Genomic DNA, 106,971 nt, shown 5'->3' with positions numbered 1-106,971 from the left:
GTGCTGGATCACCTCCTCGCGCCGCTCATGCTCGAAATCGACATCGATGTCGGGCGGCTCGTCGCGGCTGGCGGAGACGAAACGCTCGAACAGCAGATCATGCTGCGACGGGTCGATGGCGGTGATGCCGAGCACATAGCAGACGCTGGAATTCGCCGCCGAGCCGCGCCCCTGGCAGAGGATTTTCTGCTGTTGGGCAAAGCGGACGATCTCATGCACCGTCAGGAAATAGGGCGCGTAGTCGAGCTGCGCGATCAGCCGCAGCTCATGCGCCAGGCGACGCGCGATGTCCTCCGGCACGCCTTGCGGCCAGCGCGTGGCGGCGGCCTCGGCGACCCGCGCCTCCAGCGTCTGCTGCGCGGTGCGGCCGGGCTCCAGGATCTCGTCCGGATAATCGTGCCGCAGCTCGGCCAGCGAGAAGCCGCGTGTCGCCCGCAGGATATCCAGGCTGTGCGCCAGCGCCTGCGGATGGCGGGCGAAAAGCTGCCGCATCTCGGGCAGCGGGCGCAGATGCCGCTCGGCATTGGGTTCGGCGGCGCGGCCCAGCCGGTCCACCGTGCGGCCGAGGCGGATGGCGGTCAGCAGATCGGCCAGGCGGCGGCGGGAGGGCTGGTGGTAGCGCACATCCCCCGCCGCCAGCAGCGCGCCGCCGGCGCGCCGGGCGAGCTCCTCCAGATGGTCCAGCCGCGCCGCGTCGCGCCCGTCGAAGCGCCAGGCGGTGGCGCAATGGAGCGGGCCCTCCAGCGCGCCGCGCAGCGCCGCCGCATCCTGCGCGAAGCGCGCGGCGAAAGCCGCGTCGGGGCGGGCGGGGGCGATGAGCGCCAGGCACCAGCCCTGCGCATGCTCCAGCAATTCCTGCCGCGTCGGCCGGCCCTCGCCCTTGGCGCCGCGCATCCGCGCCGCCGAGAGCAGCCGCGTCAGCCTGCCATAGCCGGCGCGGTGCACCGGCCAGGCCAGGCAGTGCTGCCCATCCTCCAGCACCAGCCGGGCGCCGACCGCATAGGGCAGCCCGGCCTCGCGCGCCGCGACATGGCCGCGCACCGCCCCGGCCAGGCTGTTCACATCGCACAGCCCGATCCCGGCATGGCCCTGGGCCTTTGCCGTCAGCACCAGCTCCTCGGGATGCGAGGCGCCGTCGAGCAGCGAGAAATTGGAGCGCGCGCCGAGCTCGGCGAAGCCGGGATGCCCAGGGGACATGGATCAGGCCAGATAGCCATGCAGGAACCAGCGGGCCGGGCCGGCGCCGGGCTCGACCAGCCGGCAGAGCCAGAGGCGCGGCCCCTCCGCCGTCTGCACGCGGTAATAGTCGCGCGCCGGGCGGGCGGCATCCTCGCCCCACCATTCCGGCTCCAGCCGCTCCGGCCCTTCCCAGGAGATCACCCGGAAGATTTGCCGGCCGAGGCGCAGCGCGGCCGGGGGGGCGGGCGGCCAGGGCGCGGCCGGCAGCGCCAGCTCCGGCGGCCAGGCCAGGGGCGGGGAGGCTGCGGGGGCGGCCGGCAGCGGCTCGGCCAGCAGCCGCACCGGGCGGGCCTCCTGCCCCCAGGCGGCCGGCTCCTCCAGCGGCAGCGCGGCCTCGAAGGCCGGGCAGCGGCACGGCCTCGTATTCCGGCCAGTGCCCGTCCAGCGGCTGGAAGCGCTGCAGCGCCAGGCGCTGGCCCAGCCGGTCCAGCAGCCCCGCCAGCGCGCCCTCCGGCACGCCGGAGAGGCCGGATTGCCGGGCGCCCAGCGGCTCGACCAGCAGCGCCTCCAGCGCCATGCGCTCGAAGCCGAGATCGGGCTGCAGCCGGTCCAGCAAGGGCGCGAAGAGCCGGCGCAGATGCGCCTCCTCCCGCGATGCGGCGCCGAGGCCGAGCGGCAGGGCCTGCCGCGTGCGGTCCACCCGCTCGGCCCGCAGCTCCAGCCGGCGGGCGCCCTGGCCGGCGGCCTGCAGCGCGGCGCAGAGTTCCTTCAGAAGGTCGTCCAGCGCCGCCTCGATCGCCGGGCGGGTCAGGATCGGCTCCAGGAAGCCACGCAGTGCCAGGAAGCGCGCCGGCGGCCGCACCGAGCGGAAGGGGCGCGGCCGCTCGCCGGTGGCGTCGTCCAGCGCGTCCAGCAGCGCCGGGCCGAAGCGGCGCAGCAGCGGGCCGCGCGGCTGGCGCAGCACCTCCCCCACCCGCAGCAGGCCGAGCCGCGCCAGGCCCAGCAGCACCTCCTGCGGCAGGCGCAGGCTGGCGAGCGGCAGCGGCGCCAGGGCCGCGCGCTCCGCCCCCGGCGGCAGCAGATGGTCGCGCCCGCTGCCATCGCGCGCCAGGGCGGCGGCGGTGCCGGCATGGCTGGCCAGGGCGGCGCTCAGGCGGAAGCCGGCCTGGCGCAGCGCGGCGGCGACGCTGGCGAGATAGCGCGCCTCTCCGCCGAACAGCGCCGTGGCGCCGGTGGTGTCCAGCAGCAGCCCGTCCTCGCCATCCAGCGCCACCAGCGGGGTGAAGCGCAGGCACCACAGCGCCAGGCGCTGCAGCAGCGCCGCATCCTCCTCCGGCGCGGCGGGCAGCAGCAGCGCCCCGGGGCAGATCGCCTGGGCATCGGCCAGGGCCTGGCCGGCCTGCAGCCCCGGCCCCTCGGCGGCGGTCAGCAGGCGCTGGCTGCCCAGGCTGGCCCAGCAGCCCAGCGGCTGGCCGGCCAGCTCCGGCATCAGCCGCCGCAGCCGGTCCAGCGGCAGGCAGGGCAGGGCGAGGGCGAGGTAGCGGCGGCTCATGGCCGCGCCGCCAGGGCCCGGGCGGCGGGGGGTGGGGCGGGCCAGGACAGTGGCAAGGGCGCCGGAAGGTCGGGCGCGGCCGGGGTGACGCGCAGCCCCCCTGACCCCGCCGCTACCCGCCAGGCGCCGGGCCGGCCGCCGCGGCAGCGCAGCAGGCGCAGGCGCCAGACCGGGGCGGCATCGGGGGCCTCGCCGCCGGGCTCCGAGGCGATGTGCCAGCGGGTCAGCGCATTGGCCGCGCCGCCGGGGGCGGGGCCGTCGGGATCCGCCGCGGCGGCGTCGCGCAGCAGCAGGCCGATGCCGCCGCCGGCCTCGGCCGCCAGCTGCAGCCGGCGGGCGGCCAGCATCGGCAGGCTGGGGATCTGCAGCAGCGCGCCGGCGAGCGCCGGGCTGCGCAGCGCCTCCTCCAGCGCCCAGAGCCCTTCCTGCGGCTGGCGGTAGCGCGCCAGCACCAGCCGCTCCACCGGCAGGCCGAGCGGTCGCAGCCCGGGCGGCCAGAGCGCGTCCGAGCGGGGGGCGATCCACAGCACCGTGCCGCCGGCGCGGCCCAGCAGCAGGGCGCAGAAGCCGAGCGCGGCGCCGGGATCGGCCGCCATCACCTCATGCAGCGCGCCGCGCGCCAGCCCGCCCTCGGGCAGATGCCGGTCGATGGCGGGGGCGAGGGGAAGCGGCGGCGGCGCGGCCTCGCCCAGGCCGCGCTCGATGCGGGCGAGGCGGTGGCGCAGCGCCGCCAGCTGGTCGGGGGAGGCCGGCACGGCACCCGCTCACCCTTCCGCGGCGCCGCCGGGCGCGGGCAGCGGCCGGGGGAGGGCCGCAGGGGAGGGCGCGGGAGGGAGCAGGAGAGAGGCGGGCGGCGGTGAGGGCCGCCGGGACGGGCGGGACGGGCCTGGTGGGGGCGAATCCGGGGGGAGGGCCATGCGTCAAGCCTAAGCCGGGATGAGCGAACATAACAAGAACAAATCACCCGCGCCGGGGTTTCCTCCCGCCCGGTTCCCGCCTCGGCCCCGCCACGCCCTGGAACGTGATCCGGCGGCCGATTGCTGCCGCAGCGCGGCGCGAGTTAGCAGCTTGGCTTTTGCAGGAGGATGGCGCGCATGGCGCAGTTCGTGGCCGGCGCCCCGCGGGAGCGGGCATGGTTCGGCGGGCGCAAGGCTCTGGCCCTGGCCCTGATGACGCTGGCGACGCTGCCCGGTGGCGCCGCCCTGGCCCAGGCGCCGCAAGGCCAGGCGCCCCAGGCCCAGACGCCGCCCCAGACCGCGCCCCAGACTCCGCCACCGACGCCGCAGCCCGCGCCGCGCGCCCAGGCGCCGCAGCCGCCGGCGCCGCGCGTCATCCCGCCCACGCCGCCCGCCCCCGTCCCGCCCACCCCGCCGCAGACCCGGCGCGAGGGCGCGCCCGCGCCCGGCCCGCAGGCCCGGCCGGAGAACGGCCCGGGCAAGTCGGGCGGCCCCAGCGCCGAGCGGCCGCGCACCCGTGGCATGTATGAATGCACCTCCGAGATGCCGGAGCGCCTGCCGGTCAGCCGCGACGAGGCCGAGGTGCTGCCGCCGCTCTATCCGGACCGGCCGCTCTGCGTGCAGCTCTGGCGCGGCCAGTCGGCCTTCTTCCGCGTCGCCGAGGAGGCGGGGCGCAGCTACACGGTGATCACCCGCAATCTCGACCGCGGCACCGACACGGTGCTGGCCGCCCTCGACCCGCGCGGCCGCGTGCTGGTCGAGGATGATGATGGCGGCGGGCAGGATCTCTCCTCGCGGCTGGAGATCGCGCCGGAGCAGCGCGTCGCCCTGCTGCGCGCCAGCACGCTCGGCGACACCGGCGGCAATTTCGAGCTGCTGCTGGTCAAGACCGACCCGCCGCCGCCGGCCGATTTCGCCACCACGCTGGAGGATGCGGCGAGCCGCCCGGCGCTGGAGCCCGGCATGTCGCGCAGCCTGCGGCTGCGGCGCAACCAGAGCGCCTATTTTGCCCTGCCCAGTGATCGCGCCGGGCTGGTCGCGGTCACCCGCAACCTGCGCAACAACACCGACACCATCCTCGCCCTCCTGGACGAGAACGGCACCGTCATCGCCGAGAATGACGATGTCGGCAACAGCCTCGCCTCCGAGCTGCCGCTCTACGATCCGCCGGATGGGCGGCTGGTGCTGCGCGTCAGCACCTATGAGCGCATGCCGGGCCATTTCGACCTGCTGCTGCTGCGCGAGACGCCGCGCCCGCCGCCGCCCTTCCCGACCAATCTGCGCACCGCGCGCCAGCGCCCGCCGCTGCAGCCGGGGCGGCAGACGCTGGAGCTGGATCCGCGGCAGACCGCCTATTTCGCCCTGCCGCAGGACGGCCAGTACACCATCGAGACGCGCGAGCTGCAGGGCGACACCGACACGGTGCTGGCGCTGCTCGACGAGAATGGCCGTGTCCTGGCCGAGGATGATGATGGCGGGCAGGGCTTCGCCTCGCGCATCAACACCCGCCGCGCCCGGCAGCGCCCCGCCTTCCTGCGCATCACCCTGCTGAACCCGGGTGGCGGCCGCTTCGACCTGGTGGTGCAGGGCAGCGGCGGCAATGCGGGCGGCGGGCGTACCGGTGGCAGCGCGGGCGGCAGCGCGGGTGGTGCCGTCCCCGCCCAGGGCGAGCCGGCGCGCGACATCGCCGCCGCCGCCCGCCGCCCGGCCCTGGTGCTGGGCGAGGCGGTGTCGCTGGAGCTGCTGGACCGCCAGGCCGCCGTCTACGCCCTGCCGAATGACGGCCGCCCGCTGCTGGCGATGACCTACAATCTCGGCGCCGAAAGCGACAGCGTGCTGGAATGGCTCGACGAGAACGGCACGGTGCTGGCCGAGAATGACGATGCCGAGGGGCTCGCCTCCCGCCTCGCCATCGCCCCGACGCCGCGCCCCTCCTATCTGCGGGTGAGCCAGATCGGCCGTGGCGGCACGGTCAGCCTGGTGCTGGTGCGCCCCTCGCCGCAGGACGCGGAAGGGGGCGGCGGCGAGGGCGACAAGAACTGAGCCGCCGCCCCGCCTGATCCGTCCCGCCTGACGGCCCGCCGCCCCCCGTGGCGGCGGGCCCGCGAACCCGCGGCGCGCCGCGCGGTTGGCCTTCCTGCCGCCTTGCAGGGATGCCCCGATGACCGCCTCGCCCTCCGCCTCCGCCTCCGCCTCCGCCTCCGCCTCCGCCTTGCCGCGCCGCCTGCTGGGGCGGCTGGCCTCGGGCCTGGCCGCCGGCCTCGCCTTCTGCGCCTGCGGCCGGGCGCACCAGGCCCTGGCGGCCGAGCCGGCCCATCCGCCCCCGCCGCCCGGCGAGCCCACCACGCCGCGCAGCCAGGCGCTGCAGGGCGGGGCCGCGCTGCTGCAATCCCAGGCGCCGCCCGGCGCGCTCGACATGTACCTGAACGGCTTCCACTTCTATGCCGAGCATGCGTTAATCAAACAAATTCAAATACCTACGTGGAAAATATCGGAACCGCACGGGAACAGCCTGGAAACCGCCCCGGCAACTTGTTCCCTTAACGTTCTCGCGCTATCCAGTGCCCCAGGGTGCTTCGGGGGCAACGGAGTGCGAGCGATATGGACGAGCAAGACCTGCGGGGCCACGAGCCCAAAGACCTGTCCCTGGCCGCAGCGCAGGAGGTCACGGAGAGCCTGGCCTATGCGCTGGGCTTTGATGAGCGCGGCAAGCCAGCGCGCAAGCTTCATGACTTTGCGACCCGGATTGTCGCGGATCGCGTCCTGAGGATGCTCAACCGCAGCGGCTATGTGGTGATGCGCCTGCCGCCATCGGATGCCGGCTTCACCTCTGTCCGGCCCCGGGGCGGCCATGGCCCACAACCTCAGTGATGCCCGCCGCCGCGCCCGCCTCATGGAGGAGCCGTTGGAGATGTGGCGCGGCTGGGTGCTGTATGCCCGGTGCGCGACGATGCATCCCACCCTCGTGATGCCGGTGGAGGAAGCGCTGGAGAAGCCCGATTGGCCCAAGACCGTGGGCGGCTTGAGGCGCCTCCGGTGCGGCTACTGCAACGAGCACGCCAACATCATCGCCTTCTGTGATCGCGTCGGCGGCAAGGTGTGGGAGACGGTCTTAGCGCCGCCGCACCTGCAGAGTGGCCGAGGCGGTGGTGGTGGCGGGACGGAGCGGGTGGAGTGGTGGAGGGGCCTGAAGCTCTGACAGGGGCGGGACTCAGTGGTCCCGCCGCTCCCTCCGCCACACCCATGGCGGAACCCTTTCGGCTTCTGGCAAGCGCCACAGACCGCGGCGCGCCCGGCGGGCCTCATCCTCCACGGCCAGCAAGGAGCGGTCCCGGAGGTACTGGCGGTACACCCAGGCATGGCCGGCGCGCACCATCTCAGCATTGACGTTGCGCCCCTCCACCCAGACCGTTCCTACCGTGCGGCCGTAGCGGTCTGTATCCACCACCACCACGGTAGCAGGCTTTTGGAATGCTATGGCGGCCAGAGCCTGCCGCGCCCTGGTGCCCCAAGGCTGGCGTGTCTCCGGCGCGTCGATCTCTGCCAGGCGGATGCGCACTTGCTCGCGCTCGGAGGTCAGCAGCGTGAGGGTGTCGCCGTCATGGACGCCGACCACCTGGCCGCGCAGATCGGTCGCCAAAGCCGTTTGAGCGACCAGCAGCGACACCATGACGGCCACCGCACATACAGCCGCCCCATTCCTAAGACCCAGCATCAGGTTCAACCCATAAACGCCTGCAATCTGGCGCAAAAAAAGCGCAAGCGATCCGAAAACCGCTTGCGCCATCCTACGTGACGTAGTATCTATTCCTCACCGGCGGACGAGGCCGGAGGAAAGGAGGTGATACAGAGTGCACATCTACTTCAAGCGGACCTTCCGCTTCCTGGGACTGAAATTCACCATCACGGTGGACATCCAGTTCTAAGGTAGCCGAAGGGGAGAGGGTCGGGCCAACGGCCCTCTCCACCGCCTTGAAGACGTAAGGCAACCCTTCGGAGATTTCAACCGATGACCACCGCAGTGGCGGGAACGGGGCCGCGTCTCAGGTTTCCCCGTATCAAGGTTAAGATCCACGTCAGCCGGGAAGGGGGCGGGGGCGGCAACGACCCGAACCGACGCCCTGGACTGATCCGGCGGGCCATGAAGGCGCTAGGGCTGTGTCGCAACCGCTGATCGACAACCAGTGGTTCCGGGGCGCCCTTGAGAAGTGGGGGATGCGGCAGGCGGATTTCTGCCGCTTCCTCATTGCTCGCGGCGACCCGCGACCGCTGAAGACCATCCAGCAGCACGTGCGCCGGCTTTGGCATGACGAAAGCCCCGGCTCCGGCGAGATGCGGGCGTTGATCTCGATGCTCGACCAGCACGGGCCAGGCTGACGCCCTGCAACGCAAAAAGCCCGCCCTGGCCCAGCGCCAGGGCGGGCTTCTCACGAACGCAGGCTTACGGCTCGGCCGATCTATTTCAGACCTAGGGCCTTTCGGTTGAACCCTTGCCGGTCCCAGTAATCGAGATATGGGTCGTGCATCGGACTGGCATTGCGCACGAAGAATGCCGTGTTCTCGACCACCGCGTAGAAGTCGAACATGTCGTCTGCGCGCAGGAACTCGTAAAGCCTGTGAATCGTAGGGATGTGGATATCGTCCACGGCCAAGAGGCCCCAGCTATTGAGGTATGGGTAAATGTGCCAATAGTCTAGTTCGGGGCACGGGTATGCGTGGGCGCCATCGATCAGCGCAAAATCAACCCGCAACTCGGGATCAATGCCCTGGCTGGCCAGGCAGCCCTTGAAGTCATGTAGGGTGGCCTGAGATGGACCGAGCACAAACTTGGTGTTGGCTCCGTCAAACATCTCGGATGCCTGCACCCGCCCGAGGCTGTCATCCACATCACCACCGATGGTGAAGCTGACATGCTGGCGGCTCCTGGCATTCAGGAGGATGGTGGAAAGACCGCACCCAGTCTCGACCGTAAGGCGGGGGCCATCCGGAAACTGCAGGTCAAGCGCATTCCATATGAAATCCAGGACCCGCGCGGGCAAATTCCCCGCCTGATGCCAAGATTCACCGAGGCCCTGCGCCGCCTCAAATATCTTCTTTCGAAGCGGGTATTCGCTCACCGCCGGCCCCCTCAAGCATGAATCGCACGCGATACATGTTTAGAGCATAGGGACGGCCTGGCATCTAGTTAGCCGGATACTCCCGAACCGCCTGCGCCCAGCTCGTTACCCACCGATCCCGGTGCGGCTTGCCCGGCCGCCACAGCCGGTCCGCATAGCAGCGCCACGCCGCGTCTTCGGTCTCGGGGATGGCATGAGGGTCCGACCACAGCAGCAGCCGAGCCAGCCCGTAGGCCAGCAGATCGTGGTGCTCGATGGCGTTCCAGATGGACAGAGCCGTGGGAAGGACGCCGGCGGCGCGGCACAGCGCCTCGCCCTTGCTGCGGATGCTGGGGCTGATCTTGGTCGAGGTTGCCACGAGGATCATGCCCCCGGTCTTTTCCCCCTGCCAAAAGCTCTTGGCGGGGCCGGGTTGGCCATTGGCCAGCACCTGCCGGCGATAGCGCAGCCCGCTCTCTTGGATGGCGATGGCAAGCAGGAGGCGCCGCGCCGCCACGGATGAGGTGAGCCCACAAGCGTCCTCCGTCCAGGCGGCGCCGGGCTCGATCACCTGAGCGCGGAATTGGGTCGGGGTCATGGGCGTCTCAGCAGGGCGAAGGGCGAGGGGAGGCGCGGCCGGGGCATCCCCGACCGCATGGACAGGGACCGCCGGAGTGGCGGCGACGGGCTGGGTTGCCGGGGCGGTGCTGGCGGCGGATGAGGCCTCCCGCCCTGGACCCAGAATGGCGAGCAAGCGGGCGAGGAGGGTCATCGGCCCATGTACTCCGGGCCCGGCCCGGGTTGGCTCGGCAGCATCCGCACGTTCGCTGCCTCGGCCAGAGCGCGGGCGCTGCCCACAAGCTGCGTGGCCTGAGAGGTCGCAGCCTTGGCTTCGCTAGCCGCCACGGCAGCCTTGGCCGCGGTCTCTCGTGCCGCGCCGGCCGCCTGGGCCACCGCTTCGGCCGCTTCCGAAGTTTTTTCCGGCATCACTGCCGAGACGAGGCCGAGCAGGATGATGCCGATCTGGATGGCCGCTTCGACCACCGGGTCGCTGGGCGCAACACCCCAGAGCCCGAACAGCACGACCGCGAGCGAACGCAGCGTGCCCGGCTCTCGGAGCCGGTCCACGAGAAAGCGCATATGCGCCTCCTATGTGAGGATTTGCCCGGCTGCCGGCCGGGCGCGGAACTCAGTCCAGCGGCAGCCGCAGGACAGGACGCCAGACCAGGCCGGTGTCGCTGTTGGGCAGCGGCGCCGTGTCGGCGATCGGTGGAGAGTCCGACTGCCCGCGCGGCTGCAGGGCCATGCGGGCGATCAGGTCTCGCAACTGCTGGATGGACTGGCGAGTCGCCTCAAAGCGGCGATCGGTGTCCTCGCGCTGCCGGTCGCTATCGCGCTGCAGGACAGCCGTCTGGGTGCGCAGCTCGACGATCATGCTGCGCATCTCGCCGGCCTGGCCGACAAATTGATGCGTCATCTGCCGCTGTTCAGCGAGCTGGTTGCTGAGCTGCAGGAGGGTCTGAGATTGCCGCTCCTGCAGCTGGATCGCCTGGGTGTTGGCTGAGCTGATGCTCGACCAGGCGGTCCACCCGAAGGCCACCAGCGGCAGCACCACCGTCAGCCCCGTCACCAGCTGACCCACCGTCATGGCCGGCTTGGCGCCGATAGCGCTGAGGCCTCCGCCTTGGCTGTCAGGCATGGCGGTGTCAGCTGAACACGCCGCGCGCCATAGTGCGCGTGTAATCGGAGTCGAGCACGGTCACCGGGTCGCGCCGGCTCACGGCCAGATCCTCAACCATCAGCCGGTAGGCGCGCCAGTTGCCATGATTCTGCGGCAGCGACCCGGTCCACCAGTCGCCCGGATCGATGCCGAAGCGACCTGCGAGCGCGGAGAAATCGGCGACATTATTGGCCCCCACGGCGCCCGTCGCCAGGACGGTCCCGTTGGCCGAGCGGAGGCGCGCGCCGACGCCGGCCGCGTTGCGCCAATAGGCCAGCTGCACAACGCTTCCATAGTCGCCGGCTGCGGGCTGGAGATTGAGCCCGCTCTGGACATTGATCGCCGTCTGCCGGCGCAGCGTCAGCAGCCCGCCGGCGCCCTGGAGCATGCCAATGCTGAGCAGGTCGGCAGCCACGTTGTATTTGCCCCACGAAAGGAAAGGCAGCAGCGTGCCGGCGGCCGGCCACTGCGAGAGCGGCGGCAGCCGCACATATATCATGACCAGGTAGTGCTGCGGCCCCAGCAGGGTGACGGCCGGGGCTGAGGTGTAGCCGGAGCCGCCCGCGGTCAGGGTCAGGCCCGTGACGACGCCATTGGCCACCGTCGCCGTGCCGGCCGCACCGCTGCCCCCACCGCCCGAGATGAGCAGCGGCAGCGTCCCGGTGTAGCCGCCGACAGCGCCAGTGCCGCCCGAGGACAGATTGAGGGCGGTGACGGCGCCGCTCGCGACCGTTGCCGTCGCTGCGAAACCAGAGCCGCCGGCCGACCAGAGCGCCGCAGCCACGCGGGGCGGCACCCGCATGTAGTGACCGGGCCCGGTGGCTTGGTCAAAATCGAGCCCGCCGCCGGCATAGGTGGGCGGAGCGCCGGCGCCGATCACCAGAGAGCCGTCCGTGCCGCGCTCGGCGATATCACGGACCACCGCGCCATCGGCCGGGGGCAGGCCGGAGTAGCACCAGGGATAGGCCAAGTCGGAAAGCCACAGCACGCCATCGCGCGCATCGGCGAGGACGCGATCCCGCCGCAGGACGGGCAAGCTGGTATCGGTCGCGACGCCGGGCAGCGTCTGCAAAAGCATATTGGCCATGCGGGGATCCTCTCAGGCTGCGGAGATCAGGAGGCGATAGAGCGCCGCGACGATGGCACGGCCGCCGGTCAGCGGGTCGGGGTGCGTACCGTCGGGATTGAGCCAGGGGCGCGCGCTGCCGCTCGCGTAATCTGCGGGACTGAGCCCAAACAGCGGCTGCAGATCGAGCCACGCGCAGCCATTGGCCGCGGCCATCTCCAGCGTGGCATCGCGATAGCCGGTCATGGGCCATTGCCGCTCGGGCTCGGCGACGTTGGCCTCGGGGGAGACGATAAGGATGTCCGCCGCCGGCCGCGCGGTGCGGATGCGGCTGATCATCGTCTGTAGGTAGCCCGCATACTCGGCCGGGCTGTAAAATCGCTGATCGTTGGTGCCAAAGGTCAGCGTCACCAGATGCGGCTCCAGCTGCGCCAGATTGGCGATCCAGCCGGCCTCGTTGATCGTCGCCCACTGCTGGAGATAGCTACCGCTCACGCCCAACTTGTGCCCGCGCGCACGCCAGGCGACGCGTTTCGCAGTTCCATGCCATAGGTCACGGTCGATCCAGACACCCACTCGTACCGCAGCGTGCCGCCGCCAACCGGAGGCGGCGGAAAATCCACCCAGGTCGGGCCTGTGGTCGTGGACATGTCGATGACCGTCCAGGCATCCGCACCCCAGCGATACCGGACGGAGGCCGCAACGCCGCCGGTCCCCCGATACGCGAGACGCGCGCGCGTCTGGCCGGCCGGCACGTCGACCTCGATCGCGCAGCCGTCCACCGACATGCGCAGATCCGCGCTGTCGGGGCTTTCGCTGTCGTTGATGTGCTTGGAGAGCGATCCGAAGAATCGGAGCGGCACATCGGTGTCGACGATATTTCCCAGTGCGGAACTGCCGATGCTCGAGCCCGACCAGGAGAACGACACCCAGCCGGCGCCGGCATTGCCATAGCGCGACCGGAGACGCTGAATCAGCGGGCCGGCGTAGCGCGGGGAAGCCTGCGTGAACGAATCACCGATCAGCGCCACGGTGAACAGCGCGCCCGCATCTGTGTCGCCCATCTCCAGCTTCATGAGCCGCTGCCGCGTCTCGCGCAGGTAAGCGGCGCCATAGATGTGGCCGATAGGGATCGCGCCGGAGGGCATGATGCCGACGCTGAGCCGGGCCGCCAGGCTGGGCCGCGTGCCGCGCGCCGCCTCGACCTCGGCCGACACCGCACCGCCCGCATAGCGGCCCGAGACGTTGCCATCCTTGTCTGTGATGCTGATGACCCGCCGCTGGCCCTGCGCATCCAGCTGCACCTGCGCGGAGATGTCGCCCTCCACGGTCGCAAATGTGCTGTCCAGCACGGTGTTGCCGAGCGGGATCTTGCCGTCCGCCCCCAGCGCGATTTTGGTGCGCGGGCCAGGGCCATGGGTCACGCTGATGCCCTCGGCATCAAGCCCATATTTGGCCCACTGCACACCCGCTCGGTCGTGATAGCCAAGCATGCGGCCGGCAGCATCCACCGTAGCGCTGATGTCCCCCTCAACGGTCTGATAGGTGGCGTCGACCACAGCACCGCCGATCGGCAGGCGGCCGTCGGCGTCTCCGAGCCGGAGGCGCGTGATGGTGCCCTGCTCGCTGGGCAGGTAGTCCAGGCGCAGGCCCTGGCCGATCTCAATCCCCAGCTTTGCCATCATGGTGGCATCAGGCTTGACCGCCATCAGCAGGCGGCCGACCGCGTCGCGCTGCGCCAACAGCAGGTCGGGAGAGTCCAGAAGCCCGTTGGGCGCCAACATCAGCGTGTTGACGACGTCCTGCACCACCGCGCGGATCGCGTTGGCGGAGAGCCCCTCAAAGACCAGCGCCGACCCGTCCCACCGCCAGAAGCCGTTGCGGTTGGAGCCGTCGGGATTTGCGGTCAGCGGGTAAGCAGGGTCTGCATAGACCTCGACCCGGTCGCCAACCTGAGGCGTCGGAAGGTACTCCAGCAGCTGCGCCACGGTCGGGATGCGGATGGCAGGATTGGCCACGGTGTCCACCACCGCCGCCGCGGCAGCCTCCGCAGCTTGGCGCGCCAGGTTGGCTTCCGTCGCCCGCTGCTGTGAAAGCAGCGCACTATCGCCTGCTTCGCCCTTGGCTTCGATGGCTTGGTCCCGCGCCTCCTTGGTCTCGGCCACTAGAGGCGCTGTGATGTCCAGGGCCGCCTGCTCTGCCAGCGGCACGGCGATAGCGGGGACTGCGACGCGAGCCTCGGCAATCGCAGCGCTGGCCCCGGCCGCGGCGCCCGCACCATAGAGCGACATCCACTCTTCGCGTGTCAGGATAGGGCCACCATCGCCGGGAGCGTCGAACCGAAAGGGCTCAATCGCCTCGGCGCTCGGTTCCTGGATGCCGACGAGAGCGGTATAGGTACCAAACTCGTCCACAGGCACGTCCATCGCGAGCGTGCCGGGGGTATCCTCCCACACCACTGCCGGCTGCCCAGGCGCGACGGGATCCGTGAAGCTTGGCAGCCAGTACATGCCCGACAGGCCTGACGCCCCCGGCACGAGCTGCCCGGTGAGCGCGTCCACGACATCCACATAGATCCGCACGGTCGAGCCGAGGGCGGCCCGCTGCCGACGTGCGCTCGGATACGGACCCAGGCGCGCGCGCAGGATCACGTCAGGCGAGGAGGTCCCCGACATGCCAGTCTCCAGATTAGCGGTGATTGAGGGCTAGCCGGCGGCCAGCTGGGCGAGGCGCGCTTGCGCGGCCAGGAGCAGCTGCTGCAGCTCCTCGATGGTCATGGTCTCGACAGCGGGCGGAGGCGCGGGCTGCGGCTGCTGGGCGGCCTCGGCATCGGCCTGGCGCTGGGCTACCATTTCGGGCGTCAGAGGACGCTCCACGCCGTCGAAGAGGAAGGTGTCGCTCATACCCGCATCCCCTTCCACACGGTCAGGCGGGCGCCGGCCGGCATGTTCCCGCTGGTGAAGCCGATCAGGCAGGCATTGGGGGTCAGTGCTGCGCCAGGAACGTGATGGTCGCTCTGACGCGCGCCCCGTCCTCCCGGAATGTAGGTGCTGTTCCAAGCCTGAATGAACTTGTCCTGCAGTGAGATCATCGCCGTACCGCTACAGCCGGTTGTCGTCGTGGCGCTCAGTCGCGCCATGGTGTCAGGCGCGCCGCCATTGGTGGATCCGGAATAGGTCCAGTCCTGAAAGAGCGAGGTGTAATTTCCGGAGCCCGCCAGGAACGTCGAGCCTCCGTCCACGGATAGCCGGATCATCAGGACTGCGGCTTCAGAGGGGCCAAAGTTTTGCCAATGGAGCCACCACCGCAGATACGAGGTGTCCATGGTGAATCCGATCGAAGGCTGCGCGGTGGTGGTGACGTAGGTGTCGTGGAACTCGACCGCGGCCTGCCAAGGCATTTGATTCCTCGGGATCAAACCATCCGCCCCGAGGAACGGAACCCGAGCCGACACCTGCTCACAGTAGGCGATGCACGTGCCGGTCAGGTTCAGGCGCGCCGTGGTGCCGGCTGTGTTTCCCAGGACGGTCGTGCGGCTGAGGGTTGCGGGCGGCCCGGCTGCGAGGGTGCCGACGCCCCACTCGGTGTTGGTGCCATCGGTCAGGTAGTAGAAGCAGCTGTCCCCATCCCCGAAGGTGGTCGCGCTGACGAAGGGCCGACGTCCTACCGGCGCGCCGCCAAGATTGACGGTGACGGCAGTACCGGGGTTGTTGACGGTCTCTTGGACCAAATCGCGCAGCATTACAGGCGCTCCGTGATGCGCGCCGACCAAGTGCGATACAGGCCGGTGCCGTTGACGTAGCCGAGCGAGCCGGGGGCCATGCGGCCCAGCACGGCGTCGCGGTTGCGGTCGGCGCTGTCGGGGAAGGGGACGAAGGCGATGTTGCCGCCTCGGTTGGCGGTGCTCATCAGCGCGTCCAGGAAAGGCCACTCGGTCTGCCGGATCGAGCTGAGGGAGGCGTTCCATCCGCGCCGCTGGAAGCGCATGGTGACGTATTCCTGGCCGCCGCGGGTCTCCTGGGCGTCCTGAGCTGCTGTGCGGTCCCAAGCGGATTGGAAAGAGAGGCCACGGCTCATCTCATAGGCAGGCCCGGCGAAAACCTGAGCAACGCGTAGGAAGCCGTCCGGATTGGAGCTGTTGAGGATCCGCAGCCGGCAGTAGCGACCCGTCACCGCGGCCGGCAGGATGTGCACCAGCTGACGTGCATAGGTCCCCGTCAGGCTGCCGCTCTCGTAGACCGGCGCAGACAGGTCAGCATTGTCGCTGACCGTCCACTGCACGATGGCGGCACTGGTGAGGTTGCTGTTGGCGAGCCAGAGCAGCCGCCACGCAGCCCCCGCTCCACCGTCGAAGGTCACCGAGGCCGTGGTGATCCCTGGCGCCGTCTGCCAGGAGTTGGACGGGTCGCCGTGCGGGTTCGCCAGGTTGGTCGCCGGCAGCGAGGGGACGGCGCTTGTGGGGATGATCCCGCCCACGCCGACATTGCTCTGATAGCCCCAAACCGCCCCCATCAGACGAGCACCTGCAGCGTGATGATGCTCGTGGAGGTGCGTATCTGCTCCCCGACCACGCGCCCCAGCCGGCCATTGCGCAGGTCAGCCGCCGGCCAAGTCAGCCGCACCACATCGCCAAGGTCCATGGTCATGGCGATTTCCTCCGGTATATCCACGTCGTAGAGGGTCCGCCGCATGCCCCAGAGCGCTCCGATGTCCTGCGCCGCCGCCTGGGCCTCGCTCTCAATCAGGAGGCCGGTGGACACCACGTCAGGGTTGCTGGGCCGCGTGTAGGCGGCGAGCACGTCTGCGCTCGACCAGACGCCCAGCCGCCATTCCTGGCCGGCCTCGCGGCGCTGAGTGTCCGTCAGGCCGGCATTGAGGCCGCTAGTCTGTACCGTGTGATTGCGCCGGTAGCCCACCCGCCAGCGATAGGCAGGCGGATCGAGGGGGGCGCTCAGCCAGTTGGGTCGCAGGTCGACAATCTGCGCTGTGCCAAGGCTGCGGACAGGTGTGGCGGTCGAGGCCACCCCCGCCATCAGCAGGATGCGCAGCCGCCCATCCCGACCCGGCACCAGCTTGGCGCCGGCACCGCGCAGGATCTGCGAGACCGCCTCGCCGGCCGTGCTCTGGTCGCCGCTCGGCCAGTACCAGCCAGCCCGCCGGGTGAGGGCCGTCGCGGCGCTGAAGCTGCTGGTGTCGATGAGACTGGCCGGGATGGCCATATCCTCGGTCAACATCAGCCGCGCAATGTTGGTGATCTGGGACGCCGCCCCCGCAACCGGGAAATTGCCCACCACGTCGGCTGTGATGGCGTCCAACCCGATCGCAGTACTGCCGAGCTGGAACAACCCCTTTGAGTTATCGGTGCGGAACTGCCCGTTTGGCGTCGAGCCCGAGTAGAGGTTTGTGGTGTCGCCCGCGCTGGTAAAGACAGCCGCGGCATTCTCGTAGACCTGGACCACCTGCCCGGGGCCATCGTTGTACTGGTAGATGCGATTCACCGCGTCGACCAGTACAGGCTTCACGGCGCGGATGGGGTTGGCGAACTGACCGCCCCGGGCCCGCGGGATGGTCTGCCCCGCCATGTCGGCAGATCCAGCCAGCCCCCCCGTGCCCGCGTAGACGCTTTGCAGGTAAGGGCGATCGAGCCATGCCGCGGCATCCCGCAGCGGGACGACAAGCTGCCCCTCCGACAGGCGCCACGTCTCCGCCAGCCCGCCGAAGATCTGCGATAGGCCTGATAGCGGCGGGTCAACGAGAGAGCCACGGTCGGCGTCATAGCTGCGCCGGCCCGTCAGCACCCGGACCGTTCGGCTGTCCGGGCTATACTCGGCCGCCACCTGATCGAAACGCCCGTCCTCATTGGCAAGGCTGATGCTGCCCACCGTCAGCGGCGATGCGGTCGAGGTCGGATCAAGCTCGATGTGCCGATCCACCACCCAGTCGCCGACCAGCACCGGCGGATATCGGGTCACGTCGCCGGCGACGACCTCCGACACATAGCCGGCATCCGAGGCGCGGACGGTCTGCATGTCCTCCAGCTGCTGGGCAGCCGGCCCTAGGGCACCGTGAGGGCGCGAGCCGATCCCGAACTGCCCGGTGTAGGCTGACAGCCCAGGCCGATAAGCCGAGATCTCGGCCAGGTAGATGCGGGGGCCGACAGCGGTCATGCCGCCCTGCCACGGGCGTTGGCCTGCTGCTGCTCCTGGCGGAGGCGCGTTACCTCATCCCGGAGAGTGCGGAGCTCATCCACCAGGGCCACCGTCTGCTCCTGCTGACCCTTACGGAAGGTCTCGGCCAGGTTCTCCGGAGACGATTCCCCGATCTGCCCAAGCAGAGCCAGGACGCGATCCCGGTCCTGGGCATAGGCGCTGCCCGAGCCGTTGATGCTGCGCGAGGTTGCAAGGTACTGGTCCGCGAACTCCTGGAAACGCCGGATGCTGTTTGCATCCCCAGCGACAGCAGCCCCCGCAACCGCATTGAATTGGCTGGTCGCCGCCTCATACTGCTGCCGCGCCGAGAGCGTGCTGCCCTCGCCATAGCTGAGGCTGCGGGCATAGTCGGACAGCGACGAGATCGCGCCGGCCGCCTCCTGCTCAGCCGCGCGGCGCTCCTGGGCCGTGGCCGCGGCGTCTGCGGTCTGCCCCAGACGCAGCAGCTCAGCGGCAACGTTGCTGGCCGCGTCATCGACGCCGCGGAAGCTGTTCATGACATCGGTGAGCTGCTCGCCGGTCAGCTGGCTGAGAACGTTCCGCAACTGGCTCTGATAGAGAGCATCAGCGTCGACGCCGGCCTTCGTGAAGTTGTCGAAGTTGGCGCGGTAGAAATTCCGCACGCCCTCCACGTCATTGACGTAGCCGCGCCCTTCGGCTGTCCGCGAAAGTTGCCAGTACTGGCTGCGCACCTCAGTCCGGGCCGCCTCGGCCGCCTTCGCCAGATTGGCCGAGAGGTCGGTCGTGGACAGGCCAAGCTCCTTGGCCTTCGTGTCTGCGTCGCCAAAGGTCTTGTTCAGCGCATCCAGCGCCTGCTGCAGCGTGCCAGAGGCTTCCTTTGTGCTGGACAGCGGCTCATAGACCGTCCGAACCCAATCGATATTGCCAAAGGCTGTATCCAGATTTGCCTCGGCGCCCTTGGCAATCTCGTTCGCCACCACGGCCATGACGCTCTCGGAGCCGCCGGTCAGCCGCTCAAGGATCGCCTGCGTCATGCTGCGCTGGGCGTCCTCGTTACGCCACGCATCCTTGCCCTGGTAGGTGTTCGCGACCACCTCGCCATTCGTCGAGGTCAGGGAGAGCCCGCGGCCTGAAATGGCAGCGTTCAGGCCATCCAGAGCCTGCTTGGTCTGAGCCAGGCCCTCCTCGGCAGACATATGCTTGGACTTGCTGCCCAGCACCGTCAGCTGGCCATTGTCGTCGACGCCGATCTGCACAGAGGAGGCAGGGTTGGCCGTCTTGCCGCCGCCAAACAGGCCGCCGACAAGATTGCCCAGCGTTCCACCGACAATGGTCCCGATGCCCGGCAGGATCATGGTCCCAAGCGCCGCGCCACCCACGCCCATCCCGGCCTGGGCATAGTTGCCGGACATCAGCCCCGGCAGCGCCGCGCCAGCGATGCCCAGCACATTCGACAGCGAGGAGAACCCGCCCAACAGGCTTCCGCCGTTCATCAGGCCCGGCAGCGCGACAGGCGCAGCCGTGGCCCCAGGAAGCGCGGGGAGGGCCGCGTACAGCTCGGAAGTTGTGGTTGCCGCCAGCGAGGCCGGGTTGGCGAAGTTGGCCATCGTCGGGGCAGAGAACCCCAGGAAGCCGAGGTTCGCCGCGCCCCAGGCGTCCAGGCCCGAAGAGATCGAGCCATTGCCCCATGCGCTGAAAACGCTCCGCCCGCTGCTGACCAGGCTCAGGAGATCGGTGCCGCCCGACTTGCTGCCGCCGCCGCCAAAAGCAGAAGACAGCGTCCCGGCATTCGCCCCAAACAGGCTGTTCCGGATCGGGTTCCACAGTGCCAGCTTGGCGAAGTCAGCCAGAGCGCTAGCCGCGATACCGCGGAGCACGTTCCCGAAGTTGACCGCCTTGCCCTCGCCGCGGATGAACGCGTCCACCATGGAATCGCCCAGGCGGTCGAACACGTTCTCGCCGATGCGGCCTAGCTCTTCGATGGAATCACGCTGCTGGCGAAGCGCGACATTGCCCTTGGCAATCTGTGTGACCAGATCGAGCCGCCGTCGGCCTTCCTCGCTATCCGGCTCGATCTGCTCCTTCTTCAGCCGCTGTGTCTCGCGCAGGATCGCAAGCTCAACCTCGCGCTGCTCGACCGACGCGCCGACGAGTTCGGTCTCGCGCTGGATGACGGCGAGATTGTCCTCGTAACCCTTGGTGACCTCCTGGGAGCGCTCCCAAGCGGCCTGACGCTCCCTCTCGGTCTGCTCGATCAGCTTCCCTTGTTCTTTCACAAGGTCGCTGATGAGTTCCATCTCTTCGTTGCGCGTCTCCCGCTGCGTGCCCGCGGCGCGCTTAAGGGCTTCGTCGCGCTGGTCGGCCGCTTGCTGCAGGAGCTTTTCGGCGTCGACAGCAGTAATCGCATTGTTGGCCCGGGCGCGGTTGATGCGCTCGACGCGCGCCTGATACTCCTGCTGGACCTTGTAGCGCTGGTCGATTTGGGTGCGGAGTTCCTCGATCTCCTTCTGGGAGCGCTCCCGGCGACCTTGAGCCGCACGCTCTCCGGCGGCAACGGCTTCTTCGTTCTCGCGAATGTAGCCATCGGTCGCGATGTCGATCTGACGCTGAGCGTGTCGCTGCAACTCGCGCTCGCGCTCCGCCAACTGCTCGCGCAGATTGGCTAGCATGTCGTCGCCGGCGTTGTTCGCGCCGATGACCTGGAGCTGCGACGAGATGCCGCCGCGGCGTGGCGTCGCCCTGACTTCGGTCTCGCCACTTGGAGCTAGCAGAGCAATGCGATCACGCAGAGACTTGATCTCTGTGTTGAGCTGCTCGGTCCTGTCATTGGCGCGGCTGGCTTCCGTCGGAATGCGGTCGCGCAATCCATTCAGCGCCTGTGCAGCAGAACCCAGCGCCCGAGCAATGCCTTGCGATAGACCCAGCGCCTCGTCCAGGCGGGCGAGGAATCCCTGGCTCGCCACCTGCAGCTGATCGAAAGCCCGCGACATCGTCACGGGCATCTTCTCGTATTCGGCGTTTAGATTCTGGCTGGCGCGCAGAAGGGCCGGGAAGACTCGGTCGGCGGTGAGCTCGCCCTCCGACCCCATCTTGCGCAGCTCGCCCATGCCGACGCCGAGTTCTTTGGCCAGTTGTTCGGCAAGATTGGGCAAGTTCTCCATCAGCGAACGGAGTTCCTCGCCTTGGAGAACCCCCGAGGCTAGCGCCTGACCCAGCTGGATTGAAGCGCCCGAAGCTTCCTGCGCAGTCGCGCCCATCAGCGTCGCGGCACGCTGGACGCCGGACACCAGCCTCACGACCTCGTCGTTGGTCGCGCCGATCTGACGAGCGGCGATGCTGTACCGGGCAAACTGCCCTGCGCTATCGGCGACGGCCTGCCCAGTCTGTAGGCTAATCTGGTAGAGCTGCTCGTAGACCTGCCGCGCGCTTTCAATACTGCCCGTCGCAACCCGGATGCGGCTCAGGTTGGCCACCATCTCATCGCCGGCCCGCGCCACCTGGGATAGACCAAGCGTCAGCGCACCAAGGCCAGCTGCTGCCGCCAAACCCGCACCGCCAAGGCCCGACAGGGCCGAGCCGACCGGGCCCGCCCGGCTGGCAAGGTTCGCCAGCGATGATTGCAGCTCGTTGGCCGCACCAGAGACTCCCCTAAGCCCCCCGTTGCCTGTCGCCGCTTTCTGCGCCGCGGCATCCAGGCGGCGGATCGCCTCCTCACCCGCCGGCCCGATCTTTTCGAGCTCGCGACGGACCGTATCGGCATCGCGAACCGAAAGAGATAGGGTGATCGCGCGAGTGGCCATGTGCGGTCATCCCTCCGGAGCAAGGAAACGGTGATGAGATTATTTGTTGTTGCTTGCTTGGCGGCCGTAATTGTGCCGGATAAGCTATCCGCGCAGTCACTTCGACTTAGCGGATACGCTTCTGATGATCGCGGTGGATGTACTATCGAGCTGCAGATCACCAACTCGACCGATTTTCACCTTGATATCATCTCGGCTACGGCAGAGGTGACCCGCGGTAGCAGAGAGGAGGTGACCCGGGTCTTTTTCCAGGAAGTCGAACCTGGTCGAAGCCGCAAGACGAACATCTATCTGAGCGGACCATGCCAGAGCCCGATCCGAATGCGCATCATGCGGGTGGCGAACTGCACGGCCGGGAATCGCTCGTTCGAGAACTGCGGCGATGAAATGCAGGGGAGCCTATTCTACGAAGGGAACACGACGACTATTCTAGGAACTCGTCGCTAGCCCCTCTTCTCCCGATCCCGATCCGCCGCCCCCAAGATCACCCCATTCGTGGCCGCGGCGATCAGCTCCAGCGCCACCCCCGGCTCCACTCCGCCGGCCTGGGCGAGGGCGAGGGCGCCGCCGGCATCCACGGTCGGCGGTCCCATGCCGCCATAGTGCAGAGCGGCCGTCACAGCCTTCAGGACCGCCCATCCTTCTGGGCTGCACGGCGCTTCGGCGACGCTGGGGCAGGCTCCGCATCGGGGGCCGCGCTCTCCGTCTGGCCGTCCGGGACAGCTTCCGCAGTGCTCTCCGCCCCCTCGGTGCTGCCATCGGAGGAGGGCGCGGAGCCGTTTCCCTCCTCGACCACCTCGTTGACCGGCTGCGCGTAGAGCTTGATGAACTCCTTCGCTAGGACCGGATGGGCCGCGAAGGCCTCGATCGCAGCCGGGGAGACCGGTAGCGGGCCGCCGTCATCCCCCGCCAGGCCCTCCCAGCGGATGATGCCATAGCGGGCGAGTGCCTCGGCGCGGTGCTGATTCCACATGCCATCCAGCGCCGACGAGTTGGCCCCGTTGAAGGCGGTGCTATCGAGCGGCTGGCCGGCCTTTTCGGCCGCCTGTGCCTCGACCTGGATGGCGGCCACGCGCTTCAGGGCCTCGGCTGCCGCGGCCTCGACGATGGCCGTCGTCAGCGGGCGCACCTCGACCCGGATGCCATGCGAAAGCTCCAGCCAGCGCGGGGCCGTGGAGAGGGTGAGTCGGAACATGCTGGGCCTCGCTCAGTAGGTCGCGGTCTGGTTCTTGAGGGTGACCTGCATCAGGCACTGAGCCGTGCTGTCGTAGGCCGCGCGGAAGGTGTGGGCGGCGGTCGTGCCGGTCGGGCCTTCCACCGGGACTCCGGCGCGCTGCAGGAAGACGCGCGGGAACAGGAAGGACAGCGACAGGTTGGCGTTGATGGTCAGCAGGTATTCCATGCTGGCCGGGGTGTTGCTTGTCGCTGCCGTGTTCAGGGTGTCATCCGTGTATCGGACATTCACCGTCCCCTCGGCCGTGGACTGGCCGAAGTCGACACCCTCCATGCGCAGGTCATCGCGCACAGTGGCCACCAGCTCCATGCCGTTGGAGAAGGTGAAAGAGCCGCCGGTGACAGCCGCCAGGGTCGTGCCGCCTCGCTTGATCGAGCCCTGCGGCTTGAAGAATCGGGTGAAGGGGGTCACCACGGGCGTGCCGCCGGAGCTCGCCCCGGTGCGGCCAGGCGCAGCGAGCGCCATCATGCCGATGGTCGCCTCCGCGGCACCTTCCGGGTCGATGCTGACCTGCAGAGTGTTCGCCCGGGCACCGAGGTAGGTGTGATACCGGCCGATGTCCGTGAACGCCTTCTCGAAAGCGTTGCTCGGCAGGGCCACCGAACCCGACTTGAACAGGTGGGTGAAGTTGGTCGTGCCGCTGGTGGTCGGCGAGCCGAGCAGCAGCTTCAGCCAGCGGCCGATGTGCACGCTCTCGATCGGCACCCGAACGTCGCCCTGCACGCGCAGCAGGTTCAGGAATGGGTCCGCGGCATCGCGGTTCGGGGCCGCGGACAGGATGAAGTCCTGGACTAGGTCCTGGCTCTCCATCAGGCCGAAATTGAAGACCGGGATCTGGTCCCAGTTGCCGGTGGGCAGCACGCCCTCCGTGGTCTCCTGCTTGGTGTAGATTTTGACAGCAGATCCCTGCGCGCCAACGGGCATGGCGGCGTCTCCTACGTTCAGATTGTGGGAAAGGCCGCCGCGTCAGGCGGCGGAGGCGGTGTATTCGAGGGCGTGGAAGTCGAACTGCATCCACATCCGGGAACGGGTCAGGGCCGGATTGTCCGGCATGCCGCGGTAGAGGATCGTCCCCATACCCTCTGCAGGCTGCCAGCCAACCAGCGCGCGAAGCAGCTGGGCGCGAATGTCCCACACAGCCTCAACCCCAGCTTGACCGCGTTCGTCAGCAAGATTCGAGACGCACACCGCTACTGCGAATGGCACCTCGAGCTCTATATCGAGCGCGCTGATCTGCACTTCGCCCGTCGCCGAATCTCCGAGCGGAATGACGAAGGCATGTGGAACCTTCATGCCGCCGGAATCATCGACAGCGGCCGGGTACTCTGCGGCGCCCGCCACACGCCCCTCGAAGATCGGGCACATCTCGCGGAGCCGAGGGATGATGAGGCTGGGACGCATCAGAACTCCCTTACGAAGCGATCCACCGCCGTCAGCAGCCGGCTCTCAAGCTGGGCCTCGAGGCGCTCCTGGATCGGCGACCAGAGGGGGCGCTTGGCCAGGCCGCTGGAGGTCCCGAACTCGAGGAAATGCCGGTAGTAGGCCGTGCCGCGATAGGCGAAGACCTTGGCCCCATAGCCCTTCTGGGAACGGGGGAACTTGGTGCGGATGGCGCGGAGCAGCGTCCCGGTTAGGACCGCCGGCGCCTCACCAGGGGCTGAGGCGGTGTAAGCCTTGGTCGCCTTGGTCTGCCGCACATTGCGCGTGACTTTGGCCTGCTTGCCCCCGAAGACCGTCACCTCCTGCCGCACGCGGCGGTAGTAGGAGCGGCTCGACTGGGCGCCGTACTTTCGGCCGGACTTCGCCCCGCGGATCGCCGCAACCGCAGCCTGCCGGCCTTCGCGAGCCAGTTTCCGGACCTCGTCCTGCACGGCCTTGTCGAGTTGCTGGCCCGCGATCTGCATCTGCAGGAAGGCGCCGCCGCCCTCGACCTTGATGCGCAGGCTCATACATCATCGATCCCGGGCAGGATCTCTTCCGCCTCAACCACCAGCCGGCGGCGCGTGCCGTCCGGGTCGCGCATGCGCTGCACCCGAAAACGCTGGTCGCCGCGGCTGATGTGGTCGAAGTCCTGCCGCTGCCGGTAGCGCATGGTGATGCGGTGGGTGATCCGCTCCCCGATCTGGACGCCGTCCTGATAGGTCGCCGAGCCGACACCCTCGATCTTGCACCAGGCATCGCCGATCGCTCTGAAGACGTGCGTCACGCCCAGGTTGGCCGCCGGCTCGCTCTGCCTCTTCTCCAGCAGCACCGAGTGGCGCATCTCGCCGATGGAGACCATGGCCTCAGCCGATCAGCATGTACGGCCGCAGCAGCCGCATGTAGGCGGGATTCTCGGCCAGCATCCGGGCAGTGGTGCCGCTTTTCTCGGCCTCGGCCTCGCGGTTCTCATAGAGCGAACCCAGCGCCAGGAGGACGGCAGCCTGGAGGGCCGCCGGCACCATCTGAGGCGCCTCATAGCCTGCCCGGAAGCGGATCACCGCCGCGCCAGAGGCGTCACCAAGGTCCAGGAATCCGCGGCCGCAGGTGGGGCCGGATGGCATCACCGCGCCATAGGCATCAGGGGCCACGGCCACGCCATCAAGCATGACGCTCTCGACCGACAGCAGCGGGGCGAGGGGGATCTGTAGAGGCTGGGACACGCAGCCCGCCGGCACGTCCAGTCGGTATTCCCAGGTCTGCGGGAGAAGGGCCCGCCCCGTCATGTCCTGCACGGACTGGACCGCTGCCGCGAGGTACAGCTCAATCATCACGTCATCGGCGCCGCTGTCCTGGCGCAGGTGCTGGCGAGCGATGTCCAGATCGATGGGCCGCTGCGTCGGCGGGGTGATGAGGCGGAGCGTCACGGGGGGAACCGCATCCAGCGGAAGCGCAGGCTCACCGTGCCCAGGCTCACTGCGGCGAGGCCGGGCGTGTTCCAGGTAATGCGCACCTGGCCAGCAGAGACCACATCAGCGATGGGATTGAGCACCGATCCAACAGAGATGCCTGCTGTGCCATCGGCGCTGACGAAGACCAGATCGCCGACTAGCACCCCGGGGACGGCCACGGTCGCAGTCGCCTTACCCACCGCCAAGGTGGCCGAGGTGTAGGAGACGACCGCGGTGCCGTGAGCCATGGGAGCGCCGGCCACCATGCCGTTCTGCGTGATCTCCTGTGCGGTGAGGCCGGTCGACGCCAGGAGCGCCGCAGCCAGGAGCGCGGCGCGGATCACTGCACCACCTCCGCCGAGAGCGGGGTCGCCGCTGCCGTGGAGATGCAGTTGATGGCCGCGGTGGTCACGAAGCCGCCGCCGCTGTGGCCCTGCACCAGGCTGGCATTGGGCATCAGCTTGCGGGAGGGCGGGCCAGCGGTCGCGGCCCCGCCCATCAGGTTGCAGTAGATCACCGCCGTGTCGCTCTGGTTCTGCAGAGCCAGGTAGAGCCGGCCGGCGCCCGCGACGCAGACGGCCGTCGAGGTCGTGCCAATGCTGCCGGCCCCGGTGCAGGCCGTGGCCACGCCACGGTTCGGGAGCGGCGCCGCGGCGGCGGGGAAATTGCCCACCGAGACCGTGCCAGCGACCTGCTGCGTGGCCGGCAGGTTGGACACCGACACCGAGCCGCTCACCGGCTGGGTTGCCGGGAAATTGGACACGGAGACGCTACCGCTCACGGGCTGAGCCGCACTTGTGGCCGGCGCCGTCAGCAGGGGGGAGGTAGACGTGCCGCACGGCGTGGCCGTCCGGCCGGTGGTGACGCAGTTAAGCACCACGCCCTGGATCTGCGTGCCGTCCGGCTGCTGCCAGGGCAGGAAGCCACCCTGTGCCACAGCGGCGCCGGCGCCAGCAGCGCAGAGCAGCCCCAGAGCGGCGAGCAGCCTGCGGCGCATCAGCGGCGCCCCTTGGCCTTGGGCTCGTCGGCCGGATCCTCGGCGGGCGGAGGTGCGGCCTTCTCAGCCTTCTCGGGCGCGACGAGGCCGTTGGCCCGCAGCTCCGCAGCGCGAGACGGGCTCACGCTCCACTCATCGCCCTCGCTGCGCCACTTCCCGGTCTCGGAATCCTCGAACACGGTCACGCTGCGCACCTTCACGGTGTCGGCCATGATGTCCTCCATCGGATGGTGAGAGAGGGCGGCGCCAGTCAGCGCCGCCCGTGGCGTCACGCCGTGACGAGGGTGCCCTTCACGAAGGCCTGCGGCCGGTAGACCGCGAGGCCCAGGCGCTCCTCGGCCAGGATCGTCACCATGTTCTTCACGAAGTTGTCCGCGTTCTCCGTGCTGATCAGGACCGTCGCATCCCAGCGATCGAAGATCTGCGCACCAAGGCGGAAGGCGCCGACCAGGAAGTTGTTCTGCGCCATCGCCTGCGTGGCCACGACCGGCAGGCCCCACAGCGTGGGCGCCAGGGTGCCCTGCGGGTTGCCGATGATATACTGGCCGGTGGTGTCCTTGGTGAGCTCGATCGTGGTCCAGTCGATCGGGTTCAGCACCATGCCAGTGGACGGATACTCCGCGAGGGCGGCCTGCAGCAGCGCGACACGGAGCTTGTCGATGTGGGTCGTGGTGGTGGGCGCACCGGCCGGGGCGGCAAAGGTGGTCGCCTGCGGCATGATGCCAAGCAGGTTCTGGCCGGTGCCGTCGCCGGTCAGCAGCTGCTGCTCCTCCTTGAAGGCCAGGCCGTAGCGCAGACGACCGTCGATGTAGCTCTGCAGCATCGGCGCGTCGGAGAGGATCTGCTTCGAGGCGGCGACCCAATGCGCGATGACACGGACAGGCGTGGTCACCTGCTCGAAGGTCATGTTGCTCTCAGGCTTCTGCGCCGTCTCGGCCACCGGGGCCGCATTGTTGGTGAATAGCGTCTCCTTCGGATACTCGATGACGCCGCTGGTGGTGCGGCCAGGCATGAGCAGATCGCGGACGGTCAGGCGGCGGTCGGGCAGCATAATCATGCCGGGGCGACGATCCGCCGGAACCAGAGAAGTTGTGCCGGAGACGCCAGAACCGACAGTGGTCGCGGCAGACGTGATCGCCTTGACCTCGACCGAGACGCGGCCCTTGAACAGGTCACGCTGCGCAAGGGCCGCCTTCACATCGTCGCTGCCGAGAACCATTTCGCCGATGGTTTGCGGCTCATCCGGCCGCCCGTCACCGCCCCGGCGAGCCATCTTCTGCTCCACCTCAGTCATGCGGGCAGAGATGGCGTTCATTTCGGCCAGGGCCCTGTCGGCGGAGGCCTTGGTCTCCTCCGTCACCTTGCCCAGGTTCTTCAGCTCGGTCATCGTGGTCTCAGCGTGCTTCTTCACGCTGTCGGTCGCGGCCTTCAGCTCCGTCGCGAGCTGGCCGAGGTCGATGTCCGCCATGTGGGGTGTCCTCAGAGGGTGAAGGCACGCAGCGTCTCGCGGAGATCCGCGAGCGCCTTGGCCTCATCAGGTTGGATGCTCGCCTCACCCTCTGCGCCCTCCCGGGCGATTAGGCTCTTGAAGCCACGCTCGGCGATCTGCGTGGCCTGCGACCGAGAGAATCCCCGCTCCCGCAGGAACTCCTCGAACTCGCGAAGGGTCGGAAGGGCGCCGGAATCCAGCGCCGACTTGATGCTGTCCACCGCGGCGAGCTGGTTGCTGGGCGCTGTGACGAGCGAAATCTCGACGAGATCCACCGCCTTGAGGGTGCGGCGCGGCTCGCCCGGCTTGCGGCCATAGGCCGCGCCATTCGCAGAGACGCGATAGCCGATGGACAGGCCCTTGAGCGCCCCATCACCCACCAGCGCACGCACGCGGCGGCCATAGTCGGTGTCGAGGGCGGACAGCCGGCCTTTGAGTCGCAGGCCCCTGCCGTCTTCGGTCGCCTCGGTCCACACGCCCGCCGGCAGCGGATCGCCGCCCATCGCGGGGCCGTGCTGCACGAACATCGCGGGCATGGTGCCAGCCGCCTTGTGCCGCGCCAGGGAGGCCGTGAAGGCGCCAGGAACCACCATGTCGCCATGGCTGTCCGTGTTCCCGAACACGCTGCCGTAGCCCTCAAGCTCCCCGGCCAGGCTGTCCCCGGCCAGCTTCACCTCCAGGGGCGCGAAGAAACGGTCGATCATTCGTCACTCCCAAGCGGCGGTCCGCCGTTGTGGCCCAGCATCTCCAGGGGCAGCAGGTTGGACTGGACGGTCAGCACGTCGCCGCCGGCCAAAGGCTCCAGGTTCTCGCGCTCGCGCATCTCGTTGCGCGTCATCACGCCGTTCTGCGCGAAGGTGGCGTAGAGGGCGGCGCGGCCGGCGCTGTCGGCGCGCAGCAGGCCCTCGAGGTTGAACTCGGCGTAGTAGCGAGAGCGATCCTGGGGCGAGATGAGCGACCGCTTCACAGCCTGCTCGATCTTCGTCAGGTAGGGACGCAGCGAGTAGGTCAGGAAGCGGATGTTCTGCTGTTCGAGCCCCGTGCCCCAGCTCGTCGTCTTCTCGGTGTGGCCGACCATGAAGGGCGGCACGCCATACCAGCTGCAGATCTGCTCGACCGAGACGGCCATGACCTGCATCATCTGTGCATCAGCAGGGCTCAGGCTGATGGACTTGTAGACGAACCCAGCCTCGACGAGCGGGATCTTCCCGGCGTTCTGCGCCTCGCGGAACCGCTCGAGCCACGCATCGGCGTCCTTCCGCTGCGCCGGCGTCAGAGTGTGCGGGGCCTCCATGACCGCGCTGCTGCGCAGGCCGTTGGAGTAGAGCTTGCCGGCCGCTTCATCCGCCGCCATCGCCAGGCCAAGGGTGTGCCGTGCCTGAGCGATCGGAGAGAGGCCAACCAGGCCGTCCAGACTGAAGCCTTTGATGTGGAAGACCTCGGCCTCGCCCATCTCGCGCGTGCCGTCGCGCGCATCCGAGTAGACGTAGGTCAACTCGCCGTTCTTCGCCCGGCGCACCACCATCTGCTCAGGCCGGAGGATACTCAGGGCGACCAGCCGGTCGCCCATCATCTCCTTCCGGGCGTAAGCGTTGCCCCACAGCAGCACGCAAGCCATCATCGCCTGCCAGAACTCCGCCGCGGTCATGTCCGCGTTGGGCTGGTCATGCAGCAGGGCGTAGAGCGAATGGTCTCGCGCCGGCGTCCTGCGCCCATTGCTGTCCCGCTCATAGACGCCCAGCGGTAGGGTCGCGATGGTTTCCGACAGCAGACGCACGCAGGCCCACACAGTCGCGATCTGCAGGGCAGAGTCGACCGTCACTGTCCGCCCGCTGTAGCTGTCCGCGCCGCCCAGGTAGAGCGACAAGCGAGGATCGGAGAGGCCGAACGACCTGCCCAGAGACAGGATGGCCTTGGTGAGCCAGCCTTTCATGCGAAGGCCGGGTTCGAGAGGAAGCCACTCAAGTCTGCGCCCCCCTCGTCCTGCATCGCCCTGCCGATCGCCATGATCAGCGCCATGGCCGCGTCAATCTTTTGTTCCGGGCGCGATTTGCGCGGAAACACGTTGGCCCGCGCATCGTAGTGGCCGACCACGTTGCCGATGCACCACTCCAGCACCGGGTTCCCGTCGTGCCGAAGGCGGCCCGAAGCCATCGCAGCTTCCAGCTCCTTGGTCGGCTCGCTCAGGTTCGAGGTGCGCATATGGAAGTCGATGACAGGCAGGCCATCCGCGGCCAGCGCCTGACGCATCTGCGTCGCGCCCCAGGGGTCAAAGGCCACGGAACGCACGTCGAAGCGGGCCGCCATCTGTCGGATGTCGGCCTCGATGGCGCCCATGTCGGTCTCATTGCCAGGCGTAACCACGATGTGGCCTTCCGCCGCCCAGCCCGGATAAGACGCGTTGCGGGCTTCCAGAACCGCCGCCTCATTGAGGTAACAGCGAGAGAAGACGGTGTAGCTTGGGCGCCCCTCGCGATCGGTCCCAGGAAAGGCGAAAGACACAGCGGCCAAGTCGGTCTTGCTGGCGAGGTCAACCCCGATGTGACAGGGCTGCCCCTCCATCATGTCCAGCGTCAGCGCCTCGTCAGAACAGGAGCGCCAAGCCCGGGTGCTGAAGAGGGCGTCGTCAGCGCCGACCCAGACGTTGAGGTGGCGCGTCTTCGCCGCGGCTTCCTGCGCCGGGTTGTTCCTGGCCTGCCGCATGATGGCGCGGATTGCGTCCGGCTGGACCGCCTGACCCCAGGACGGGTTGGCCTTGATCCATACCGCCTCGTCCCAGGGGTCATCCCCTTCGTCGATGGTGTAGATCAGAGCAAAGAGGCGGTCGTCTTCCTGCTGCCCTCGCAGCACCCGTACCGCGTAATCCCACAGCTGCTTGCCGATGCCCGAGTTGTTGCCCGTCGCCGTGCTGATGTTGATCAGCATGGGATGTTTGCGCTTGCCCATCGCCGTCAGCAGCACGTCGTAGACGTGGCTCGTCCGGTGCGAGCCGATCTCATCGCAGACCGCCGCCTGCACATTTAGGCCGTCCAGAGCCTTGGCGTCGGACGATACGGCGACGAACTTGGAAGCCGTCTTCGGCTGGTAGATCGAATGTGCCGCAACCTGAATGCCGCACCGAGCCCGGAAATCGGGGCTGCGGCGCACCATCTCGCGCGCAGTGTCCCATAGGATCCGCGCCTGGTCCCGAGAGACCGCCGCCGCATAGCCCTCGGCACCACCCTCGCCATCCAGGAACGTCAGGTACAGCGCGATCGGCGCCGCGAGGCTGGTCTTGCCATTACCGCGAGGCACGTAAACGGTGCCCTGTCGAAAGCGCCGCGTCGTCCCTCCACGCTCCACGAAGCCGAAGAGGTTAGCGAAGATGAACCGCTGCCATGCCATGAGGCGCAGCGGCTGGCCGGCCTCCGGGCCCTTGATGTTCGGCAGCAGCCCGGCGAAGACCATCGCCCGCTCGGCCAGGTCCGCCCTAAACTCCCACGGGCCGCCGGCATCAGACGCCTCGAGATCGCCCAGGAAGCGCTTCGCCGCGAGCCCGACCAGCTCAGCAGCCACCACCCGGCCGGCAACCACATCCTCAGCGTAGGCGATAGCCTCGGCAACGCCCGGAGGCGTCACACCACGCCCAGCTGATCCCACGGGCTCTCTTCTGCGACAGGCTCGCCCGCCACCTTGGAACGATCGGCCGGCGTCAGGCCCACCGATGCCAGCCACATACGGAAGCGACGATCCGCGTCAGCGATCATCGAAACCTCCGGATAAGGGCGGTGCATCACCGCGCCGGTCTGGCTCACAGTCTCGTAGGTCAGGCCGCCCCGCGCAGAGAGGGCCTCGCGAGCCGCATAGAGGTCGGCATAGGCTTCGCAAAGCCCCTCGACGGCCATCCCATCGGCCTCGGTCAGCACGCCCATGCGGTCGAGCAGCACCGAGACAGCAGCCCACGCTTCACGCGCTTTATCGCTCAGATGCGAAGGAGGCGCAGGCGGCTTCCGGCGGGGCTTGGGCTCGGCCTTATTGACGCGAGAAGGCCGCTCCGTGCCGGCGACCACCTTCAGATGGGTCGGCTTGCGGGGCCGGGCCATGTTTGGTCCCTCATTTTGGCTTTGCAGAAAATCACTTGGGGGCGCGGTCCCGGGCAAAAATCGCCCAACATTTGACCCCCCCCCCGCCCCGCAAGAATGTTTCGTTTTCTTGGCTTTGTAAGCAACATTATTGCGCATGCGCTTGGTGCATACGTAGGCATGCATCGGGCGCATGACTCGCCGCATTTTTTCGACCTGGTGACCGACTTTTTGGCCAAGGAATTTCTACTCGTGGAGAAGCCCGATCGACAGAGTGCGGCTACGAAAAAAACGCCTCAGATGACCGACTTATGCCAAACGGTTTTTCTACTCGCTGAAGCCTTGGGTCTGCACCCCGCTTGCCGTGAGCCGTGAGTGGCACGGCTTGCAGAGGCTCCGCAGGTTCGCCCGCGCCAGCCTCAGGTCCGGCCGGAGGGCGATGGGCTGGATGTGGTCGACCTCGGTCGCGGCCACGATGCGGCCGGCCTGATGGCAGAAGCGGCACAGAGGTTCGTCGCTTAGCACCTGCAGCCTCAGCCGCTGCCAAGCCCCATCGTAGCCCCGGGAGGCAGAGGAGCCGCGGCGGCGGTCCAGCGCGCTGAGTTGCTCGCGCCTAGTCTCGGTCGGGTTGTGGTGGGGAGGGCGGTGGACTGGCGGCTTGACCGGCATCCAACCCTCTGAAAAGCAAAACGCCCGAGGCCGTTGGGCTCCGGGCGCAAGTATGGCTCCGTCGATTGATCTATGCTTTCGCGACTCGGCTGTCAATAGTAAAAGCGCAGATGGTCAGCTAATGCTGTCGAGCCGCGCCGAAGCAGGTCGAGATGTCCCGAGGTCTTGGGGTACTCGCCCGCAGCGACCACCGCCAGGGTGTGCCGGCAGTCCGGTTGTGCCCGGTCGAGGAGCCGGCTGTAGGCGCGCCACGCAGAGGCCTGCTCGTCGGTCATCTCGGCAAACGCCACGACCCGCGAGCCATAGCCGGCGCACATGCCGGGCCGCCTCCCGCTCTCCTCGTACAGCTCAGCCAGCCGCTGCAGGGCGTCGCATTGCCGATCGGTGAGGAGCGCGAACTGCCGGTAATGGGCGATCGGCCCATCGTCCTGCATCCACCGGACCTTGACGCCGGCCTCGGCTGTCTCGACGAGGGAGGAGGGGCGGCACCGCATGGCCGGCCCGGTTGCCCCGTGGTCGGCCCTGGGGCGGCGAGGGGAGGGGGCGGTCTTCCTCTGCACCTTGGTCATGGTCGTCGTCTCCGTGAGCCCGTGGAGGGGCGTTAGCGGCCGGCGGCGCGCAGGGCTTCGATCCCTGCGGCGGTGGTCTTGTAGATCGGGCCTTCGTCGGTCCATCGCTCTGTGGCGATGAGGCCGCGCTCCTTGAGCTTGGAGTAAGCCTTGGCGACCTCGGTCTCCTGGAGGCGGCACAGCTCCCCGAACCTGAACCTGTCGAGGATGGTGCGGTCGGCGCCGGAGAGCGGGGTCATATGCCCGCCTCCCTCTCCGCCAGCATGAGGTGCCGAATGTGGAAAGCCTCCGAGTAGGTCGGGCTGCCCTTGCGCCGCGCATCGAACAGAACGCGCACCCAGACATCCGTGGAGCCGGCGGGGGTGAACACCTTCTGCACCGTTCCGACGCGGTCCTTGACCTTGGTCTCGACGGCGCGAATGAAGCATGAGGGATCGACCACCCGCACGCGGCTCCCGACGACAATCTCACTCATGGGGAAACCTCCCTCTCCGCCCGCTTCCGGGCTCGCCAGGCTTGGTTGTTGATGCGGTTGCGCTCGCGCGTCCGAGCGGCGCGCTGGGCGGGGGTGGGGCGGGGCGGCAATCCGAGGCGGATGCGCTTGGCCTCTCGCTTGGCCTGTTGCAGTTCTTTGTCCTGCCAGGCCTGGGCGTTGCGCTCGGAGGTACAGACAACGCAGTTGTGGCCGTTGACGTAGCGCGCCGCGACATGGCCGCGGCAGCAGGGCACCCCTGTGAAATACCGGACCGAGCCAAGCGCCTTCGCCTCGGCCCGGCTGGAGGGAAGCCGCTCCATCACCGCGCCTCCGGGCCGAACGGGATGTCATCCTCCAGGCCCGCCGCAACACGGCCCCCGCCGCGGCTCTGGGGCGGCTCCGGATGCTCCCCGGGAGTGCGGGTGCGGGGCTGGTAGCCAGAGGACGCGGAAACGGCCTGTGCGGGCTCCTGCGTGGCGCCCTGGCGCCGGTCCCGGTCCTGCGGCTGCACCTTCAGGGAAAAGAACTTCCCCTTGCGGCCTTCCTTGACCCAGGCGGCGATCTCGTAGGTTACGCCATCAAGCAGGAACGTGCCCTTGTGGGAGGGGTGGCGCTCGTTCTCGGCGCGCTCATTGCGGAAGAGCTGGCCAGAGCCTTCGCGCTGCTGGAAGTCGCTCATGCGGGGATCCTTGAGGAGAGGAGGGGGAGGTTGGGGGAGGGAGGGGGAGGGGCATTTCCCAACTCCCCCTCACGTGCGTGCGCGCGGGTGGGAAAGAGTTTGCGGGAAGGCCTCCCCCTCCTTCCCCCTCCCTCCCCCTGGATGTGCCTGCTATCCATTTTCGCCGGCCTCCGGAGCCTTGGTGGCGATGCCGGTGATCAGGTTCACGCCGCGGAGCTTGATGCGACGCAGACCTTTGGTGCGGTCGATCTTCTCGGCAAACTCGGGGCTGCTGAGCGGCGTCTCGCCGGCGCTCTGGCACCAGCCGCGGTAATCGGCGAACAGGGCGCCGGGCTTGGACGAGAGGGTGCTGTCGAAGATGCACCGCTCCTCCATCCAGCGACCGAACACGTCCTGCCGCTCGAAGTACTCGCCGCCAGCCTTCTGGATGGCCTCAGCCGTGCCCAGGCGGCCCTCTTGCCAGTCCAGGCACCCATCCAGCGCCCAGCGCAGAATGGCCGGGTACTCGGGCACCAGGCGGGCCTTGAGGTCGGGGTCAGGCGCTGGCGGCTGATGATCGAAGGGCACGATGCGCAGCCGGCGCTCCATGGCCGGGCTGCGGCCCTTCAGGCTGGGAGCGTGGTTGCCGACGATATGGAGCTTGAACTGCGGCAGGTAGGTGTAGACGCGGCCATGCGGCTGGCGGGCAGAGATGGGCGCCTCGTTGCCGGTGAGCTCCTTGATCTGGCTTTCGGCCCAGTGCCGCCCGCTCTCGGTCTCGGAGGCCGTGACGAGCCGGGCGCCGGCCATCTGGGCCCGATAGTATTCCAGGTTCTGGCGGGTGCCGGCGGTGAAAGCCTCGATCGGCATGGCCACCGCGTAGTGCCCCATGATGGCGGACAGCACGCCGGTGTAGACGCCTTTGCCGTTGCCGCCCCCGCCGTAGAGGAAGCACATCACCTCCTCGGACACGTCGCCTGTCAGGCAGTAGCCGGCCCAGCGCTGGAGGAACTGCTTGAGCTGCGCGTCGCCCTGCGTGGCGGCGTCGAGGAAGGCCTCCCAGTTGGGAGCGACCGTGCCGCGAGGGGCAGGCGCGACCGCAGCGTGCTTGCTGATGTAGTCGGTGGGAAGGCCGGCGCGCACGTCCCCGGTGCGGAGGTCGACCACACCGTCAGGCGTGCCCAGTAGCCAGCCATTGGCATCCCACATGGCCCCATGGACGGCGAGACGGGGATCCGACCGCGCCACCTCCTCGACCGCACGGACGAACTTGACCTTCGACATGGCCTTGCCGTCCTGCTCCTCGATAGCGCGCTCCCGCTCGCTCTCGACGAACCGCTTCACCCGCTCCATGGCGGATGCGACGCTGTCCTTCTTCCAGATCGACCCCGACCAGACAAACCACCTGCGGTCGTCATGGTCGTAGACGAGCTTGCCCTCGTTGGCCGCGGCAAAGCGCCTCGCCACGTCGGTCTCACCGAACGACATCGGGTTGGTGGCCGCGGCCGGGGGCGCCTCCGCGTAGCGGCGCGCAGCGAGATCAAACACCTTGGCCATCTGGTCGTCCTCAGGCATTGCGGCGCCCTTCGATCGGCAGACGCGCGCCGCCCTCAAGGCCGGATTTGATGGTTGCCCGGCACTCCAGGTCGTCGAGGCCGATGTATCGGCCGGCGGCGTAGATGGCGCAGACCGCTTCCTGCTGATCGAGCGCGCCACCAGCAACCAGGCCGCCGGCGGTGAAGGCCGCGCGGTTCAGGGTGGCGTTGCGGGTGCCGGGGCCGGCGCGCATCACCTCGTCGACCGCACGGGCCAGAGCGCGACGCGCACGCCCCTCGGTGACGACGCGCGGGGCGTCGGGGCGGAGAGGCTTCGCTTTGGGCACCAGCAGCCGCAGCAACCAAGCAGGCGCTGCCGGCGGCTCCACCTCCCAGGGCGGGACCGTCCACCGATAGGGCAGGCCGTCGCCGTTGCGGGACGGGGCGATGGTAAAGCTGTTCCGGCGGGCCTTAGCGTCCAGCCCCTTGGCCACGTATCCGCTGGCGCAGGACAGCGTCGCTGCCTCGGGCGTGGCCTTGAAGATCAGCAGGTGACCACCGGATCCAGAGCGACCGTGCGGCCGCGGCGGGAGCTGGCCATGCCGCTCGCAGAGGGCGCGCAGCGCGGCGACGCCATCCTCGTGCTTGGGCGGCACGTCCACGTCGAGGGCCCACACTCCACTGCCCTCAGGGATCACAACCCAGTTGCAGCCTGGGAACTTGGCACCCCATTCGGCTAGCTGGTCGAGGTCGGAAGTCGCGCTATCGACGTAGCCTTTCCAGAAGCCGGCGCGATTGCGACTGACCGGCACCATGCGCCAGCCGAGAAGGGCGAGCCGCTCAATGTCGGGGTGCAGGGCAGGAGACAGGGCGGCGCTCATTGGCGCGCCTCAACTAGGCCCGCGAACACCGCATGCAGCCGCTTGGCCCGCTTCGAGGAAAGCTTGTTGGGGCGTCTGCGCAGAGCGGCAAGGCACAGCCCGTAGGAGCGTGGGGTCAGGCGGTCCCGATAGTCCTCCATGAGGACAAAGGCGCACTCCCAGGCACGGCGGGGCTCGGCCTTCATCCGGACACCCTGAACCGCAGCGGCACGCCGGCGCGATCCATCAGCGCAGCAGCGTCCTCAATGGAGCGCACGATGCCGACGACGTGGCCAGCGCGGCGGAGCCGCTCATGCATGGCGAGCTGGGCGTCGGTCGCCCGGCCCACCTTCGACTTCATCTCGATCCAGACCGTGACACGGCCAGGAACGACGCAGCAGACATCCGGCATGCCAGTGAGGACGCCAGCGGCCTTGCGCGCTTGGCCGAACCTGGCGCCGGCGAACTTGCCCGGCCCCGAAGCCTTCTGCTCATTCGGGATGGCGAAGACGATGCTACCGTCAGGCAGCGCGCGCCGCAGATAGGAGACGACCTGCACCTGAGCGAGTCGCTCGGGGTTGCCACGCTTCTTCTTCGGGTCGGGGCGCGGATCGAACTGGGCGATCTCGTCCTCGATGGGGATCTCGTGCTGCACCAGCATTAGCGCCTCCCGTCCAGCAGCTCGCGGACACGGCGAAGGGTCAGGCGGTTGTCGGTCAGGTGCTGCTGCGCCTGCTCAGCCACGAAGCGAAGGTCACGGACCTCCTGCTGCACATCCGACGCCTCGCGCCAAAGGCGGATGCGGCCGAAGAAGACAGCGGGGTTCCAGCGCGGACATTCGATGGTCAGGCCGAGGGTTTTGAAGCGGCGGACGATCTCATCGCTCATCAGGCGGCGGTCCGTCGAGCATTCGGTTGATCTCCTCCCGCAGCTCCTTGCACTCACGCATGAGGGTCAGGAGCGTGGCGGTGTTCGGGGGGTTGGAGCCGTCCATCCAGTTGCGCGCGGCGCGGGGATCGGCATGGGCGATGTCGGCCACGCGCTGATGCGCGTACCGCAGGCCGCCGAAGTGCTTGCGCAGCACGCGCGACACCAGGCTGGTGACGGCGTCTTGGGTGATGGCGCCCGTGCTCATGGGCTGCATTTCCCGGGCAGAAAAAGACCTGAACATGTCTGAGACTCCATGGCTTTATGCTGGCCATGGAGATCGTCGTTTTCGGAGAAGTACGGAGCGTAGAGAGCAGCGCCGGGGTGGAGCCCGGCGCTGTTTTCGTGTGCGGCGCGCGCGTCGAGGTAGGCCAGGAACTCCGGGCCGGTCGCGGTGCCGAGGGAAGGGGTGACGGGGAGGGCATTGGGGACACCCTCCCCGTCAATCGCCGCCGCGGGCGGGACGGGGGATGCGGCGGCGAATGCGTGGGCAGCGGTCATGCCGCGCAGCCGCTGGGCTGGGCGGAGGAAGCCACCGCATGCTGATAGAAGTCGTTTGGCGTGACCTGTCCGCCTGTGGCCGCAACGATGCGAGCCATGTTCAGTGGAGACGGGATCTGCAGGCCGCGCCTGTACTTCCCGACGAGTTGCTTGTGAGCCACGCCAGAGCGCCGCGCGAACGCGGCGTCCGTCTCTCGGTTGGCGGCAAGCCATTCACCCAGGGTCATGGTGACCACGGTAACCGATTCCGGGACCTGAGGTCAATATAATGGTGACCGACAGAAGTCCCCGTTCGGGTTACCTGTGGGGGATGGATCCGACGCCGTCCGAACCTCATGCCCGCCTAGCCGACGCCATGAAGAAGGCGGGTCTCAGCGACCCTGCCCTCGGCAAGCTGGCCGACACCAATAAGCAGCAGATTTTCAAGCTGCGGACCGGAGCGACCCGCATTAGCCCGGAGTGGGCGCGCCGGCTGGCGCCGCACCTCGGCGTGGAATGGCCGTGGCTGCTGGGCATTGACTGCGAGCTGAAAACCGCCGGGGCCACGGACGCGGGCGGTGCCGCGGAGGTTAGGCCCGAGGTCCCCGCTGAGCGCTCAGGGCCAGGCGATGGCGTAGAGTATCGCGGCAGGTCGTACGCGTCCCTCCCGGTCTATGACGTGGCGGTATCCGCCGGCCCCGGCGCCTTCAACTCCGACCATGCAGAGCCTGAAGGCTGGTACCTCCTCGGCCTGGAGCATATCCGCCGCGTCACCCGCGCCCGTTTCGAGGACCTGGCGCTGGTCCGCGTCTCCGGAGACAGCATGTCCCCGACCCTGCTGAACGATGACCAGATCCTGGTTGATCGCTCGGTGCACAAGGTGGGCCGGGACGGGATGTATGTGATCGCCACGGGCGAGGAGGTCCAGGTGAAGCGCATCATGCGCGACTGGGCGAGCAAGACCCTCACCGTGGCGAGCGACAACCCCGCCTATGAGCCGTCCCGCGGCGTGCAGGAGGAGGACATCGTCATCCTCGGCCGGGTGGTGTGGATCAGCAGGAATGTGGGTGGGTAAGGAGCGCTGGACGCGCGGCTTCTTCGTGCCACCCCATTCCAAATAAAGAGAAAAGAATAAAAAAAGCCCCAAGATTGTCTCAATCTTGGGACCAACACTGACTCGCTTTTAACGGAAGCACTGCGGTATCCAATGCGGTGCTGACGACGCGGTCGACCTTGCAGAGCCGATTCGCGGACCGAGGGGAAACAGTCACCTCGGGGGTTATCCACAACGTTCGTGCGGTTATGCACGCAGCGGACTCCCTCGTCAAGCTTGACTGCGTAACGGAAACGCCCAAGCGGCGAGAGGAGTCACGCGTGCACTCGCAACCACTGCTTCCCTTTTACGCGCACCAGATCCAAGGGGAGACCGTCCGCCAGCGCAAGCGGGACGGCTACATCAACGCCACGGCCATGTGCCAGGCGGCAGGCCGAGAGTTCAAACATTACAACGCCAATGCGGGCACCAAAGCCTTCGTTACAGAGCTTTCCCGCGAGGTCGGAATTCCGACCTCGGAACTTATTCAATCACTTAGCGGGGGTGATCCTACCTCCCAAGGTACCTGGGTCCATCCCCAGGTTGCTATCCACCTTGCCCAGTGGTGCTCACCCGCATTCGCCGTGAAGGTCAGCGGCTGGGTCTATGAATGGATGCGCGGTATTCAGACCGGGCATAAGAGCGCTCTGCCATTCCACCTGTCCCGCTATGTCGCCAACCAGCGGAACGTGCCCCGAGGCCACTTCTCGATCCTCAACGAGCTGGCGACTCTGCTCATCGCCCCGATGGAGATGGACGGCTACACTCTGCCCGAGAAGCTCTGGCCCGACATTTCCGAGGGCAAGATGTTCGCGCGGCACATGCTGGATACCCATGGCCTAAAGGCCGAGGACTGCCAGATGTACGAGCACACATTCATTGATGGGCGGCGTTCTGTTCAGGCGCGCGCCTATCCGGATGAGTTCCTCGGGGATTTCCGGAACCATTTCAATCAGGTCTGGCTGCCGCAGCGTGCGCTCCAGTACTTCAAAGAGCGGGATCCTCTGGCGATCCCCTATCTTCTGAAGCTGCTACCGCCGCCGTCATCGTCGGCGATCTGAGCCAGGGAAGCCCGCCACCCGGCGGGCTTTTTTGTGTCCAGGCGGTCACCCTAAGGGAGACCATTAGCACCAAAGGTCGCTGACACGGTGACTTTTCTGTTGACCGCGGTCACCGTCATGGTTACCGTCCTCCCACACCCCAGCGGTGAAGGAGGACCCCAGTGGATATCGCTCCAATCGGATTTGACGGTGCGGGCCAGGCGCGTTCGGCGCTGCCCCCGTCCAGCATCAGCGCCCCGTATCTGACCGCCTTGCAGTCCGACGCGATGCTGCGTCGCGAGCGGCCGAGTGTCGAGACCGCCGCGAAGCTGATGCTGGCGGAGATCGACATCAAGCTTGCGATCGACCGCGTGCTGGAGGCGGACATGCCGGCCGACCAGCGCGGGATGATCCTGGCGTTCCTGAACATGGCGCAGAGCAATGTGGGCGAGGCGCAGGCCTCGCTGGCGGTGCGGTCGTGAACCGGCCACGCTCTGGCGGCCCCGCTTTTCCGGTCGCCAACATGGAGATGAGCGGCAGCTACGGCATGACCCTGCGCGACTGGTTCGCGGGGCAGGCGCTGGCCGGGCTTCTGGCCTGCCCGGCGATGCGCAGCGACATGACCTCGCCGGAATATGCCACGGCCTGCTGGCAAGCGGCCGACGCCATGCTGGCCGAGCGCGCCAAGGCGGAGGGCCGGTCGTGAACGCGCTCTCCCCCTCCTACCCTGACACCTACACGGCCGCGTCTGCGCCGGATGGATGGGTCAGCCGGGCCGCGCTCAATGCTGAGGCGCTGGAGGACGGCATGAGGGCGCTGAATGCCGAGTTCGAGTGCCTGCAGGCGGAGGTCGCGGACCTCGACGCCAAGATCTACGACCTCGTCCAGCTCGCGGAGAGCGGCGAGGCCACCCGCAACGACATCGAAGAGCAGGCCGTGCTGCTGCGCCGGATGACCCGCGCGCGCCTGATCCTGCAGGGAGCTGAGGAATGACCCGCCCCGACATCAGCATCGCCACGCTGGAGCACATCATGTCGCGCCAGGGGCACATCCCGATGCTGCCCAGCGACCTCGCGCTGTTCGCGGCCTGCATCATGGAGCTGCGCGAGAGCACCGCCGCGCTGTCGAGCGCCGCGCGCAACCGCACCGAGATCGTCACCGACCTCGACGTGATCTCGCTGGCCCGCGCCGGCGGCTTCCCGGGGCGGAGCAACGTCGTGCCGCTGCGGGGGAGGGTGGGGGCGTGAGCGAACGACTTTGGGTCATCACCGGGACCTTCAGGGATCCTGCCGGCTTCCAGAATTCGATGTCCGCCCTAGTGCTTGCGTCATCTTCGCAGGATGCGCGCAACCAGCTTGAGGAGCAGTTGAAAGGACAGCCGCCGTTCAGCCGTCTCATCAGGGTGGATGCGACGCAGGCGCCCGATGCTCTGGTCCTAAAAGCAGCCGCCGCCATCGCTCGTGCCGAAGGTCGCGCGCCATGAGCCGGACCTTCCTCCTGACCTTCACCGTCTCTTCCCTGCTGTGCGGCGCGGTCGCGCTGCTCGGCGGGCAAATGATCGGGGTGCTGTGATGCCATACGTCCATGTCCACGTCGATACCGACGAAGTGCTGGCCGAGGTGTGTGACGAAGACCTCGAGGATGAGCTGGCACGCCGGCGTAGGCGGAAGAATGCCGGCGGCGACATTGGCGTTGAAGCCTGGACGCCTGAGGGCTTTGCCGACGACCTGCGCACCGCCTTCTACGCCCGCAATGCGTCGCGGTTCGAGGCCATCCTCTGCGCGCTTGATCGTTGCCCGGCACCTATTGTCCAGAGCGAACCCATCGCTGTGTTCCGCAAGAAGGAAGCGCACTGATGGAATCCCGCACATACACCGCGGCCGAGGTGGAGGCGCTCCTTCATCAGCGGCTGGAGGCGCATCAGGAGATCGCCGACGAGCTGCGCCAGGAGAACGCGGCGCTGCGGAAGGTTGTGGCCGAGGCGCGCGAGGAAGGCGAGGCGAGGGTGGAGCGCACTGAGATCGAGCGGGATCACATCGAGATATCTAATCGTCTCGGCCGTGTGACGGAGCACCTTGGTTTGCCGGAAGATGCCACTGCAGGCCGGATCATCGAGCGAATTGGGGAGGTGCTGGCCGATGAGCGTGAAGCCTGCGCTTCAGTGAGCCTGCCCATGAAGGTCCCCGAGTTTGTGGACGAATGGACGCCAGCAGAAGCGTTCTTCGAGGGAACTGTACACGCAGTTTCGGCCTTCCGGCAGGCAATTCGTGATCGAGGAATGGTTGGAGCCCTCCCGTCCTCTGGAGGCCCCGCCAATGTCTGACCGCCCGGAACAAGCAACTCCCAGCAAGATCTACTCGGTCACGCTGGACCAGCTGCGCCAGATTTTCGACGCCGGAGCGGACCAGGGCAACGATGAAGCTACCGCGCATGAGTGGGGCCACCGCCCCAGCAGGAAGCGAGATAAGGCTTTCGACTACGCGCTGCGCTGGGAGGCCGAGCCGCCGATCCTGACCGATGCCGATGCGGAAGGAGGCCACGAGAATGTCTGACCGCCCCGACCCGGCCGCCATCGCGCGGGGGCTGAGCAAGGCGCAGCGGGAGGCTGTGCTGTGGCTGCCGGATGATGGCACGACATCCAACGTGAATGTCGCCCGCTTCGGTGAACGCAGGGCGCCGCAGTTTCGCGTGCTTGATCGGCTCGTGTCAGATGGGTTGGCTCACACGCCATCCGTAAGCTCGGCTCTGTATGGCTTGACCCTGCTCGGCCAGCAGGTCCGCGCCGTCCTGGAGTCCGCCGATGCTGGCGCCTGACCCCATCTATCTCGCGCTGTCTCTGCTCGCGCCGCTCCTCGGGATGGCGATGGTGGGGGTGGGGTGATGGCACTCCTTCCGATCCCTACCGATCGCGGCGAGTGGCTGGCGCTGCGCAACCGCTTCGTCGGTGCCAGCGAGGTCGCGGCCCTGTTCGGGCTGCAGGCCGACTATCAGCCCGGCCTGTTCGCGCTGTGGCAGGTGAAGGCTGGCCGTCTGCCGGCAGAGGACATGGACGGCGAGCGCCTGCGCTGGGGCCTGCTGCTGGAGGAGGCGATCGCCCAGGGCTGCCGAGACCTGCGCGGCTGGGACGTGCAGCCGGGCGTCTATGCCACCCATGACTGCGGCCTGGGCGCGACGCTGGACCGCATCATCATGAGCGCGGAGGGCCTCGAGGGCGCCGGCCCGCTCGAGATGAAAAACGTGGACGGCGCGGTGTTCATGCGCTCGTGGAAGGAAGCCGGCGAGCCTCCCATGCACATCCAGTTGCAGCTTCAGGCGCAGCTTCTGGCGACCGGAGCTCAGTGGGGAGCCGTGGCTGCACTGATCGGCGGCAACAAGCTCGAGACCTATATCGAGCGGCCCCGGCCTGCCATCCAGGCCGAGATCATCAAGCGCGTCACCGAGTTCTGGCGCCGCGTAAAGGAGAATGTCCCGCCGGCGCCTGATGGAAGCGATAGCGCCTTCCGGGCCCTGGTGGCGCTGACCCCCGATCTGGGCAGCGACCCGGCCGACCTGCGAGGCGACCATGAGGCCGAGATGCTCGCCGAGCAGGTCGTCAAGGCGGCCGAGGCTAAGAGGCAGGCGGAGAAGCAAGAGCAGGCCGCCAAGAACTTGCTGCTGGCGAAGATCGGCGCGCATCGCTGGGCGATGATCGATGGCTTCCGCAGCAGCGTCCGTGTCACCCCTGACAACCCCGGCCGCATGGCCGAACCCGGCGAGATCGTCGGCGCCCGTCGTGGCAGCCGCGCGCTGGTTGTGGAGCGTAGGTCCGCATGAGCGAACACCATGAGCTGACGCCCGAGATTGTCGGCGTCGTTGCCAACCCCTTCGCCAAGAGCGCCCCGGCGCATGTGAATGCCGGCACCGTCGCCATCGAGAGCGAGCGGGCGGTCGCAGAAGCCCAGGGCAAGATGATCTTGGCCAAGCGCTTCCCGCGCGACACGGCGCTGGCCGCTGCTCGAGCGATCGATGCCTGCCGCCGGCCGTCCCTGGCTGAGGCGGGGCTGTATCGCTACAGCCGCGGCGGCGGGAACGTCGAGGGCCCGTCGATCCGTCTGGCCGAGGAGCTGGCGCGCTGCTGGGGCAACGTCGAATACGGCCTGCGCGAGCTGTCCCGCAAAGATGGCTACTCCGAGATGGAGGCCTTTGCCTGGGACCTCGAGACCAACGTCCGCAGCGTCCAGAACTTCACGGTGCGGCACCTCCGCGACAAGAAGGGCGGCCCGCAGGAGCTGCGCGAGGAGCGCGACATCTACGAGATCACGGCCAACATGGGCTCGCGCCGTGTCCGGGCCCGCATCCTGGCCATCCTGCCGCCTGACCTGACCGACGCCGCAGTTGCCCAGGTGCGCAAGACCCTGCGGGATGGCAGCGACCTGCCGCTGTCGGACCGCATCAACAGCATGGTGCGCTTCCTGGCCGGCTATGGCGTGACCCCGGTCATGCTCCAGACCTACCTGAACCATCCGATCGACCAGACCACGCCTGACGAGCTGGTCGACCTCAAGGCAATCGCCACGAGCCTTAAGGATGGGCAGAGCAAGGTGGCTGACCACTTCGGGCCGAAGGACGCGCCGGCTGTCGACGCGGCCAAAGGAGGCAAGCTCGACGCGCTGGAGCAGGCAGTGGGCCAGTCGCCGGCCGCGTTCGTCATCAAGACCAGCCGCGGCAACATCGAGCACCCCACGGCCGACGCGTGGGGCGCCGCCTGGCTGAAGATCATCGCCGGAGAGAAGCCCGAGACGCTGAAGCGGGCCCGGGAGCTGAACGGGTCGCTCATGGGCGAGTACGCCGCCGACCACGGAGACATCGTCATGCGCGTGCAGCAGGCGCTCGACGCCAAGCTTGCCGGCGCGAATGGCGGGGAGGGCTGAGGGATGAGCGCCACAACCTCAACCACCCCCAGCCTCCCGCCCGGCGCCCTCAACCTGCACGGCCAAATCTACGGCCGCCTGACCGTGGAGCGGCTGATGCCGCTCCGCCCTGGGCGACAGGGTGTCGAATGGCTCTGCCGCTGCGCCTGCGGGGCTGAGGTCGTCAGCGAGACGCGCCGCCTGCGGCATGGCGATCTGCGGCAGTGCAAGGCATGCGCCTACAAGGTGAGCAACGGCCCCAAGGTGTGGACCGAGGCCCGCGCCGCCAAGCTTGCGGAGCTGTGGAGCCGCGACCTCACTGACGAGGAGATCGCGCGCGCCGTCTCCAGGGTAGACCCCAGCAAGAGGACCATCACCGTCTCGGCGATGCTCAAGTACGCGGCGACGATCGGTCTGCGGTCGCGGCGGGCCGTACCGGTGAAGCCCGAGGTGGAGCGCAAGGTGGCGAGGCTGCCGAGCGTGATGCCGCCCGAGCCTCCGCCTGTGTCGGTGGAGATCGAGTTCGATTCCAGCAAAAGGGGCCGAGCCGAGAGCGCTGCTCTTGAGCGGGTGTGCAAGCTCAAGAGCCTGCGCGACATCGAAAACGAGACCATCGACAAGATCGCCGAGGCATCCGGCCTGCGCCAAGCGTTCCGCGGCCATGACGCCCTGGACGTGGCGAGAGGCGTCGTTCGCAAGCTGATCGGCATCGTCCGGACGGCACGCTGGGATGCGCTGGAGGCTCGGGCGCAGTGAGCAAGATCGAGGCTATCGTCATCCGCGACAGCGTGTCGACCTCCGGCTCTCGGCTGATCACTTGGCAGGTGGAAGCGCCGAAGTTCCTAGTCGCCCAAGTCAACACGCATCGAGCGCTGGTCAAGAGCTGGGAGAGCTCGCGGGCTGTGCCGGTCCAGCGGAACATCGAGCGGGTGGAGAGCAATCCATTTGTGCCGTCCTCTTTTGGCAAGAACAAGCCTGGGATGGTGTCTGACCAAGAGGTGGAGGATGCGGACGCGGCTCTCCAGATATGGTCGTCGGCAACCTACTGGGCCCTGTATTACGCCAAGGCGATGCAGCGGATCGGCGTCCACAAGCAGCACGCCAACCGCTTGCTTGAGCCGTTCCTGACCGTGCGCGGCGTCATCACGGCGACCGACACGGCCAACTTCTTCGCGCTGCGCCTGGCGCACGATGCTCAGCCGGAGATGCAGATGCTGGCGCGGGCCATGCGAGAAAGCATGGAAGCCAGCCGGCCGGCCCGGCTCGACTATGACGAGTGGCACACGCCTTACTCGGATGGCGATCGCGACGAAGCTTCGGCGCGCGTGGCCCGGTCGAGCTACCGCAAGCACGATGGCAGCGCCGCCGATCCTGTCGAGGATCGTCGCCTTGCGGGTCGCCTGCTGACGGACAAGCACATGACCCCCTTCGAGCACGTCGCCCGCCCGATGGCTGATGGCGAAGACCAGATCGGCGCGCTGATCGGCTGGCGCACCTACCGCCACGAGATCGAGATGAGGGAGGCTGCGTGATGAGCATGATCCCCAAGCAGACGCTGCTGGCGATTGAGCGGCAGTTCTCCAGCATGGGCGCCAACGAGCCGGCCACGCTGACAGCCGGGCAGATTCTGGCCCTGGCCCGCACCGGCTTGCTGTTCCACGAGGCGTGCGACGCGAACCGCGACCTGGGCGACGAACTCGACCGCCTGCGTCGAGAGTCGTGCCCGCGGCGGTGTGGGGGGATGGGGTGATGGCTATGAAGAATGAACCCACGCCGTCTGTCGCCTGGGCCGACACCCTCAAGACCTGGGGAAATACCGTCTCCACGGTCGTCGAATGGGTCGGCTTGGCCGCGATCGTCGCCCTTATGGCCCAGTGCAGCAGCGGGAAGATCTGGTGATGTGCAAACCGATGTGCGCGACGGCTCAACGGATGGCGGAGCTGGAGGCGGAGAATGCGAGGCTGCGGGAGGCTCTGACGAAGATTGCCGGCAGCGAGCCTTGGTCCGGCCGCGCTCCGCTGGCTCACATCGCCAAGACCGCCCTCACATCCCCGACGCAGAAGGAGGCTCGCGATGCCGGCTGACCAGGTTCCGAGCGACGCCGAGGTGGAGGCAATGATCCGGCGACAGGAAGCGCGGGCATTCAACCGGTCAGAACCTTCCGTCGATCTCGGGGCGAAGGAGGTGGCATCGATGTTCCGCGCCCTCCTCCGCGAGCGCCAGGCCGTGCCCGCCAGGATCGAAGCGGCTGTGAAGGCGGAGCGGGAGGCGTGTGCCAAGGTGTGCGATGCGCTGGAGCAGTTTGGCAAGGGCACGACCGGCAAAACCGCTTTGGCGTGGAGTGCTGCGGCGGGAAGTCTCGCCGGGCAAATCCGTGGCCGTCCTGAACCTGACGGCACCGACCACCTCGCCGCCCAACTGGCGGAGGCTGAGGCTAGGGGGCTGCGGCGGGCGGCTGAGGCGGCGCTTGATGAACCATGCACCGCGCCGCAGTGGACAGAGGCGCGCGCGGCTGAGGAAGCTCTAAAGGGCCGCACCTGCCGCCGCATCCTCGCCCTGATCCCGACCCCGCCCGCAGACGAAGGCAAGCGGTGCTCATGGTGCGACGACAAGGGTTGGCGTTGGGCCGCCGGGCCGGGCGAGCGCCACACCGTCCTCTGCGATGTGTGTCAGTCTGCAGGAGGCGCCGACGATGCCGGGTGATCTATGGCTGATGTTCCCTGCCGAGCGGCCTCCTACGGGCACACGAACTCGGGTTCTCAGCGCGGGGGCGAATGCATTCCGTTGGGCGACCTTCGACGTATTCTGGCGCAATGGCCAAGGCGCGTGGTTTGCCGACAGTGGGCAGATTGTCCCGGACGTTCGGCAATGGCAACAGATGCCGGGCATCCGAAGCATCGAACGGGAGACTGCCACCCCCACCCACCAGCAAGGACCCGCCGACCATGGCTGAGCAGATATCCTATCTCCAGCGCATCCAGGCATGCCTGCTGGACGGTCGCACGTCGCACTTGGACGATGAGGACATCGCCTACTTCGTCGGTCGGGCTCTCGGCCTCACCCCCGAGCAGCTCCAGCAGCCGGTGGGGTCGCTGCGGGTCATCGCTTGGCCACCGACCGGCGACATGGTGCAAGCAGCCGCCGACGAACTGGCGCCATATTGCGATCGGCCTGCGGATTACGAGCAGGTGGTCGCTCAGGCTTGCGATGCCCTGGATGCAGCCTTTGCAGCCCGGCCCGGCGCGAAGGAGGGCGGGGCATGACCGCAGCCCAGCTCGTCGCAGAGGCAGCGAGGATCGACGCCAACCCCTACTTCCTGGCCTACACGCTGGCCACGGGGGCGACCAGCACGAAGGAAGCCTGGGATCGTGACGGCAACGGTGGCCGCTTCATGGCCTGGAATGGGCGGCGCTGGAGGGAGACCATGCAGAGGCTCGGTCTGCCGGCAGAGACGCCGCACAAGACCCGCTTTCACGCCGCCCACCTTGACACCCTCGCCGCGGCCATCCCGTCGCCAGCGGTGGCAAAGGCCGTGCAGATGGAGCTGTTCGCCGATGCGTGACCCCATCGTTGCCGCCGTCCAGGCAGACCACCCGGACAGCAACCCGAAGACCCGGTACGGTGTGCTGAAGACGCCGCTGCACCTAATTCCGCCGCCAGCCCTGATCGCCGAGGCTGAGGTGTTCGGGCTCGGGGCCCGCAAGTACGGCGCCTACAACTGGCGTGAGCACAACGTGTCCGCGAGCGTCTATCAGGCCGCCGCGATGCGCCACCTGCTAGCCTGGTGGGAAGGCGAGAACACAGACGCAGAGTCCGGCCAGTCCCACCTAGCCCATGCCCGTGCCTGCCTTGGCATCCTGCTGGATGCTGCCAAGCACGGGCGGCTGAATGACGACAGGCCAATTCTGGAGACGGAGGCCGCCCATGAATGACGCCCCCCGCTGGCTGGACCGCGATGCGGCGGCCAAGTACCTCTCCGTCCGCGTGGACGAACTGCCGAGGCTGGTCAGGGCAGGGAAGATCCCGGAGCCGAGCCTGCATCTTGGGCCCAGAACGCCTCGATGGGACCGGCAAGCGCTGGACGACGTGTTCGGCACAAGCTCACATGCGCGTCGGATCGAAGAACTCAGGGCAAGGATCACCGCATATGGCGCCGAAGCTGCCGCGAGGCGTAAAACGGATCGTGAAGCTCAAGGCCGACGGCAGCACAGCGGAATACTACTACCTGCGCGCGACCGGCGAACGTCTACCTGATCCGTCCGACAGGCGCTTTCTAGCAGCCCTAGCGAAGGCGAAACAACAGCCCAAGGCTTTTGCTTCAGGCTGCGAAGTTCGAGATTCGATTACGGATCACTACTCGTCGCCCGATTTCGCCCGACTTGCAGCTGTCACTCAGAAAATCAGAAGGCGGAGTCTTTCGCGCCTTGAAGGATTCAAGGTCGAGAACCTGAGCGACATCACTCGCGGCATGGTTCTAACCATGCGCGACAGTATCGCTTTAGGTCACGGCAATGCCAGCGCAAACGCTTTTGTCCAAAATTTGTCCGCCTTCTTGATGTGGGCTATGGATCGGGAACGTATCTCTAGCAATCCCTGCGCCAGGATAAAGAAACTACCTATTGGAGAGCTTCAGGCATGGTCAGAGGACGAGCTGGCGTTTGCGCTTTCTCGTGCTCCAGAGCATTTTCGCCGCGCGATGTTGCTGGCGGTTTTTACCGGTCAGAGAAGAGGCGATCTCTGCGCAATGACATGGGGGCAGGTAGCAACAGGCTCTATTCAGTTGGTCCAACTGAAGACAAAGGTGGCGCTTACTCTTCCTATCCATCCCGATCTGGCTGCAGAGCTAGCCGTTTGGCGTGGCGGACGCGCCTCCACTCACATTCTGACCAACGATGATGGCATTCCGTGGACGCCTCAACGACTCACGGATGGGCTTCGGTATTTCCTGAAGCAGATTGGCCTTCGTGGCCTCGGCCTACACGGGCTGAGAAAAGTGGCGGCTCGGCGGTTGGCTGAAGCTGGCTGCAGCGTGCACGAGATTGCGGCCGTCACCGGCCATCGCACCCTGCAGATGGTGGCGCACTACACCCGTTCAGCGGACCAGAAGACTATGGCGGAGGCGGCGATGGCCAAAGTTTCTGCCCGATTGGAAAAAATTGGAAACCGAGGCGGCAAGTAACTGATAAACCTAAATAGATAGTTCTATGCCGACGAACTCGGCCGCGCGGTCGAGGCGCATCACTACTGCACGCATCTCTCCGAGGAGCTGCAGCAATGCGCCATCTTCGACGGGCCGGGCGCCGGGGCGCGGCTGATCGGCATCGAATACATCGTCTCCGAAAGGCTGTTCCGCTCCCTGCCGGAGGCGGAGAAGCCGCTCTGGCACAGCCATCATTTCGAGACGACCTCCGGCCAGCTGATCATGCCCGGCGTGCCGCAGGCGGTGGAGACGACGGTGATGCGCCAGCTCGCCACCACCTATGGCAAGACCTGGCATACCTGGCAGGTGGATCGCGGCGACGCGCTGCCGCTCGGCATCCCGCAGCTGATGATGGGCTTCACCGGCGAGGGGCAGCTCGACCCGGCCAGGCTGGCGGCGCGCGACCGGGCGGCGGGCGTGTCCTCGGCCGAGAAGCGGCAGGCACGGGCCGATATCCCGGTGCCGCAGCTGGCGCCGGGCGCCAATGCCTGGGAAGCGGGCGAGACGCCGCAGCTGGCGCTGGAGCGGCGGCGCCTGCGCCGCTGAGCATGGGCTTCGCCGCCCTGTGATTCGCAATCCGGCCACGGGGCGCAAAGATGCCCGGCAGGATTGCACACCGATCGAAGGGAAGGAGGACCTCATGGGCAGCGCGATCGACGGCACGCCGCTGCTGCAGCTCGAGGATCTCGCGACGGTGCGGCCGCTGCTGCCGGCCGACCGGCCGGCCTGGCTGCGGCTCTGGGCGGCGTATCAGGCCGAGGGGCGGCAGGGCGCGGCGCCGCTGCCGCTGGCGGTGACCGAGGCCTGCTGGGACCGGCTGCTGGCGCCGCAGGTGCCGCTGCACGGGCTGCTGCTGCTGCTGGAGGGCCGGGCCGCCGGCTTCGCGCATCTGGCGCTGCATCCGCACAGCGCGCTGCGCGGCTGCGCCTGCTGGCTGCAGGATCTGTTCGTCGAGCCGGCGCGGCGCGGCCAGGGCCTGGGCCAGCTGCTGCTGGCGGCGTCGCGCCGCCGGGCCGAGGCGGCGGGGGCGGAGCGGCTCTACTGGCATGTCGCCCCCGGCCAGGCGGCGGCGCAGCGCTTCTGCCGCGACCTCTCCCTGCCCGGCCGCGGGGCGTTGCACAGCCTCAGCATCGGCGGCTGAGGCGCGCCGGGGCCGGGCACCGCCTCAGCCCTGGCCGATACCGCTGAGCCCGATCAGCGCGCCGCCCAGCAGCACCCAGAGCGGGTGGATGCGGGTCGCCACCAGCAGCGCCGCGCCGGCCAGGCCGATGCCGGCCAGCACCGGGCGGTAGAGCGTTGCCTCCACCATCACCGCGGCGCTGGCGGCGACCAGACCGATGGTCATCGGCGCCAGGCCGATCTGCACGCCGCGCCGCCAGGGCCGGTCGCGGAAGCGCTCCCAGGCCATCAGCGACAGGCCGGTGACCAGCGAGGAGGGCAGGAATTTGGCCACCGCGCTGACCAGCAGCCCCCACACCCCGGCGACATGCCAGCCGATCAGCGGCACCACCATCATGTTCGGCCCCGGCGCCGCCTGGGCCAGGGCGAAGAGGGCGGCGAATTGCCGGGCGTTCATCCAGTGCTGCACCTCCACCACCTGGCGCTGCATCTCGGGCAGGATGCTGTTGCCGCCGCCAAAGGCCAGCAGCGACAGCTCGGTGAAGATGCGCGCCAGCGCCAGCAGCGTCTCGCTCATACCGCGCGCCGCCAGTGGAGCGCGATGCTGAGCGGCGCCAGCACCAGCATGGTGGGCAGCAGCGGCAGGCGCAGCAGCGCGATCGCCACGAAGCAGAGCAGCACGATGCAGAGGCCGCGCCACTGCCACTGCGCCGGTCCCTTCCCCTGGCCGGGGCGCCAGAGCGGCCGCAGCATCTTCACCGCCATGGCGATCAGCAGCGCCGTGCCGGCGGCGGCCAGCCCGGCGAAGAGATGGCGGATCTGCGGATCGTCCTGGTAGCGGTCATAGACCATGCCGAGCGCCACGACGATCAGCGTCGGCGCGGTGATCAGCCCGGCCAGCGCGGCGCAGGCGCCGGCCACGCCGTGGAAGCGCAGCCCGATGGCGACCGAGAGGTTGATGATGTTGCCGCCCGGCAGGAACTGGCAGAGGGACAGCAGATCGGTGAACTCGCCGGCGCTGACCCAGCGGCGCCGCTCCACCAGCATGCGGTGCGCCAGCGGCAGCACGCCGCCGAAGCCGATCAGGCCGAGGCCGAGGAAGCCGGTGAACAGTTCGGCCAGGCGCGGGGTGTGGAGCGGGGGCGCCGGGTCGGGGGCGTCGGGCGGGGCGGGCAGGGTCATGGCGCGGATCCCCCAGGCGGATCGAAAGACCGTCGGATGCAGAAGGGGCCGGGTGCGGGGCGCCCGGGCGGCGCGACGGCGCCGCCCGGACGGCCTAGGCGCCTGGCGACAAACTGTCCAATATATGCATCAGCAAAAATCCATATGCCGGAGATATGGCGTGATCGAGCTGCGCCATCTGCGCTACTTCCTGGCCGTCGCCGAGGAAGGCCACATGACCCGCGCGGCGCAGCGCCTCGGCCTGCAGCAGCCGCCGCTGAGCCAGCAGATCCGCGCGCTGGAGGCGATGCTGGGCGTCACCCTGCTGCGCCGCCTGCCGCGCGGCGTCGAGCCCACCGCGGCCGGGCTGGTGCTGCAGCAGCACGCCAGCCGCCTGCTGGCCGATACCGAGGCCGCGCTGGAGGCGACACGCCGCGCCGCGCGCGGCGAGGAGGGGCGGCTGGCGCTGGGCCTGACCAGCTCCGCCGCCTTCCAGCCGCTGGTGGCCACCGTGCTGCGGCGGATGCGCCAGGCGGCACCCGGCGTGGTGCTGGCGCTGCAGGAGGGCAGCACCGGCGAGCTGGCGGCGGCGCTGCAGGAGGGCCGGCTGGACGCCGCCTTCATCCGCATCCCCGCCGCGCAGGTGCCCGGCCTGCAGGGCGAGCCGGTTCTGCGCGAGGAGATGCTGGTGGCGCTGCCCGACCAGCACCGCCTGGCCGCCGGGCGCGGCCGGCTGGCGCTGGCCGAGCTGGCGGGGGAGGTGTTCATCCTCTCCCGCCGCCCGGCGGGGCCCGGCCTCTATGACAGCATCATCGCCGCCTGCCGCGCCGCCGGCTTCAGCCCGCAGGTCGGGCAGGAGACGCCGCGCCTGGTCTCCACCCTCAGCCTGGTGGCGGCGGGTCTGGGGCTGACCATCGTGCCGCGCTCCATGGCGCGGCTGGAGGGCAAGGGCATCACCTATCGCCGGCTGGACGGCGCCATCCCGCTGGAGGCGCCGCTCCACCTCGCCTGGCGGGCGCCGCAGCCGGAGGCGGCGCTGCAGCGCTTCATCGCCCTGCTGCGCGCCGAGCTAGCGGCGGAGGCGGCGCCGCGCATGAAAAAGGCGCCGCCCCCCGCTCGGGGGGACGGCGCCGGAGCGGCGCAGGGCGGGGCGTCGCCGCCCCGCCACCGGATCAGCGATTGACCAGCCGGCCCGGGACCGAGAGCACCAGCGCGGCGCCCAGCACCAGGAAGCCCGCCAGCACATACATGCCGAGCTCGGTGGATTGCGTCAGGTCGCGCACCACGCCGATCATGTAGGGGCTGGCGAAGCCGGCCAGGTTGGCCACCGAGTTGATGACGGCGATGCCCGAGGCGGCGGCGGCGCCGGTCAGGAAGGCCGTCGGCAGCGACCAGAAGAGCGGCGCGCAGGCCAGCACGCCGGCCGCGGCCATCGACAGGAAGATGATGGCGATGGTGGTGCTGGAGGCGGTCGCCGCCACCACGAAGCCCACCGCGCCCAGCAGGGCCGGGATCACCAGGTGCCAGCGGCGCTCGCGGTGCCGGTCGGCGCTGCGGCTGAACACCACCATGGCGATGATGGCGCAGATGAAGGGAATGGCGCTGAGCAGGCCGATGTTGAAATTGCCCGTGACGCCCGAGGCACGCACCAGCGTCGGCATCCACAGCGTCAGCCCGTACTGGCCCATGACGAAGGAGAAGTAGATCAGGCACATCAGCCAGACGCGCCAATCGGCGAACACCGCGCGCAGCGAGTGCGAGCCGGACTTGCCGCTGGCATCCGCCTCGATGTTGCGGGCCAGGATGTCCTTCTCGGACTGGCTCAGCCATTTGGCGTCCTGCACCCGGTTGTCGAGCATGGCGATGACGACGATGCCGAGCAGCACGGCCGGGATCGCCTCGATCAGGAACATCCACTGCCAGCCGGCCCAGCTGTTCCAGCCATCGAAATAATCCATGATCCAGCCGGAGAGTGGGTTGCCGAAGATGCCGGCGACCGGGCTGCCCGCCTGGAAGATGGCGAACATCTTGCCGCGCCGGTTCGAGGGGAACCAGTAGGTCAGGTAGAGGATGACGCCCGGGTAGAAGCCGGCCTCGGCGGCGCCGAGCAGGAAGCGCAGCACATAGAACTGCCACGGCGTCTGCACGAACATGAACAGGGCGGAGAGGATGCCCCAGGTGATCATGATGCGCGCGATCCACAGCCGCGCGCCGACCCGGTGCAGCACGATGTTGCTCGGCACCTCGAAGAAGAAGTAGCCGAGGAAGAAGATGCCGGCGCCGAGGCCGAAGACGGTCTCGCTGAAGCCGAGGTCCTGCGACATCTGCAGCTTGGCGAAGCCGACATTGACGCGGTCCAGATAGGCAATGACGTAGCACAACACCAGCAGCGGCATGATGCGGAACGCCACCTTGCGGTAGAGCCCGTCCTCGCTGCGGTCGGGTGCTGCGGCGGCCGCGCCGCCGGTCTGTACGCTCATCGTTTCACTCCGTGGGTGCCGCGCCCCGGGCTGTCCCGCCCGGCGGCGCGGCGTGGTATCCGGCCGGCTTCCCGGCTAGCCGAAAGTCTGCAGCAGGTCGTCGACCTGCGCCGGCGTCAGTTCGCGCGTGCGCTGGCCGCGCAGCAGCAAGGCGAGCTTCGCCGATTCCTCGAGCTCCTCGGCGGCATAGACGGCATCGAGCAGCGTCTTGCCGGAGACGACGGGGCCGTGATTGGCGAGCAGCATGGCGCGCGCGCCCTTGGCGGCCTCGTGGATGTCGCGCTCCATCGCCGCGTCGCCGGGGCGGTAGTAGCGCACCACCGGCAGGCTGCGGCCGACACGCATGACGAAATAGGGCGTCAGCGGCGGGATCGGCGCGGTCTCCTCCGCCTCGGCCAGGCAGCCGATGGCGGTGGCGTAGGTGGAATGCAGATGCACGACCGCCCCCGCCTCCGGCCGCGCGGTCAGCACGGCGCGGTGCATGAAGACCTCCTTCGAGGGCTTGTCGCCGCCGACATGGTTCCAGTCGCGGTCGAGCTTGCTGATGCGCTCTGCCCGCAGCCGCCCGAGCGAGGAATTGGTCGGCGTCATCAGGTAGCCATCATCCAGGCGGACGCTGATATTGCCGGCGCTGCCGACGGAATAGCCGCGGGCGAACAGGCTCGCACCGAGCTCGACGAGAAGGTCGCGCGTTTCGGACTCGGTCATGGCGTGCGATTCCTTGCTGGGCAGGGCAGGAAGGGACAGGCGGGGAGGGCCGGCGGGGCGGGGCCCCGCCGCGGGATCAGCGGACGAACTCGTCCTTGTACTGGCGCACCACCGCGTCGAAATCGCCGTCGCGGGTGAAGCCGAGGGCGAGCGGACGGCTCACCTCGAAATCGCCGGGCCAGGAGCAGACGATGTCGATGATGCGCTGCTCCAGCTCATGGCTCACCAGCGCGCGCGGGGCGGCGCCGCCGACGCGCTCCAGGCTCGCCAGCATCTCGGCGACGGTCACGCAGATGCCGGGCAGGTTCAGCGTGCGCCAGGGGCCGATGCGCTCGCCCTCCACCGAGAGGGCGTGCACCAGGTTGGACACCACCACATCGGGGGAGGAGAGCCACATCCGCGTCTCCAGCGGCACCGGGCAGTTGGAGGCGACGCCGGAGAGCGGCTCGCGGATGATGCCGCTGGCGAAGGAGGAGGCGGCGGAGTTCGGCTTGCCCGGGCGCACCACGATGGTGGGCAGGCGGCAGACACGGCCATCGACGAAGCCCTTGCGGGAATAATCGTTGACCAGCAGCTCGCCGATCGCCTTCTGCGCGCCATAGGAGGAGGCGGGCATCAGCGCCATGCTCTCCGGCACGACCTCCGGCATCTCGCCGCCGAACACGGCGAGGGAGGAGGCGAAGACGAAGCGCGGGCGGTTGCCGGTGGCGCGCGCGGCCTCCAGCAGGGCGCGCGTGCCGTCGACATTGACCCGCATGGAGAGGTCGAAATCCTGCTCCGACTGGCCGCTCAGCACCGCGGCGAGGTGGTAGACGCCGACCGTATCGGCGCCGATCACCTGGCGGGCGAAGGCGGGGTCGGAGATGTCGCCGGTCAGCGAGGCGACGCGCTGATCCTCGACCGGGCAGGGGGCGAGGTCGACCGAGAGGATGCTGTCGAATTCCGGCAGGCCGGGCTTCTTGCCCTGGCCCGCGAGGAGCGCGCGGATGACGCGGCTGCCGAGGAAGCCGGCGCCGCCGGTGACGATGATCTTCATGCTGCGGTTTCTCCCTGGGCCGGCGCCGGGTCGGAGGCCGCGATGTGCAGCGCGACGCCGCGCTGGCGGATCGCCAGGCGGACATCCTCCGGCAGGCCGGAATCGGTGACGATGGCGGACAGCGCCTCCAGCGGCACGGCGTTGAAGGTGCCGATGCGCCCGTATTTGCTGCTGTCGGTGACGAGCAGGCTGCGCGCCGCGCTCTGCGCGATGGCGCGCTTCACCGCGACCTTGTTCTCCGACGGCGTCGAGACGCCGCGCAGCCCGAAGGAGGAGGTGGAGATGAAGGCGATGTCGAAATTGAAGTGGCGGATCGCCTCGGCGGCCGGGTCGCCCACGCAGGATTCATTCTCCCGCTCGACCTGCCCGCCGGTGTGGTAGAGGCGGCAGCGGCTCTCCCGCGTCAGCAGGGCGGCGATGACGAAGTCGTTGGTGACGACGGCGATGTCGTCGCGCGCCGCCAGGTGGCGCGCCAGCTCCAGCGTGGTGGTGCCTGCATCCAGATAGATGACGGCGCCGGGCGCGGGGGGTGCCACTTCCAGCGCCAGCCGGCCGATCGCCACCTTCTCGGCATGCGCCATCGCCGCCTTGGCGCTGTGCGAGGGCTCGAAGGAGATGCGCTCCGGCAGGCTGATGCCGCCGGCGACCGACATGACCCGACCCTCGCGCTCCAGCTGCTGGATGTCGCGCCGCACCGTCATGTGCGAGACGCCCAGCAGCTCGGTCAGCTCGGCGATGCTGAGCACGCCGCGCCCCGACAGCCGCGCGACGATCAGATTCTGCCGCTCGGCAGGGATCATCGCCGCCTCAGCGCGCCTTGTAGGGGGCGAACCAGCCCAGCCCGGCCTCGGTCGCCGCGCGCGGATTGTATTCGCAGCCGATCCAGCCCTTGTAGCCCAGCCGGTCCAGCACGGCGTAGAGATGCGGGTAGTTCAGCTCGCCCTCATCCGGCTCGTGCCGCTCGGGCACGGAGGCGATCTGCACATGGGCGAAGCGGCCATCGAGCTTCTCGATCAGCTTCGTCAGGTCGCCATCCATGATCTGCGCATGGTAGAGGTCGAGCTGCAGCGCCACATTGGGCCGCGCCACGCGCTCGATCAGCGCCACCGCGTCCAGCTGGTGGGCGATGAAATAGCCCGGCATGTTGCGGCTGTTGATCGGCTCCACCAGCAGGGTGATGCCATGCGGCGCCAGCGCATCGGCGGCGTAGCGGAAATTCTCGACGAAGGTGGCCTCGCAGGCGGCGCGGTCCAGCCCCTCGGTGATGCCGGACATGGCGTGCAGCGTCCGGCAGCCGAGCGCCCGGGCATAGGTGATGGCGGTCGCGACATTGTCGCGGAATTCCTGCTCGCGGCCGGGGATGGCGGCCATGCCGCGCTCGCCCGCGGCCCAGTCGCCGGGCGGCATGTTGAACAGCGCCTGGGTCAGCCCGGCGCTGTTCAGCTTCTCCGCCACCACTTCCGGCGGGTGGTCATAGGGGAAGAGGAACTCCACCGCCTCGAACCCCGCCGCCGCGGCGCGCGCGAAGCGGTCGAGGAAGGGCACATCGGTGAACATCATGGAGAGGTTGGCGGCGAAACGCGGCATGGTGATCCTCCGGGGCCGGCTCAGCCGGCGATGTCCTGCGCGTCGAAGAAGAAGCGCTCGGCGCCGAAATTGCCGGACTTCAGCGCGAGCGAGACCGGCGCCTCCACCGCGCGCACCCAGGGCACGCCGGGGGCGATCTGCGGGCCGATATGGAAGCCACGGATGCCGAGCGACTGCGTCACCACGCCCGAGGTCTCGCCGCCGGCGACGATGAACTGGTCGAAGCCGGCCGCGCGCAGGCGCTGCGCCAGCGCGCCGAAGACCCGCTCCACCGCCTCGCTCGCCTCGGCCGCGCCGAAGCGGGCCTGGATTTCTTTCAGTTTTTCCGGATTGGTCGTCGCATAGACCAGCGGCGCGGGCCCCGAAATCGGCTGCGCCAGCACCCATTCGGCGAGCGTATCGGCATAGCCCGGCTCGGCGATGCAGCGCTCCACCTCGACCAGCAGCGAGGGCGCCGCCGGACGATAGGCAGCGACCTGCGCATTGGTCATCTGCGAGCAGGAGCCGGAGAGCACCACGGCGCGGCCCTGGGTCGGCTTGCCGGCCTCGGCGGCGCTGGCGGCATCGCCGCGCAGCTCGGTCCAGGCGCGCGCCATGCCATCGGCGAGGCCGGAGCCGCCGGTGACCAGCGTCATCTCGGCCACCGCCTGACCCATCACCTCCAGGTGGCGGTCGTTCAGCGCGTCCAGCACGGCGTAGCTCTTGCCCTCGGCGCGCAGCGCGGCCAGCGCCTGGCGCACCGCCTCCGGCCCCTGGTCCAGCACGGGGGCGGGCACATTGCCGGCCTTGCCGCGCGCCTGCGCCTCCATCAGCCGCATGACATTGCTGTCGGTCATCGGCGTGACGGGGTGGTGGCGCATGCCGGATTCATCGAGCGGCACGCCATTGACGAAGAGATGGCCGCAATAGATGGTCCGGCCATTCACCGGCAGGACCGGGCAGATCACGGTGAAATCCTCGCCCAGCGCGTCCAGCAGCGCATCCGTCACCGGGCCGATATTGCCGCGCGGCGTGCTGTCGAAGGTCGAGCAGTATTTGAAGAAGAACTGCCGGCAGTCGCGCGCGCGCAGCCAGTCCAGCGCCGCCAGGCTCTGGCGCACCGCCTCGGCCGGGTCGCAGGAGCGGGTCTTCAGGCTGATCACCACCGCATCCGCATCGACGCTCAGGGAGGCGGCGGGCACGTCGTTCAGCTGGATGGTGCGCAGCCCGTTCGCCACCAGGAAGCCGGCGATGTCGGTCGCACCGGTGAAATCGTCCGCAATAACGCCCAGGCGCATCACTTTGCCTCCTCATCGCCCGGCAGGCGGATGCCGGCGAAGCTCTTGATCACGGCAGCATCGTCCAGCTTGCCGAAGCCGGCATTGCTGGCATTGGCGAACATGCTGTAGGCGGTGGTGGCGAGCGGCAGCGGGAAGTTCAGCGCCAGCCCGGTCTCGGTCACCAGCCGCAGATCCTTGACGAAGATGTCGACCGCCGAGCGCGGCGTGTAGTCGCCATCCACCACATGCTTCATGCGGTTCTCGAACATCCAGCTATTGCCGGCGGCGTTGGTGACGACGTCATACATCAGGTCGAGCGGGATGTTGGCGCGGGCGGCCAGGGCCATCGCCTCCGCCCCCGCCGCGATATGCACGCCGGCCAGCAGCTGGTGGATGATCTTCACCGTGGCGCCAAGGCCGGGGCTCTCGCCGATCTCATAGACCTTGCCGGCGACCGCATCGAGCACCGGGCGCAGCCGGTCGAAGGCGGCGCGGGCGCCGGCGGCCATCACCGTCATCTCGCCGGCGGCGGCCTTGGCGGCGCCGCCGGAGACCGGGGCGTCCAGCGCCAGCAGCCCGCGTGCCTCCAGCTGGCGCGCGATGTCCTGCGCATCGGCCACCGCGATGGTGGAGGAGACCATGACGCCGGTGCCCGGGCGCAGCTTGCCGGCCAGCCCGTCCTCGCCGAACAGCACGGCGCGGCATTGCGCGGCATTGACCAGCAGCAGCAGCACCGCGTCGAGCCGGTCGGCGAATTCCGATGCATCGGCCGCGACGCCGGCGGCACCGGCCTCGCGCAGCGCCTCGCGCGCCGCCGGATTCAGGTCGGCGCCATAGGTCTCCAGCCCCGCGGCGATGCAGGAGCGCGCCGCCCCCATGCCCATGGAGCCAAGGCCGACGACACCGATGCGATAGCGGTTGCTCATGGGGCGCTCCTCCTGTGCCGAACGGGGCCTGTGTTGGCGCGTGTGAAATTCTGGTGGACTGCCGCGTCGGCAGGGCTGTTACGCCCAGAATCTCCGGCTGGGAAGCCGGGATCGGCACAAATTTTCACATATCTCTCACATCACCGGCGCGTGATGGTCCTGCGCGCGGCGATGGGCGCGGGCCGGCGCGGCGGGGCCGCGCATCGGTGAGGGCAGCAAGGGAGGGGAGGGGGCCGCTGCGGGGGACGCCGGCGGCAGGCCCCGCTGCATCTGGCGGGGCGGGGGCGGCGCGGATGGGCCGCGCCGCCTTGGCCGGGGTCAGCCGCGCGGCTGGGCCGCGGCGATCAGCTTCGTCGCCAGCTGTTCCAGCATCTGGCGCGGCCCCGGCGCGGTCAGCTGGCCCTCCGCATCGAAGGCCTGGGGCGCGCCGGGCACCGAGAGCATCTGCGGAAGCACATGCGCGGCCAGGCCCAGTTCCAGCGTGTGGCGCAGCGCGATCAGCCCGCGATAGCCGCCGAACCCGCCAGGGGAGGCGCTGCCCAGCGCATAGACGGGCGTGCCGAAGGCGGCTCCCTGGCCGCCCTCCTCCTTCACCCGCGACACCCAGGAGAGCAGATTGACCAGCAGCGGCGTCAGCCCGGCATTGTATTCGGGGCTGGCGATGAAGACGCCCTGATGCGCCCGCAGCACGCCATGCAGTTCGCGGGCGGGCAGCGGGATGCCGCCGCTCTGCTCCAGATCGCCATCATAGATCGGCAGCGCATATTCCTTGAGGTCCAGCAGCGTGACCTCCGCCCCCTGGCGGGTGAATTCCTGCGCCGCATTCTGGGCGAGCTGGCGGTTGAACGAGCCGGCGCGCAGCGAGGCGGCGAAGACCAGCAGCTTGGCAGCAGCCATGGGAACCCTCCTGGAAGCCTGCGCCCGGCGGCGATCCGGCGGGGACGGGCGCGCGATCCTAGGGGGCGGCGCGGCGCCGGCCAAGCCAGCCGGGCCGCCCGCCAGCCAGCCGCACGCATCCGGTAACGACCGCGACATTCGCGCTGACATGGCCGAGAGCAACTTGGCAGCGGGGCGGCTGGAGCGGGGGAATACTCGCGATGTCTTTAGCATCGCCTGACATTCCTGTGTCTCGACTTGCCACCTTTCTGCCGCAAGGCCTGCCTTAATCGGTGCGGAGCACAGCAGGGAGACATGGCATGAGCGGCAGCCTCTGGAACGGCCCGGCACATTGGGATGGCGATGAGCGGGCCACGGGCAATATCGCCAATGACCTCGACGAGGCGGCCTCGGTGCTGGACGGCATGATGCACGGCACCGCCGCCGCGCAGGGGCTGAGCAATCTGGCCTTCGGCGCCCGGCTGGCCGACATGGCGGACCATGCCTGGAATGGCGAGTTCGACAAGCTGACCGTGGACGGCTTCAGCATGGCCGGCAGCGCGGCGGGGGCCGCGGTGGGCGGGGCTGCGGGCGGCACGCTGGGCGGGCTGATCGGCGGCGGTGGCGGCGCGGTGGCGGGCTCGGCCGTGCCGGGCGCCGGCACGGTGGGCGGGCTGGCGGTCGGCGGCGGCACCGGCGTGGTGGTCGGCACCGGCGTCGGCACGGTGTTCGGCGGCTATCTGGGCGGCGAGATCGGCGAGGGCGCCGGCGAGGCGGTGGTCGACCTGGCCGGCCGCACCGCCGATTATTTCGGCTGGGGCGATGGCAAGACCGACCGGCTGGAGGGCGCCGCCGCCTTCGACACGGCCTTTGACACGGGCCGCTTCGGCGAGGACAGCTTCGATTCCGGCCGGTTCGGCGACACGGCCGGCTTCGACAGCGGCCGCTTCGGCGGGCTGGATGATGGGTGGAGCGGCCTGGACGGCCTCGGCACCGAGGTGACCGGCTTCGGCGATTTCGATGGCAGCGGCTGGGGCGGCAGCTTCGACGATTCCGCCGGGCTCGGTTTCAGCGAGGCCGGCTTCAACAGCGATGGCTGGAGCAGCGGCGGCGGCTTCGACAGCGGCCGGTTCGGGGAGTCGGGCAGCTTCGATTCGGGCAGCTTCGACAGCGGGCGCTTCGGCGGTTCCGACTATAGCGGCTCCGGCTGGGATGGCGGCTACAGCGAGACCGGCTTCAACAGCGATGGCTGGGGCGGCGGCCTTGACAGCAGCGAGGATGGCTGGGGCGGCGGCGGCGGCTCGGACTATAGCGGCTCGGGCTGGGATGGCGGCTATAGCGAGGCGGGCTTCAACAGCGATGGCTGGGGCGGCGATGTCAGCGGCAGCGCCAGCAGCTATGGCAGCGATGATGGCTGGGGCGGCGGCGGCTCGGACTATGGCGGCTCGGGCTGGGATGGCGGCTTCAGCGACACCGGCTTCAACAGCGATGGCTGGGGCGGCGATTCCACCTGGTGAGCCGCGGGCCGCCTCGGCGGCACGCTAGGCCATGGCCGGGCGCGACAGGCTGGAGCGGTGGCGCGCGGGGCTGGCCGCCAGCCGCTCCGCCAGCGCCCGGCGCGCCTCGGCGCCGCCCTGGCGCAGCGTCTCCAGCTCCGCCGCGCGCAGCAGCACCACCGGCACCATCAGCACGGGGGAGAGCGGCATGCCCGGCACCGTGGTGGCAAAATCCGGCGCCGGGCCGCCGATCAGCACACCGAGCGAATCATCCTCCGTGGCGAAGCCGGGCGGCAATTGCCGCGGCAGGCTGTGCGCCTGGCTGACGCCGGGCAGCTCCATCGACAGCACGCCATGCCGCTCCAGCATCGGCACCACGCCGCCGGCGCCGGCCACGCTGGCGGCGACATTCTGCAGGATCTCGAAGGCCCAGGAACGGCCGAGTTGGCTGACATCGCCCGGCGCGCCGGCCAGGGCGGGGTCGATCTCGGCGGTCTCCAGGAACAGCTCCATGCCGAAGCCATTGCCGCCGCCGGTGACGCGGTCGAACGGATCGGACAGGCCGTCGGTCGCCAGGATCAGCGAATCGCCGCGGCGGATGACACGATAGGCCTGGCGTGTGGTGGGCCAGGAGGTGCCGCCCATCAGCCCGGGGCTGATCAGATGGGCCATCACATCGCCCTCGACCTGGCCGATGCCCGCCCAGTAGGCGTCGCGCGCCGCCTGGCTGGCCTCGGTGGCGGCCGAATCCGGCGGCGATTCCGGCGCCGGGGCAGGGGGGGCGGAGGGGGGCGTGGCGGGCTGCCCGCCGAACAGGGCGCGCAGCCGGTCGAACAGACCCATCCTCATCTCCTCGCTGGTCGCCCAGGAGATGCCCGGCCGGCCGCGCCCTGGCCAGTGACGAGGGGGTGAGGGGTAGCGCTGTGCGCGCCACCCCCGCCGTGCCCGAGCTGGCGTGTCAGACGATGCCGCCCTGCTTCATCGCGGCGATGTCCTCCGCGCCGAAGCCCAGGCCCCGCAGCACCTCCTCGGTGTGCTGGCCGAGCAGCGGCGCGGCCGAGCGGTAGTCCGGCGGCGTCGCCGAGAGCTTCACCGGATTGGCGATGACCTTCACCGTCTCGCCCGAGGCGTGCGGCATCTCCACCACCATGTTGCGCGCCACCACATGCGGGTCGGCGAAGACGTCCTGCAGCGTGTTGATCGGGCCGCAGCCGATCTTCAGCGCCTCCAGCTGCGCGATCCACTCCCTGGTGGGCCGGGTGCGGGTCAGCGTCGTCATCGTCTCGGTTACCAGGGCGCGGTTGGCGACGCGCGCGGCGTTGGTGGCGTAGCGCTCATCCTCCAGCAGGTGCTCCAGGCCGAAATTGCGGCAGAAGCGCTCGAAGGTCGGGTCGTTGCCGATCGACAGCACCATGTAGCCATCCGCGGTCGGGAAGACCTGGTAGGGCACGATGTTGGGGTGCTGGTTGGACAGGCGCGGCGGGTTCTGGCCGGTCGCCAGGTAGTTCATGCCCTGGTTCGCCAGCCAGGCCACATGGGTGTCCAGCATGCCGATATCGATCTGCTGGCCCTGGCCGGTCGCCTCGCGATGGCGCAGCGCGGCCAGCACGCCGATCGTGCCATAGAGGCCGGCGAACAGGTCGGCCACGGGGATGCCGACCTTCTGCGGCTCGCCCTCAATCTCGCCGGTGAGCGACATGACACCGCCCATCGCCTGGATCAGCGCGTCATAGCCCGGGCGCGGGGCGTAGGGGCCGGTCTGGCCGAAGCCGGTGATCGAGCAGTAGATCAGCTTCGGGTATTTTTCCTTCAGCTGCTCCCAGCCGAGGCCGTATTTCGCCAGGGCGCCGACCTTGAAGTTCTCGACCAGGATATCGGCGGTCTCGAGCAGCCTGTGCACGATCGCCTGGCCCTCGGGCCTGGCGATGTCGACGGTGACCGACTTCTTGTTGCGGTTGACGCCGACGAAATAGGCGCTCTCCCGCGTGTTCGGCACATAGGGGGGGGCGAAGCCGCGGGTGTCGTCACCGGCCTCGGGCCGCTCGATCTTGATCACCTCGGCGCCCAGATCGCCCAGCATCTGCGTGGCGGTCGGCCCCGCCAGAACCCGGGTCAGATCCACCACGCGAAGCCCCTTCAGGGGGCCGGTCGGTTCAGCCGTCACGTCGTTTCTTCCTTCTTGCAGCGTCGTAGCGCAGGCGGGGCGGAGCTCCGCGGGACAGCGGAGGCGGGGCCGGAGCCCCGCGGGGCAGCAGAGGCGGGGCCGGGGCCCCGCGGACCATCGGGGCTTACAGCCAGCCCGGCAGGATCAGCGCGGCCCAGGCCAGCAGCGGGCCGGCCACCACCACCAGACCGCTATAGATCAGGAAGCGGCGGAACAGCTTCTCCCGCTCGCCCTCCGGCGCATTGGCCAGCACCAGCGCGCCATTGGTCGAGAAGGGGCTGACATCGACGATGGTGGACGAAATGGCCAGCGCCGCCACCATGCCCACCGCGCCGATCTCGCCGCCGGCGAGGAAGGGCACGGCCAGCGGGATGATGGCCCCCAGCACGCCGGTGGAGGAGGCAAAGGCCGAGACCACGCCGCCAATGTAGCAGAGCAGCAGCGCCGCCAGCAGCGGGGTGCCGAGCCCGGCCACGCCATTGCTGACCATGTCGATGGCGCCCGAGGTCTGCAGCACGCCGACATAGGTGATGACGCCGGCGATCAGCAGCACGGTCGACCAGCTGACCTTGTCGATGGCGCCCTTCTGCGAATGGGGCGAGAGCAGCGCCAGCGCCACGGCCACCGTGATCGCCATCATGCCGACATTCAGCCCGAAGCCGAGCGAGCCGACGCCCAGCACCAGCAGGCCGATCAGCGTCAGCAGCCGGTCGCGGTCGAGTTCCGGGGCGCCATGCGGCTCGCCATTGCGCGGCGCGGCTGGGGTGCCGCCATGGCCGCGCACCGGCAGCGAGGCGCGGCCGCCCTCTTCGAACTCCGCATGCGCCACGCCATCACGCCGGCCGAGCAGCCTGGCGCCGCCGAAGACGAAGAACAGCGCGATGGAGACCAGCAGGTTGAAGATCAGGCTGGCCAGGAACAGCGCCATCTCGTCGCCGGGCAGGCCGGCGCGCTGCACGATCTGGTTGGTGATGCCGCCATAGATCGAGATCGGCGAGAAGCCGCCGCCCTGCGCGCCATGCACCACGATCAGGCCCATCATCAGCGGGTCGATATTGTAGTGGCGGGCGAAGCGCAGCGCGATCGGCGCGATGATGGCCACCGCCGCCGGGCTGACGGCGCCGATCGCCGTCAGCAGGGCGGCGACGCAGAACATCACCCAGGGGATGGCGGCGATGCGGCCGCCGACGGCGCGCACCGCCCAGTGCACCAGCAGGTCGATGGTGCCGTTCTTCTGCGCGATGGCGAAGAGATAGGTGATGCCGACCAGGGTGACGAAGAGGTCGCCGGGGAAGCTCTGCAGGATGGCATTGGCCGACATGCCGACGGCGAAGACGCCGATCAGGAAGGCCAGGGCGAAGGCCAGGGCGCCCATGTTGATGGGCAGCGCCGTGCCGAGCACGAACATCACGACGAGCCCGAGGGTCGAGGCGAGGGCGGGTGACATGGTCTTGGACGTTCCTGTGTGCAGTGCTGGCCTGTGGAGTGCTGGCCTGACGGATCAGGCCCGGCGCGGGCGGGAAGTCACCGGTGAACCGGTTCGGATCGCTTGCCGCGATTTGGGGCGCGGCGCCGGGGAGGCCGGCGCGGCCCGGACGATGTCAGGCGGGGGGAGGGGTCAGTCCTCCTCGCCCGCCGGGGCGGGTGGCGTCTTGGCCGCCGCGCGGGCGGCCTTGTCCTTCAGCGGCGGATCCTTCGGGGCCTGGTCCTTGAGGGCCTGGTCCTTGGCCGCGCCGCCGGCCGGGGCGGCGGAGCCGCCGCCGAGCAGGCGCGGCAGCAGGGTGCGGCCGCCGGAGGGCGGCGCCGGCAGGCGCGGCTGCGCCAGCATCGCCTCCACCGCGGCGGAGCGGGCGATGGTGCCGGAACGCGTGAAGGCCTCGTGGTTCGCCTCGATCCGCTCCGGGTCGTAGAGGTAGTTCACCATCACCCCGAAGGATTCCTCCATGCCGCGCGGCGCCGTGTTGCCGAGCCAGTTGATCCGCTCGAGCTGCGCGCCATTGCCGAGATGGAAGCGCGCGACCGGATCGATCGCGCCCATGCCGCTGTTGGGGCGGGTCAGGTACTCGGCCACGAGGCGCAGCAGCGGCGCGCGCAGCGCCGCCTCGCGCGCCTTGTCGCGCCACCACTCCCCCTTCGCAACCCCCTCGACCAGCGCGGCGGCAGAGGGTGCGTCGGCCTCGGCGCTCTCCTCCTGCGGCGCCGGCAGCAGCGCGGCCAGCGCGCCGCGCTCCTCCGGCGTCAGCGCGTTGCCGTCGCGGTCCAGCCGGCGCTTCAGCCAGCGGCGGAAGCCCGGCACCGGGGAGAGGGTGGAGAATTGCGTCAGCCCCGGCAGCTCGGCCTTCAGCTCCTCCACCACCTGCTTGATCAGGAAATTGCCGAAGGAGATGCCGCGCAGCCCCTCCTGGCAGTTGGAGATGGAATAGAAGATCGCCGTGTCGAAGCCGGGCTCGGGGGCCGGCGCCGGGTCGGCCGAGCGGGCCAGCAGCGGCTGGATGGCCGAGGCCAGGCCGCGGACCAGCGCCACCTCGACGAAGATCAGCGGCTCGCCCGGAAGCGCGCGGTGGAAGAAGCCGAAGCAGCGGCGGTCGGGCGCCAGGCGGCGGCGCAGATCCTCCCAGCCCTCGATCTCATGCACCGCCTCGTAGCGGATCAGCTTCTCCAGGATCGCCGCCGGCGTGTCCCAGTCGATCCGCCGCAGCTCCAGGAAGCCCCGGTTGAACCAGGAGGTGAAGAGATGCCGCAGATCGGTGTCCAGCGGCTTCAGCGCCGGGTCGCGCTTCAGGGTGGAGAGCAGCTCGGTGCGCAGCGCCACCAGCGCGGCGGTGCCGCCGGGCGCCATGTTCATCCGCCGCAGCAGCTCCTGGCGCGGCGGCTCGGCGCATTCGAACAAGGCCATGGCGCGCTCGGGCGAGGCATCGGCCAGATAGGCCTCGGCGGCGGCGCGCAGCTTCGCCGTGTCGGGGGCGAAGTCGCTGGCCAGGAAATGGCGGAAGGCGGCGCGGTCACCGGCCTGCAGCTGGCCGAGCACCTGCAGCAGCTCGCGCGCGACGGCGGCGCCCGAGGCCTCGCCGCGCTCGGACAGCAGGGCGCTGGCCAGCAGCCGCGCCCGGTCCAGCGGCGGCGTCGTCGCGGTCGGCACATCGGCGTAAGGGCGGCCGCGATCGGCGATGCCGGACCACAGCCGCTCGACCCAGCTGCGCGCGCCAAGGGTGATGGACAGCGCCATGGGCATTTCTCCCTCTCCGGGGCGGTCGGGCCGCCCGCTCCGGGCCAGTAGAGCGCAGGAGCCGGGGTGCGGGAACGGGAAAATATGCGAAAGGGGTGATGGAACACGATTTTGTATGCAGAAACCGGCTCAGCCGGGCGGCGTGCCGACATCCGGGGCGAAGCCGCCCTGCACCAGCCGCGCCAGCGCCGCGCTGGCCGAGAGCATATGCGCCCGCATCAGCTGCGCCGCCTCCTCCCCCGCGCCGCGCAGCATGCGGTCCAGCACCGCCTGGTGCTCGGCATAGGATTGCTCGATGCGCCGGTCGCCGCGGTACTGGGCGCGGCGATAGGGGTCGAGCCGCTGGCGCAGCGCCGCCGCATGCGCGGCCAGCATGCCATTATGCGTGCCGCGATAGATCAGCTCGTGGAAGCGGCGATTGTAGCTGTCGTAATCGGCCAGCGCGCCGGGCGCCTCCTCCGGCCGCGGCGCGAACTCCGCCTGCAGCCGCTGCAGCGCGAAGCGCTCGGTCGCCGTCATGCGCCAGGTGGCGAAGCGGGCGCACATCGCCTCGGTCTCGGCCAGCAGCTCGAACAGCTCGCCCAGCTGCTCCAGCGTGACGCGCGCCACGCGGGCGCCGCGCCGCGGCACGATCTCCACCAGCCCCTGCGCCGCCAGCTCGCGCAGTGCCTCACGCACGGGGGTGCGGGAGGCGCCGAAGCGCTCGGCCAGGGCGCTCTCATCGATCTCGGCGCCCGGCGGCAGCTGGCCGGCATGGATGTCCTCGGCGAGGCGCAGGCGGATGGTCTCGGCCAGGGTGGGCGATGCGAGGCTCATGGCGGCGATGCTGCGATGCGCGGCCCGCCCCGGCAAGGGGCGAACCCGCCGCGCGCGGGGCTGTTGCTGAGGCAGGACCCCCGCAGGAGAGACACCATGCGCAACCATGTTCTGGCCCTGGCCGGCGTGCTCGCCCTCGGCGCCGCGCCGGCCCTGGCGCAGCCCGCCGCCACCGTGCCGCCGCAGGGCGGTGGCGCGGGCGGGCGGCCGCAATCGGACACCATCCAGCCGCCCAGCCCCACCCATGCGGCGCCCGACCGCCAGGCCTGGCTGGCGATGTTGGACGGCACCATCGGCCAGCTGCGCCAGGCGATCGAGCGCAGCGGGCGGGAGCCGGCCGGCAATGCGCAGCGCGGCATGACGCCGGCGCGCATGGACCTGAAGGCGGCGGCGCAGCAGGCGCATGACACGCTGCGCCGCGCGCCGCAGGAGCTGCAGGGCACGCCGCCGGTGCAGAATGCCACGCGCGATGTGCGCAACGAGCTGGCGGCGCTGTCGCAGCCGACCCGGCTGGAGGAGAGCGATGGCGCGGCCGAGCGCATCCTGGCCCGCATGCAGGCGCTGCGCGGCGAGCTTGGCGGCTAGGCCGGAGCGGGGCTTCCGCCGGCGGCGCCGGCCGGCAGGATGCCCTGGCCCGCCGGATCACGATCCATCCCCCTGCTGCCCGGCACCCCGCGATCCTTGCAGGAAGCGCTTGGCCCGCCCCCGCCGCCCCGCCATGCTGGCGGCAAGCAGAACAGGGAGGAAGCCATGTCCGGAACGACAGGCATGGGGCGCCGCCGGGCGCTGGGGGCGGCGCTGGCCGCGGGGGCGGCCTTGGCCGGGGCGCGCGGCGCCCGGGCGCAAGGCGGGGCGCCTTCGGGCAGCATCACCCTGGTGGTGCCGACGGCGCCCGCCGGCACCACCGATTTCGCCGCGCGCCTGCTGGCCGAGCCGCTGTCGCGCCAGCTCGGCCAGACGGTGGTGGTGGAGAACAAGGCCGGCGCCAATGGCGCGCTGGGCACGCAGGATGTGGCGCGGGCCCGCCCCGACGGGACCAGGCTGCTGGTGCAGTATTCCGGTTACCACACCGGCACGCCGGCGCTGCTGCCCAATCCCGGCTATGACGTGAAGCGCGACTTCGCCGCCGTCTCCCTGCTGCTGGAGGCGCCGCAGGTGATCTTCCTGCACCCCTCCATCCCGGCGACGACGCTCGCCGAGCTGGTGGCCTATGCCAAGGCCCATCCGGGGCAGCTGAACTATGCCTCCGCCGGCACCGGCTCGCTGCAGCATCTGGGGACGGAGCTGCTGAAGCTACGCAGCGGGGCGCAGATGGTGCATGTGCCCTATCGCGGCACCGGCCCGGCGACGCAGGATCTGGTGGCCGGGCGGGTGCAGATGATGATGACCACGCCGCCGCCGCTGATGCCCTTCGTGCGCGAGGGCCGGTTGCGCGCCATCGCCATCACCGCGGCGCAGCGCCACCCGGCCCTGCCCGATGTGCCGACGCTGGCCGAGGCCGGGCTGCCCGATCTGGAGGTGATCGGCTGGTTCGCCGTCTTCGCCCCCGCCGGCACGCCCGAGCCGGTGCTGCGGCGCCTGAGCGAGGCCTGCAACAGCGTGGTGGACAGCGCCGAATTCCGCCGCCGGGCGGAGGAGCAGGGCGCCATCATCCGCCTGCAGCAGCCCGCGGAATTGCAGGCGCGGGTGGAGCGCGAGCTGGCCGAATGGACCCAGGTGGTGCGGGAGGCGCGGATCCAGCCCGACTAGGCCGGGCAGCGCCCGGCCTGGCGTTCAGGACAGGCCGCGCCCCGGGGCGACGCCGCCGACGATACCGTTCAGCGCCTCCTCCGACAGTTCGGCGGGCGGAGGCGTGGGCGGCGCGGCCGGCCCGGATGCGGGCGGCGCCGGGGTGGGCGCCGCCTTCGGATCATGCTGCGTCATGTCTGGCCCGCGACCGCGTCAGGAGAAATGCGCATGGCGGGGCCCGGCGCCGGCCAGCTGGTCCAGCTCCTCGGCCGACAATTCCGCCGCGGCCTGCGGTGCCGGCGCGGCGGGGGGCAGCGGGTTCTTGCCGGCCCGGGGCGCCGGCGGGATGGCGGGCTTGGTCTGCTCGTCAGGCATGGCGGGCTCCTCTGCGTGCCGCCCCATCACACCGCACCGATCCCGCAACAACAAGGCGGTTCCGTCTCAAGCCCTGCGCAGATTGTCCAGGAACTGGCCCACCGCGGTGTTCAGCCCGCCGGTCTGCGTGCCCAGCTCGCCCGAGCTGCGGCTGAGCGTGCCGGCGATCTCGCGGGTTTCCTCGGCGCGCTTGCCGACCTCCTGCATCAGGTTGGTGACGCGCTGATTGCCCTCGGACGCCATGCGGGCGCTGCGGGCGATCTCGGCGGTGGCCGAGCCCTGCTCCTCGACGGCGGCGGAGATGCTGGACACCACCTGGTTGATGCCGTCGATGGTCGAGGCGATGCCCTGGATGGCGCGCACCGCGTCGCCGGTCGCCGACTGGATCTGGCCGATCTGCTGGCTGATATCCTCGGTGGCCTTGGCGGTCTGGGTGGCGAGGTTCTTCACCTCCGAGGCGACCACCGCGAAGCCCTTGCCGGCATCGCCGGCGCGCGCCGCCTCGATCGTCGCGTTCAGCGCCAGCAGATTGGTCTGGCCGGCGATGTCGCTGATCAGCCGCACCACCTCGCCGATGCGCCCGGCGCCCTCGGCCAGGGCCTGCACGATGCCGTCGGTGCGCCGCGCCTCGGCCACCGCCTGGGTGGCGATGGTGGCGGACTGGCTGACCTGGCGGGTGATCTCGTTCACCGAGGCGGAGAGCTCGTCGGCCGCGGCGGCGACGGTCGCCACCTCGCCCGAGGCGGCCTGGCTGGCGCCGGCCACCGCCTCGACATTGCGCAGCGACTGCTCGGCGCTGCCCGACATGGTGCGCACCGCCTCCTCCATCTGCCGCACCGACTGGCCGATGGACCCGATTGCGCCCTGCACGCGCTTCTGGAAATCATCGGCCACGCTGTTCATGGCCGCCTGCTTGCTGGATTTCTCGGCCTCGGCATAGGTTTCCAGCAGCACTTCGAGGTCGACCCAGGCGGCGCGGTTCAGCGCCCGGCGCAGCTGCAGCCCCTGGTCCTTGCGGGCGAACCAGCCGCCCTGGCGGGGCGTCGCCTCCAGCTCGGCCAGCACGGCGTTGATCACCGTGGCGTGGCAGATGGTCACCGCATAGCCGGGCACGCCATGCTTGTAGAAGGCGCTGGCCAGGGCCCGGGCGGAATCCATGAAGCCCTCGCCGAACTGGCCGGAGGCGACGCGGATCCAGTGCGCCACGCGCACCTTGTGCACCTCGGGCTTGCTCAGCGCATCGCGGATCTCCGGCCAGGCGGAGAGCTCGGCATGCAGCGCCTCGAGCAGCGCGGGCAGGCGCTGCTGCGCGAAGCCGGACAGCCCCTGCAGCGTCGCCACATCCTCCTCGGTCATGCGGAACACGGCGAAGCGCCGCTTCTGCTCGGCACTGAGGCTATGCGACATGCAGCGGGTCTCCAGCAGGCACCGGCGCGTGGCGCAGCGTGTCCGGCCACGGTCCGGAGTCGAAGCCAGGCGGAGCGCGCGCCCCTGCCACGCAGCAATTTAGACCTGTCCGCAGCGGAATTCCACGGAAAAGTGATTTTTTATTCTGCCTTCAAATACAGATGAAAAAATGATCCGGGCGGGTGAAGTAATAAACCGTTAGTAATTTAAGAAATCGGCGATCTCCCCGCCGCCGCCACACGCGCCGCGTGCGGCGCTGGCCCGGCCGCAATTGCCGGGCGGTGGCGGCGGCTTGGCGCTCATTCCTCCAGGATCGCCACCGCCCGCGTCCAGCCGGCCGAGCCGCCGCGGATCTTCACCGGCAGGCAGGAGACCTGGAAGCCGTCCGGCGGCAGCGCCTCCAGCCCGTGCAGCTTCTCGATCTGGCAATAGCCGGCCTCGCGCCCGGCCTTGTGGCCTTCCCAGATCAGGCTGGCATCGCCGGTCTCGGCATAGCGGCGGGCGGTGTGCAGGAAGGGCGCGTCCCAGCTCCAGCCATCGGTGCCGACCACCCGCACCCCCTGGCGCAGCAGATGCAGCGTGCCCGCGCGCCCGACGCCGCAGCCGCGATGGATGTAGTCCGGCTGGCCGAAGGCGGCGCCGGCCGCGGTGTTGATCAGCACGATCTCCAGCGGCCGCAGAGAGTGGCCGATCCGCGCCAGCTCGGCATCGATCTCCGCCGGGCTGACCACATGGCCGTCCGGCAGATGCCGGAAATCCAGCTTCACCCCCGGCTGCAGGCACCATTCCAGCGGCACCTCGTCGATGGTGATGGCGCGCTGCCCGCCATCCATCGTGCTGTGGTAATGCCAGGGCGCGTCGAGATGCGTGCCGTTGTGGCTGGAGACGCGCAGCGTCTCCACCGCCCAGCCCTCGCCCTCCGGCAGATCCTCGGGCTTCATGCCCGGGAACAGCGAGGCCACCAGCCCCGCCGTCTCGCGATGCGTCTGGTAGGCGATCTCCACCTTCTGGATCGGCGGGTCGGCGGGCACGTCATTCTCGAGGGCGATGGACAGGTCGATGATGCGGCGCATGCGGCTCCCTCCCCGGAGCGTGGCGGTGGCGCCCCGGCATGGCGCAAGCCGCCGGCCGGCGCCAATGCCGGCTGCGCGAGCGGCTCAGCCCGGCAGGCGGCGCCGCACCCCCTCGACATGGGCGCGCATCTCGGCCGCCGCCGCAGCCGCGTCGCCGGCGGCGATGGCGGCGACGATGCGGCCATGCTCGGCGAAGGAATGATGGTCGGGCGGCGGCCCGTCGGGCCGCTGCCGCGGGCGCGACCAGGTCAGCGCCCGGCGCATCGCCGCCAGCAGGTCGAAGACATGCAGCAGGCTGAGATTGCCGGCGGCCTCGGCGATGGCGCGGTGCAGGCCGGCATCCAGGCTCTCGAACTCCCGCCAGGAGAGCGGGCGTGCGGGCGGCTTCGCCAGGGCCAGCAGCGCGGCGCGCTGCGCCGCATCGGCCTCGCGCGCGGCGAGCGCCGCCAGCTGCGGCTCCAGCACCAGCCGCGCCTGCATGACGTCGGCCAGGCCGGCGCGGCCGGCCAGCGCCGCCACATCGCCGATCGCCGCCAGCGGCCGGGCGCCGAGGAAGGTGCCCTTGCCGACATGGCGCCAGATCTGCCCCTCCGCCTCCATCGCCGCCAGCGCCTTGCGCAGCTCGGCGCGGGAGATGCCGAGCGCGGCGGCCAGCATCCGCTCCGGCGGCAGCTGCCCGTCGGGGGGCAGGGGGGTGTTGGCCAGGTAGCCCTGCAGCAGCGCCAGCACCGGCGTGCCGCGCGGCGCGGCGGCGGGCGTCTCCGGCGCCGCGTCGGCGCGCGGGCCGGGGCTACGGGGCGGCGGGCTGGGCATGCCCGTGTTTAGGTGCAAACGGCGTCCCGGTGCAAACGGCCGAGGAGGCAGGTTCCGCGGCGGCGGACCGCTCAGGCCACCACATGGCAGAGGAAGCGCACCGTCTCCTCGCCGTCATTCACATAGGCGAAGCGCTGCGCGGCATCGAAGATGGTGAAATCGCCCCGTGGCACCTGGCGGATGCCCTCGGCCAGCTCCAGCCGCAGCCGCCCCTCGGTGACGGCGATCATGGCGTGCCAGCCGGAGGGGGCCGGGCCGGCGGCATAGCGCTCGCCGGGCGCCAGGGACCAGGACCACAGCTCCGCCCAGCTGCGCGCCGGCACGCTGCCGAGCAGGGTGGCGCGGCTGTCCGGGCTGGCGCCGCGCCAGGCCAGCGCCTCGACCCGCCCCGGATCGGCCTGCGGGTGGCTGACCATCTGCACGAAGCTGACGCCGAGCGCCTCGGCCAGCCGGTCCAGGCTGGCCAGGCTGATATTGGTCTCGCCCCCCTCCAGGCTGACGATCATGCGGCGGCTGAGGCCGGAGGCGGCGGCGAGGGCGCTTTGGCTCAGCCCGGCGCGCTGGCGGAAGCGACGCAGATTCTCGGCGACATGCGCCAGCACCTCGGTTCGGTCGGCTTGATTGCGCATTATAGTGCTCATACACTCCGGTGCAGTATGATGCACATCCTGCCCCGGCCCCGCGACGGATTTTGTGCGCCGCACCCAGGCCGGTGCGCGGCGGGCGGCGCCCTGGTCCGGCGGGGCGGGCGATGAGCCCGGCCGCGCCGCCCGCTGCCCTGACGCAGGGCGACCCGCCGCCGCCGCGCCGCGCCGCGCTGCTGCGCTGGTTCGCCGCCTCCGCCACGCTCAGCCTGCCGCAGGCGGCCGGGCCGGTCGCCTTCTCGCTGCTGGCGCTGGGGCTGACCGGCGATGCCGGATTGGGCGCGGCGCTGATCCTGGCGATGACCCTGGCGCAGGTGGCGGGCGCCATCCCGCTCTCCCGGCTGGGGGCCGACCGGCCGCCGGCGCAATGCCTGCGGCTGCTGATCGGGCTGCGCACGGCCGGGCTCGGCCTGGTCGCGCTGCTGGCGGCGCTCGGCGCGCCCTTTCCCTGGCTGGTGCTGGCCGCCGCCCTGGCCGGCTCGGTGCATGGCGCGGCCTTCGGCTTCCTGCGCGCGGTGCTGAACCAGCTGACCCCCGCCGACCGGCTGCCGCGGGCGCTCGGCATCGCCGCCACGCTGAACGAGGCGACCTTCGTGCTGGCGCCGGTTGCCGCCTCCGTCCTCGGCAGCGTCTCGCCGGTGCTGGCGGTGCTGGCGGTGGCCGGGCTCGGCGCGCTGCCGGCGCTGCTGGTGCCCGACACCGGCGCCCGCCGCAGCGGCGGCGCGCTGCCGCCCGGGGGCGCGGCGCCGAGCCCGGCCATCGCGCTCTGGCTGCTCTGCGCCGCGGCGGGCGGCGCGACCGTCGCCGCGGTCGAGATCGGCGCCGTCGCCCTGGCGCTGCGCTTCGGCCATGTGCCGGCGCTGGCCATCCTGTTCACCGTGCCGCTCTGCCTGGCGGCGGTGGCGGGCGGGCTCTGGGTCAGCTGGCGCAACCGGCGGCCGGCGCGGCTCGTGGTGCTGGCGCAGCTCGGCACCATGGCGCTGGGCGCGCTGCTGGTGGCGCTGAACCTGTCCATGGCGGTGACGGTGCTGGGCACGGTGCTGATCGGCGCGGTGCTGGCGCCGCTGGGCACGCATTACTCGCTCACCCTCGACACGCTGGCGCCGCCGCATCGCCGGGCCGAGCTGTTCGCGCTGCTGCGCACGGCGAATTCCGTCGGTGTCATCTTCGCCAGCGCGCTGCTGACGGCGATGTCGCTGTCCGTCGCCCTGGCCGCCGTCGCGGCGCTGATCGCCGGCGTCACGCTGGTGGTGGCCATCGCCACGCTGCGGCGGCCGGGACGCTAGCGCCGCCTTCGCCCGGGGGTACCCGATGGGCGGGATCCGGCCCGCCGGATATCGGTCCGCCCTCCCTTCCTCCCCGCCTCGGGCGGACCTAGGCTGGGGGCGATGCAAGGGGGTGGCGGGGCATGCGGGTCCTGGTCGTCGGCGCCGGCGGGTTCCTGGGTGCGCGCATCGCCGCCGCCCTGCGGGAGCGGGGGCATGAGGTCCTGCCCTGCGGGCGCGATGCCGCGGCGCTGCGGCGGCGTTTTCCGGGCGCCTCCCCGGTCATCGCCGAGCTGGCCCGCGACGGCGCCGCCGCCTGGCTGCCGCGGCTGGCCGGGGTGGAGGCGGTGGTCAATGCGGCGGGGGCGCTGGACGGCCCGCTGGAGGCGCTGCACGGCTCCGGCCCCGCCGCCCTGTTCGAGGCCTGCGCCCAGGCCGGGATCGCGCATCTGGTGCAGGTCTCGGCGCTCGGTGCCGCCGCGGGCGAGACCCGCTTCCTGCGCACCAAGCGTGTGGCCGACGACCGGCTGCTGGCCCTGCGACAGCAGGAGAAGCGCCAGGGCTGGTGCGTGTTGCGGCCCTCCCTGGTCATCGGCCGGGGCGGCTACAGCACCGGCCTGTTCTCGGCCCTGGCCGCGCTGCCCGTGCCGCTGCACCTCGGCCCTGGCGAATGGCGGGTGCAGCCGATCCATGTCAGCGATTTTGCCCGTGCCGTGGCCGAGCTGCTCGAGGCCCCCGCCGTGCCGCCGCTCCTCGACCTGGTCGGGCCGGAGGCGATGAGCACCGATGCGCTGACGGCGGCGCTGCGCGGCTGGCTCGGCCTGCCGCCCCGCCGCCCTGTTGCTGTGCCGGCCGCGCTGCTGCGGCTGGGGGCGCGGCTGGGCGGCCGGCTGCCGGGCGCGCCGCTGACGCCGGAGACGCTGGCCATGCTGGCGCGCGGCAATGTGGCCGATCCCGCCCCGGCCCGCGCCGCCCTGGGCTGGGCGCCGCGCCCGCTGGCGGAGGCGCTGGCCGCCGAGCCCTCGGCGCCCTCCGATCTCGTGCATGCCCGCAGCTTCGCCATCCGGCCGCTGCTGCGCCTCGCCCTGGCCACGGTCTGGATCGGCACGGCCGTCGTGACCGTCTTCGTCGCGCCGCGCGCCGTCTCCGATGCGCTGGTGGCGGGGCTCGGGCTGCATGGCGCGGCGGGGCTCGTGGCGATCTATGGCGGCGCCGCGCTGGATGCCGCGCTCGGCGGGGCGGTGCTGGCGCTGCCGCGCTGGACGGCGGCGGTCTGCCTGGCGCAGCTCGCCGTCACGCTGGGCTTCACGGTGCTGGCCTCGCTGGCCGCGCCGGCGGCCTGGGCCGACCCCTTCGGCCCGCTGCTGAAGAACGCGGCGATGCTGGGCGCGATCCTGGCGCTCTACGCCACGCGGGAGTGAGGGCATGGACGACTACCAGTTCCTGAAATGGGCGCATATCATCAGCTCGACCCTGCTGTTCGGCACCGGCCTCGGCACCGCCTTCCATGGCTGGATGGCGCATCGCAGCGGCGATGCGCGCCATGCGGCGGCGGTCGGGCGCAGCGTCGTGCTGGCCGACTGGCTGTTCACCGCGCCCGCCGTGGTGGTGCAGCCGGTCACCGGCGTGCTGCTGGCGCTCACCGCGGGCTTCCCGCTGACCTCCTCCTGGCTGGTGGCGGCGCTGATCCTCTATGTGCTGGTCGGCGCCTGCTGGCTGCCAGTGGTCTGGCTGCAGATCCGGCTGCACCGCATGGCCGAACAGGCGGCCGCCGCCGGCCAGGCCCTGCCGCCGCTGTTCCACCGCTATGCCCGCTACTGGTTCATCCTGGGCTGGCCCGCCTTCATCGGGGTGCTGCTGATCTTCTGGCTGATGATCGCCAAGCCCGCGCTCTGGTGAGCGGCCGGCCGGGCGCGGCCACCCTGCCAGCGGCCCGCTCAGCCCGGCGCGGCGCCCGGGCCCCGCAGCCCGTTGATCCGCGCGGCGGCGAAGCGATCGCGCAGCCAGCGCATGGCCGGCCCCGCCGGGCGCTGCTTGTGCCAGACCATCTCCAGCGCCACCGGCCAGTCGCCATTGTCGAATTGCAGGTCCGGCGTCACCAGCGCCGGCGCGGCGGGGGAGGCGGCGATGACATGGTCGGAGACGAAGGCCCAGCCGATGCCGTGCTTGACCATCTCCAGGATCACCCAGTGGCTCTCCACCCACCAGACCTCGGCGGCGACGCGCAGGCGCTGCTTCTCTGCGCCGTCGCTGCGGGCGGCGACCAGGATCTGCCGGTGGCGCTTCAGCTCCTCCCACGCGACCCGCGCCTTGGCCAGCGGATGGCCGCGGCCGCAGACGAATTTCAGCGGCACCCAGCCGATGGTCTGGAAGCCGAGATCGGTCGGCAGCCGCTCCTGCCGCCACATCACCCCGAGATCGGCGCTGCCCTGCTGCACCAGGCGGCTGACATCCTCCATCAGCGGGAACAGCAATTCGAGCTCGACATAGGGGAAGGCGCGGGCGAAATCGGCGAAGAGGGTGCCCAGCGCGTGCTCGGGATAGAGCTCGTCGATCGCCACCACCAGCCGGCTCTCGACATGCTGCTCCATGCTGGCGGCGACGCCGATCAGATGCTCGCGCCGCTCCAGCACCACCCGCGCCTCCAGCAGCAGCCGCTCGCCCGCCGGCGTCAGCACCGGGCTGCGGCCGGCGCGGCTGAACAGCGCCAGGCCGAGATCGGTCTCCAGATTGGCCACCTGGGTGCTGACGGCCGACTGCGCCTTGCGCAGCCGGCGCGCGGCGGCGGAGAAGGAGCCCGTCTCGGCCGCCGCCACAAAGGCTTCGAGCTGGTCCAGCGACACGGTCATCTATCTGATTTCCAGATGGCTTCTAACTTTCATCTCCCGGGAATCTGCAGGAGAAGCGCGCTCCTTTTCGCAGATCTCAGGACCTTCGACCGTGCGTACCACCCGCGATCGCATCCGCCACGCCTTCCTGTTCGAGGTGATCGGCCTGGCCCTCATCATTCCGCTGGGCGGGCTGGTCTTCGGCCTGCCGGCCGAGACCATGGGGGTCATCGGCCTGGGCAGCGCCATGGCGGCCACCTTGTGGAACTATGTCTACAATCTCGGCTTCGACCGGGCCATGCAGCGCTGGCTGGGCCACACCAACAAGAGCCTGCGGCTGCGCGTGCTGCACGCGCTGCTGTTCGAGGCCGGGCTGCTGCTGATCCTGATGCCGCCCATCGCCTGGTATCTCGGCATCACCCTGCTGCAGGCCTTCGTGATGGATGCCGCCATCGCCGGCTTCTACGTGGCCTATGCCTTCCTGTTCAACCTGGCCTATGACCGCGCCTTCCCGCTGCCGCAATGGCAGGAGGCGGCGGGCTGAGGCTGCGCCGGCGGCGCCTCGCCGCCCCGGGCGGCCCGGCGCCCTTGTCGGGGCCGCCATTCGGCGCCTTGATGGGCCCGCGCCGGGGGCGGCCGAGTCCGCCGCGTCCCGGCGCCCGATCAGGAGGGGGCGCGCGCTTGCTGGAACGTCTGAAAGCCATTCTGCAGTCGAGATTCGGTTCGGCCCCCGAGCTTCGGGCCGCGCCGGAGGGGGCCGAGACGCTCGCCGCCATGGCCGATCGCCGCGTCATCCGCCGCTACGCCGACAGGCCCGTCGATCCGGCGCTGCTGGAGACGCTGTGCGCCGTGGCGCTCTCGGCGCCCTCCAAATCCGACCTGCAGCAGGCCGATATCATCATCATCGCCGACCCGGCGCAGCGCGAGCGGCTGCACGCGCTGATCCCGGACAATCCCTGGGCGCGGGAGGCGCCGGCCTTCCTGGTGTTCTGCGCCAACAACCGGCGCCACCGCCTGATGTTCGAATGGCGGGAGCGGCCCTTCGTCAACGACCATCTGGACGCCTTCTTCAACGCCTCGCTCGATGCCGGGATCGTGCTGGCCACCTTCCTCGCCGCGGCGGACCGGGTGGGGCTCGGCGCCTGCCCGGTCAGCGCCATCCGCAACCGCGCCGCCGAGGTGTCGGACCTGCTCGGCCTGCCGGACCATGTCTTCCCGGTGGCCGGGCTCGGCATCGGCTGGCCCGCCTTCGGCGGGGTGCTGAGCCCGCGCCTCGGCCTCGACGTCACCCTGCATCGCGACCGCTATGACGAGGCCGGGCTGCGGGAGAAGCTCGCCGACTATGACCGGCGCCGCCGCGCGGTGCAGCCCTATGCGGCGCAGCGCCACACGGAGCGCTTCGGCGAGGCGGAGGAGTATGGCTGGTCGGAGGACAAGACCCGGCAATACTCCGTGCCCGAGCGCGCCGGCTTCGGCGCCTTCGTGCGCGGCAAGGGCTTCCGGCTGGAGTAGCGCCTCAGCCCCGCATCACCTCCAGGAAGGCGCGGAAGGCGGCGCTGGGCTGGCGGCGGCTGGGATAATAGAGATGGTTGGCGGCGAGCATCGGTGCCCAGCCCGGCAGCACCTCGACCAGCGCGCCGTCGCGCAGATGCGGCGCCGCCTGCGCCTGCAGCAGGCAGGCGATGCCGAGGCCGGCCAGCGCCGCGTCGCGCATCATATCGGCATCATTGGTGACGAAGCTCTCCGGCACGGCGCGCTGGAACACCGTGTCGCCCTGCAGGAATTCCCAGCGATGCAGCGCGCCGGAGGAGGTGTGGCGATAGCTGATGCAGCGATGCCGGCCGAGATCCTCCGGCGCCGCGGGCACGCCCTGCGCCGCCAGATAGGCGGGGGCGGCGGCGAAGACCAGCGCCATGGGCTCGCTGATGCGCAGCGCGATCATGTCGGCCTGCAGCGCGCCCTCGTGCCGCACGCCGCAATCGAAGCGCTCGGCGACGATGTCGACCAGCCCGTCATTCACCACCAGCTCCACCGCCACCTCCGGGCAGCGTCGCGCCAGCAGGGCCAGCCGCGGCAGCACCACATGCACGGCGGCCGGCCGGTGCGCATTGACCCGCACCCGCCCCGCCGGCCGGTCGCGCGCGCCATCCAGCTCGCCCAGGATCTCCGCCACCGAGGCCATGGCCGGGCGCAGCCGCAGCAGCAGCTGCTCCCCCGCCGCGGTGGGGGAGAGGGAGCGGGTGGTGCGGTCGAGCAGCCGCAGGCCCAGCCGCTCCTCCAGCCCGCGCATCGCATGGCTGAGCGCCGAGGCCGAGAGGCCGAGCCGCGTCGCCGCCCGGGCGAAGCTGCCGGCCTCGACGATCTCGGCGAACACCGCCAGGCCGGACCAGAGCTCGCGGTCCATTCCTGAGAATCCTTCAGCAACCCATGCTGGGTTATGGCCCTAATCCGGCCGGTACCGCCAATCCATAACAGGGCGGAACAAGCGAGGACCGCCCATGCCGCTCGACACCTACCGTCCGCTCGGCCGCTCCGGCCTGCTGGTCAGCCCGCTGGCCCTCGGCACCATGACCTTCGGCACCGCGCGCTGGGGCGCCGACGAGGCCGGCAGCCGCGCCATCTTCGAGCGCTATGTCGAACTCGGCGGCAATCTGGTCGACACGGCGGATGTCTATTCCGCCGGCCGCTCCGAGGAGATGGTCGGCCGCTTCATCGCCGAGGCCGGCTTGCGCCAGCGCATGGTCATCGCCACCAAATCCGGCTTTTCCACCGGGCCGGGGCTGCATCAGGGCGGCCATGGCGCGCGGCATGTCCCCGCGGCGGTGGAGGGTTCGCTGCGCCGGCTGCGCACCGATGTCATCGACCTCTACTGGATCCATGTGTGGGACGGCGTCACCCCGGCCGAGGAGCTGCTGCAGACCATGGCGGCGCTGATCCAGGCCGGGAAGATCCGCTACTGGGGCCTGTCCAACATGCCGGCCTGGTATGCGGCGCAGCTCGCGACCTTGGCGCAGGCGCGCGGCCTGCCGGCGCCGATCGGGCTGCAATATTTCTACTCGCTGGTCGAGCGCGGGGTGGAGCACGAGCATGTCCCGCTGGCGCGCGCCCTGGGGCTGGGGCTGGTGCCCTGGAGCCCGCTCGCCTATGGGCTGCTCACCGGCAAATACGACCGCGCCGCCATCGAGGCCGCGGCGCCGCGCCAGGGCGGCCTGCCCAACCAGGCGGATGCCCCCGGCCAGGCGCGGCCGCCGGGCGACAAGCGGCTGGATGGCGACAATCCCTTCGGCGATTCGCTGTTCACCGCGCGCAACTGGGCGATCGTCGACGCGCTGAAGGCCGTCGCCGCCGAGATGGGCGAGAGCCCGGCGCGCGTCGCCCTGGCCTGGGTGGCGGGGCGCCCCGGCGTCGCCACCACGCTGATGGGGGTGAGCCGGGTGGAGCAGGTGGCCGACAATGTCGCCGCCCTCGGCCTGGCCCTGACGCCCGGGCATCTGGCGGCGCTGGAGGCGGCCAGCCGCGGCGAGCCGCGCTTCCCCTATGGCCTGTTCGACCCGGCCCTGCGCAACCAGCTGGTCTTCGGCGGCGCCGATGTGCGGGGCTGAGGCGCCCCCGCTTGACGTCACCGGTCGGTCGGCATAACCAATTTTCGGATTGGTTGAGCCGCCGCCCCGGCGGCAGAGAAGGATCGGACCGATGAACTACGTCGTCAGCGCGCCGCCGCTTCCCTTTGTCCCGGTGCAGGGGGAGGAGGCCGTCTTCCCGGTGCGCCGCATCTGGTGCGTCGGCCGCAACTTCGCCGACCATGCGCGCGAGATGGGGCATGACCCGACGCGCGAGCCGCCCTTCTTCTTCGCCAAGCCGGCCGATGCGGTGAATCCGGGCGGCGAGCTGCCCTTCCCCTCGGTGACGCAGGATCTGCACCACGAGATCGAGATGGTGGTCGCCATCGGCAAGGGCGGCAGCAACATCGCCGAGGACAAGGCGCTGGAGCATGTCTATGGCTATGCCGTCGGCCTCGACATGACGCGCCGCGACATCCAGGCGGAGGCCAAGAAGCTGGCCCGCCCCTGGGAGCTGTCCAAGGGCTTCGACCAGTCCTGCCCGATCAGCCCGATCGTGCCGGCCGCGCGCATCGGCCACCCGACCCAGGGCAAGATCGAGGTGACGGTGAATGGCAAGGTGCAGCAGACCGGCGACCTGAACCAGATGATCTGGACGGTGCCGGAGGCGATCGCCTTCCTGTCGCGCTATGTCGCGCTGCAGCCGGGCGACCTGATCATGACCGGCACCCCGGCCGGCGTCAGCAGCGTCAAGCCCGGCGACACGCTGCACGGCACCTGCGAGGGTGTGGGCGAGATCCGCGTCACCTACGCCGCCGCCTGAGGCGGCCCTCCCGGCCGGGCGGTCTTTCGCCCGGCCGGGCTGTCTTTCAGTGGGCCGCCTGGCCGGCTCTGGCCGCATGGGCCTCGGCCAGGCGCTGCCGCTCGGCGCGCATCGCGCCGGTGCGGGCCCGCACCCGCTCCAGCACCGCCGGCGGCGCCGTCTCCGGCCGGCCGGCATCGAAGGGCGGGGCCGGGGCGTATTCCAGGGCGAGCTGGATCGCCTCGCCCGCCTCCCGCCCGGCCAGCTCCGCCGCCAAAGTGAGCGCGAAATCGATGCCGGCGGTGACGCCGCCGCCGGTCATGAGGCTGCCGTCGCGCACCACGCGCTCGGCCACCGGGATGGCGCCGTAATGCGGCAGCAGATCCTGCGCGTTCCAATGGGTGGTGGCGCGGCGGCCGCGCAGCAGCCCCGCCGCCCCCAGCACCAGCGCCCCGGTGCAGACCGAGGTGACGAAGCGCGCCCCCGCCGCCTGGCGGCGCAGGAAATCCAGCACCTCCTGGTCCTCCAGCAGCGCATTCACCCCCGCGCCACCGGGCACGCAGAGGATGTCGAGCTGCGGGCACTGAGCGAAATCCATGTCGGGCGCCAGCATCATGCCGCTGGAGGCGGCGACGGGCGTCCGGTCGCGCCACACCAGATGCACCCTGGCATCGGGGATGGCGGCGAAGACCTCATGCGGGCCGGTGAGGTCGAGCTGCTGGACCTTGGGGAACAGCAGCAGGCCGATCTGCAGCGCCATGGCATTTCCTTCTCCGTTGGACAGGCGGCAGCCTGCCACGCCATGCTCTGGCGGAGATGCCAGAATCCCCACCTTTCCCGCCAGGCGCCGCCACCGCCCCGCTGCCCGCCCCGGCCGGCGCGGCGCCGCGGCCGATCGAGATCCTGGGCTTCCCGCAGGCCCAGCTGCTCGACATCGCCGGGCCCTTGCAGGTCTTCGCCACGGCCAACCAGCTGGAGGAGGCCGCCGGCCGCCCGCCCCCCTACGCCCCGCGCCTGGTAGCGGCGGAGGCGGTGGTGCAGAGCTCGGCCGGGCTCGGCCTGCTGGCGGCGCCGCTGCCGGGGGAGGGGGAGGCGGTGGACACGCTGCTGGTGGCCGGCGGCCCCGGCGTGCATGCCGCCTGTGTGGCCGGTGCGCTGCCGGCCTGGATCGCCGGCCGCGCGGCGCGGGCGCGGCGCACCGCCTCGGTCTGCAGCGGCGCCTTCCTGCTGGGCGCGGCGGGGCTGCTGGCGGGCAGGCGCGTCGCCACCCATTGGCGCTGGTGCGCCGAGCTGGCCCGCCGCCACCCCGAGGCCCGGGTCGAGGCCGAGCCGATCTTCCTGCGCGACGGCGCGGTGTGGAGCTCGGCCGGCGTCACCGCCGGCATCGACCTGGCGCTTGCCCTGGTCGAGGAGGATGCCGGCGGCGCCCTGGCCCTGTCGGTCGCGCGGCATCTGGTGGTGTTCCTGAAGCGCCCCGGCGGCCAGGCGCAGTTCAGCGCGGCGCTGTCGCTGCAGGCGGCGGAGGACCGCTTCGGCGCGCTGCATCGCTGGATCGCCGCGCATCCGGGGGAGGATCTGTCGCTGGCCGCCCTGGCGCAGCGCGCCGGCATGAGCGAGCGCAGCTTCAGCCGCCACCACGCCGCCGCCACCGGCCTGACCCCGGCCCGCGCGGTGGAGCGGCTGCGCGTCGAGGCGGCGCGCCGCCTGCTGCTGGACACGCCCTGGCCGGCCAAGCGTATCGCCCAGCGCTGCGGCTTCGGCACGGAGGAGACGATGCGGCGCAGCTTCCTCCGCCTGCTCGGCACCAGCCCGGGCGGCTATCGCGAGCGTTTCCGCGCCGCGCCGGACGCGCGCGGGGCGCTTCCCGGGGCCGCCCTGCCTCGGCTACAGAATGGGGGCGCCTGAGGCCGAAGAATCGCCCGGTTGCGCCAGATCCATGCCCTGACGGCGCCCCGCCGGCGATGCCGGACATCCGGCCCGGTGCCCGTCCTCCCGCTCCGATGGTGACGCCATGTCCGCCAACTACGCCCTCAAGGAAGAGATCCGCGATTACTGGAGCGCGCGGGCCGCGAGCTTCGACAGCCATTTCGGCCACCGCATCCCGCCCGGGGCGGAGCGCGAGGCCTGGCAGGATGCGATCCGCGCCCGGCTGGGCGCCGCGCCGCTGGAGGTGCTGGAGCTGGCCTGCGGCACCGGCGAGGTGACGGGCGCGCTGCGCCGGCTCGGCCACCGCGTCACCGGGCTCGACTTCTCCGAGGCGATGCTGGCCCGCGCCCGCGCCAAGCATGCCGGCGATGCCGGGGTCCGCTTCATCCTGGCCGATGCCGAATACACGCGGGAGCCGGCGGGGCGCTACGACGCCGTGGTCTGCCGCCATCTGGTCTGGACCCTGACCGACCCGCAGGCGGCGCTGGCCGAATGGGCCCGGGTGCTGAAGCCGGGCGGGCATCTGCTGGTGTTCGATGGCGATTTCGCCACGCCCAACGGCCTGCCGGGCCGGCTGGCGCGGCAGGCCCTGGCCTGGCTGGACCGCAGGGCCGGGGTCGCGCCGGCCGCCGATCTCGACCGCCACGCCGCCATCATGCGCGAACTGCCCTTCGGCCAGGGGCTGACGCCGGAGATCCTGGCGCCGCTGGTGGAGCGGGCCGGCTTCACCGCCATCGCCTTCGGCCCGCATGCGCCGATCGCCCGCGCCCAGCGCCAGGGCGCCAGCCTGCGCAACCGGCTGCGCACCCTGCTGTATCGCCGCTTCATCCTGCACGCCCGCCGGCCCTGAGGCGCCGCCGCCCGGCGGCTCCGGCCTTGCTGCAGCGCCGCATGTCCGGTTTTTTAATTGAGAGTCATTCTCACTCGTAGGATACCGGCGGCCACGCCGCGGCGGGCAGGGCGCCCGCGCCCGCGACCCTCCTGCCGGACGAGGCTTCTCCATGCGCGCCACACGACGCGATTTCCTGTCCCTGGCCGCCGCCGGCCTGGCCTCGGCGCCGCTGCTGGCCGCGCCGCGCCCGGCGCGCGCCGCCCCCCTGGCGCTGACCGACATCGCCGGCCGCCAGGTGACGGTGAATGCGCCGGTGCGCCGCATGATCCTGGGCGAGGGGCGGCAGACCTATGCCGTGGCCGCGCTGGACCGCGACAACCCCTTCGGCCGCGTGGTCGGCTGGCGCGACGATTTCCGCAAGGCGGATTTCGACGGCTACACCGAATATGAGCGGAAATACCCGCAGATCGCCCGGCTGCCGAGCTTCGGCGGCTGGAAGGATGGCGCCTTCGACATCGAGCAGGTGATCGCCCTGCGCCCGGATGTCGTGGTGATGAATCTGGAATCCAAGGCGGCGATCGATGATGGCGGGCTGATCGGCAAGCTGGCGCGCGTCAACATCCCGATCGTCTTCATCGACTTCCGCGAGAAGCCCTTCGAGCATGCCGAGCGCAGCATCGCCATCCTGGGCGCGCTGCTGGGGCAGGAAGCCCGGGCGCTGGAGCTGGCGGAATACCGCCGCAGCCAGATCGCCCGCGTCACCGACCGGCTGCGCGACTTCTCGGGCGCCCGCCCGCGCGTGATGATCGAGCGCGCCGCCGGCTATGACGAGAATTGCTGCATGTCCTTCGGCGACGAGAATTTCGGCCGCATGGTCAGCGTGGCGGGCGGCGTCAACATCGCCGCCGGGCTGATCCCCGGCACCTTCGGCACCGTCAATCCGGAGCAGGTGGTGGCCTCCAGGCCGGATGTCGTCATCGTCACCGGCAGCAACTGGAAGCTCTTCGCCCCCGATGGCGGCTGGGTCGGTGTCGGCCCCGGCGCCGATCCGGCCGAGGCGCGGGCCAAGCTGACGCGGCTGATGCAGCGCCCGGCCTACCGCACCCTGCCGGTCTCCTCCAGCGGCCGGGTGCACGCCATCTGGCACCAGTTCTACGACAGCCCGTACCAGTTCGTCGCCATCCAGGCGATCGCCAAATGGCTGCATCCGGCGCTGTTCGCCGATCTCGACCCGGATGCGACCTTCCGCGAATTCCATGCGCGCTTCCTGCCGGTGGAATACAAGCCGGGCTACTGGGTCTCGCTCGGCGCATGAGCGGCGTGGTGGAGCGCGCGGCAAGCCCCGCCGCCGATCTGGCGCGGGGCCGCGGCGCCTATCGCGCCCTGTCGCGCAAGCGGCTGGCGCTGCTCGGCCTGCTGGCGCTGCTGCTGCTGGCCAGCCTGGTGGCCGATCTCGCCCTCGGCCCCGCGCGCTACGCCTATGGCGAGGTGCTGAAAGCGTTGCTGGGCTTCGACGCGCCGCTTGATGTCAGCGTCGTGGTGCGCGAGATCCGGCTGCCGGTCGCGCTGATGGCCGTGGTGGTCGGCGCCAGCCTGTCGGTGGCCGGCGCCCAGATGCAGACGGTGCTGAACAACCCGCTGGCCAGCCCCTTCACGCTGGGCATCTCGGCCGCCGCCGGCTTCGGCGCGGCGCTGGGCTTCGTGCTGGGCGTCAGCCTGCTGCCCGCGGGCTGGTCGGCCTGGACCATCCCGGCCAATGCCTTCCTCTGCGCCATGGGCTGCTCGCTGCTGATCCATGCGCTGAGCCAGCGCCGCGGCATGGGCACCGAGACCATCGTGCTGCTCGGCATCGCCCTGGTCTTCACCTTCAACGCGGCGCTGGCGGCGCTGGAATTCATCGCCTCCGAGCAGGCGCTGGCGGCGGTGGTGTTCTGGACCATGGGCAGCCTCGGCCGCACCACCTGGCCCAAGCTCGGTATCGCCGCGCTGGTGCTGGTCCTCGTCTGGCCCTTCTTCGTGCGGCAGGCCTGGTCGCTCACCGCGCTGCGGCTGGGCGAGCACAAGGCGGCCAGCTTCGGCATCCAGGTCGGGCGGCTGCGGCTGCAGACCATCCTGCTGGTCAGCGCGCTGGCCGCCATCTCGGTCGCTTTCGTCGGCACCATCGGCTTCGTGGGGCTGGTCGGCCCGCATATCGCGCGCATGCTGGTGGGCGAGGATCAGCGCTTCTTCCTGCCGGCCTCGGCGATCTCGGGGGCGCTGCTGCTCTCCGCCGCCTCGGTGCTCAGCAAGTCGATCATCCCCGGGCTGATCCTGCCGATCGGCGTGGTCACCGCGCTGGTCGGCGTGCCCTTCTTCTTCAGCCTGATCCTCAGCACGCGGAGCCGCAGCTGGTGAACGCCATCCCGCCGCTTCCCACCCTGCATCTTGCGGTCGAGGAGATCGCCGTCTCCTACGGCAGGCGCGAGGTGCTGCGCGGCGTCACCCTGCCGCCCTTGCGCGGTGGCAGCGTGACGGCGCTGCTGGGCCCGAACGCCGCCGGCAAGTCGACCCTGTTCCGCCGCATCGTCGGCCAGCTTTCCGGCCCCGGCACGGTGGCGCTGGACGGGCAGGCGCTGTCGCGCCTGGCGCCGCAGGACCCGGCGCGGCCCTGCTACCTGCCGCAGGACAATGCGGCCGCCGCGGTGCTGACCGTGTTCGAGGCGGTGCTGCTGGCCGGCAAGCAGGGCGGCGGCGGCTGGTCGGTCAGCGATGCGGAGGCCGATGCGGTCACCGCCACGCTGATGATGCTGGAGATCGAGGACCTCGCCACCCGCAATCTGGGCGAGCTGTCGGGCGGGCAGCGCCAGCTGGTGGCGCTGGCCCAGGCGCTGGTGCGCCGGCCGCGCATCCTGCTGCTGGATGAGCCGACCAGCGCGCTCGACCTGCAGCGCCAGGTCGAGGTGCTGGCCCTGCTGCGCGAGCTGGCCGACCGCCAGGGCCTGTGCATCGTCATCGCCATCCACGACCTGAACCAGGCGCTGCGCTTCGCCGACCAGGTGGCGGTGCTGAGCGAGGGCCGCATCATCGCCGCCGGCGCGCCGGTCGAGACGCTGACGCCCGCCTTGTTGCACCAGGTCTATGGCGTGGAGGCGCGGCTGGAGCGCTGCTCGCGCGGCCATCCCTTCCTGACGGTGGATGGTTCGGCGCGGCCGCGCCGGCGCGGCGCGGCGGGGTTCTGACCCGCCGCCGCCCTGTCAGCCGCCGGGCGGCGCCAGGAAGACCCGGCGCCCGCCATAGGAGATCCAGACCTTGCGCCGGGCCAGCCAATCCTGGCCCAGCACCAGATCCTGGCCGCCGCTCTCGTCGCTGACCACCACCAGCTGGTCCGGCAGCGTCTCCGCCCCGGCGGCGAGGGCGACGCGATATTCCGTGCCCCGCCCATCCATGCCGCGCAGATCCTGGCTGCGGCTGCGCCGCCCCGTGGCGGCGGCGGCGGGCAGGCGCAGCCGCTCGGCCAGGCGGCGGTTCAGGATGGTGGCGTTGTTGCCGCTCTGGATCACCGCCTGCACCGGCTCGCCATTGATGCGCACGGTGATCACCGGCGTGCCATGCTCGCGCAGCATCAGCGGCAGGCTGGCGGCCGGCGCCCAGGGCGGCTCGCCGGCGCGGCAATTGCGGCGCGGATGCAGCGCCACGCGGCGGGCGCCCAGTTCCAGCTCCAGCTCGGTCTGCTGCAGCAGGTCGGCGGCCAGGAAGCCGTCCGGCGCCCGGTCGCCGGCCACCGGCCGCACGCCCAGGCTGACATCGCTCCATGCCTGCGGCCCGATGCGCAGGCTGCGCGCCAGCACGTTGCGCGCGGTGATCGGCGCGCCGCGCCCGCCATAGCTGGATTGCCGCGTCGGATCGGGCGGCAGCTCCAGCCGCCCGGCCACCGCGGGCAGCAGGCTGCTGAGGCCGAGCCCGGTATTGACCTCCATCAGCAGCGCCTGGCCGTTGATCTCGGCCGGCAGCAGCAGGCCGGTCGGGCCCTGCAGCGCCAGGCCCTGGGTGGTGTCGTAGCGGCATTCCGGCTGCGTGCCGCCGGTGGCCGGCCCGGCCCCGGGGCCGGCGGCGCAATGGGCGAGGCCGAGCAGCAGCAGCAGCGCGGGCGCGCGGGTCAGGGTCATGCAGGCGATTCCCGGTCTTGGCCGGGGCAGAGTAGGGGCGCGGCGCGGAAGGCGAAACGGTGCCGCCCCCGGCGTCCGCCTCAGCCCGTCAGGCCATGCTCCGCCCAGTGCCGCTGCACCGCCGCCGCCATCTCGGCCGGCCGGTGCAGCGGGAACCAGTGGCCGCTGTCGAGCGGCTGGAAGCCGGCCCCCGCCGCCGCCATGCGCTCGGCGAAGGCTTGCGGGCAGGCGCGGTCGCGCAGGCCGTGCAGCACCAGCCCCGGCGCGGTGATATGGGCCAGGCCCGGCGCCCATTCGCGGCCGACCTCCAGCGCCGAGCGGTAGAGGCGCAGGATGCACCCGCCCATGACGCGGTCGACCCCCGCCGCGGTCTCGGCGGCGCGCGCCGGCGGCACGCCGTCCTGGGTCAGCCGCTCCACCACCGGCGCGGGATCGAAGCGGGCGAAATAGGCCTCGCCCTCGCCCGGTGTCTGCCAGATCCGCGCCAGGGGATGCCATTCATAGGCCGGGTCGATCACCCCGCCGCCGGCCACGAAGCTGCGCACCAGATCCGGCCGCAGCGAGGCGACCCGCAGCGCCAGGATGCAGCCCCAATCATGCGCCACCAGATCGACCGGCTGGCTGGCGGCCTCGAGGCGCGCGATCAGCCAGTCGACATAGGCCTCCTTGCTGGCATCGAACCCCGCCGGCACCGGGCTGCCGAAGCCGGGCAGGTCGAGGGCGACGATGTCGCGGCGCGCCAGATGGCCGAGGAGCGGCGTCCAGAGACGATGCGTCTCGGACACGCCATGGATGAGGAAGGCCGGCATGGTCGTCTCCTGCAGCCTGGCCCAGCGGCAGGCTAGGCGGCCCAATACAATCGTATTATCCTGCCGGCATGGGCAAGGGCACACAGCGCGACCAGCTGGTCGCCAAGGCGGCGGAGATCTTCCAGGCGCGCGGCTATGCCGCCACGGGCCTGCGTGAAATCGCTGTCGAGGCCGGGATTCCGCAGGGTTCGCTGACCAATCACTTTCGCTCGAAGCAGGGCCTCGGCCTGGCCGCGCTGGAGCTGTACCTGGCGCGGCTGGAGGCGGTGATGGCGGCGACGCTGGCGGATGCCGCCCGCCCGCCCGCCGCGCGGCTGGCGGCCTATTTCGACCGGATCGAGGCGCTGGCGGCGGCGGCGGAGTATCGCCGCGGCTGCCTGGTGGTCGATCTGGCGGCGGAAATCCCCTCGCAGAGCGAGGCGATCCGCACCCGGCTGGGCGAGATCATCGCCCGGCAGCGCGCCGCCTTCGAGGCGGTGCTGGCCCTGCTGCCCGCCGCGCCGGACGCCCCGCCGCCCGCCGCCCGCGCCGGCTTCCTGCTGGCCGCCTGGCAGGGCACGCTGCTGCAGATGAAGGTCGAGCGCTCCGCCGCGCCGCTGCGCCGCTTCCGCCTGATGCTGCGCCATCTCTGCCCGCCGGAGGCCGCGGCATAGGCGCGGCCCTGGCCGGATGGCCCTGGGGCGGGTTACCAACGGGGCAGGTCGGGCGGCAGCTTCGCCACCCGGTGCTGGAGGCTCTGTCTCTTGAAGGACATGCTCGGCCCCGCGGCGCTGCGGGCCATCGCCGCGGCGGGCGTCGCGGCCTCGCCCCGCTTCGACCGCGACCGCTTCCTGGCGGCGGCGGGGCAGGGGCTGGAGGCGCTGTCGATAATGCAGCGCGTGCGGCACATCGCCGATGCGCTGCAGGGCGCGCTGCCGCGGGATCTCGCCGCCGCCCTGCCCATCCTGCGGGCGATGGGGCCGCATCTGACGCAGGGCTTCCAGGCCGTGGCGGTCAGCGAATATGCGGCGCGCTTCGGCCTGCCGGCCTTTGACGAGGCGCTGGAGACCATCGCCGCGCTGACCCGCTTCGGCAGCGGCGAATTCGCGGTGCGGCCTTTCCTGGCGGCCGATCCGGCGCGCACCCTGGCGCGCATGCAGAGCTGGGCGCTGCATGAGGATGAGCATCGCCGCCGCCTGGCCAGCGAGGGCAGCCGCCCGCGCCTGCCCTGGGCCACGCGGGTGCCGGCGCTGCAGGCCGACCCGACGCTGGCCGCGCCGATCCTGGAGGCGCTGAAGGCCGATCCCAGCCCCTATGTGCGCCGATCGGTCGCCAACCATCTGAACGACATCAGCCGGGAGCGCCCCGGCTGGGTGCTGGACCATCTGGCGCAATGGGACCAGCGGGAGCCCGCCACGCGCTGGATCATCCGCCACGCGCTGCGCAGCCTGATCAAGGCCGGCGAGCCACGGGCCCTGGCGCTGATCGGCGCCGGCGCCGCGGCGGAGGTCGAGGTGGCGGAATTCTCCATCACCCCCGCGGCGCTGCCCCTGGGCGGGCGCATCGCGCTGCGCGTCGTGCTGCGATCGCGCGCCGCGGCGGCGCAGACGCTGGTGGTGGATTACCGCATCCACTATGTGCGCGCCGGCGGGCGCAGCGGCGCCAAGGTGTTCAAGCTGCGCACCTTCCTGCTGGCGCCCGGCGCGCAGGCGAGCCTGGCGACCGGGCAGGAGATCCGCGATTTCAGCACGCGCCGCCACTATCCCGGGCAGCATCGGGTCGAGCTGCTGGTCAATGGCGAGGCCCTGGCGCAGGCCAGCTTCGAACTGCTGGCCGGCGCCTAGCGGCGGGCTGGCTCAGCCGGGCCCGCCCATCAGCCATTGCGGCCCCGCCGGCGCGCCATAGGGGTAGAAGCGCGACAGCTCCAGGTTTTCGTAATTCAGCCCGTCCAGACGCACCGTGCCGAGGAAGGGCTGGTCCGGCTCGACCAGCAGGATGCGCTGCGCGAAGCCGCTATCGTCGAAGCCGCGGCGGAAATGCACGCGCGACTTGATGGCGATGATGTCGTAATCGGCCGCCGACAGCCCGGTGGACCACAGCTCCTCCGGCTCGATCACCTGCGCCAGATAGGCGCTGAGCACCAGCATGTTGCCCTCGCCGAAGGCGATGCAGGCCCAGCGCTGGCCGCCGCCCATGGCGCGCGGCAGCGGGTTCTCCGGCAGGGCGACGAGGCGGCCGCTGATCTCCACCGGCTCGCCGGCCGATTCATCGGCCAGCCCGCCCACCGCCAGCGTCACCTCGCCGCCGATCGGCGTGTCGCCGCGCAGCAGCCCTTCCAGCACGGCGGGGCTGGCGATGGTGGCGATGAGGGTGCGGCGCAGCCCGGCCGAGAGGATCTCGCGCAGCAGCCAGGTGGCGTAGCCGGAGCGGTCGCTGTGGTCGCACAGCACCACCGGCACCTGGCCCTCGGCCACGGCCTGCTGCGCGAGCGCCACGCCTTCGGCGATGCGGTGCACCTGGGTGGAGTTCAGCAGCGCCTCGCGCCGGCGCCAGGCATAATCGGCCATGTCCTGCGCGACGCGCTGCGCCAGCGCGGCATCGCCATTGGTCGTCACCTGCAGCGTCATGCCGGCATCCGGCACATCGCTCCAGGGAAAGCCGAAAAAAACGTTCACATAGACATCGGGCTCGCGCGCCTCCCACACCAGGGCGCGCTGGATCAGCTCCGACCAGGGCGGCGCGCCGGTCCATTGCAGCACGGTGGGGGAGATGATCGGCAGCTTCACCACCGCATGGCTGGGCCGGAAGCCGCCGCGCAGCATGCGCAGCAGCATGCGCGCGGCGCGCTCGCCCTGCAGGTGCGCGTCATAATGCGGGTAGTATTTCACCGCGAAGGCCAGGTCGGCGTAGCGGAAAAATTCGGCATCCTCATTGCCATGCGGGTCGAAGGTGGCGGCGAGCACCGCCTTCGGCCCCACCGCTTCGCGCACGCGGCGGGCGATCTCGGCCTCGGGCCGCGCCACGCCGCGCACCGCCATGGCGCCGTGCAGCGCCATGTAGACGCCGTCGAACGGCCCCTCCGCCGCGATCTGCGCCAGCATGCGGGTGAGGAAATGCTCGAAGGCGTCCTGCGTCACCCAGCCCGAGCCCGAGCCGGTGCGCGGCCAGAGCGGCGATTCGATGCCGACCAGCGTGACGCCGTCATGCTCGCGCGCCACCTGCACGAAGCCGCCCATATAGCCCTTGGCGTCGGTGGCCAGCAGCGCCTCGCCGCCCACCGGCGAGCCGGGATAGATGAAATCCTCCCGCGTCGTGTCATAGGGCAGGAAGGTGACGGTCTCGTGCGAGAATTGCAGCACGGCGATGCGCATGGGCCAGTCCTCGGGCGTTGAAAGGTCAGGAGCGCGGCGCCGCGCGCAGCAGCAGCGCCAGCAGCCGGCCGAACTGGGCGGCGGAGACGGAGGTGTTCGGCTGGTCGGTATCGGTGCGGTGCACCAGCACGGCGTCGAGCGCCGGCATGACCAGCAGCTTGTGGCCGCGCGTGCCATGCGCGGCGAAGCTGCCCTCCGGCACCACGACATTCGGATAGAGAATGCCCTGCCGCGCCACCCACCACATATAGCCATAGGCGCCGTGATGCCCGGCCTCGGAAATCGGCAAGGTGCTGAGCCGCACCCATTCCTCCGGCAGCAGGCGCTGGCCCTGCCAGGCGCCGCGGCGCAGGAACAATTCGCCGAAGCGCGCCAGGTCGCGCGCGCTCATGCGGAAAGGATAGGCCGGGTGCCGCGACTCCGGCAGCTCGACATAGGCGCCGTCGCGCGCCGCGTCGAAATCCTGCATGCCGAGCGGGCCTGCCAGGCGGGTGGAAAACTCGGCGAAGATGTCGCCGCAGCGCTCGCGAAAGATGCTGCCCAGCGCGTTGAAGTCCCAGTTGTTGTAGCACCAGGTGGTGCCCGGCCCGGCGCTGTGCCGCGCCGGCTTGATCGACAGCATCCAGGGCGATTCATAGCCGCTCGGGTGATACACGCCGGAGCGGGCGCAGAGCAGGTCGAGCAGCGTCGCCAGCCTCTCCCGCGCGGTCAGGCCGAGCCGGTCGTCGATGCCGAGCTGTTCCAGCGTCGCATCGAGATCGAGCCGCCCTTTCTCGACTTGCATGCCGATCAGCGCGGAAAGAATGCTCTTGCGGATGGAATGGACATTGTAGCGCGCGGCGACGCGGCCCTCCGCCAGCAGCACGCGCCCGCCCACCACCAGCAGCAGCGCGCTGGTGTCGAGACCGGTCGCATGCTGCAGCGCCAGGCGCAGCGCCGCCCCGTCCCAGCCGGCCGCTTCCGGGCTGGCCCAGCGCGGCCATTCGCCGATCTCTGTCTCCGCCTGCGGGCTGGTCTCGTCGCGCATCCTCGTCCTATCCTTCCGGCCGGGAATTGTTCCGCCGTGCTGCGCCATGCCTGGCCTGAGGATTGCATGGGACACGGCGCCGAACCAGCCACCGGGAGCACGCAGCATGGCCCTTTTCCTCCGACGCCCCTTCCACCGCCTGGGCCTCGCGCTGCTGGCGGGTGCGCTGGCCACGCCGGCGGCGCTGCCGGCGCGCGCGGCGACGCCGGGCAATGCGCTGGTGATGGCCTGGAACATCGACGCCATCAGCACCTTCGATCCGGCGCAGATCGGCGAGGTGGTGACCAATGAGCTGATCGAGAACACCTGCGACTTCCTCGCCCGCTTCGACCCGGCCGACGAGAAGAAGGTGGTCCCCGCCCTGGCCGAGCGCTGGGAGGTATCGCCTGACGGGCTCCGCATCACCTTCCATCTGCGCGACGGGCTGACCTTCCCCTCGGGCGAGCGCGCCACGGCGCAGGACCTCGCCTGGTCGATGCAGCGTGTGGTCAAGCTCGGCTTCGGCAATGCGGCGACGCTGACGGAATACGGCTTCACCCGCGAGAATGCCGAGCAGACCATCACCGCGCCGGATGAGCGCACCGTGGTGCTGACGCTGGACAAGCCCTATCCGGTGGAGCTGGTGCTGCAGGCGGTCGCCGCCAACCGCGTGGCCGCGCTGCTCGACCGCCGCACCCTGCTGGCCAACCAGAACAACAACGACCTCGGCAACCGCTACCTGGCGACGCGCACCGCCTGCGTCGGCCCCTACAGCCTGCGCCAGTGGAATGCCGGCGAAAGCGTGGTGCTGGAGGCGAACCAGCGCTACTGGGGACCGGCGCCGAAGCTGCGCCGCATCATCATCCGCCATGTCGCCGAGGCCGGCACGCAGCGCCTGCTGCTGGAGAAGGGCGATATCGACGTCGCCCGCGACCTGACGCCGGAGGACATGCAGGCGCTGGAGCGCATGCCGGGCATCGCCCTGTCGCGCGCGCTGCGGCCGCAGCTGGTCTATTGGGGCTTCAACAACGCCAACCCGATCTTCGCCAATGAGAAGGTGCGCCTCGCCATGCGCTACCTGATCGATTACGAGGCGCTGGGCCGCACCATCATGGCCTATAATGGTGTGCCGCGGGCGAGCTTCGTGCAGCTCGGCGCATTCGGCGCGCTGGATGAGCGCGCGGGCCAGCCCTTCAGCCTCGATCTGGAGCGCGCCAAGGCGCTGCTGACCGAGGCCGGCTATCCGGACGGGTTCGAGACCTCGCTGATCTTCGGCACGCTGCCCTATTCGGCGCCGATCGCGCAGCACATCCAGCAGAATGCGGCGCGCATCGGCGTGCGCATCCGGCTGGAGCAGATGGCCAATGCGCAGCTCTTCGCCCGCCATCGCGGCCGCGAATTCCAGACCGCCATGCTGGCCTGGCAGACCGGCGTGCCGGATGCGCAGGGCAATGCCTCGCGCCTGGTGAAGAACCCCGACAACCGGCTGGAGGCGCGGCTGACCCAGTACCCCGCCTGGCGCCACGCCTATTTCGACGCCGAGATCAATGCCCGCGTCGATGCCGCCCTGCTGGAGCGCGACCCGGCGCGGCGCGAGGCGCTGTACCATGAGCTGCAGCGCGACGTGATGCAGCGCGGCCCGACCGCCATCATGTTCCAGACCTTCAGCATCGCCGGGCTGCGCAGCAATCTGCGCGACTGGACCTGGCACGGCTTCGGCACCTACTACAACCTGGTCTCGAAGTAAGGCCGCCGCATCATGGCGGAGATCGCCGCGGCACCGACGCAGCGGGGGCAGGCGCAGGCCGCCCCCGGAATGCCGGACTGGGTCGGGCAGGCGCTGCGCCTGGTCGTCTCGGTCGCCGTCACGCTGTTCGGGCTGATGGCGCTGACCTTCTTCATCGGGCGGCTGCTGCCGCTCGATCCCGTCGCCGCCATCCTCGGCGACAATGCGACGCAGGAGGCCTATGAGGCGATGCGCCGCCAGCTCGGCCTCGACCTGCCGCTCTATGTGCAGTTCGGGCGCTATGTGGCGAGCGTGGTGCAGCTGGATTTCGGCGTGGCGCTGACCACCGGCAAGCCGGTGCTCGAGGACATCGCGCGCGTCTTCCCGGCGACGATCGAGCTGGCCACGGTCGGCATCGTCATCGGCACGGGCCTCGGCATCCCGCTCGGCGTCATGGCGGCGGCCTATCGCGACACGCCGCTCGACTATATCGCCCGCGTGGTCGGGCTGCTCGGCTATTCCACGCCGAATTTCTGGCTGGGGCTGATGGGGCTGGTGCTGTTCTACGCCACGCTGGGCTGGGTCGGCGGGCCGGGGCGCATCGACACCGCCTATCAATGGGATGTCGAGCCGGTGACCGACCTGCTGCTGCTCGACACCGCCATGGCCGGGCAGTGGGAGATCTTCTTCAATGTGCTGTCGCACATCATCCTGCCGGCGGCGATCCTGGGCTTCGGCGCCATGGCCTATATCAGCCGCATGACGCGCAGCTTCATGCTGGAGCAGCTGGCGCAGGAATATGTCATCGCCGCGCGGGTGAAGGGCCTGTCCTGGATGCGCACCGTCTGGGTGCATGCCTTCCGCAATGTCGCGGTGCAGGTCGTCACCGTCGTCGCCCTGGCCTATGCCTTCCTGCTGGAAGGCGCGGTGCTGACCGAGACGGTCTTCGCCTGGCCCGGCTTCGGCCGCTACCTGACCAATGCGCTGCTGGCCGGCGACATGAACGCGGTGGTGGGCTGCACCCTGCTGGTGGGCGTCATCTTCGTCGCGCTCAATCTTTTCTCTGATCTCCTCTACCGCCTCTTCGATCCGCGGACGCGCTGAGATGAGCACCACCACCTCCACGACCCAGGCCGGGCTCGGCGCCTGGCTGCGCGCGCCGGTGCCGCAATCGCCTTTCCAGGCGCGCATGCAGGCGCTGTATTTCGGCTGGCGGCGGCTGCGCGGCAATCCGCCGGCGCTGGCCGGCGCCATCATCCTGGCGCTGCTGCTGCTGATGGCCGGTTTCGCGCCCTGGATCGCGACGCATGACATCTATGCGCAGGATCTGGCATCGCGGCTGCAGCCGCCCTCCGCCGCGCATTGGTTCGGCACCGATGATCTGGGGCGCGACATCTTCAGCCGCATTGTTTTCGGTGCGCGCATCACCCTGTATATCGCGACCCTGGCGGCGCTGATCGCGGCGCCCCTCGGCCTCGTCATCGGCACCACGGCGGGGTATCTCGGCGGCTGGACGGACACCATCCTGATGCGGCTGGTGGATGTTTTTCTGTCCTTTCCCTCGCTGGTGCTGGCGCTGGCCTTTGTCGCCGCGCTGGGGCCAGGGATCGAGAACGCCGTCATCGCCATCGCGCTGGCCGCCTGGCCGCCCATTGCCCGGCTGGCGCGGGCGGAGACGCTGACGGTGCGCGGCTCCGACTACATCGCCGCGGTGCGGCTGCAGGGCGCGTCGCGGCTGCGCATCATCGTGCACCACGTCATGCCGATGTGCATCCCCTCCGTCATCGTGCGTATCACGCTGAACATGGCGGCGATCATCCTGACGGCGGCGGGGCTCGGTTTCCTCGGCCTCGGCGCGCAGCCGCCCAGCCCGGAATGGGGCGCGATGCTGTCGACGGGGCGGCAATTCGTCATGACCAGCTGGTGGATCGCGGCGATGCCCGGCTGCGCCATCCTGCTCACCAGCCTCGCCTTCAACCTGGTGGGCGACGGGCTGCGCGACATGCTGGATCCGCGTCATGGCTGAGCCCCTGCTGCGTGTGCGCGATCTGCGCATCGCCTTCCCTGGCAGCGACGGCCCGGTCGAGGCGGTGCGCGGCGTGTCCTTCGATGTGGGGCGGGAGAAGCTCGGCATCGTCGGCGAAAGCGGCTCGGGCAAGTCGATGACGGGCCGGGCGCTGCTGCGCCTGTCGCCGCGCGCCGCCCGGCTCAGCGCCGCCGAGATGCGTTTCGACGGCATCGACCTGCTCGGCGCCTCGGAGCGGCGGATGCGCGGCATCCGCGGGGCGCGCATCTCGATGATCCTGCAGGACCCGAAGTACTCGCTGAACCCCTTGATGCGGGTCGGCGCGCAGATCGTCGAGGCCTGCCGGCTGCATCAGAGGCTGGGCCGGGCGGAGGCGCGGGCGCGTTCGCTCGCCATGCTGGAGGCGGTGCAGATCCGCGATCCGGCGCGGGTCTTCGAGCTCTACCCTCATGAGGTGTCGGGCGGCATGGGCCAGCGCATCATGATCGCCATGATGCTGGTGACCGAGCCGGACCTGATCATCGCCGATGAGCCGACCAGCGCGCTCGACGTCACGGTGCGGCGGCAGGTGCTGGCGGTGCTGGACGCGCTGGTGACGCGGCGCGGCGCCGGGCTGATCTTCATCAGCCATGACCTCAACCTGGTCGCCGAATTCTGCGACCGGGTGCTGGTGATGTATGCCGGGCGCATCGTCGAGGAGCTGCATGCGCGCGACCTGGCCCAGGCGCGGCACCCCTACACCCAGGCGCTGCTGCGCAGCCTGCCGCGGCTGGACCATCCGGTGCAGGAGCTGGCGGTGCCGACACGCGACCCCGCCTGGCGCGACGGCCCGACCTATCGCCTGGAGCAGCCGGCATGAGCCTTCCCCCGGTTCCCATGCTGGAGGCGATCGGCCTCGACATCCGCTTCGGCAAGGGCGCGCGGACCAGCCACGCGGTGCGCGAGGTTTCCTTCCGGGTGATGCCGGGCGAGGCCTTCGGGCTGATCGGCGAAAGCGGCTCGGGCAAGTCCACCGTGCTGCGGGCGCTGTCGGGTCTGAACAGCGCCTATGGCGGCAGCCTGCTGCTGCAGGGGAAGGAGCTGCCGCATCATCGCGACCGCGCCTTCCACCGGCGGGTGCAGATGGTGTTCCAGGACCCGTATGGCTCGCTGCATCCGCGCAAGATGGTCAACCAGGTGCTGCTGGAGCCGCTGGCGATCCATGGGCTGGACCGGCCGCAGCAGCGGGTGGATGCGGTGCTGGAGGCGGTGGGGCTCGGTGCCGGCTTCCGCTTCCGCTATCCGCACCAGCTTTCGGGCGGGCAGCGGCAGCGTGTGGCCATCGCGCGCTGCCTGGTGCTGGAGCCGGAGATCCTGCTGCTGGACGAGCCGACCAGCGCGCTGGATGTCTCGGTGCAGGCGGAGATCCTGAACCTGCTGCAGCGGCTGCGGGCCGAGCGCGGCCTGACCTATGTGATGGTCAGCCATGATCTGGCGGTGGTGGCGCATCTCTGCGGCCGGGTGGCGATCATGAGCCAGGGCCGCATCGTCGAGGAACTGCCGGTCGACGCCTTGCGCGCCGGCCGCGCCGAGGACCCGTACAGCCAGCAGCTGCTGGCCGCCAGCGCCGCGCCCATTCCCTTGCCCAACTGAAGGCGGGGTCCGGGGGGACCCTGTCCCCCCGGCCTTTGCTTTTCTCAGTCCTGACCCTGCTCGAGCAACGCCGCCCTTGCCCAGCTCGCCGCCGGCCCCAGCGCCTCGTCGCGGCGATGGGCGACGAAGAAGGGCAGGGGGGTGGTCCAGTCCAGCCCTTCCAGCCGGGCCGGGCGCAGCCGCACCAGCCGCCCGGCGGCCAGGTCCTCCGCCACCATGGGCGCCGGCATGCGGCCCCAGCCGAGGCCGGCCAGGATCAGGCTGCGCTTGGCGGCCAGGGTGTTGACCCGCCAGATGCCGCCATTGGGCATGGCCAGCGGCCGCTTGCGGGGTTCGCGCGAATGGCTGGAGAGCACCAGCAGCACATGGCTGCGGAAGGCCTCGGCCGGGATTTCTCCGGGATGCAGCGCCAGGGGATGATCGGGTGCCGCGACGGGGATGCGCTCCACCCCGCCCAGCGCCACGCCGGCCAGCGTCGGGTAGCGTTCGATGACCGGCCCCAGGATGCCCAGGGCGCAGCGGCCGGAGAGCAGGGCTTCCGCCGTGGCATGGACGGATTCGGTTTCCATGCGCACCCGCACCAGCGGGAAGGCGCGGCGGAAGGCGGCCAGCAGGGCGAGCAGCCGCGCCTCGGGGAAGGCGGCTTCCACCGCCATCACCAGCTTCACCTCGACGCCGGCCGCCAGGCCATCGGCGGTGCGGCGCAGCGCGTCCAGCTCCTGCGCCATGCGGCGGGCGACGGGCAGCAGCGCCATGCCCTGCGGCGTCAGGCTGGTGCCGCGCTGGCCGCGCTCGAACAGGGTGACGCCCAGCTCCGCCTCCAGCCGCTGGATGGCGTAGGTCATGCTGGACTGGGTGCGGTTCAGCGCCTGGGCGGCGGCGGAGAGGCTGCCCTGCTCGGCCACGGCCAGGAAGGCCAGGATATGCTCGGTGCCGGGGGTCAGGGCGGGCATGGGCTATCGGATTTCCTGATGGTCTTTGCGCAAATTTTCCCGGTTTCCAGCCCTGCGGGCAGCGTGTAACCGCTGTGCTCCGGGCCGGCCAGCCGCGCGGGGCGCTTTCGCCGCGGGCTGGGGCCTTCATCGGATTTCTCGATACCGCCCAGGGCCATCGCCATGTCGCTCCGCTCCGAACTGCAAATGAGAATAATTCCTATTAGCGGCTTGTCGATGCCCGCCCGGCGGATGCGGCCCTGGCCGATGGGCAGCCTGGCCGCCGCGCTGCTGGTGCTGGCCGCGCAGCCCGCCCTGGCCCAGGCGGTGGCCGAGCCGGTGGCCGGGGCGACCCAGCTGCCCGAGCTGTCGGTGACGGCGCGGCCCGCCCAGGCGGCGGCGGATGGCTACCAGCCGCTGACCACGACGCTCGGCGGCGGCGGCGCCGTGCCGCTGATGGAGTTGCCGCAATCCATCGCCGTGGTGCCGCGCGCCGTGATCGAGGACCAGCAGGCGCGCAGCCTGGACGAGGTGCTGGCCAATGTCAGCGGCGTCGCGCCGGCCAATTCGCTGGGCGGCACGCAGGACGCCTTCATGCGTCGCGGCTTCGGCGACAATCGCGACGGCTCGATCATGATCGACGGGCTGCGCACCATGCTGCCGCGCAGCATGAGCGTGATGACCGACAGCGTGGAGGTGCTGAAGGGCCCGGCCTCGATGCTGTACGGCATCCTGGATCCGGGCGGCATGGTCAATCTGGTGCCGCTGCGGCCGGAGGAGCGCTTCGCCGGCATGGTCAATCTGCGCGCCACCAGCTTCGGCGGCGGCTCGGCCGGGTTCGACGTGACCGGGCCGGTCGCGCAGGGCTTCTCCTTCCGCCTGGCGGGGGAGGATCAGCGCGAGGATTACTGGCGCAATTTCGGCCATGTCGAGCGGCGGCAGATCGCGCCCTCGCTGGCCTGGCGCGACGACCGCAGCAGCATCGAGCTGCGCTATTTCCACGAGGATTACGCGGTGCCCTTCGACCGCGGCACCATCTTCGGCCCGCGCACCGGCCGCGCCGTGCCCACCGGGCGGCGCACGCGCTTCGACGAGCCCTACAACATCTCGCGCGGCTATTCGGATTATGTCGGGCTGCGCGGCAGCCACCAGCTGGATGCCGATTGGCGCGTCTCGGCGGGCTATGCCTACAGCCTGAACGATTATTCCGACCAGAATGCGCGCATCATCAGCTACGACCCGGCGACCGGCGCGCTGGTGCGGCGGGCGGATGCGACCGAGGCCTCGACCCGCTTCTCGCATGCGGTGCGCGCCGATCTCGAAGGCCGTGTCAACCTGTTCGGAATGCGGCACGACCTGGTCTTCGGCACCTCCTACGATTATCAGAGCACACGCCGCTCGGAGATGGTGCGCGGCCGCAACACCGGCGGCTTCAACATCTACAACCCGGTCTATGGCAGGCTGGCGGCGCCGGGGCGGGTCGGCACCCCCTCCGACAGCGACCAGATGGAGCGGCTGGAGAGCGTGGCCTTCTACGCGCAGGACAGCATCCATCTGAACGAGCAATGGATCCTGGTGGCCGGTCTGCGCTACGAGCAGTTCGACCAGGTGGCCGGGCGCGGCCGGCCCTTCAACCGCAACACCGATGTCGATGACGGCCGGCTGGTGCCGCGGCTCGGCCTGGTCTACCGGGTGCTGCCGGAGTTGGCGCTCTATGCCAGCTACAGCGAATCCTTCAAGCCGAACTCCTCCATCTCCACCGCCTATGGCGCGCTGCCGCCGGAGACCGCGCGCTCCTACGAGATCGGCGCCAAGCTCGACATCGGCGAGGGGCTGAGCGCGACGCTCGCCGCCTTCGACATCGACAAGCGCAATGTCGCCTATAATTTCGTGCAGAACGGCACCACCTTCACGGCGACGGCCGGCGCGGTGCGCTCGCGCGGGGTGGAGCTGGACATCGCCGGGCGCGTCACCCGCCAGGACAGCCTGATCGGCTCCTACGCCTATACCGACGCCTCGGTGACGCGCGACCCGACGCTGCAGGGCAACCGGCTGTGGAATGTGCCGCGCCACACCGCCTCGCTGTTCTGGGTGCATGATTTCGGCGCTGTGCTGGGCTCGGAAGGCTTGCGCGCCGGCTTTGGCGGCCGCTTCATGGGCGAGCGGGCGGGGGATACGGAGAACAGCTTCGACCTGCCCTCCTACCAGGTGTTCGATGCCTTCGTGGCGTATGACACGCGCATCGAGCGCCAGGCGCTGCGGCTGCAGCTCAATGTGAAGAACATGTTCGACAAGACCTATTACACCGCGACCCAGGGCAGCAATCTGGGCGTCGCGATCGGCGAGCCGCTGCAGGTCGTGGCCAGTGTCACCGCGCGGTTCTGACATCCGGCGGCGCCGGCTGCTGGCGGCGGGGCTTGCCGTGCCGCTGCTGGCGCGCCCCGGCCTGCTGCGCGCCGCCGAGGGCGCGCCGGTCACGGTGACCGATCTGCTCGGCCGCCGCGTCAGCCTGCCACGCCCGCCGCGCCGCATCGTGCTGGCGCAGGGCCGGCTGCTCGGCACGATGGGGCTGCTGCATCCGGACCCGGTCGCGCTGCTGGCCGGCCGCGCCAGTGACATGGCCCAGGCCCTGCCGGATGAGGAGGCCGCCTGGACCGCGCGCTTCCCGGCGCTGCGCGGCGTGCCGCAGCTGGGGCGGCGCATCCTGGCCGACATGTCGGTGGAATCCGTGCTCGCCCTGCAGCCGGACCTCGTGCTGCTGACGCGCGGCGCCATCGCGCCGCTGGATGCGCGCGGCGGCAGCGAGGTGCTGGCACGGCTGGAGCGGCTCGGCCTGACGGCGGTGGTGGTGGATTTCATGGCCGATCCGCTGGCCGAGACGCTGCCGAGCCTCGCCATCCTGGGCGCGCTGCTGGACCGCCGCGACCAGGCGGCGGCGCTGTCGGCGCTGTACCGGGCGCGGCTGGCGGCGCTGGATGCGCTGCGCGCCACCCGGCCCGCCGTGCCGGTGCCGGTGCTGCTGCACAACAATGCCGGCGGGCGCGATTGCTGCTACAGCATCGCGCACGGCAGCTTCGCCGATTTCCTGGCGCGCATGGGCGGCCGCAGCATCGCCGCCGATCTGCTGCCCGGCGCGCTCGGCCAGCTGCACCGCGAGACCGTGCTGGTCTCCGACGCGCCGGTCTATCTGGCCACGGGCGGCGTCTACAATGGCCGCGGCGGCGTCTCGCTCGGCGCCGGCATTTCTGCGAGTGCGGCGCGCGGGGAGCCTCGCCGCCATGCTGCGGGCCCAGGGGCTGGACGCGCTGCCCTCGGTGCGGGCGGGGCGGGCGCATGCGCTGTGGCTCGGCTTCAACGAGACGCCGCTGCACCTCGTCGCGCTGGAGGCGCTGGCCGGCTGGCTGCACCCGGCGCTGGCCCCGCGCCTGTCGCCGGAGGGGCTGCTGGAGCGCATCAACCGCGATTTCGCGGCGCTGCCGATGCAGGGAGCCTACTGGACCAGCCTGGGCTGAGGTAAGCGCCCCGAATCTTGTTGCGAATACGAACCGGATCGGCGAAAGCTCGGCCATTCACCCTCCGAGGAGATGGCGCATGCCGACCGGGCAGCAGATGCTGGATCTGGCGCGGACGCGGATCGGGCAGACCTACGTCAACATCCTCGTCCCCAAGGACAACCCCGATTGGCAGGGGCCCTGGGATTGCGCCGAATTCCTGTCCTGGCTGGTCTACCAGACCGCCGGCTTCCTCTATGGCTGCGTCGACAACCAGGGCGACCCCGCGACGGTCGAGGCCTATACCGGCGCCTGGCGCAACGACGCGCAGAATCTCGGCATCATGGTGCCCTGGGAGCAGGCGGCCTCGACCATCGGCGGCGTGCTGCTGCGCTACCCGCCCGGCCTCGGCAAGATGGGGCATATCGCGCTGAGCGACGGGGCGGGCGGCACGGTGGAGGCGATGGGCACCGCCTGGGGCGTGCGCGCCGGGCGCGCCAGCGGCCGGCACTGGGACACCGGCCTGCTGCTGCCGGGTTTCGACTATGCCGACCCGGCGCCCGGCCTGGCGCTGGCGGCGCCGGCGCAGCTCTACCGCCCCGGCCAGCCGCCGGGCGTCTCGCCGGTGGTGCGGGCGATCCAGCAGGCGCTGGCCGCCGCCGGCTGCGATCCCGGCGCGCAGGACGGCGTCTATGGCGCCAAGACCGCCGCCGCCGTCGCCGCCTTCCAGGCGCTGCGCGGGCTGGTGGTGGATGGCCAGGTCGGGCCGCAGACGGCGGAGCGGCTGGGCGTCGCGCTCGGCTGAGGCGAGGGCGCCGGGCCTCGCGCCGGGCGCGGAGGAGGGCGCGCCGCCGGCCGTGATGCGACGCCGGTGCCGCGGCTGCGTTATGCCTCGGCCATGCCGAAGCCTCTGCCCCCGACCCGATCCACGCCGCGCCGCCTGACGGCGCTGGCGGTCCTGCCCGCTTTGGCCATCCCCCTGCTGCTGGCCGGCTGCGACGACCCGAAGCCGGGGGAGGGCAGCGACCAGGCCGCCGACGCGCCGGCGCGGGAGATCGCCCGCCGCGCCGCGCTGGAGCAGGTGCGCGCCCGGCTGCGCATCCAGGGCGAGATGCGGCTGCGCGCCATCCAGGTCTATCGCCAGCAGCTGCCCGGCGCCTAT

At 70.3% G+C, this 106,971-nt stretch carries 126 protein-coding genes and 2 pseudogenes (2 of these 128 running past the window's edge); 55 read left to right on the top strand and 73 right to left on the bottom strand.

The window, feature by feature from the left end:
- From QE401_RS02760 to QE401_RS02750, 4 genes and pseudogenes are all read right to left on the bottom strand, one after another.
- Positions 1-1,197, bottom strand: the 5' end (the start) of a protein-coding gene (locus tag QE401_RS02760; RefSeq protein WP_307136731.1) for an error-prone DNA polymerase. It extends 2,085 nt beyond the left edge of the window; only the first 1,197 of its 3,282 coding nucleotides appear in the window; the start codon lies at positions 1,195-1,197; its stop codon lies off the left edge, out of view.
- Positions 1,198-1,200: 3 nt separating this feature from the next.
- Complete coding sequence (locus QE401_RS02755) at positions 1,201-1,521, bottom strand: hypothetical protein (RefSeq protein ID WP_307136730.1); 321 nt, start codon at positions 1,519-1,521, stop codon at positions 1,201-1,203.
- Between the two features lie 250 nt (positions 1,522-1,771).
- Positions 1,772-2,668: pseudogene (locus QE401_RS23060) on the bottom strand (Y-family DNA polymerase); the annotation flags it as partial.
- A gap of 59 nt (positions 2,669-2,727) precedes the next feature.
- Complete coding sequence (locus QE401_RS02750; RefSeq protein WP_307136729.1) at positions 2,728-3,486, bottom strand: ImuA family protein; 759 nt, start codon at positions 3,484-3,486, stop codon at positions 2,728-2,730.
- Between the two features lie 339 nt (positions 3,487-3,825).
- On the opposite strand from QE401_RS02750, the gene QE401_RS02745 reads away from it, so the two are divergent.
- From QE401_RS02745 to QE401_RS02735, 3 genes are all read left to right on the top strand, one after another.
- Positions 3,826-5,730 carry a hypothetical protein gene (locus QE401_RS02745; RefSeq protein WP_307136728.1) on the top strand — a complete coding sequence of 635 codons (1,905 nt, stop codon included), beginning with the start codon at positions 3,826-3,828 and terminating at the stop codon, positions 5,728-5,730.
- A 558-nt stretch (positions 5,731-6,288) separates the two neighbouring features.
- Positions 6,289-6,558, top strand: coding sequence for a hypothetical protein (locus tag QE401_RS02740; protein ID WP_307136727.1), 270 nt, complete (start codon positions 6,289-6,291; stop codon positions 6,556-6,558).
- Positions 6,539-6,886: a hypothetical protein gene (locus QE401_RS02735; protein WP_307136726.1), complete on the top strand. Its 348-nt coding sequence runs from the start codon at positions 6,539-6,541 to the stop codon at positions 6,884-6,886. Before QE401_RS02740 ends, QE401_RS02735 begins: the two co-directional genes overlap by 20 nt.
- Before the next feature lie 12 nt (positions 6,887-6,898).
- On the opposite strand, the gene QE401_RS02730 is transcribed toward QE401_RS02735, so the two are convergent.
- Positions 6,899-7,357 carry a thermonuclease family protein gene (locus tag QE401_RS02730; RefSeq protein WP_307136725.1) on the bottom strand — a complete coding sequence of 153 codons (459 nt, stop codon included), beginning with the start codon at positions 7,355-7,357 and terminating at the stop codon, positions 6,899-6,901.
- Positions 7,358-7,845: 488 nt separating this feature from the next.
- On the opposite strand from QE401_RS02730, the gene QE401_RS02725 reads away from it, so the two are divergent.
- Positions 7,846-8,064: a hypothetical protein gene (locus QE401_RS02725; protein WP_307136724.1), complete on the top strand. Its 219-nt coding sequence runs from the start codon at positions 7,846-7,848 to the stop codon at positions 8,062-8,064.
- Positions 8,065-8,144: 80 nt separating this feature from the next.
- Here QE401_RS02725 and QE401_RS02720 read toward each other — a convergent pair whose 3' ends face one another.
- From QE401_RS02720 to QE401_RS02530, 39 genes are all read right to left on the bottom strand, one after another.
- Complete coding sequence (locus QE401_RS02720) at positions 8,145-8,804, bottom strand: class I SAM-dependent methyltransferase (RefSeq protein WP_307136723.1); 660 nt, start codon at positions 8,802-8,804, stop codon at positions 8,145-8,147.
- 64 nt (positions 8,805-8,868) lie between these two features.
- The gene (locus QE401_RS02715; RefSeq protein WP_307136722.1) at positions 8,869-9,381 is read right to left on the bottom strand and encodes a hypothetical protein; all 513 of its coding nucleotides are present in this window, start codon (positions 9,379-9,381) and stop codon (positions 8,869-8,871) included.
- 170 nt (positions 9,382-9,551) lie between these two features.
- Positions 9,552-9,923, bottom strand: a complete 372-nt coding sequence (locus QE401_RS02710) for a hypothetical protein (protein ID WP_307136721.1) — start codon at positions 9,921-9,923, stop codon at positions 9,552-9,554.
- 49 nt (positions 9,924-9,972) lie between these two features.
- Positions 9,973-10,431: a hypothetical protein gene (locus QE401_RS02705; protein ID WP_307136720.1), complete on the bottom strand. Its 459-nt coding sequence runs from the start codon at positions 10,429-10,431 to the stop codon at positions 9,973-9,975.
- A gap of 58 nt (positions 10,432-10,489) precedes the next feature.
- Positions 10,490-11,590 carry a hypothetical protein gene (locus tag QE401_RS02700; protein WP_307136719.1) on the bottom strand — a complete coding sequence of 367 codons (1,101 nt, stop codon included), beginning with the start codon at positions 11,588-11,590 and terminating at the stop codon, positions 10,490-10,492.
- A gap of 12 nt (positions 11,591-11,602) precedes the next feature.
- Positions 11,603-12,145, bottom strand: coding sequence for an SGNH/GDSL hydrolase family protein (locus tag QE401_RS02695; protein ID WP_373461410.1), 543 nt, complete (start codon positions 12,143-12,145; stop codon positions 11,603-11,605).
- On the bottom strand, positions 12,061-14,244 hold the full coding sequence (locus tag QE401_RS02690; RefSeq protein WP_307136717.1) for a hypothetical protein: 2,184 nt from the start codon (positions 14,242-14,244) through the stop codon (positions 12,061-12,063). The genes QE401_RS02695 and QE401_RS02690 overlap by 85 nt, the downstream gene beginning before the upstream one ends.
- A 30-nt stretch (positions 14,245-14,274) precedes the next feature.
- The gene (locus tag QE401_RS02685) at positions 14,275-14,472 is read right to left on the bottom strand and encodes a hypothetical protein (RefSeq protein ID WP_307136716.1); all 198 of its coding nucleotides are present in this window, start codon (positions 14,470-14,472) and stop codon (positions 14,275-14,277) included.
- Positions 14,469-15,311: a hypothetical protein gene (locus QE401_RS02680; protein WP_307136715.1), complete on the bottom strand. Its 843-nt coding sequence runs from the start codon at positions 15,309-15,311 to the stop codon at positions 14,469-14,471. The genes QE401_RS02685 and QE401_RS02680 overlap by 4 nt, the downstream gene beginning before the upstream one ends.
- Complete coding sequence (locus QE401_RS02675; protein WP_307136714.1) at positions 15,311-16,045, bottom strand: hypothetical protein; 735 nt, start codon at positions 16,043-16,045, stop codon at positions 15,311-15,313. Before QE401_RS02675 ends, QE401_RS02680 begins: the two co-directional genes overlap by 1 nt.
- Before the next feature lie 35 nt (positions 16,046-16,080).
- Positions 16,081-17,736 (bottom strand): hypothetical protein, encoded by a 1,656-nt coding sequence (locus QE401_RS02670; protein WP_307136713.1) that lies wholly within the window; start codon positions 17,734-17,736, stop codon positions 16,081-16,083.
- The gene (locus QE401_RS02665) at positions 17,733-21,539 is read right to left on the bottom strand and encodes a tape measure protein (protein ID WP_307136712.1); all 3,807 of its coding nucleotides are present in this window, start codon (positions 21,537-21,539) and stop codon (positions 17,733-17,735) included. Before QE401_RS02665 ends, QE401_RS02670 begins: the two co-directional genes overlap by 4 nt.
- 625 nt (positions 21,540-22,164) lie before the next feature.
- A complete protein-coding gene (locus QE401_RS02660) occupies positions 22,165-22,734 on the bottom strand; it encodes a hypothetical protein (RefSeq protein ID WP_307136711.1) in 570 nt (189 codons plus the stop codon).
- A 12-nt stretch (positions 22,735-22,746) separates the two neighbouring features.
- On the bottom strand, positions 22,747-23,697 hold the full coding sequence (locus tag QE401_RS02655; protein ID WP_307136710.1) for a phage tail tube protein: 951 nt from the start codon (positions 23,695-23,697) through the stop codon (positions 22,747-22,749).
- 42 nt (positions 23,698-23,739) lie between these two features.
- A complete protein-coding gene (locus QE401_RS02650; RefSeq protein ID WP_307136709.1) occupies positions 23,740-24,174 on the bottom strand; it encodes a phage tail terminator protein in 435 nt (144 codons plus the stop codon).
- Positions 24,174-24,722, bottom strand: a complete 549-nt coding sequence (locus tag QE401_RS02645; protein WP_307136708.1) for an HK97-gp10 family putative phage morphogenesis protein — start codon at positions 24,720-24,722, stop codon at positions 24,174-24,176. Before QE401_RS02645 ends, QE401_RS02650 begins: the two co-directional genes overlap by 1 nt.
- The gene (locus QE401_RS02640; protein ID WP_307136707.1) at positions 24,719-25,054 is read right to left on the bottom strand and encodes a head-tail adaptor protein; all 336 of its coding nucleotides are present in this window, start codon (positions 25,052-25,054) and stop codon (positions 24,719-24,721) included. Before QE401_RS02640 ends, QE401_RS02645 begins: the two co-directional genes overlap by 4 nt.
- Before the next feature lie 4 nt (positions 25,055-25,058).
- Positions 25,059-25,619: a head-tail connector protein gene (locus QE401_RS02635; protein ID WP_307136706.1), complete on the bottom strand. Its 561-nt coding sequence runs from the start codon at positions 25,617-25,619 to the stop codon at positions 25,059-25,061.
- Entirely contained in the window at positions 25,616-25,987 is a 372-nt protein-coding gene (locus QE401_RS02630) for a hypothetical protein (protein ID WP_307136705.1), read from the bottom strand. The genes QE401_RS02635 and QE401_RS02630 overlap by 4 nt, the downstream gene beginning before the upstream one ends.
- Positions 25,984-26,424, bottom strand: a complete 441-nt coding sequence (locus QE401_RS02625; RefSeq protein ID WP_307136704.1) for a hypothetical protein — start codon at positions 26,422-26,424, stop codon at positions 25,984-25,986. Before QE401_RS02625 ends, QE401_RS02630 begins: the two co-directional genes overlap by 4 nt.
- Before the next feature lie 215 nt (positions 26,425-26,639).
- A complete protein-coding gene (locus QE401_RS02620; protein ID WP_307136703.1) occupies positions 26,640-26,852 on the bottom strand; it encodes a hypothetical protein in 213 nt (70 codons plus the stop codon).
- Positions 26,853-26,908: 56 nt separating this feature from the next.
- The gene (locus QE401_RS02615) at positions 26,909-28,108 is read right to left on the bottom strand and encodes a phage major capsid protein (protein WP_307136702.1); all 1,200 of its coding nucleotides are present in this window, start codon (positions 28,106-28,108) and stop codon (positions 26,909-26,911) included.
- Between the two features lie 11 nt (positions 28,109-28,119).
- The gene (locus QE401_RS02610; protein ID WP_307136701.1) at positions 28,120-28,833 is read right to left on the bottom strand and encodes an HK97 family phage prohead protease; all 714 of its coding nucleotides are present in this window, start codon (positions 28,831-28,833) and stop codon (positions 28,120-28,122) included.
- Positions 28,830-30,062, bottom strand: a complete 1,233-nt coding sequence (locus tag QE401_RS02605) for a phage portal protein (protein WP_307136700.1) — start codon at positions 30,060-30,062, stop codon at positions 28,830-28,832. The genes QE401_RS02610 and QE401_RS02605 overlap by 4 nt, the downstream gene beginning before the upstream one ends.
- A complete protein-coding gene (locus QE401_RS02600) occupies positions 30,059-31,747 on the bottom strand; it encodes a terminase large subunit (protein WP_307136699.1) in 1,689 nt (562 codons plus the stop codon). The genes QE401_RS02605 and QE401_RS02600 overlap by 4 nt, the downstream gene beginning before the upstream one ends.
- A complete protein-coding gene (locus QE401_RS02595; protein WP_307136698.1) occupies positions 31,744-32,211 on the bottom strand; it encodes a phage terminase small subunit P27 family in 468 nt (155 codons plus the stop codon). Before QE401_RS02595 ends, QE401_RS02600 begins: the two co-directional genes overlap by 4 nt.
- A 306-nt stretch (positions 32,212-32,517) precedes the next feature.
- The gene (locus QE401_RS02590; RefSeq protein ID WP_307136697.1) at positions 32,518-32,859 is read right to left on the bottom strand and encodes an HNH endonuclease; all 342 of its coding nucleotides are present in this window, start codon (positions 32,857-32,859) and stop codon (positions 32,518-32,520) included.
- Between the two features lie 92 nt (positions 32,860-32,951).
- A complete protein-coding gene (locus tag QE401_RS02585) occupies positions 32,952-33,428 on the bottom strand; it encodes a hypothetical protein (RefSeq protein WP_307136696.1) in 477 nt (158 codons plus the stop codon).
- A gap of 32 nt (positions 33,429-33,460) precedes the next feature.
- On the bottom strand, positions 33,461-33,667 hold the full coding sequence (locus QE401_RS02580) for a hypothetical protein (RefSeq protein ID WP_307136695.1): 207 nt from the start codon (positions 33,665-33,667) through the stop codon (positions 33,461-33,463).
- A complete protein-coding gene (locus QE401_RS02575; RefSeq protein WP_307136694.1) occupies positions 33,664-33,903 on the bottom strand; it encodes a hypothetical protein in 240 nt (79 codons plus the stop codon). Before QE401_RS02575 ends, QE401_RS02580 begins: the two co-directional genes overlap by 4 nt.
- Positions 33,900-34,223, bottom strand: a complete 324-nt coding sequence (locus tag QE401_RS02570) for a hypothetical protein (protein ID WP_307136693.1) — start codon at positions 34,221-34,223, stop codon at positions 33,900-33,902. The genes QE401_RS02575 and QE401_RS02570 overlap by 4 nt, the downstream gene beginning before the upstream one ends.
- Complete coding sequence (locus tag QE401_RS02565; protein ID WP_307136692.1) at positions 34,223-34,582, bottom strand: hypothetical protein; 360 nt, start codon at positions 34,580-34,582, stop codon at positions 34,223-34,225. The genes QE401_RS02570 and QE401_RS02565 overlap by 1 nt, the downstream gene beginning before the upstream one ends.
- 150 nt (positions 34,583-34,732) lie before the next feature.
- Positions 34,733-36,136: a phage/plasmid primase, P4 family gene (locus QE401_RS02560; RefSeq protein ID WP_307136691.1), complete on the bottom strand. Its 1,404-nt coding sequence runs from the start codon at positions 36,134-36,136 to the stop codon at positions 34,733-34,735.
- On the bottom strand, positions 36,129-36,977 hold the full coding sequence (locus QE401_RS02555) for a bifunctional DNA primase/polymerase (RefSeq protein ID WP_307136690.1): 849 nt from the start codon (positions 36,975-36,977) through the stop codon (positions 36,129-36,131). Before QE401_RS02555 ends, QE401_RS02560 begins: the two co-directional genes overlap by 8 nt.
- 181 nt (positions 36,978-37,158) lie before the next feature.
- Entirely contained in the window at positions 37,159-37,617 is a 459-nt protein-coding gene (locus tag QE401_RS02550) for a VRR-NUC domain-containing protein (protein ID WP_307136689.1), read from the bottom strand.
- The gene (locus QE401_RS02545) at positions 37,617-37,844 is read right to left on the bottom strand and encodes a hypothetical protein (RefSeq protein WP_307136688.1); all 228 of its coding nucleotides are present in this window, start codon (positions 37,842-37,844) and stop codon (positions 37,617-37,619) included. The genes QE401_RS02550 and QE401_RS02545 overlap by 1 nt, the downstream gene beginning before the upstream one ends.
- A complete protein-coding gene (locus QE401_RS02540) occupies positions 37,834-38,091 on the bottom strand; it encodes a hypothetical protein (RefSeq protein WP_307136687.1) in 258 nt (85 codons plus the stop codon). The genes QE401_RS02545 and QE401_RS02540 overlap by 11 nt, the downstream gene beginning before the upstream one ends.
- The gene (locus tag QE401_RS02535; RefSeq protein WP_307136686.1) at positions 38,088-38,384 is read right to left on the bottom strand and encodes a hypothetical protein; all 297 of its coding nucleotides are present in this window, start codon (positions 38,382-38,384) and stop codon (positions 38,088-38,090) included. The genes QE401_RS02540 and QE401_RS02535 overlap by 4 nt, the downstream gene beginning before the upstream one ends.
- Positions 38,381-38,620 (bottom strand): hypothetical protein, encoded by a 240-nt coding sequence (locus tag QE401_RS02530; protein ID WP_475638064.1) that lies wholly within the window; start codon positions 38,618-38,620, stop codon positions 38,381-38,383. The genes QE401_RS02535 and QE401_RS02530 overlap by 4 nt, the downstream gene beginning before the upstream one ends.
- Positions 38,621-38,694: 74 nt before the next feature.
- On the opposite strand from QE401_RS02530, the gene QE401_RS02525 reads away from it, so the two are divergent.
- The 24 genes and pseudogenes from QE401_RS02525 to QE401_RS02410 all read left to right on the top strand — a co-directional run bounded on the left by QE401_RS02525 (position 38,695) and on the right by QE401_RS02410 (position 51,726).
- The gene (locus QE401_RS02525; protein WP_307136685.1) at positions 38,695-39,438 is read left to right on the top strand and encodes an XRE family transcriptional regulator; all 744 of its coding nucleotides are present in this window, start codon (positions 38,695-38,697) and stop codon (positions 39,436-39,438) included.
- Positions 39,439-39,737: 299 nt separating this feature from the next.
- Positions 39,738-40,517: a KilA-N domain-containing protein gene (locus tag QE401_RS02520; RefSeq protein WP_307136684.1), complete on the top strand. Its 780-nt coding sequence runs from the start codon at positions 39,738-39,740 to the stop codon at positions 40,515-40,517.
- A 161-nt stretch (positions 40,518-40,678) separates the two neighbouring features.
- Positions 40,679-40,978: a hypothetical protein gene (locus tag QE401_RS02515; RefSeq protein ID WP_307136683.1), complete on the top strand. Its 300-nt coding sequence runs from the start codon at positions 40,679-40,681 to the stop codon at positions 40,976-40,978.
- Between the two features lie 47 nt (positions 40,979-41,025).
- A complete protein-coding gene (locus QE401_RS02510) occupies positions 41,026-41,202 on the top strand; it encodes a hypothetical protein (protein ID WP_307136682.1) in 177 nt (58 codons plus the stop codon).
- Positions 41,199-41,489 (top strand): hypothetical protein, encoded by a 291-nt coding sequence (locus QE401_RS02505; protein WP_307136681.1) that lies wholly within the window; start codon positions 41,199-41,201, stop codon positions 41,487-41,489. The genes QE401_RS02510 and QE401_RS02505 overlap by 4 nt, the downstream gene beginning before the upstream one ends.
- Positions 41,486-41,743: a hypothetical protein gene (locus QE401_RS02500; protein ID WP_307136680.1), complete on the top strand. Its 258-nt coding sequence runs from the start codon at positions 41,486-41,488 to the stop codon at positions 41,741-41,743. The genes QE401_RS02505 and QE401_RS02500 overlap by 4 nt, the downstream gene beginning before the upstream one ends.
- Positions 41,740-41,979: a hypothetical protein gene (locus QE401_RS02495; RefSeq protein ID WP_307136679.1), complete on the top strand. Its 240-nt coding sequence runs from the start codon at positions 41,740-41,742 to the stop codon at positions 41,977-41,979. The genes QE401_RS02500 and QE401_RS02495 overlap by 4 nt, the downstream gene beginning before the upstream one ends.
- Positions 41,980-42,067: 88 nt before the next feature.
- The gene (locus QE401_RS02490) at positions 42,068-42,352 is read left to right on the top strand and encodes a hypothetical protein (RefSeq protein ID WP_307136678.1); all 285 of its coding nucleotides are present in this window, start codon (positions 42,068-42,070) and stop codon (positions 42,350-42,352) included.
- The gene (locus QE401_RS02485) at positions 42,352-42,819 is read left to right on the top strand and encodes a hypothetical protein (protein WP_307136677.1); all 468 of its coding nucleotides are present in this window, start codon (positions 42,352-42,354) and stop codon (positions 42,817-42,819) included. The genes QE401_RS02490 and QE401_RS02485 overlap by 1 nt, the downstream gene beginning before the upstream one ends.
- Positions 42,812-43,048, top strand: a complete 237-nt coding sequence (locus tag QE401_RS02480; RefSeq protein ID WP_307136676.1) for a hypothetical protein — start codon at positions 42,812-42,814, stop codon at positions 43,046-43,048. Before QE401_RS02485 ends, QE401_RS02480 begins: the two co-directional genes overlap by 8 nt.
- Positions 43,041-43,310, top strand: a complete 270-nt coding sequence (locus tag QE401_RS02475; protein WP_307136675.1) for a hypothetical protein — start codon at positions 43,041-43,043, stop codon at positions 43,308-43,310. Before QE401_RS02480 ends, QE401_RS02475 begins: the two co-directional genes overlap by 8 nt.
- Before the next feature lie 66 nt (positions 43,311-43,376).
- A complete protein-coding gene (locus QE401_RS02470) occupies positions 43,377-44,309 on the top strand; it encodes a YqaJ viral recombinase family protein (protein WP_307136674.1) in 933 nt (310 codons plus the stop codon).
- Complete coding sequence (locus QE401_RS02465; protein ID WP_307136673.1) at positions 44,306-45,406, top strand: hypothetical protein; 1,101 nt, start codon at positions 44,306-44,308, stop codon at positions 45,404-45,406. Before QE401_RS02470 ends, QE401_RS02465 begins: the two co-directional genes overlap by 4 nt.
- Positions 45,407-45,409: 3 nt before the next feature.
- A complete protein-coding gene (locus QE401_RS02460) occupies positions 45,410-46,141 on the top strand; it encodes a hypothetical protein (RefSeq protein WP_307136672.1) in 732 nt (243 codons plus the stop codon).
- Positions 46,138-46,917: an FAD-dependent thymidylate synthase gene (locus tag QE401_RS02455; protein WP_307136671.1), complete on the top strand. Its 780-nt coding sequence runs from the start codon at positions 46,138-46,140 to the stop codon at positions 46,915-46,917. Before QE401_RS02460 ends, QE401_RS02455 begins: the two co-directional genes overlap by 4 nt.
- Positions 46,917-47,135, top strand: coding sequence for a hypothetical protein (locus QE401_RS02450; protein ID WP_307136670.1), 219 nt, complete (start codon positions 46,917-46,919; stop codon positions 47,133-47,135). Before QE401_RS02455 ends, QE401_RS02450 begins: the two co-directional genes overlap by 1 nt.
- Complete coding sequence (locus QE401_RS02445; protein ID WP_307136669.1) at positions 47,135-47,284, top strand: hypothetical protein; 150 nt, start codon at positions 47,135-47,137, stop codon at positions 47,282-47,284. Before QE401_RS02450 ends, QE401_RS02445 begins: the two co-directional genes overlap by 1 nt.
- Positions 47,285-47,458: 174 nt before the next feature.
- Positions 47,459-48,088 carry a hypothetical protein gene (locus QE401_RS02440; protein ID WP_307136668.1) on the top strand — a complete coding sequence of 210 codons (630 nt, stop codon included), beginning with the start codon at positions 47,459-47,461 and terminating at the stop codon, positions 48,086-48,088.
- 242 nt (positions 48,089-48,330) lie between these two features.
- Entirely contained in the window at positions 48,331-48,648 is a 318-nt protein-coding gene (locus tag QE401_RS02435; protein WP_307136667.1) for a hypothetical protein, read from the top strand.
- A complete protein-coding gene (locus QE401_RS02430; RefSeq protein ID WP_307136666.1) occupies positions 48,645-48,947 on the top strand; it encodes a hypothetical protein in 303 nt (100 codons plus the stop codon). Before QE401_RS02435 ends, QE401_RS02430 begins: the two co-directional genes overlap by 4 nt.
- Positions 48,940-49,317: a dATP/dGTP diphosphohydrolase domain-containing protein gene (locus tag QE401_RS02425; RefSeq protein ID WP_307136665.1), complete on the top strand. Its 378-nt coding sequence runs from the start codon at positions 48,940-48,942 to the stop codon at positions 49,315-49,317. The genes QE401_RS02430 and QE401_RS02425 overlap by 8 nt, the downstream gene beginning before the upstream one ends.
- Before the next feature lie 215 nt (positions 49,318-49,532).
- Positions 49,533-50,564: a tyrosine-type recombinase/integrase gene (locus tag QE401_RS02420; RefSeq protein ID WP_307136664.1), complete on the top strand. Its 1,032-nt coding sequence runs from the start codon at positions 49,533-49,535 to the stop codon at positions 50,562-50,564.
- Between the two features lie 33 nt (positions 50,565-50,597).
- Positions 50,598-51,131: pseudogene (locus QE401_RS02415) on the top strand (OBAP family protein); the annotation flags it as partial.
- 94 nt (positions 51,132-51,225) lie between these two features.
- Positions 51,226-51,726: a GNAT family N-acetyltransferase gene (locus tag QE401_RS02410; RefSeq protein ID WP_307136663.1), complete on the top strand. Its 501-nt coding sequence runs from the start codon at positions 51,226-51,228 to the stop codon at positions 51,724-51,726.
- 24 nt (positions 51,727-51,750) lie between these two features.
- Here QE401_RS02410 and QE401_RS02405 read toward each other — a convergent pair whose 3' ends face one another.
- The gene (locus tag QE401_RS02405) at positions 51,751-52,281 is read right to left on the bottom strand and encodes a chromate transporter (RefSeq protein WP_307136662.1); all 531 of its coding nucleotides are present in this window, start codon (positions 52,279-52,281) and stop codon (positions 51,751-51,753) included.
- Positions 52,278-52,886, bottom strand: a complete 609-nt coding sequence (locus QE401_RS02400; protein ID WP_307136661.1) for a chromate transporter — start codon at positions 52,884-52,886, stop codon at positions 52,278-52,280. Before QE401_RS02400 ends, QE401_RS02405 begins: the two co-directional genes overlap by 4 nt.
- A gap of 160 nt (positions 52,887-53,046) precedes the next feature.
- Between QE401_RS02400 and QE401_RS02395 the strand changes: the two genes are divergently transcribed.
- A complete protein-coding gene (locus QE401_RS02395) occupies positions 53,047-54,048 on the top strand; it encodes a LysR family transcriptional regulator (protein WP_307136660.1) in 1,002 nt (333 codons plus the stop codon).
- Here the strand turns inward: QE401_RS02395 and QE401_RS02390 are convergent.
- The 8 genes from QE401_RS02390 to QE401_RS02355 form a co-directional block, all read right to left on the bottom strand.
- Entirely contained in the window at positions 54,038-55,345 is a 1,308-nt protein-coding gene (locus tag QE401_RS02390; RefSeq protein ID WP_307136659.1) for an MFS transporter, read from the bottom strand. The genes QE401_RS02395 and QE401_RS02390 overlap by 11 nt on opposite strands.
- Before the next feature lie 75 nt (positions 55,346-55,420).
- A complete protein-coding gene (gene otnC, locus QE401_RS02385) occupies positions 55,421-56,053 on the bottom strand; it encodes a 3-oxo-tetronate 4-phosphate decarboxylase (RefSeq protein ID WP_307136658.1) in 633 nt (210 codons plus the stop codon).
- A 76-nt stretch (positions 56,054-56,129) separates the two neighbouring features.
- Positions 56,130-57,089, bottom strand: a complete 960-nt coding sequence (denD, locus tag QE401_RS02380; protein WP_307136657.1) for a D-erythronate dehydrogenase — start codon at positions 57,087-57,089, stop codon at positions 56,130-56,132.
- Complete coding sequence (locus QE401_RS02375; RefSeq protein WP_307136656.1) at positions 57,086-57,889, bottom strand: DeoR/GlpR family DNA-binding transcription regulator; 804 nt, start codon at positions 57,887-57,889, stop codon at positions 57,086-57,088. The genes denD and QE401_RS02375 overlap by 4 nt, the downstream gene beginning before the upstream one ends.
- A gap of 7 nt (positions 57,890-57,896) precedes the next feature.
- Positions 57,897-58,676, bottom strand: coding sequence for a 2-oxo-tetronate isomerase (otnI, locus tag QE401_RS02370; protein ID WP_307136655.1), 780 nt, complete (start codon positions 58,674-58,676; stop codon positions 57,897-57,899).
- A gap of 20 nt (positions 58,677-58,696) precedes the next feature.
- Positions 58,697-59,953, bottom strand: a complete 1,257-nt coding sequence (gene otnK, locus QE401_RS02365; protein ID WP_307136654.1) for a 3-oxo-tetronate kinase — start codon at positions 59,951-59,953, stop codon at positions 58,697-58,699.
- Positions 59,953-60,861, bottom strand: a complete 909-nt coding sequence (gene ltnD, locus QE401_RS02360; RefSeq protein ID WP_307136653.1) for an L-threonate dehydrogenase — start codon at positions 60,859-60,861, stop codon at positions 59,953-59,955. The genes otnK and ltnD overlap by 1 nt, the downstream gene beginning before the upstream one ends.
- A 318-nt stretch (positions 60,862-61,179) precedes the next feature.
- Positions 61,180-61,758 (bottom strand): NADPH-dependent FMN reductase, encoded by a 579-nt coding sequence (locus QE401_RS02355; RefSeq protein ID WP_307136652.1) that lies wholly within the window; start codon positions 61,756-61,758, stop codon positions 61,180-61,182.
- 299 nt (positions 61,759-62,057) lie between these two features.
- Between QE401_RS02355 and QE401_RS02350 the strand changes: the two genes are divergently transcribed.
- Positions 62,058-63,254: a hypothetical protein gene (locus QE401_RS02350; protein ID WP_307136651.1), complete on the top strand. Its 1,197-nt coding sequence runs from the start codon at positions 62,058-62,060 to the stop codon at positions 63,252-63,254.
- Between the two features lie 24 nt (positions 63,255-63,278).
- Here the strand turns inward: QE401_RS02350 and QE401_RS02345 are convergent, their stop codons facing one another.
- The 5 genes from QE401_RS02345 to QE401_RS02325 all read right to left on the bottom strand — a co-directional run bounded on the left by QE401_RS02345 (position 63,279) and on the right by QE401_RS02325 (position 69,439).
- Positions 63,279-64,076 (bottom strand): suppressor of fused domain protein, encoded by a 798-nt coding sequence (locus QE401_RS02345; protein ID WP_307136650.1) that lies wholly within the window; start codon positions 64,074-64,076, stop codon positions 63,279-63,281.
- A gap of 115 nt (positions 64,077-64,191) precedes the next feature.
- On the bottom strand, positions 64,192-65,397 hold the full coding sequence (locus tag QE401_RS02340; protein WP_307136649.1) for a CaiB/BaiF CoA transferase family protein: 1,206 nt from the start codon (positions 65,395-65,397) through the stop codon (positions 64,192-64,194).
- Between the two features lie 124 nt (positions 65,398-65,521).
- Positions 65,522-66,844, bottom strand: a complete 1,323-nt coding sequence (locus QE401_RS02335; protein ID WP_307136648.1) for an SLC13 family permease — start codon at positions 66,842-66,844, stop codon at positions 65,522-65,524.
- 171 nt (positions 66,845-67,015) lie between these two features.
- Positions 67,016-68,623: a malonyl-CoA decarboxylase gene (locus QE401_RS02330; RefSeq protein ID WP_307136647.1), complete on the bottom strand. Its 1,608-nt coding sequence runs from the start codon at positions 68,621-68,623 to the stop codon at positions 67,016-67,018.
- 129 nt (positions 68,624-68,752) lie between these two features.
- Positions 68,753-69,439 (bottom strand): GntR family transcriptional regulator, encoded by a 687-nt coding sequence (locus tag QE401_RS02325; RefSeq protein WP_307136646.1) that lies wholly within the window; start codon positions 69,437-69,439, stop codon positions 68,753-68,755.
- Between the two features lie 96 nt (positions 69,440-69,535).
- On the opposite strand from QE401_RS02325, the gene QE401_RS02320 reads away from it, so the two are divergent.
- Together QE401_RS02320 and QE401_RS02315 are read left to right on the top strand one after the other, a co-directional pair.
- Entirely contained in the window at positions 69,536-70,024 is a 489-nt protein-coding gene (locus QE401_RS02320) for a hypothetical protein (RefSeq protein WP_307136645.1), read from the top strand.
- A 165-nt stretch (positions 70,025-70,189) separates the two neighbouring features.
- Positions 70,190-71,188 (top strand): Bug family tripartite tricarboxylate transporter substrate binding protein, encoded by a 999-nt coding sequence (locus QE401_RS02315; protein ID WP_307136644.1) that lies wholly within the window; start codon positions 70,190-70,192, stop codon positions 71,186-71,188.
- Between the two features lie 192 nt (positions 71,189-71,380).
- On the opposite strand, the gene QE401_RS02310 is transcribed toward QE401_RS02315, so the two are convergent.
- The 5 genes from QE401_RS02310 to QE401_RS02290 all read right to left on the bottom strand — a co-directional run bounded on the left by QE401_RS02310 (position 71,381) and on the right by QE401_RS02290 (position 75,464).
- Positions 71,381-71,542 (bottom strand): hypothetical protein, encoded by a 162-nt coding sequence (locus tag QE401_RS02310; RefSeq protein WP_307136643.1) that lies wholly within the window; start codon positions 71,540-71,542, stop codon positions 71,381-71,383.
- 66 nt (positions 71,543-71,608) lie between these two features.
- Positions 71,609-72,949 carry a globin-coupled sensor protein gene (locus QE401_RS02305; RefSeq protein WP_307136642.1) on the bottom strand — a complete coding sequence of 447 codons (1,341 nt, stop codon included), beginning with the start codon at positions 72,947-72,949 and terminating at the stop codon, positions 71,609-71,611.
- Between the two features lie 299 nt (positions 72,950-73,248).
- Positions 73,249-74,022: a cyclase family protein gene (locus QE401_RS02300; protein ID WP_307136641.1), complete on the bottom strand. Its 774-nt coding sequence runs from the start codon at positions 74,020-74,022 to the stop codon at positions 73,249-73,251.
- An 84-nt stretch (positions 74,023-74,106) separates the two neighbouring features.
- Entirely contained in the window at positions 74,107-74,835 is a 729-nt protein-coding gene (locus QE401_RS02295) for a FadR/GntR family transcriptional regulator (RefSeq protein ID WP_307136640.1), read from the bottom strand.
- A gap of 71 nt (positions 74,836-74,906) precedes the next feature.
- Entirely contained in the window at positions 74,907-75,464 is a 558-nt protein-coding gene (locus QE401_RS02290) for a helix-turn-helix domain-containing protein (protein ID WP_307136639.1), read from the bottom strand.
- 122 nt (positions 75,465-75,586) lie between these two features.
- Between QE401_RS02290 and QE401_RS02285 the strand changes: the two genes are divergently transcribed.
- From QE401_RS02285 to QE401_RS02275, 3 genes are all read left to right on the top strand, one after another.
- Positions 75,587-76,765 carry an MFS transporter gene (locus tag QE401_RS02285; RefSeq protein WP_307136638.1) on the top strand — a complete coding sequence of 393 codons (1,179 nt, stop codon included), beginning with the start codon at positions 75,587-75,589 and terminating at the stop codon, positions 76,763-76,765.
- 122 nt (positions 76,766-76,887) lie between these two features.
- Positions 76,888-78,165 (top strand): DoxX-like family protein, encoded by a 1,278-nt coding sequence (locus tag QE401_RS02280; protein WP_307136637.1) that lies wholly within the window; start codon positions 76,888-76,890, stop codon positions 78,163-78,165.
- A 4-nt stretch (positions 78,166-78,169) separates the two neighbouring features.
- On the top strand, positions 78,170-78,643 hold the full coding sequence (locus QE401_RS02275) for a DUF2269 family protein (RefSeq protein WP_307136636.1): 474 nt from the start codon (positions 78,170-78,172) through the stop codon (positions 78,641-78,643).
- Positions 78,644-78,681: 38 nt separating this feature from the next.
- Here QE401_RS02275 and QE401_RS02270 read toward each other — a convergent pair whose 3' ends face one another.
- Entirely contained in the window at positions 78,682-79,593 is a 912-nt protein-coding gene (locus QE401_RS02270; RefSeq protein ID WP_307136635.1) for a LysR family transcriptional regulator, read from the bottom strand.
- Positions 79,594-79,684: 91 nt separating this feature from the next.
- On the opposite strand from QE401_RS02270, the gene QE401_RS02265 reads away from it, so the two are divergent.
- Together QE401_RS02265 and QE401_RS02260 are read left to right on the top strand one after the other, a co-directional pair.
- Complete coding sequence (locus tag QE401_RS02265; protein WP_307136634.1) at positions 79,685-80,116, top strand: PACE efflux transporter; 432 nt, start codon at positions 79,685-79,687, stop codon at positions 80,114-80,116.
- A 137-nt stretch (positions 80,117-80,253) separates the two neighbouring features.
- On the top strand, positions 80,254-81,084 hold the full coding sequence (locus QE401_RS02260; RefSeq protein ID WP_307136633.1) for a nitroreductase family protein: 831 nt from the start codon (positions 80,254-80,256) through the stop codon (positions 81,082-81,084).
- Positions 81,085-81,088: 4 nt separating this feature from the next.
- On the opposite strand, the gene QE401_RS02255 is transcribed toward QE401_RS02260, so the two are convergent.
- Positions 81,089-81,976 carry a LysR family transcriptional regulator gene (locus QE401_RS02255; RefSeq protein WP_307136632.1) on the bottom strand — a complete coding sequence of 296 codons (888 nt, stop codon included), beginning with the start codon at positions 81,974-81,976 and terminating at the stop codon, positions 81,089-81,091.
- Positions 81,977-82,070: 94 nt separating this feature from the next.
- Here QE401_RS02255 and QE401_RS02250 point away from each other — a divergent pair, with 94 nt between their 5' ends.
- Together QE401_RS02250 and QE401_RS02245 are read left to right on the top strand one after the other, a co-directional pair.
- Positions 82,071-83,174 (top strand): aldo/keto reductase, encoded by a 1,104-nt coding sequence (locus QE401_RS02250; RefSeq protein WP_307136631.1) that lies wholly within the window; start codon positions 82,071-82,073, stop codon positions 83,172-83,174.
- 91 nt (positions 83,175-83,265) lie between these two features.
- Positions 83,266-83,955 carry a fumarylacetoacetate hydrolase family protein gene (locus tag QE401_RS02245; RefSeq protein ID WP_307136630.1) on the top strand — a complete coding sequence of 230 codons (690 nt, stop codon included), beginning with the start codon at positions 83,266-83,268 and terminating at the stop codon, positions 83,953-83,955.
- A gap of 46 nt (positions 83,956-84,001) precedes the next feature.
- Here the strand turns inward: QE401_RS02245 and QE401_RS02240 are convergent, their stop codons facing one another.
- A complete protein-coding gene (locus tag QE401_RS02240) occupies positions 84,002-84,694 on the bottom strand; it encodes a DJ-1/PfpI family protein (protein WP_307136629.1) in 693 nt (230 codons plus the stop codon).
- A gap of 56 nt (positions 84,695-84,750) precedes the next feature.
- Between QE401_RS02240 and QE401_RS02235 the strand changes: the two genes are divergently transcribed.
- From QE401_RS02235 to QE401_RS02215, 5 genes are all read left to right on the top strand, one after another.
- Positions 84,751-85,839, top strand: coding sequence for a GlxA family transcriptional regulator (locus tag QE401_RS02235; protein ID WP_307136628.1), 1,089 nt, complete (start codon positions 84,751-84,753; stop codon positions 85,837-85,839).
- A gap of 106 nt (positions 85,840-85,945) precedes the next feature.
- Positions 85,946-86,710: a class I SAM-dependent methyltransferase gene (locus tag QE401_RS02230; protein ID WP_307136627.1), complete on the top strand. Its 765-nt coding sequence runs from the start codon at positions 85,946-85,948 to the stop codon at positions 86,708-86,710.
- Positions 86,711-86,861: 151 nt separating this feature from the next.
- Positions 86,862-88,007: an ABC transporter substrate-binding protein gene (locus QE401_RS02225; RefSeq protein ID WP_307136626.1), complete on the top strand. Its 1,146-nt coding sequence runs from the start codon at positions 86,862-86,864 to the stop codon at positions 88,005-88,007.
- Positions 88,004-89,086, top strand: coding sequence for a FecCD family ABC transporter permease (locus QE401_RS02220; RefSeq protein WP_307136625.1), 1,083 nt, complete (start codon positions 88,004-88,006; stop codon positions 89,084-89,086). Before QE401_RS02225 ends, QE401_RS02220 begins: the two co-directional genes overlap by 4 nt.
- Entirely contained in the window at positions 89,083-89,910 is an 828-nt protein-coding gene (locus tag QE401_RS02215; RefSeq protein ID WP_307136624.1) for an ABC transporter ATP-binding protein, read from the top strand. The genes QE401_RS02220 and QE401_RS02215 overlap by 4 nt, the downstream gene beginning before the upstream one ends.
- Before the next feature lie 15 nt (positions 89,911-89,925).
- On the opposite strand, the gene QE401_RS02210 is transcribed toward QE401_RS02215, so the two are convergent.
- Both QE401_RS02210 and QE401_RS02205 read right to left on the bottom strand, forming a co-directional pair.
- Entirely contained in the window at positions 89,926-90,837 is a 912-nt protein-coding gene (locus QE401_RS02210; protein WP_307136623.1) for an aspartyl protease family protein, read from the bottom strand.
- An 80-nt stretch (positions 90,838-90,917) separates the two neighbouring features.
- Positions 90,918-91,646 (bottom strand): alpha/beta fold hydrolase, encoded by a 729-nt coding sequence (locus tag QE401_RS02205; protein WP_307136622.1) that lies wholly within the window; start codon positions 91,644-91,646, stop codon positions 90,918-90,920.
- A 68-nt stretch (positions 91,647-91,714) separates the two neighbouring features.
- Between QE401_RS02205 and QE401_RS02200 the strand changes: the two genes are divergently transcribed.
- On the top strand, positions 91,715-92,299 hold the full coding sequence (locus tag QE401_RS02200; RefSeq protein ID WP_307136621.1) for a TetR/AcrR family transcriptional regulator: 585 nt from the start codon (positions 91,715-91,717) through the stop codon (positions 92,297-92,299).
- 99 nt (positions 92,300-92,398) lie between these two features.
- On the top strand, positions 92,399-93,469 hold the full coding sequence (locus QE401_RS02195; RefSeq protein WP_307136743.1) for a DNA alkylation repair protein: 1,071 nt from the start codon (positions 92,399-92,401) through the stop codon (positions 93,467-93,469).
- 12 nt (positions 93,470-93,481) lie between these two features.
- On the opposite strand, the gene QE401_RS02190 is transcribed toward QE401_RS02195, so the two are convergent.
- Both QE401_RS02190 and QE401_RS02185 read right to left on the bottom strand, forming a co-directional pair.
- Positions 93,482-94,996 carry a M81 family metallopeptidase gene (locus tag QE401_RS02190; RefSeq protein ID WP_307136620.1) on the bottom strand — a complete coding sequence of 505 codons (1,515 nt, stop codon included), beginning with the start codon at positions 94,994-94,996 and terminating at the stop codon, positions 93,482-93,484.
- 25 nt (positions 94,997-95,021) lie between these two features.
- Complete coding sequence (locus QE401_RS02185; RefSeq protein ID WP_307136619.1) at positions 95,022-96,023, bottom strand: serine hydrolase domain-containing protein; 1,002 nt, start codon at positions 96,021-96,023, stop codon at positions 95,022-95,024.
- Between the two features lie 106 nt (positions 96,024-96,129).
- Here QE401_RS02185 and QE401_RS02180 point away from each other — a divergent pair, with 106 nt between their 5' ends.
- Genes QE401_RS02180 through QE401_RS02160 form a run of 5 tightly spaced genes read left to right on the top strand, consistent with a single transcriptional unit; the run spans position 96,130 to position 101,386 of the window.
- Positions 96,130-97,749, top strand: coding sequence for an ABC transporter substrate-binding protein (locus QE401_RS02180; RefSeq protein WP_307136618.1), 1,620 nt, complete (start codon positions 96,130-96,132; stop codon positions 97,747-97,749).
- A gap of 12 nt (positions 97,750-97,761) precedes the next feature.
- The gene (locus QE401_RS02175) at positions 97,762-98,832 is read left to right on the top strand and encodes an ABC transporter permease (RefSeq protein WP_307136617.1); all 1,071 of its coding nucleotides are present in this window, start codon (positions 97,762-97,764) and stop codon (positions 98,830-98,832) included.
- 1 nt (position 98,833) lies between these two features.
- On the top strand, positions 98,834-99,754 hold the full coding sequence (gene nikC / locus QE401_RS02170) for a nickel transporter permease (RefSeq protein WP_307136616.1): 921 nt from the start codon (positions 98,834-98,836) through the stop codon (positions 99,752-99,754).
- On the top strand, positions 99,747-100,613 hold the full coding sequence (locus QE401_RS02165; protein ID WP_307136615.1) for an ABC transporter ATP-binding protein: 867 nt from the start codon (positions 99,747-99,749) through the stop codon (positions 100,611-100,613). The genes nikC and QE401_RS02165 overlap by 8 nt, the downstream gene beginning before the upstream one ends.
- Positions 100,610-101,386, top strand: a complete 777-nt coding sequence (locus QE401_RS02160) for an ABC transporter ATP-binding protein (RefSeq protein WP_307136614.1) — start codon at positions 100,610-100,612, stop codon at positions 101,384-101,386. The genes QE401_RS02165 and QE401_RS02160 overlap by 4 nt, the downstream gene beginning before the upstream one ends.
- A 44-nt stretch (positions 101,387-101,430) precedes the next feature.
- Here QE401_RS02160 and QE401_RS02155 read toward each other — a convergent pair whose 3' ends face one another.
- Complete coding sequence (locus QE401_RS02155; protein WP_307136613.1) at positions 101,431-102,339, bottom strand: LysR family transcriptional regulator; 909 nt, start codon at positions 102,337-102,339, stop codon at positions 101,431-101,433.
- A complete protein-coding gene (locus QE401_RS02150) occupies positions 102,327-102,503 on the bottom strand; it encodes a hypothetical protein (protein WP_307136612.1) in 177 nt (58 codons plus the stop codon). The genes QE401_RS02155 and QE401_RS02150 overlap by 13 nt, the downstream gene beginning before the upstream one ends.
- Before the next feature lie 52 nt (positions 102,504-102,555).
- Between QE401_RS02150 and QE401_RS02145 the strand changes: the two genes are divergently transcribed.
- The 4 genes from QE401_RS02145 to QE401_RS02130 form a co-directional block, all read left to right on the top strand.
- A complete protein-coding gene (locus tag QE401_RS02145) occupies positions 102,556-104,703 on the top strand; it encodes a TonB-dependent siderophore receptor (protein WP_307136742.1) in 2,148 nt (715 codons plus the stop codon).
- Positions 104,684-105,835 (top strand): ABC transporter substrate-binding protein, encoded by a 1,152-nt coding sequence (locus tag QE401_RS02140; RefSeq protein ID WP_307136611.1) that lies wholly within the window; start codon positions 104,684-104,686, stop codon positions 105,833-105,835. Before QE401_RS02145 ends, QE401_RS02140 begins: the two co-directional genes overlap by 20 nt.
- A gap of 74 nt (positions 105,836-105,909) precedes the next feature.
- Complete coding sequence (locus QE401_RS02135) at positions 105,910-106,614, top strand: peptidoglycan-binding domain-containing protein (RefSeq protein ID WP_307136610.1); 705 nt, start codon at positions 105,910-105,912, stop codon at positions 106,612-106,614.
- 93 nt (positions 106,615-106,707) lie between these two features.
- Positions 106,708-106,971 carry the 5' end (the start) of an SH3 domain-containing protein gene (locus QE401_RS02130; protein WP_307136609.1) on the top strand. The gene runs 603 nt beyond the window's last position, so the window shows 264 of its 867 coding nt (coding positions 1-264); its start codon is at positions 106,708-106,710; its stop codon lies beyond the right edge, outside the window.

It is taken from the genome of Pseudoroseomonas cervicalis (genome assembly GCF_030818485.1).
Taxonomy (GTDB): Bacteria; Pseudomonadota; Alphaproteobacteria; order Acetobacterales; family Acetobacteraceae; genus Pseudoroseomonas; species Pseudoroseomonas cervicalis_A.
This window is presented reverse-complemented; position numbering and strand designations above follow the sequence as displayed.

Excerpts from the sequence above, each read along its gene's own strand:
- QE401_RS02745 (WP_307136728.1), top strand. The coding sequence starts at position 3,826 with ATGGCGCAGTTCGTGGCCGGCGCCCCGCGGGAGCGGGCATGGTTCGGC.
- QE401_RS02740 (WP_307136727.1), top strand. The coding sequence starts at position 6,289 with ATGGACGAGCAAGACCTGCGGGGCCACGAGCCCAAAGACCTGTCCCTG.
- QE401_RS02735 (WP_307136726.1), top strand. The coding sequence starts at position 6,539 with ATGGCCCACAACCTCAGTGATGCCCGCCGCCGCGCCCGCCTCATGGAG.
- QE401_RS02730 (WP_307136725.1), bottom strand. The coding sequence starts at position 7,357 with ATGGTGTCGCTGCTGGTCGCTCAAACGGCTTTGGCGACCGATCTGCGC.
- QE401_RS02715 (WP_307136722.1), bottom strand. The coding sequence starts at position 9,381 with ATGACCCCGACCCAATTCCGCGCTCAGGTGATCGAGCCCGGCGCCGCC.
- QE401_RS02710 (WP_307136721.1), bottom strand. The coding sequence starts at position 9,923 with ATGCGCTTTCTCGTGGACCGGCTCCGAGAGCCGGGCACGCTGCGTTCG.
- QE401_RS02705 (WP_307136720.1), bottom strand. The coding sequence starts at position 10,431 with ATGACGGTGGGTCAGCTGGTGACGGGGCTGACGGTGGTGCTGCCGCTG.
- QE401_RS02700 (WP_307136719.1), bottom strand. The coding sequence starts at position 11,590 with ATGGCCAATATGCTTTTGCAGACGCTGCCCGGCGTCGCGACCGATACC.
- QE401_RS02690 (WP_307136717.1), bottom strand. The coding sequence starts at position 14,244 with ATGTCGGGGACCTCCTCGCCTGACGTGATCCTGCGCGCGCGCCTGGGT.
- QE401_RS02685 (WP_307136716.1), bottom strand. The coding sequence starts at position 14,472 with ATGAGCGACACCTTCCTCTTCGACGGCGTGGAGCGTCCTCTGACGCCC.
- QE401_RS02680 (WP_307136715.1), bottom strand. The coding sequence starts at position 15,311 with ATGCTGCGCGATTTGGTCCAAGAGACCGTCAACAACCCCGGTACTGCC.
- QE401_RS02670 (WP_307136713.1), bottom strand. The coding sequence starts at position 17,736 with ATGACCGCTGTCGGCCCCCGCATCTACCTGGCCGAGATCTCGGCTTAT.
- QE401_RS02665 (WP_307136712.1), bottom strand. The coding sequence starts at position 21,539 with ATGGCCACTCGCGCGATCACCCTATCTCTTTCGGTTCGCGATGCCGAT.
- QE401_RS02660 (WP_307136711.1), bottom strand. The coding sequence starts at position 22,734 with ATGTTCCGACTCACCCTCTCCACGGCCCCGCGCTGGCTGGAGCTTTCG.
- QE401_RS02655 (WP_307136710.1), bottom strand. The coding sequence starts at position 23,697 with ATGCCCGTTGGCGCGCAGGGATCTGCTGTCAAAATCTACACCAAGCAG.
- QE401_RS02650 (WP_307136709.1), bottom strand. The coding sequence starts at position 24,174 with ATGCGTCCCAGCCTCATCATCCCTCGGCTCCGCGAGATGTGCCCGATC.
- QE401_RS02645 (WP_307136708.1), bottom strand. The coding sequence starts at position 24,722 with ATGAGCCTGCGCATCAAGGTCGAGGGCGGCGGCGCCTTCCTGCAGATG.
- QE401_RS02640 (WP_307136707.1), bottom strand. The coding sequence starts at position 25,054 with ATGGTCTCCATCGGCGAGATGCGCCACTCGGTGCTGCTGGAGAAGAGG.
- QE401_RS02620 (WP_307136703.1), bottom strand. The coding sequence starts at position 26,852 with ATGGCCGACACCGTGAAGGTGCGCAGCGTGACCGTGTTCGAGGATTCC.
- QE401_RS02615 (WP_307136702.1), bottom strand. The coding sequence starts at position 28,108 with ATGGCGGACATCGACCTCGGCCAGCTCGCGACGGAGCTGAAGGCCGCG.
- QE401_RS02610 (WP_307136701.1), bottom strand. The coding sequence starts at position 28,833 with ATGATCGACCGTTTCTTCGCGCCCCTGGAGGTGAAGCTGGCCGGGGAC.
- QE401_RS02605 (WP_307136700.1), bottom strand. The coding sequence starts at position 30,062 with ATGAAAGGCTGGCTCACCAAGGCCATCCTGTCTCTGGGCAGGTCGTTC.
- QE401_RS02595 (WP_307136698.1), bottom strand. The coding sequence starts at position 32,211 with ATGGCCCGGCCCCGCAAGCCGACCCATCTGAAGGTGGTCGCCGGCACG.
- QE401_RS02590 (WP_307136697.1), bottom strand. The coding sequence starts at position 32,859 with ATGCCGGTCAAGCCGCCAGTCCACCGCCCTCCCCACCACAACCCGACC.
- QE401_RS02585 (WP_307136696.1), bottom strand. The coding sequence starts at position 33,428 with ATGACCAAGGTGCAGAGGAAGACCGCCCCCTCCCCTCGCCGCCCCAGG.
- QE401_RS02580 (WP_307136695.1), bottom strand. The coding sequence starts at position 33,667 with ATGACCCCGCTCTCCGGCGCCGACCGCACCATCCTCGACAGGTTCAGG.
- QE401_RS02575 (WP_307136694.1), bottom strand. The coding sequence starts at position 33,903 with ATGAGTGAGATTGTCGTCGGGAGCCGCGTGCGGGTGGTCGATCCCTCA.
- QE401_RS02570 (WP_307136693.1), bottom strand. The coding sequence starts at position 34,223 with ATGGAGCGGCTTCCCTCCAGCCGGGCCGAGGCGAAGGCGCTTGGCTCG.
- QE401_RS02565 (WP_307136692.1), bottom strand. The coding sequence starts at position 34,582 with ATGAGCGACTTCCAGCAGCGCGAAGGCTCTGGCCAGCTCTTCCGCAAT.
- QE401_RS02560 (WP_307136691.1), bottom strand. The coding sequence starts at position 36,136 with ATGCCTGAGGACGACCAGATGGCCAAGGTGTTTGATCTCGCTGCGCGC.
- QE401_RS02555 (WP_307136690.1), bottom strand. The coding sequence starts at position 36,977 with ATGAGCGCCGCCCTGTCTCCTGCCCTGCACCCCGACATTGAGCGGCTC.
- QE401_RS02550 (WP_307136689.1), bottom strand. The coding sequence starts at position 37,617 with ATGCTGGTGCAGCACGAGATCCCCATCGAGGACGAGATCGCCCAGTTC.
- QE401_RS02545 (WP_307136688.1), bottom strand. The coding sequence starts at position 37,844 with ATGAGCGATGAGATCGTCCGCCGCTTCAAAACCCTCGGCCTGACCATC.
- QE401_RS02540 (WP_307136687.1), bottom strand. The coding sequence starts at position 38,091 with ATGAGCACGGGCGCCATCACCCAAGACGCCGTCACCAGCCTGGTGTCG.
- QE401_RS02535 (WP_307136686.1), bottom strand. The coding sequence starts at position 38,384 with ATGACCGCTGCCCACGCATTCGCCGCCGCATCCCCCGTCCCGCCCGCG.
- QE401_RS02525 (WP_307136685.1), top strand. The coding sequence starts at position 38,695 with ATGGATCCGACGCCGTCCGAACCTCATGCCCGCCTAGCCGACGCCATG.
- QE401_RS02510 (WP_307136682.1), top strand. The coding sequence starts at position 41,026 with ATGAGCGGCAGCTACGGCATGACCCTGCGCGACTGGTTCGCGGGGCAG.
- QE401_RS02500 (WP_307136680.1), top strand. The coding sequence starts at position 41,486 with ATGACCCGCCCCGACATCAGCATCGCCACGCTGGAGCACATCATGTCG.
- QE401_RS02490 (WP_307136678.1), top strand. The coding sequence starts at position 42,068 with ATGCCATACGTCCATGTCCACGTCGATACCGACGAAGTGCTGGCCGAG.
- QE401_RS02485 (WP_307136677.1), top strand. The coding sequence starts at position 42,352 with ATGGAATCCCGCACATACACCGCGGCCGAGGTGGAGGCGCTCCTTCAT.
- QE401_RS02480 (WP_307136676.1), top strand. The coding sequence starts at position 42,812 with ATGTCTGACCGCCCGGAACAAGCAACTCCCAGCAAGATCTACTCGGTC.
- QE401_RS02475 (WP_307136675.1), top strand. The coding sequence starts at position 43,041 with ATGTCTGACCGCCCCGACCCGGCCGCCATCGCGCGGGGGCTGAGCAAG.
- QE401_RS02470 (WP_307136674.1), top strand. The coding sequence starts at position 43,377 with ATGGCACTCCTTCCGATCCCTACCGATCGCGGCGAGTGGCTGGCGCTG.
- QE401_RS02465 (WP_307136673.1), top strand. The coding sequence starts at position 44,306 with ATGAGCGAACACCATGAGCTGACGCCCGAGATTGTCGGCGTCGTTGCC.
- QE401_RS02460 (WP_307136672.1), top strand. The coding sequence starts at position 45,410 with ATGAGCGCCACAACCTCAACCACCCCCAGCCTCCCGCCCGGCGCCCTC.
- QE401_RS02450 (WP_307136670.1), top strand. The coding sequence starts at position 46,917 with ATGAGCATGATCCCCAAGCAGACGCTGCTGGCGATTGAGCGGCAGTTC.
- QE401_RS02445 (WP_307136669.1), top strand. The coding sequence starts at position 47,135 with ATGGCTATGAAGAATGAACCCACGCCGTCTGTCGCCTGGGCCGACACC.
- QE401_RS02440 (WP_307136668.1), top strand. The coding sequence starts at position 47,459 with ATGCCGGCTGACCAGGTTCCGAGCGACGCCGAGGTGGAGGCAATGATC.
- QE401_RS02435 (WP_307136667.1), top strand. The coding sequence starts at position 48,331 with ATGGCTGAGCAGATATCCTATCTCCAGCGCATCCAGGCATGCCTGCTG.
- QE401_RS02430 (WP_307136666.1), top strand. The coding sequence starts at position 48,645 with ATGACCGCAGCCCAGCTCGTCGCAGAGGCAGCGAGGATCGACGCCAAC.
- QE401_RS02425 (WP_307136665.1), top strand. The coding sequence starts at position 48,940 with ATGCGTGACCCCATCGTTGCCGCCGTCCAGGCAGACCACCCGGACAGC.
- QE401_RS02420 (WP_307136664.1), top strand. The coding sequence starts at position 49,533 with ATGGCGCCGAAGCTGCCGCGAGGCGTAAAACGGATCGTGAAGCTCAAG.
- QE401_RS02410 (WP_307136663.1), top strand. The coding sequence starts at position 51,226 with ATGGGCAGCGCGATCGACGGCACGCCGCTGCTGCAGCTCGAGGATCTC.
- QE401_RS02405 (WP_307136662.1), bottom strand. The coding sequence starts at position 52,281 with ATGAGCGAGACGCTGCTGGCGCTGGCGCGCATCTTCACCGAGCTGTCG.
- QE401_RS02400 (WP_307136661.1), bottom strand. The coding sequence starts at position 52,886 with ATGACCCTGCCCGCCCCGCCCGACGCCCCCGACCCGGCGCCCCCGCTC.
- QE401_RS02390 (WP_307136659.1), bottom strand. The coding sequence starts at position 55,345 with ATGAGCGTACAGACCGGCGGCGCGGCCGCCGCAGCACCCGACCGCAGC.
- otnC (WP_307136658.1), bottom strand. The coding sequence starts at position 56,053 with ATGACCGAGTCCGAAACGCGCGACCTTCTCGTCGAGCTCGGTGCGAGC.
- denD (WP_307136657.1), bottom strand. The coding sequence starts at position 57,089 with ATGAAGATCATCGTCACCGGCGGCGCCGGCTTCCTCGGCAGCCGCGTC.
- QE401_RS02375 (WP_307136656.1), bottom strand. The coding sequence starts at position 57,889 with ATGATCCCTGCCGAGCGGCAGAATCTGATCGTCGCGCGGCTGTCGGGG.
- otnI (WP_307136655.1), bottom strand. The coding sequence starts at position 58,676 with ATGCCGCGTTTCGCCGCCAACCTCTCCATGATGTTCACCGATGTGCCC.
- otnK (WP_307136654.1), bottom strand. The coding sequence starts at position 59,953 with ATGCGCCTGGGCGTTATTGCGGACGATTTCACCGGTGCGACCGACATC.
- ltnD (WP_307136653.1), bottom strand. The coding sequence starts at position 60,861 with ATGAGCAACCGCTATCGCATCGGTGTCGTCGGCCTTGGCTCCATGGGC.
- QE401_RS02355 (WP_307136652.1), bottom strand. The coding sequence starts at position 61,758 with ATGGCTGCTGCCAAGCTGCTGGTCTTCGCCGCCTCGCTGCGCGCCGGC.
- QE401_RS02350 (WP_307136651.1), top strand. The coding sequence starts at position 62,058 with ATGAGCGGCAGCCTCTGGAACGGCCCGGCACATTGGGATGGCGATGAG.
- QE401_RS02345 (WP_307136650.1), bottom strand. The coding sequence starts at position 64,076 with ATGGGTCTGTTCGACCGGCTGCGCGCCCTGTTCGGCGGGCAGCCCGCC.
- QE401_RS02335 (WP_307136648.1), bottom strand. The coding sequence starts at position 66,844 with ATGTCACCCGCCCTCGCCTCGACCCTCGGGCTCGTCGTGATGTTCGTG.
- QE401_RS02330 (WP_307136647.1), bottom strand. The coding sequence starts at position 68,623 with ATGGCGCTGTCCATCACCCTTGGCGCGCGCAGCTGGGTCGAGCGGCTG.
- QE401_RS02325 (WP_307136646.1), bottom strand. The coding sequence starts at position 69,439 with ATGAGCCTCGCATCGCCCACCCTGGCCGAGACCATCCGCCTGCGCCTC.
- QE401_RS02320 (WP_307136645.1), top strand. The coding sequence starts at position 69,536 with ATGCGCAACCATGTTCTGGCCCTGGCCGGCGTGCTCGCCCTCGGCGCC.
- QE401_RS02315 (WP_307136644.1), top strand. The coding sequence starts at position 70,190 with ATGTCCGGAACGACAGGCATGGGGCGCCGCCGGGCGCTGGGGGCGGCG.
- QE401_RS02310 (WP_307136643.1), bottom strand. The coding sequence starts at position 71,542 with ATGCCTGACGAGCAGACCAAGCCCGCCATCCCGCCGGCGCCCCGGGCC.
- QE401_RS02305 (WP_307136642.1), bottom strand. The coding sequence starts at position 72,949 with ATGTCGCATAGCCTCAGTGCCGAGCAGAAGCGGCGCTTCGCCGTGTTC.
- QE401_RS02300 (WP_307136641.1), bottom strand. The coding sequence starts at position 74,022 with ATGCGCCGCATCATCGACCTGTCCATCGCCCTCGAGAATGACGTGCCC.
- QE401_RS02295 (WP_307136640.1), bottom strand. The coding sequence starts at position 74,835 with ATGCCCAGCCCGCCGCCCCGTAGCCCCGGCCCGCGCGCCGACGCGGCG.
- QE401_RS02290 (WP_307136639.1), bottom strand. The coding sequence starts at position 75,464 with ATGCGCAATCAAGCCGACCGAACCGAGGTGCTGGCGCATGTCGCCGAG.
- QE401_RS02285 (WP_307136638.1), top strand. The coding sequence starts at position 75,587 with ATGAGCCCGGCCGCGCCGCCCGCTGCCCTGACGCAGGGCGACCCGCCG.
- QE401_RS02280 (WP_307136637.1), top strand. The coding sequence starts at position 76,888 with ATGCGGGTCCTGGTCGTCGGCGCCGGCGGGTTCCTGGGTGCGCGCATC.
- QE401_RS02275 (WP_307136636.1), top strand. The coding sequence starts at position 78,170 with ATGGACGACTACCAGTTCCTGAAATGGGCGCATATCATCAGCTCGACC.
- QE401_RS02270 (WP_307136635.1), bottom strand. The coding sequence starts at position 79,593 with ATGACCGTGTCGCTGGACCAGCTCGAAGCCTTTGTGGCGGCGGCCGAG.
- QE401_RS02255 (WP_307136632.1), bottom strand. The coding sequence starts at position 81,976 with ATGGACCGCGAGCTCTGGTCCGGCCTGGCGGTGTTCGCCGAGATCGTC.
- QE401_RS02250 (WP_307136631.1), top strand. The coding sequence starts at position 82,071 with ATGCCGCTCGACACCTACCGTCCGCTCGGCCGCTCCGGCCTGCTGGTC.
- QE401_RS02245 (WP_307136630.1), top strand. The coding sequence starts at position 83,266 with ATGAACTACGTCGTCAGCGCGCCGCCGCTTCCCTTTGTCCCGGTGCAG.
- QE401_RS02240 (WP_307136629.1), bottom strand. The coding sequence starts at position 84,694 with ATGGCGCTGCAGATCGGCCTGCTGCTGTTCCCCAAGGTCCAGCAGCTC.
- QE401_RS02235 (WP_307136628.1), top strand. The coding sequence starts at position 84,751 with ATGCCAGAATCCCCACCTTTCCCGCCAGGCGCCGCCACCGCCCCGCTG.
- QE401_RS02230 (WP_307136627.1), top strand. The coding sequence starts at position 85,946 with ATGTCCGCCAACTACGCCCTCAAGGAAGAGATCCGCGATTACTGGAGC.
- QE401_RS02225 (WP_307136626.1), top strand. The coding sequence starts at position 86,862 with ATGCGCGCCACACGACGCGATTTCCTGTCCCTGGCCGCCGCCGGCCTG.
- QE401_RS02220 (WP_307136625.1), top strand. The coding sequence starts at position 88,004 with ATGAGCGGCGTGGTGGAGCGCGCGGCAAGCCCCGCCGCCGATCTGGCG.
- QE401_RS02210 (WP_307136623.1), bottom strand. The coding sequence starts at position 90,837 with ATGACCCTGACCCGCGCGCCCGCGCTGCTGCTGCTGCTCGGCCTCGCC.
- QE401_RS02205 (WP_307136622.1), bottom strand. The coding sequence starts at position 91,646 with ATGCCGGCCTTCCTCATCCATGGCGTGTCCGAGACGCATCGTCTCTGG.
- QE401_RS02200 (WP_307136621.1), top strand. The coding sequence starts at position 91,715 with ATGGGCAAGGGCACACAGCGCGACCAGCTGGTCGCCAAGGCGGCGGAG.
- QE401_RS02195 (WP_307136743.1), top strand. The coding sequence starts at position 92,399 with ATGCTCGGCCCCGCGGCGCTGCGGGCCATCGCCGCGGCGGGCGTCGCG.
- QE401_RS02190 (WP_307136620.1), bottom strand. The coding sequence starts at position 94,996 with ATGCGCATCGCCGTGCTGCAATTCTCGCACGAGACCGTCACCTTCCTG.
- QE401_RS02185 (WP_307136619.1), bottom strand. The coding sequence starts at position 96,023 with ATGCGCGACGAGACCAGCCCGCAGGCGGAGACAGAGATCGGCGAATGG.
- QE401_RS02180 (WP_307136618.1), top strand. The coding sequence starts at position 96,130 with ATGGCCCTTTTCCTCCGACGCCCCTTCCACCGCCTGGGCCTCGCGCTG.
- QE401_RS02175 (WP_307136617.1), top strand. The coding sequence starts at position 97,762 with ATGGCGGAGATCGCCGCGGCACCGACGCAGCGGGGGCAGGCGCAGGCC.
- nikC (WP_307136616.1), top strand. The coding sequence starts at position 98,834 with ATGAGCACCACCACCTCCACGACCCAGGCCGGGCTCGGCGCCTGGCTG.
- QE401_RS02165 (WP_307136615.1), top strand. The coding sequence starts at position 99,747 with ATGGCTGAGCCCCTGCTGCGTGTGCGCGATCTGCGCATCGCCTTCCCT.
- QE401_RS02160 (WP_307136614.1), top strand. The coding sequence starts at position 100,610 with ATGAGCCTTCCCCCGGTTCCCATGCTGGAGGCGATCGGCCTCGACATC.
- QE401_RS02155 (WP_307136613.1), bottom strand. The coding sequence starts at position 102,339 with ATGCCCGCCCTGACCCCCGGCACCGAGCATATCCTGGCCTTCCTGGCC.
- QE401_RS02150 (WP_307136612.1), bottom strand. The coding sequence starts at position 102,503 with ATGGCGATGGCCCTGGGCGGTATCGAGAAATCCGATGAAGGCCCCAGC.
- QE401_RS02145 (WP_307136742.1), top strand. The coding sequence starts at position 102,556 with ATGCCCGCCCGGCGGATGCGGCCCTGGCCGATGGGCAGCCTGGCCGCC.
- QE401_RS02135 (WP_307136610.1), top strand. The coding sequence starts at position 105,910 with ATGCCGACCGGGCAGCAGATGCTGGATCTGGCGCGGACGCGGATCGGG.